Here is a 115,343-nt window from a genome sequence, read left to right as displayed (position 1 = left end):
CCGGGACCAGCTCGTCGACGCCGTCACGTCGCTCACTGTCGGGCCGGCGCACGACCCGCGTACCCGGATGGGGCCGCTTGTCGAACCTGCGCACGGGAAGCTGCTCGACGCCCTCACCACACTGGAACCGGGCGAATCGTGGTTGACGGCACCGCGTCGGCTCGACGACGAGGGCAGGTTGTGGACTCCGGGCGTGCGCGAGGGCGTGCAACGCGGGTCGCGCACGCATCTGGTCGAGTTCTTCGGTCCTGTGCTGGGAATCATGACCGCGGCGGACCTCGATGAGGCGATCGACATCCAGAACGAAGTCGACTACGGGCTCACCGCCGGTCTGCATTCGCTCGACACCGCGGAGATCGCCCGCTGGCTGGGCCGCGTCGAGGCCGGGAACGTGTACGTCAATCGCGGGATCACGGGTGCTGTGGTGCGCAGGCAACCGTTCGGCGGCTGGAAGAAGTCGTCGGTCGGCGCGGGATTCAAGGCGGGCGGTCCCCAGTACCTCTTCGGGTTCGGTTCATGGGAGTCGCTGCCACACAAGGCCGTCGACGCCGTTGCTGCCGACGGAGCCACCGAGGCGGTCGTCGGCCGTCTCCTGACCGCGTCCCGAGAATGGACCGGCACCGATTCGGGGATGCTGCGCCGGGCGTTCGCCGATGACGCCCGCGTATGGCGTTCGGAGTTCGGCGTCCCGAAGGATGTCAGCCGCCTCGTCGTGGAGCGGAACCTCTTCCGTTATCTTCCGGCGCGGGTGTGCGTCCGACTCGGCGAGGACGGAAACCCGGTAGATTTCGTGAGGGTACTCGGCGCGGCGGCACGCACCGGTGCGCAAGTGGAAGTGTCTTCCGCTCTTGAGATTCCACGCGCCGTCCTGTCGGCAACCGGGCAGATGATCGAAAAGAGTGTCACTGAAACCGACGCGGAGTGGCTGGATCGGATCTGCTCCGGCGACTCGGTGCGCGTCCGGATGATCGGTGGAGAGCCCCGCACTGTCGCAGAGCGCCTCGGTGGCCGTTGCGACGTGCCGGTCTGGGATCACCCTGTGACCGAGTCCGGTCGGGTGGAGATGCTGCCCTTCCTTCTCGAACAATCGGTATCGATCACGGCACACCGGTTCGGCACCCTCCACCACCTCACCGACGAGATCATCTGAGTTCGCCCCGTCCGATTGACCGGAAGCCCTGTGGAACGAATGGATCTGAGGTGCAATAGGAGCATGGATATCGCCACGACACCCCCCACCGAACGCCGGAAATTGGCGTTGGCGGCTGTGAAGGAATTAGGTCCCAATCGCACGGAAAAGGCGGCATTGAAGGTTCGGTGTCCCGCCGGCCACACCATCGCGGCCGTGTACGAGACTTCCGCGGGCCCGGTGGTCGTGTCCAAGAGCGGACCGGGCGGGCGTGGCAACCGCGACCGTGAAGCGACCGGTCACCACGGCGACAAGCTCCATTCCGAGTTCGTCGACACGCTCGAGGCGACGCAGTTCGAGGACGACGGCATTCCGTCCGGATGCGCGTGCGGACCGAAAGGGCTGTCCCGCAAAAAGTTACAGGCCGCCTTCGCGGCACAGGAACACGTCGTGAACCTGACCTGACCGGTCAGATCCCCAGGTTCCACCGAATCCGGAACAGATCGAGAACCTGGTCCGCCCAACCGAGCACCGACAGCGACGAGTCGACATTCTGCGGAGGCGCCTGCACCAGGGTGTCGTTGCGGAGCAACCGGGCGAAATCCACTTCGACGCGACCCTCGCGCACCGCACCGCGGGGATGCCGGAACTCCACGCCGGCTCGCACCATGATGTCGACGATCTCCTGCGCGAGGATGCCGTAGCCGACAGTCGTCGGATGCACGCCGTCCAAGGAGAACACGCCGCCCGTGGCGCGTCCGCCGTTCCCGTCCGCGGACAGGAACCGGGTGTCCGGGACGGGCATGAGAGCGGCGAGCAGCGGCGGCAGCGGATACGGAGTCCACCACTCCGGACGCGCCGCGAGATCATCGACGTAGCGGCGCGCGGCCAGACGGTCGAGGATTCCCGCAGAGTCGAGCAGGTACCAGTCGAGACCGTCCCGGCGAGCATCGGCGACTGCCTCCGTGATGGTGATGTTGTAGAGGTCGATCGCGGTGTCGACCGCGTACGCCTGCGCACCCGTGAGGTGCTCGTCGCGAGCAGGGTCGAAGCGGCCTTCGTCGATCCAGGGCCGGGTGTAGTACGGAAAGTACGGTGACCCTGACTTCGTGCCGATCCCCCGGGCTATCGGCGCGATGGTGACGTGCGGGACGGTGCACAGGATGATGTGACGAGCCTCGACCGTCCGGAGTCGCGCCACGACCTCGGCGAATTCGGCGTCGAAGTGCTCCGGTGTCCAGATCGTGGCGTCGCGGGTGCGCTCGAGTTGCCGGAAGTCCTCACCGCTCCACACGACCCGCAGTTCGGTGGCGGCGCGCAAGGCGTTGTTGGCGCCCAGGAAGACCACCAGCGTCTCGATACCGGCATCGGTGCCGTCGTCGTGCTCGGCACCGAGCGCCCGCGCGGCGTCGAACACGGTCTCGTGACGACGCTGCTCGTCCCAGCGCGGATAGACCCTGAGAGCGGCGCGCTCCGCATTGTTCTCGACGATTTGGTCGACGAGGTTGTCCCGCGGGGTCGCGAGCGCACGTTCGCAGTGTGCCGCGGTCTTCTCCAGCGCGTCCCGCAGATCCCAGCCATAGCAGGAGAGATTGTGGTTGTAGCCGGCCACGATCGGCGCCTCGGCACCCGGGCCGCGCTCCCAGTAGTCCTCGACCTCGTCCATGAACCCGCGCACAGCGAACAAGGCCGTCGGAAGTTCCCACACGTCGAGACGGCCCCCGTATCGATCCTCGAGCCGGCGCAACAACAATTCGACGTTGAGTGGCAGCCCCCCGGGTCCTCCGAAGCGGGGATACCGGAAGGCCGCAAGGATGCCCAGTTCGTAGGCGACGATCGCGGGTACCGACACCTCCGTCCGGTAGATCGCACCGCTCTGGAATCCCTGGAGAAGCGAGTCGCCGACGGCGACGAGCCGATGGGGCGGAACCCCGCGCGGGGTCGGGCGGTCGACGGCGATACCGGCGGTCGGATCGAAGACCGGCGGGCGGGGAGCGCGCTGGGCCTGTGCCACGACAGAGTCCGGGGTTCCCTCCGGCAACGCGGCCTGTGCGGACACGGGGCCACCCCCTCGGTGTGTCGTCCGTCGAGCGTGGGCCGCGTGCGTGAGGTCTGTCAAGGGTGCGGTGAGGTGTCGCCGGTGCGCGAGAATATGCAGACTGGACGGGACCATCGTGGCCGCACGGCCACCGAACACGGAGAAGCAGGAGGGTGGATGACGAGCGCCGACTTCGCCCACACCGACCGCGCTGAAAAGAATCGCCGGGAGAAGGCGGTGGGCCTCGCCCGCTACACCTGGAACCGCGGTGTCACCGGCGCGGAGTTGCTGGCCATGTCCGACGACACGCGCAGGCGGCTGGCACGAGCCGCAGACGCCCACCCGCCGCGCACGATGGAAACGTGGGCGCTCGTGGCGCAGTTGCTCGACGAGAAGACCGCATGGGCGCACGAGCACCCGGATCATCCTTCGGCCACGCGCACCCACCCCGACGAGAAGATCATGTGGGTCAAGCCGCCGGTCAGGTCCTGGCTCGACTGACGCGAGGGTGCGACTGCGGGGCGCAGGTGGTAGAAATGCACTCCGTGTCCGAGAGTGCAATTTCTATCGACGAGGGTGCCCGGACCCGTCGCATGCAGCGCACACGCGCCGCGCTCGTCGAGCACGCACGCACACTCACCGCCCGTCGGGGTCTCGCCGGCTTCACCGTCGAGGAACTGTGCGAACACGTCGGAGTGTCGCGACGAACCTTCTTCAACTACTTCGCCTCGAAAGAGGATGCGGTGCTCGGCAACCCGCCTGCAGCACTCACCCCGGAAGACCGCGACGAGTTCGTGGCGGGGGGCGACCGCACCGGGCCCGGCTCCTCGCCGGCCCTGCTGCGCGGTATCGCGCGGCTCGCCGTTGCACTGTTCGAACGCAACGATTTCACTCGGGAACAACATCGACTCCGCTGCGAGATCGTGCGCAGCGAACCTCAGTTGCTCGCCCGCATGATGTCGCTGGGCGAGTCGCACCAGCAGGACTTCGCCGAACTGATCGCCGCACGCGAAGGGCTCTCCGCCGACGACCCCTTCGTCCGCGTCACCGTGCGATTCGTCGCCGGTCTCATTCACGACGCCGTCGACGAGTTCTTCCGCACGCCCGACAGCCCACCGTTCCGCGACCTGCTCGAACGCGACATCGGATGTGCCCAGCGGTTGCTCGAACACCCTCTCGACCTCGACGACCCGACAGGAATACGGTGACCTCTACCGCAGAACCACTGGTTCTCTCCCAACGCCGAATCTGGATCATCTTCTCGGCCCTGATCGCCGGCATGCTGCTGGCGAGCCTCGACCAGACGATCGTCTCGACCGCGATGCCCACCATCGTGGGCCAGCTCGGCGGCGTCGAGCACCAGGCGTGGATCACCACCGCATACCTGCTCGCCACCACGATCGTGATGCCCGTCTACGGCAAGTTCGGCGACGTCTTCGGCCGCCGGTACCTGTTCATGATCGCCATCGCGATTTTCACCCTCGCGTCGGCGGGCTGCGCGTTCACCGACGACTTCTGGACGTTCGTGGTCTTCCGCGCTCTGCAGGGCGCCGGAGGCGGCGGCCTGATGATCTTGTCGCAGGCCATCATCGCCGACATCGTTCCCGCCAGCGAACGTGGCAAGTACATGGGTCCGCTCGGCGCGATCTTCGGTCTCTCCGCCGTCGGTGGCCCGCTGCTCGGCGGGTTCTTCGTCGATCACCTGACGTGGGAATGGTGCTTCTACATCAACATTCCCGTCGGCATCGTCGCGCTGCTGATCTCGTGGTTCATGCTCACGCTGCCGACGAAGAAGCCCACCAAGCGCATCGACATTCTCGGTGTGATCACGCTGTCGCTCGCGACGACCTGCCTGATCTTCTTCACCGATTTCGGCGGCGACGCGGACCGCGGCTGGAGCGACCCGCTCACCTGGGCATTCGGCATCGGCCTGCTGGCCATGGCATGCCTGTTCGTGCTCGTCGAATCCCGGGCACAAGACCCCATCATCCCGCTGTCGCTGTTCCGCAATTCGATCTTCGTCAACGCGACCGCGATCGGTTTCGTGCTCGGTCTCGGTATGTTCGCAGCGCTCGCGTTCATGCCCACGTTCCTGCAGATGTCGTCCGGCACCTCCGCGGCGGTATCGGGCCTGCTGCTGCTGCCCATGATGGTCGGCCTCCTGATCACCTCGATCGGCTCGGGCCTCGCGATCACCAAGACGCAGCGCTACAAGATGTACCCGATCGCCGGGGCCTCGATCACCGCGCTGGCGATGCTGTGGCTGACCACCCTGCAAGGCAGCACACCACTGTGGGTGATCTGCTCGATGCTCTTCGTCTTCGGACTCGGGCTCGGCCTGATCATGCAGGTGGTCATCCTCGTCGTCCAGAACGCCGTGCCGGTCGACGAGATCGGTACCGCCACGAGCTCGAACAACTACTTCCGCGAGGTGGGCGCCGCGCTGGGTGTCGCGATCTTCGGCACGATCTTCACCAACCAGCTGTCCGTGAAGCTCACCGACGTGTTCACCACCGCGGGGGCCGATCCGGAGCAGGCCGGACAGGCCACCGCCACCCTCGACCCCGCGATCATGAAGGCACTGCCCGACGAGGTGCGGCAGGGCGTCGTCGACGCCTACGCGGACTCGCTCGCCCCCGTCTTCTGGTACCTCATCCCGTTCCTGATCGTCGCCATCGTCCTGGCCTGCTTCCTGAAGGAGATCCCGCTCTCCGACGAAGCCGGCATGGTGGCGCGTGGCGAAGCGATCAGCGCGAAGGACGCGGAAGCAGCGCGCACGGCGTCCGCCGAACACGACACCGTGGCGGTGTCCGCCCCCGGCGACCGGACGGAACCACCGGCGTCACCGGGCTCGTAGCGGCCGGTTCCGCACGCCAGGGACCGAGAGGTCCGGCGCAGCGCGCGGAACCTCACGTGATCGAATGGACGCCACGGGCGACATGCCGCGGCGGGCAGGCAACGGGAGGCGACACATGGGTCGGAGCATCACACCGGTCCGCGTCAAGGACGTGACGATCGGCGAGGGCACACCCAAGATCATCGTGCCCGTCACCGGCCGGACCCCGGACGAACTGCACGCGCAGGTCGAGGCACTGTCCGGGCAGGTCGCCGATGTCGTGGAGTGGCGGGTCGACTTCTTCGGCACCCTCGAGGACACCGCGTCGGTGGTCGCCCAGGCGCACGCGCTCGCCGGCGCCCTCGGTGCCACGCCGCTGCTCGCGACCTGCCGCACCGCGCACGAAGGCGGACAGGCCACCTCGGGCGACGACGCGTACGCCGAGCTGGCGATCGCGCTCGCGGAGAGCGGTGTCGTGGATCTGATCGACGTGGAGTACCGGCGCGAGAGCCGCGCGGTGAAGCAGATCGTCGCGTCCGCCCATGCTCGGAACGTCGCGGTGGTCGCGTCCAACCACGATTTCGATGCCACGCCCCCGAAAGACGACATCGTCTCGCGGTTGCGTGCGATGCAGGCACTCGGAGCGGACATCTGCAAGATCGCGGTGATGCCCCGGTCCGCTGCCGACGTGCTCACCCTGCTCGATGCGACACGCATCATGCACGAGGAGTACGCGGACCGCCCGCTGATCACCATGTCGATGGGTGGCCTGGGTGTGGTCTCCCGGATCGCCGGCCAGGTGTTCGGTTCCGCCGCGACCTTCGGGATGGTGGGCACGGCATCGGCACCCGGGCAGGTCGACGCCTCGGAACTGCGCGCGCTGCTCGACGCCCTCGAGCGGTCGCGGTAGGCGCCGTCCGGCACCTCTACCGGCCGGCGTCCGCGTCGTCCCACAGTTTCATCAGCGTCGTGAGAATCTCCTGGGCGGCACCGAGACCGGCGAGATGACTCTCACCCGGCAGATGATGGAACTCCGCGTCGGGCAGCAGATCCACCATGTGCAGGCCGTGTTCGAACGGAATGATGTGGTCGCTGTCGCCGTGCCACCAGCGGACCGGCACCTTCACGTCCGACACGCGAAAGCCCCAGTCGCGGGTGAACACCACGATGTCGGCGAACGGCGCGGAGATGCGGTGCCGGCTGCCGTTGAGCAGGTCGTCGAGGAACATCGCCTTGAACTCCGGCCTCGCGAGCAGACGGCGGTCGGCCTCCGGCGAGAGTCGTCCGTAGAGGTCGATGATCGGCGACCCCAAGGGCCGGACCAGCCGGATACCGGCGCTCAGTGCGGTACCGATGGGGGCGCCCGCCACCTGAAGGACCGGCGCGACGAACGTTCCCAGTCGCATCAGCGCACTGCTGATCGCCTCCGGACCGACCACCGGGGCGACACCGCCGAGCACTGCGGCCGCCACCACCCGATCCTGCAGCGCGTACGCGGACGCCAGCGTGAAGGGACCGCCGCCGGAGAGGCCGACGACCGCCATCCGATCGACGCCCAGGGTGTCGGCGATGATCTCCAGGTCGTCGGTGAAGGCCAGGACGTTCTCGTACAGGTGCGGGGTCGACGACCCGATCCCCGGACGGTCGATCCCGATCAGCCGGATGTTCTCCCGTTCGGCGAAGGCGCGGGCTTCGACGGGGATCTGGCGGCGCGCTCCCGGGGTGCCGTGCAGCCAGAACACCGCGCGTCCCTGCGCGGAGCCGAATTCGGCGAAACCGAGACGGCGACCGTTTCCGACCGCGACCGTACCTTCGAGCTTCGGTCGTTCGACGTCCATGCGCGTCAGCATGGCATGTGTCGGCGGTCACGTACATCTCCGCGACGTGCTTCGGCCGGGCGATTTCGCAGACCCCGACGCCCGGACGGTGGTCTGATGGAAGCGTCACCCACGAAGGGACCGATTCATGACCGAATCCTCGAACTCGGGCCGCGTGGCGGTGGTAACCGGCGCGTCGTCCGGCATCGGTGCCGCGACCGCACGTGCCCTCGCGGGCGCGGGCTTCCGCGTCGCGCTGCTCGCACGTCGCCTCGCCCGGATCGAAGCTCTCGCGGCCGACCTGGGCAGCGGTGCGCTCGCGATCCGGGCCGACGTGACCGACCGCGATTCCCTCGTCGCCGCTGCTCAGCGGGTGCAGGACGAGTTCGGCGGAGCGGACGTCCTGATCAACAACGCGGGCGTCATGCTGCTCGGACCGTTCTCGCCGAAGTTTCACGACGACTACCGCAGGATGATCGAGGTCAACCTGCTCGGGGCCATCACGACCACCGAGGTCTTCCTCGAGCAGCTTCGGGACGGTGGCGGGGACCTCGTCAACATCTCCTCGGTTGCCGGACGTACCGCCCGGCCCACCAACGGTGTCTATGCCGCCACGAAGTGGGGAATCAACGGCTGGTCCGAGTCACTGCGCCAGGAACTGCACCCCGACGTGCGCGTGATGCTCATCGAGCCCGGAATCGTCGACACCGAGTTGCCGACGCACATCACCGACAACGCGACCCGGCAGGTCGTGCAACAGGGTTACGACGCCTCCACGGTGGAGCCACCCGACATCGCGGACGTGATCGTCTTCGCGCTGACCCGTCCCCGTCATCTGACCATCAACGAGATCCTTCTCCGCCCCTCCGACCAGGCCGGCTGAGCGTGCCCGGAGTACTGCGGTCGCACGCGGATGTCGATCGAACGCCACACTCGGTGTGATGCGGGTTACAGTAATCTGACCACAGCCAGAGTCAGATCCCGATCCGACGGGAGATGTACCCCGTGACGAAGATGCTCGCTCCCCCGCCGCCCGGTCTCGAGCCCGTCCCCGGCGACAGCGGACTCCCGTACATCGGCTACGCGCTGGACTACATGCGGGACCCGATCAAGGCCTACGACAAGCGTTTCCACCGGCACGGCCCCGTGTCGTGGTTCCGGTTCGCCGGGCGCCCGTGGGTCGTGCTCATCGGGCCCGACGCCGTGGGGGCGGCATTGCAGAACCGCGACCGCGCCCTGCAGAGCGGCCCGGGATGGCGCGCGTTGATCGGCCCCTTCTTCGACCGCGGACTGATGCTCATGGACGGCGACGAGCACACCGCGCATCGCCGGATCATGGCGAAAGCCTTCACGCGCGACCGCCTCGCGCTCTACACCGACGCGATGCATCCGTCGATCGAACGCACGCTCGACACCTGGGTCCCCGGTGACGGCTTCCGGGCCTACCCCGCGCTCAAGGAACTCACCCTGAGTCTGGCCACCGAAATCTTCATGGGCGGCGCCGAGGGCTCGTCGGACCAGGAGATGCAGGAGGTCAACCGCGCCTTCATCGGGTGCGTACAGGCGGCGACCGCGATCGTCCGCTATCCGTTGCCCGGCAGCAGGTGGCGCAAGGGCATCCAGGGACGCAAGCGGCTCGAGGCGTTCTTCCGCCGCTACCTGCCCGCACGGCGCGCAGCCGAGGGCAACGACATCTTCTCGGTCTTCTGCCACGTGGAGTCCGAGGACGGGGAACGGTTCTCGGACGACGACGTCGTCAACCACATGATCTTTCTGATGATGGCAGCACACGACACCTCCACCATCACGCTCTCGACGGCGATGCAATATCTCGGCCAGTACCCCGAGTGGCAGCAGCGGTGCCGCGAGGAATCCGAAGCGCTCGGCACCGCGACGCCCGTCTTCGCGCAACTCGACGACCTCACCGCGCTCGATCTGGTGATCAAGGAGTGCCAGCGCCTGGTCACGCCGGTACCCGGCGTCGTGCGCCGGGCAGGGGCCGACACCGAGATCCTGGGGCATTTCATTCCCAAGGGCACGCTCGTCAACGTCGGTGTCCACTACAGCCACCACATGGCCGAATTGTGGCCGGATCCCGAACGTTTCGACCCCGAGCGGTTCGCTCCCGAACGGCGGGGGGACCGCGTCCATCCCCACGCGTGGACGCCTTTCGGCGGTGGCGTGCACCGCTGTCTCGGGCAGCACTTCTCGGGCGCCGAGATCAAGTCGGTGCTGCACCACCTGCTGCTCCGGTACGAGTGGGACGTACCCGCCGACTACGTCGCACCGATGAACTTCACGTCGCTGCCGTTTCCCGACGACGGAGGGCCGATCAACCTCCGCGCCAGGTGACCGCTCCGCTTCAGCACGCCGAGAGAACGCGGGCCATGGCGTCGCGCTCTTCCGGGGTGACCCACAGCCGGTACTCGACCTTCACCTCGACCTGGCGCGCCACGTAGTCGCAGTGGTAACCCGCGTTGGGTGGCAGCCAGGCGGAAGCGTCGGAGTCGCCTTTGGACTGGTTGGTACGGCCGTCGACCGCCTGCAGATTGCGCGGATCGTTGGCCAGGTTGCGACGCGCCTGGTCGTCGAGGTGGCGCGCACCCTTCTTCCACGCGTCGGACAATGCCACGATGTGGTCGATCTGCACCGCGGAGGACGTGTCGGTACCGCGTCGGAAGAAGATCTCCAGGTTCGTGTACGTATCCCGCAGGGTGCCGGTCCGGACCGTGCAGTCCTTCGTGGCGGGCTCGAGCGAGATGTCGACGAGGTCGCGCTTGAGAATGTCGTTGCGGGTGTCGCAGCCGTTGCGGCCGAACCCGACCGTGACGTTGTCGGTCCAGGCGGGCCCGAAGAGCTCACGGCTGTAGCCGTCCTGAGGATCGGCGGCGCGTACCGGCAGCGCCGAGAGCGCCGCGAGGACCGCCGTGGGGTCGCCTCCCGTGGCAATCCCCACCGGCGGCTCCGCTGCCCCCGACTCGTCGGTGACGACGGGTTCGAGGACGACGACCGCGATCGAGACCGCGATGAAGCACAGAATCCACAGCCATCGAGGAATCGACGGCTGTCCTGTACGGGCCATGTACTACTGCGCCAGCGGAGGCATCTTCACGATCTGGCCGGCGTAGGACAGGCCGGCACCGAACGCGAGGAGAAGGGCAGTGCTGCCCGCCTCGACCTGACCGGTGCGCAGCATCTTCTCCATCGCCAGCGGGATCGACGCGGCAGAGGTGTTGCCGGTCTCGATGATGTCGTCGGCCACCTGCACGGACTCGGGAAGCTCGAGCTGCTTGACGATGACGTCGTTGATCCGCAGGTTCGCCTGGTGCGGCACGAATGCGTCGAGGTCGGCGAGAGCGACCCCGGACTTGTCGGCGATCTGGCGGGCGTACTTGCTCATCTCGAAGGCTGCCCAGCGGAACACCGCGGTGCCTTCCATGATGATCCAGGGACGCTTCTGCTGCGGGTTCTGGGCGAAGTCGACCCAGTCGGGCTCCTGGCGGATGGCGTTGCCCTGCGAGCCGTCCGATCCCCACACCGTGGGGCCGACACCGACCTCGTCGGAGGCACCGACGACGACCGCGCCCGCACCGTCACCGAAGATGAATCGCACGGAGCGGTCGGTGGGTTCGGTGGCGTCGCTCATTCGCTCGACGCCGACGACGAGCACCTTCTCCGCGGTCCCGGCGCGCACCAGGTCGGATGCGACACCCAACGCGTAACAGAAGCCTGCGCAACCGGCCTGGATGTCGAGGGCGGCGGCGCCGCCGGTACCGAGGCGGTCCGCGACGAGCGCGGCGGCCTGCGGCGTCTGGAAGCCGTAGGTGGAGGTCGCGATGATGACGGTGTCGATCTGCGGGCCGCTCAGTCCGGCTGCGTCGAGCGCCTTCGAGGCGGCATCGACCGACATGTCCACGATCGTCTCTTCGGGGTGCGCCTTCGCGAAACGGCGTTCCTTGATTCCGGATCGCGACTGGATCCACTCGTCGCTGGAATCGATCTGTTCACAGATCTCCGCGTTGGTGACGACCCGCTCGGGCCTGTGCACACCCAACCCGAGAAGCGCGCTGTTCCTCAGCGTGGCGGGGACGGCGATCTGTGCACCCATCAGGCGAACTCCTCCTCCTCGGGCACTGCTCATCAGTGCGCCGCATCGAGACACGGTAGCGCGGGTTACGAAAATGTCACAGCACGGGGTCCGGGCAGGCCGCGCCCAGTGGTATCGCACCTCGTCGGAGCCGGTATCGCGCCCGGTCGCTACCGTGCCGGTATGGACGCACAGGACTGGGACGACCGGTACGAATCCTCGGAACTGGTGTGGGGCGCTCCGCCCAACCCGGTGGTGGTGGAGTTCGCGACGTCGCTGCCGCACGGGCGCGCGCTCGATCTCGGCTGCGGGGAGGGCCGCCACTCGTTGTGGCTCGCGACGCGCGGCTGGGAGGTGGTCGGCACCGACTTCTCGGCCGTGGCGCTGGACAAGGCCCGCCGAATCGCTGCGCAGGCGCCCAAGAGATCGCGCGACCGGTTGCGATATCAGCTCTCCGATGTGATTTCCGACACCTTCGACGGCACGTATGACTTGATCCTCTCGGTATTCCTGCATTTCCCTCCGTCGCAACGGAAAGCACTCGTCGACAAAGCCGTCAGTTCGCTGAAACCTGACGGAATCCTCATATTTCTCGGCCACGACTCGACAAATCTCCAGCATGGAGTCGGAGGCCCCAAGGATGCCGAGATCCTCTACACACCAACAGATGTCGTGAACGACATCGACGGCCGACTCGATATCGAGGTTGCCGAACGCAGGCACCGCGAAACGGAAGCGGGAACTGCCGTCGATGCCTTGGTGGTGGCACGCAAAGTCAGTCTTGGAAGTTAGTTGCCCGACGAGTAACATAGAGATGTTACCGACGAGTAATAAGCTTGGGCGGTACTTGATCCAACTGGACCGCACCACACCCCCGGGAGACATCAGACATGGGCCATTACAAGAGCAACCTCCGCGACCTCGAGTTCAATCTCTTCGAGTTCCTGCAGATTCAGAAGGTCCTCGAAACAGGTGCGTTCGGCGACCTCGACGAGGAGACCTCGCGCGGCATCCTTTCCGAGGTCAAGGCGCTCGCCGAGGGTCCCGCTGCCGAGGCCTTCGCGGAAACCGACCGCACTCCCCCGGTCTTCGACCCGGAGACCCACTCGGTGTCCATCCCCGAGGGCTTCAAGAAGGCGTTCCGGGCGTGGTGGGATGCCGGCTACTGGTCCATGGGCATCCCTGAGGAGCTCGGCGGCACCGAGTCGCCGCGCGCGCTCCTGTGGGCGGTCAACGAGATGATGCTCGGCGCGCAGCCCGCCGCATTCATGTACGCAGCAGGTCCCGCCTTCGCCGGCGTGCTGTTCGAGAACGGCACCGACGAGCAGAAGCAGTGGGCCGCCACCTGTGTCGAACGCGGCTGGGGCGCCACCATGGTGCTCACCGAGCCCGACGCCGGATCCGACGTGGGCGCGGGCCGCACCAAGGCGATCAAGCAGGACGACGGCTCGTGGCACATCGAGGGCGTCAAGCGCTTCATCACCTCGGCCGACTCCGACGACCTGTTCGAGAACATCTTCCACCTCGTCCTCGCCCGCCCCGAGGGCGCCGGCCCCGGCACCAAGGGCCTGTCGCTCTTCTTCGTCCCGAAGTTCCACTTCGACTTCGAGAAGGGCGAGATGGGCGACCGCAACGGCGTGTTCGTCACCAACGTCGAGCACAAGATGGGCCTGAAGGCCTCCGCGACCTGCGAGCTCACCTTCGGTGGCCACGGCGTCCCGGCCAAGGGCTGGCTCGTCGGTGAGGTCCACAACGGCATCGCGCAGATGTTCGACGTCATCGAGCACGCTCGCATGATGGTCGGCACCAAGGCCATCGCCACCCTGTCGACCGGCTACCAGAACGCACTCGCGTACGCCAAGGACCGCATCCAGGGCGCCGACCTGACCCAGATGTCCGACAAGACCGCCCCGCGCGTGTCGATCCTGCACCACCCCGACGTGCGCCGCTCGCTCGCGATGCAGAAGGCGTACTCCGAGGGCCTGCGCGCCGTGTACCTCTACACCGCCGCACACCAGGACGACGTTGTCGCCGAGCAGGTCTCCGGCGCCGACGCCGGCCTCGCCCACCGCATCAACGACCTGCTTCTGCCGGTCGTCAAGGGCTGTGGCTCGGAGCGGGCCTACCAGTACCTGACCGACTCGCTGCAGACCTTCGGTGGTTCCGGCTTCCTCCAGGACTACCCGATCGAGCAGTACATCCGCGACGCGAAGATCGACTCGCTGTACGAGGGCACCACCGCCATCCAGGCGCAGGACTTCTTCTTCCGCAAGATCGCCCGCGATCGCGGTGTCGCTCTCGCCCACGTGGCCGGACAGATCAAGAAGTTCCTCGAGCGCGAGAGCGGCGACGACCGTCTCAAGGCGGAGCGTGCACTGCTCGCCACCGCCCTCGACGACACGCAGGCCATGGTCGCGACGCTCACCCAGTTCCTCATGGGTGCGCAGGAGCAGCCGACCGAGCTGTACAAGGTCGGTCTCGGATCGGTCCGCTTCCTCGAGTCCTTCGGTGACCTGATGATCGGCTGGCTGCTGCTCGAGCACGCCGAGATCGCACTCACCGCGCTCGACGCCGGTGCGGACGCCAAGGACAAGGCCTTCTACGAAGGCAAGGTCGCCGCAGCATCGTTCTTCGCCAAGAACGTTCTGCCGCAGCTGACCACGTCGCGCAACGTCATCGCCAATGTCGACCTCGACATCATGGAGCTCGACGAAGCCGCATTCTGATCCTCGCGTAACACCCGCGGACACAACGAGACGACAGTGGCTCCCGCCGATATCGGCGGGAGCCACTGTCGTCCGGTTACCGCACGATCAGAACACGACCACCCCGCGCAGATTCCTGCCCTCGTGCATGTCGGTGAAGCCTTGGGCGATGTCGTCGAGCTTGTAGGTGGACGTCACCAGCTCGTCGAGCATGAGCTTGCCCGAGGTGTAGAGGTCGATCATCCAGGGGATGTCGCCGGTCGGCGCGAAGGCGCCGAACAACGAGCCCTGAAGTCGCTTCTGGTACAGCACCAATTCCATGGCGCTGATGGGGATCCCGAAGTCGGTCATCTTCCCGAGACCGGTCACCACACAGGTGCCGGCCTTCCGGATCGACGAGAACGCCTCCGCGATGTGCTCGCCGGTTGTCACGCCCACGGTGACGATCGCGGCGTCGGCGCCCTGCCCGTTGGTGTACGAGCGTGCGATCTCGGTGGCCTCCGTCATACCCGCGACGGCATGGGTCGCACCGAACCGCAGTGCGCTCTCGCGCTTGAACTCCACCGGGTCGACGGCGATGATGTGGGCCGCTCCGGCGTGCGCGGCTCCCTGCACGGCGTTGATGCCGATTCCGCCGATTCCCTGCACGATGACGGTCTGCCCGGGATAGACCTCTGCGGAGTTGACCGCCGCGCCCCATCCGGTGCCGACACCGCAGCCGAGCAGGCACAGCTTGTCGAGCGGGAGATCCTTGTCCACCTTGATCGCGGAATCGACGCTGACGGTGGTGTATTCGCTGAACGTGGACAGCCCGCACGTCTGTGCGACCTCGACGCCGTCGAGGCTCAGCCGGAAGCTCGCCGGATCGTCGGGGCGGCTGCCGGTCATGATCGCCGCACCTCGATCGCACAGGTTCTGGAGGCCCTTCGCGCACCAGCGGCACCGTCCGCACGCAGCCAGGAACGAGAACACCACATGGTCGCCCTCGCTCCATCCCGTGGTGCCGGGTCCGACCTGCACCACCACACCGGCACCCTCGTGACCGCCGCAGATGGGGTAACTGCCGACCGCGTGGTCACCGGTGGCGATGTGGTCGTCGGAATGACACAGCCCTGCGGCCACCATCCGGACCATCAGTTCGCCGTGGCGCGGTTCGTCCAACTCGAGGTCGGCGATCTCGTAGGTACCGGGTGCTGTGCGGATAATCGCGCCACGGGTCTTCATCAGGTGTTCTCCTCGGGGTGGGGGCGAGCGTGGGGTAGCCGGGCAGTCACGGGGTGATCTGAGCCGCCATCGCGGCGCGGTATCCCTCGCCGTACGGCGGCAACATTCCCCACTCGCGGCGCGGATCATGTTCCGGTGACTCGAAAATTGTTCGGGCGTGGCTGAATTCGAGGAATCCTTCGCGACCGTTGTAGTGACCCATCCCGGATTCACCGACACCGCCGAACGGCGCGTCGAGCATCCCCGCGTGCATCAGCACGTCGTTGATCGTGACGCCACCGGACGTGGTGCCGTCGACGACGGTGCGCTGCTCGTCGGCGTCCCTCCCGAAGTAGTACAGCGCCAAGGGTTTCGCACCCGAGTTGACGGTGTCGAGGACGTGCGCGAGATCGTCGTATGTCCGCACCACCAGGGCGGGTCCGAAGATCTCTTCCCGCGAGATCGCCGCAGACTCTGGCGGGTCGAGCACCAAGCGCAGCGGCCGACGGCGTTCCTCGGTGCTGATCGGCTCGTCCGGAGCCACCTCGACTCGTGCGCCCAGTCCTGCTGCCTCGCTGACGTATCCGTCGATCCGTGCGGCATGCCGGTCATCGACGATCGCGGTGGCGTCCGGATTTCCGGCCACCGTGGGCAGCAACTCCGCGTAGGACCGGGTTATCGCCGAAACGAACGACTCGAGGGATTCGGCGGGCACGTACACGGTGTCGGCGTTGACGCAGAGCTGACCTCCGTTGGTGGCCTTGGCAACCGCGATACGGAACGCCGCCGTGTCGAGGTCGGCCGAGCGCCCGATGATCACCGGCGACTTCCCGCCCAGTTCCAGGGTCACCGGGACGAGGTTGCGGGCAGCGTTCTCGAGCACCGAGCGACCGGCGGCCACACCACCGGTGAAGACGATGTGGTCGAAGGGCAGCGACGTGAGGGACCGCGCGACATCCGGGCCACCGGTGACCACCGCGACGTCCACGGGATCGAGGAACTCGGCGGCCGCCTCGGCCAGCACCTGCGCGGTGCGCGGGACCACCTCGGACGGTTTGAGCACCGCGCGGTTGCCGGCTGCGAGGACACCGGCGAGTGGGCCCATCAGGGTGTAGACCGGAGCGTTCCACGTTCCGATGATCGCGACCGAGCCCTTGGGCTGGTAATGGATCGCAGCGGTAGCACCGAGTTGGTCGTACGGCGCGAACACCGTCCGCTGCTCCGGCTGCATCCAGCCGTCGAGGTGATCGCGCGCGTACTTCAGAGCGGTCACCGAGCCGAGCACGTCGTTGACGGTCGTGTAGCCCGGATGACGTCCACCGAAGTCGGCGTCGATCGCCTCGACCAGTTCGTCGCAGCGGGCGACGAGCATGTCGATCACCCGCTGGATGCGGGCCCGGCGTTCCGCGGGAGAACTCGTCCGCTGAGAACGGAACTCGGCCTGCTGATCTGCGAGAAGCTCGACGGCCGACGACTCCGCGCTGATGTGTGTGGTCATGCCGCCGAGGCTATGAGCGGCGTCACACTCCCCGACGTGGAATCTCGCTCAGCGGGACCGGCCGAATCTCAGTTCCCGGGTGCAGTCACGGACTCGGGCTGTCTCCGCGCGGGCGCCGCGGCTTCCGGCTCCGCGATCGGGTCGGCCGCATCGGACGCGGTGCCCTCCGCGGGCGCCTGCGCCGGTGCTTCACCGGCCGGAGCGCTCGCGGGCGTCGACGACGCGGGCGCCGGCGCCGGGCTCGCCGGAGCGGGCGCGTCGCCTCCCGCGCCCTGATCACCTTCGGAGTCCGCACCGTCCTTGTCGTCGGGCTCGACGCACTTGACGATCGGCACCGGGTCGTAGCGCACCGTCCGCGTCGTGTTCGAAATCTGCGCACCCGTCTTTGCGTCGGTCACGACACGAGTGTCGGAGACCGTGAATCCCTGGGCTCCGCTCGACGCGATGCAGCCGGGGCCGGCAGGCAACGTGATGGTGTTCGGCGTGGTGAAGTTCGTGCGCTCACCCGTGATCGACTGCACGTCCACGGTCTTGGTCCCCCACAGACGCACGGTGACGTCGGAACCGGTGGTGATCGTCTGGATGAGCACGCCCGTCTCGAACGGATTGCGGAACTGCAGGTCGATCGCACCCTCGAAGACAGTGGCCTCACGGGCGGCGGGATAGCGGGAGATGTAGTAGCTGTGCTCGGTGTGGGCGACGTCCTCCATGCCTGCGAAGTAGGACGCGTTGTAGAGCGTGGTCGCCAGCTGGCTGATGCCACCGCCGACCGCTTTGCCGGGGCGTCCCGCCTCGATGATGCCCGATTCGACGTAGCCCTCCGCTGCGCCGCGGGGGCCGGTGTACCCGTTGAGGGAGAAGGTCTCTCCCGGTTTCAGGACCGCACCGTTGATCTCCGCGGCGGCCAGGCGGATGTTGACACCGGACGCGTATTCGAAACCGCCGGTCGTGTACTCCCCGATGACCTCGTTGATGCCGAGCTTCTCGGCTGCCTCGGTGGTGAGCGCAGGGTCCACGGTCTGATAGACCGCCTCGACGACCCGGTCGTCGGTGACGGCGAGCAGTTCGGGGAACGTTTCGAGGGTCTTGGCCCAGTCGACGAGTTCGCCCTTCACACCGGGCACCACCGCGGGACGTCCGCCCTGGATCTCGATCCGGGCGTCGCGGGGCTCGGTTTCCGTCGGCCGGAGCTGAGGCGCGAGAATCTCGACTGCCGCCTCGGGATGGTATTCCGGCGTCAATCCGCCTTTGCCGTCCGGCACGAACGACAGCACCGCACCGATCTGGTCGCGAGCGAGGGTCGCCGGCGTCCCGTCCTTGCCGCGCACGACGAGGTCGGCGGAGACCGCCGGAACGGCGATGTCGGCGAGGGCGCGGTCCAGGCCTTCACGCGTGACCGTGACATCGACCTGCTCGACCGGCAGCGACACTTCACCGAATGCCCAGCGCTCGGCGAACACGTCGGATGCGGTAGCGACATCCACGCGCTGACCGGGCTGCGGGGTGACGGGGACGGGGGTACCGCCCTCGAACACGATGTTGCCCTCGCGCGGCGAATACGCGGCGGCCGCCGTGAACTCGTCGATGGCAACGGCGAGCGTCGCGTCGTCTCGGGTGGAGACGACGCCGATCTCCTCGTCGCCGAAGAACGAGGCCAATCTCGTGAAGGGGTTCAGAGGCTGCGATCCGACGCGGTCGAGCGTCGCATCCCAATCGATACCGATCCCGGCCTGAGCAGGCACGATTTCCCCGCTCGTCTCCCCGGCGACAACCGGGACGGGCTCGTCGAGGCGCTCGCTGAGCACCTGACGCAGGTGTGCTTCCGCCTCGTCGAGCGACTCCCCGCCGATCTCGATGCCGGCAACGGTGACGCCGCGCGGCACCTTGCCGGAACTGACCGCGAGGTCTGCGACGTACAGCACGGCGAGCAGGGCGACGACTCCGCCGACGACGAGCGCGACCGTTCGCCTGGGCACTCCCGACCACCAGGAGCCCGATCCGTCGCCGGACGACCCGGAGTTGCCGCCGGGCGGAGGCGCGACCGGGGGCGGTGACCCGGGCGGCGGTGTAGGAGGCGACGCCGGGGGCGGCGCGTTGCGGGAATCCGGAGCCGAGGAGGGCAGCGGTGTACTTCCGGCCGGCTTCGGGGACGAGGCATCCGACGAGCGGTGGATACGGGCGGTGGACGCGTCGCCGCGACCGGATTGTGTCACCACCGGAATCACCGCCGTGGCCGCTTCGGACGGGTCCGCCTCGGGCCGTGCTGTCTCGGGGCGCGGTGCTTCGGGGCGCGCGGTCTCGAGTTTTGCCGTCTCAGGCTGGGAGGTGCCGGCCCGAGACGTCTCGGGCTGCGGCGTCCCGGAGTGGGGCGTGCCGGAGTGCGGCGTCTCAGGCTCCGGCGGCTCGGTGCCGGTACCGGTACCGGCAGGCTCTTCACGGGGAGTCTCCGGGACCCGCGGCGCCGAAAAAGCAGCGAACTGCTCGGTCGGAGCCGACGAACTGTCTGCCTCGGTTGCCGACGAACCCCGCGAATCGGGCTCGGCCGGTCGAACGTCGTCGTTCTCGTGTTCGGAGCCGTCGGTCCCGTGTGTGCCGCTCACCCAAATCCCTTCACCAACTGGGCGCGCCGGGACGGAAACCCCGTGCGCCGGTTACCACACCCAGAGTAGTTCCCCGGTTTCACCGCGCTGCGGCCGGAATGCAGAAACCCCGTGTTGCTACCAGGTCGGGGGTCAGGCAGCAACACGGGGTCGACCGGTCTATCGCTGTGCTCGCCGAGGCGTTACAGACCTACCGGATTTTTTTCGTTCGGTGTGGTCTACGCCTCGAGAATTGCGGTCACACCTTGGCCACCGGCAGCGCAGATGGAGATGAGGCCGCGGACCGGCTGCCCGGTCTCCTGCTTCTTTTCGTGCAGCATCTTGGCGAGCGCCGCCACGATGCGTCCACCGGTCGCCGCGAACGGATGCCCGGCCGCGAGTGAAGAACCGTTGACGTTGAGCTTGCTGCGGTCGATCGATCCGAGCGGTGCGTCGAGTCCGAGCTTGCCCTTGCAGTAATCCTCCGACTCGAACGCCTGCAGCGTGGCGAGCACCACGGACGCAAATGCCTCGTGGATCTCGTAGAAGTCGAAATCCTGCAACGTCAGCCCGTTGCGCTGCAGCAGACGCGGAATTGCGTAGGTGGGGGCCATGAGCAGGCCGTCGCCGCCGTGGATGTAGTCGACCGCGGCGGTCTCGGAGTCCACCAGGTACGCCAGCACCGGAAGCTTCCGTTCCGCCGCCCACTCCTCGCTGGACAGAAGCGCCGCGGAAGCGCCGTCGGTGAGAGGAGTGGAGTTACCCGCCGTCATGGTGGCGTCGCCGAGCTTCTTCCCGAACACCGGCTTCAGCGTCGACAGCTTCTCGACCGACGAATCGGGCCGCAGATTGTCGTCGCGGGTGAGGCCGAGGAACGGGGTGACCAGATCGTCGAAGAATCCGCGATCGTAGGCCGCGGCCATGTTGCGGTGGCTCGCGACGGCCAGTTCGTCCTGATCCTCGCGCCGGATTCCGAATTCCTTGGCGGTGATCGCGGCGTGCTCGCCCATCGACAGACCGGTGCGGGGCTCGCCGTTGCGGGGGATCTCGATGCCGAGCATCGACGGACGGACGTTGCCGAGCAGCTTGGCGCGTGCTCCGGTGCCGCGTGCCCGGTTCAGCGAGAGCAGGAATTCGCGGAGTTCGTTGCTCACGGCGATGGGTGCGTCGGAGGTGGTGTCGACGCCACCGCCGATGCCGGCCTCGATGCGGCCGGCGGCGATCGCGTCTCCCACCGAGATGATCGACTGCAGACCCGTGCCGCAGGCCTGCTGGAGGTCCCATGCGGGCGTGTACGGGCTGAGTGCGCTGCCCAGGACCGACTCCCGGACGAGGTTGAAGTCACGGCTGTGTTTGAGAACGGCGCCACCGACGACTGCGCCGAGGCGTTCGCCCTGGAGGTTGAAGCGACCGACGAGGCCGTCGAGTGTCGCGGTGAACATGTCCTGGTTCGATGCGCGCGCGTACTTGCGGTCGGACCGTGCGAACGGGATCCGGTTGCCCCCGAGGACGGCGACACGGCGCTGTTGCGTGGAACGGGCTTTGGTGGTCACTGGTGTCTCCCGGATTCAGATGGACTCGAATTCTGGTTACTATTCTTACTCACGGGTAAGTTTGTTGTCGACCACTGCATCGACGACCGAAAAGAAGAAGGTGGAACCGTGGCAGAAGCCAAGGGCGCTCCGAAGCTCTACGCCCAGCTCATCTCGTCCGCACCCGGATCTTTCCTCGCCAAGCAGTTCGGCCTGCCGCAGCCGGAGAAGCTCAGGCGTTACCAGCCCGGCGAACCCGCACTCCCCGGGCCGCTCCTCGTCGGTGGCAACGGCCGGCTGATAGAGCCGATCCGGTCGCTGCTGAGTGACTACCCGATCGCCGACCCCGCCGACACGTCGTTCGGCGGACTCGTCTTCGACGCTACGGGCATCACCGACTCCGCGGGCCTCGAACAGCTCTTCACCTTCTTCCAGCCCGCGATCCGAAACGTGGCCCCGAGCGGACGCGTCGTCGTTCTCGGCACCACGCCCGAGGACGCGTCGTCGGTGGACGAACGCATCGCGCAGCGCGCGCTCGAAGGATTCACCCGCAGCCTCGCGAAAGAGCTTCGCCGCGGTGCGACCGCCCAACTCGTCTACGTCTCGCCCAAGGCGTCGACCGGACTGTCCGGCGCCGAATCGACCCTGCGGTTCCTGCTCTCGGCGAAATCCGCCTTCGTCGACGGTCAGGTCATCCGCATCGGAGACGGCGACGCGACCGCTCCGGCGTCGTGGGACAAGCCCCTCGCCGGAAAGGTCGCCGTCGTCACCGGTGCGGCGCGCGGCATCGGCGCCACCATCGCGGAGGTCCTTGCGCGCGACGGCGCCACGGTTGTCGCGGCAGACGTCCCCGCGGCCGGGGAAGCACTCGCGCAGACCGCCAACAAGGTCGGCGGCACTGCGCTCGCCCTCGACGTGACCGCGCCCGACGCAGGTGACAAGCTCGCGGCGCACCTTCTCGAACGCCACGGCGGAGCGGACATCATCGTGCACAACGCGGGCATCACCCGCGACAAGCTGCTCGCGAACATGGACGACGCCCGGTGGAACGCCGTCATAGGCGTCAATCTCGTTGCACCCCAGAAGATCACCGATGTCCTGGTCGAGAAGGGCGCGCTCAAGGAGGGCGGCCGCGTCGTGGATGTCTCCTCGATCGCGGGGATCGCCGGCAATCGTGGCCAGACCAACTACGGTGCGTCCAAAGCCGGGGTCATCGGACTGGTCCAGGCCACCGCTCCGGTCCTCGCCGAGAAGAACATCACGATCAACGCCGTCGCCCCGGGCTTCATCGAGACCGCGATGACCGCGGCCATCCCGGTCGCGACCCGCGAAGGCGGACGACTGATGAGTTCGCTGCAGCAGGGTGGCGAGACGGTCGACGTCGCGGAAACCGTGGCGTGGTTCGCGAGCCCCGCGTCGAGCGCCGTGACCGGCCAGGTCGTCCGCGTGTGCGGTCAGTCCATGCTGGGGGCCTGATGGCGGTCATCGAACTCGATTCGAGCCCTTCGGTTCTCGGCGTCTACGGCCGCGCTGTGCTGTCGGCACTTCCGGTCGTGGGAGCCAAGGGCGACACGCTGCCCGACGACACGCTCGTCCTGCGTGGACTGCGTGTGGATTCGGACAACCTCGCCGAGTACACCAAGGTGTGCGGGCTGACGTTCGGCGACACCCTGCCGCTCACCTACCCGTTCATGCTCACCTTCCCGGTGGTCATGAAACTCATGGTGTCCAAAGGGTTTCCGTTCGCAGCCGTCGGCTCGGTACACGCCGAGAACGTGATCGAACAGTACCGGCCCATCTCCGTCACCGAACCGCTCGACGTGCGGGTACACGCGGAGAACATGCGCGAACACCGCAAGGGTCTGCTGGTCGACGTGGTGAGCGAGGTCGCGGTCGGCAGGGAACCGGTGTGGCGCCAGACCTCCACGTTCCTTCATCAGCAACGGACTTCACTGTCGGGGCAGCCCAGGCAGGACCCACCGGAGGTGGAAATTCCGCCGGTCCCGACTTCCACACTGAGGGTGGATCAGAAGGTCATCTCCCGGTATGCTGCGGTATCCGGAGACCGGAATCCGATCCACGTTTCGACCCTGGGCGCCAAGGCCTTCGGCTTCCCGAAGACCATCGCCCACGGAATGTGGAGTGCGGCGGCAGCATTACGCGCCGTCGAGGGCAAGGTCCCCGGAGCAGTGACCTACGCGGTGAAATTCGGTAAACCGGTACTTCTTCCGGCGACCGTGAATCTCTACGCGCGGCGCGACGCCGACGGCTGGGATATCGCGCTTCGCCATCCGAAGAAGCTCTACCCACACCTCACCGCAACACTGCGCTGACGATCGGAGGGCAGGTTCCGGGACGCGATGGGGGCGTCCCGGCACCTGCCCTCCGACATCCGGCGGTGTTTCAGCCCGGCGGATCCGAGCGTTTTCTGCCCGCGAGACCGCGCCACGCCAGGTTGTCGAGGAGTTCGGCGGCCTTCGCGACGTCGATCTCGCCCCCCGCGATCCGGTCGGCTACCGCTTCTCCCGCACCGACCAGCGCGACAGCCATGATCGTGAAGTCCGTCCCCGGTTCGGGGTCCCGGGTGCTCGACTCGAGCAGATGCGCGGTGAGTTCGATGAGCCGATCCCGGCTGCCCCGCACCTGTCCTGCGAAGACCTGTTGCGCAAGCGCCTGGCGGTAGAGCACCATCCACGAACTGCGGTGCTGGTCGACGAAGCCGAGGAACGACTCGAGCGCGACCCGCAGTTGCTCACGCGGCGACAGCGACGGATCGCCGGCCGGGGTGAGCGCTTCGACGAAACGCTGCCCCTCGCGGCTGATGCACGCGGCGAACAACTCGTCCTTCGAGCCGTAATAGAGGTAGAGCATCGGTTTCGAGATCGATGCCCGTGCTGCGATCGCATCCATGGAAGTGTCGTGGAAACCGTTCTCGGAGAAAACGTCCACCGCGGCATCGAGCATCTGCTGCTCGCGCACCGCGCGCGGCAATCGTTTGGTTCCGCCGGCCATCGACCCTCCCCACCTCCTCGAATCGGTTTCTTACTCTACGGTAGGGAAGTCTGCGCACAGGCGCGAACATGCGTATCAGCAGTCCAGGGCGCCCTTGGCCCGAGCGACCGTACGGACGGCGTCGTCCACCCGCGACTGCGGCAGTTCTCCCGCCGCCACGGCGTCCTCGAGGTGGTCGAGGACCTCGGGGACCTCGTCCGTGGTCAGCCACAGCGCCTGGTCGACGCCGGCCACCAGCGCAGCCTCGACCGCTTCGGTGATGTCGTAGGTGTCGGTGATCGCCCGCATCCCCGACAGATCGTCGGTGAAGATCACCCCGTCGAACTCGGGTGCTCCGTACGAGCCCGACCGCAACAGTTCCACCGCTTCCGGGCTGATGCTGGCCGGCAACCCGCCCGTGAGGCCCGGAACATCGAGGTGCCCGAGCATGACGGCGACATCGGGCGCGACCAGTGCCCGGTAGGGCACGAGATCGCTCTGCTCCAGCTGCTCGAGCGGCGGAGCAGTGACAGCACCGGTGTGCGAATCCCCCGACGCCGACCCGTGGCCCGGGAAATGCTTGAGCACCGGCATGATGCCCGCATCGCGGAGACCCTGCGCGTAGGCGCCGGCGTACTCGACGACCACCTGCGGGTCGGACGAATACGAACGGTCGCCGATGACCGAGTCGTCGGGCTGACTGCTCACGTCCACGTCGGGAGCGAAGTTGACGGTGATACCGAGCTCGCGCAGCTCCCGTCCACGCTCGAGCGCCATCTGATAGGTCTGCTCGACCGTCATGGTCTCGGCGGTGACGCGCGCCGACGGATCGGTGCCGAGCAGTGCCCCGACACGCGACACCCGTCCGCCCTCCTCGTCGATGGTGACCATCAACGGCAGCGTGCTCTGCGCCGCGACACCCTGAACCTGCCGTTCGGCGAGCATTGCGGGGTCGGTCCAGCTACCGATGAAGATGCCGCCGATCTGTTCGGACTGCACCGCCGCACGCGCGTCGTCCGCTCCGGTGACTCCCACGTTGAGCAACTGCGCAAGCTTCTGCCTGCCCGTGAGCGAGGCGAGCAGATCGTCGCCGCACGCCGGTGGCGCCGTCGGCAGGGCCTCCACGGACGAGGTGGCGGTCCTCGACTCGGACGTCGCGGTGTCATCCGTTCCGCTGGTGGTCGAGACATCGGAGGTGTCGTTCGCGCCGCATCCCGCGGCTGCGAGTGCAGCGGTGAGAACGACGGCGAGCGTGTGGCGGGTCCGCATCGTTCCGACGGTAGCGGACCGCCGCGACGAACCCTCCCGCAGCCGGTCGTCGCACGCTAAGGTGCACCCGAGCATTCGTGCCGCATCCCGCAGTCGTAGAGGCCTTCCCGGGCAGACCCGGACTCCACTCGACCCCGTATCACTCGACACAGGAGGTGCCCGGTGGCCGCAGATCTGATCCTGATCGCCTACGACGGGTCCGAGAATTCCAAGCGCGCCGTGCAGTACGCGGGGCGGTTCCTCGAGTCGTGCCGAGCGGTGGTCGTCACAGCCTGGGAGCCGATGGTGCGGCAGGCGGCGCGCATGTCGGGACTCTCCGGCGTCATGCAACCGGAATGGGTTCCGGACGAGGACCGTGAGGACATCGCGCTGACCGATGCGAAGGTCACCAACGACGAAGGACTCGCACTCGCCAACTCCCTCGGGCTGCAGGCCGAGGGACGCACCGTCGAGGTGGTCAACGCGGTGTGGGCTGCCATCGTCGAAGCGGCGGACGAACTCGACGTCGACATCATCGTCGCGGGCACGCGTGGCACCACGGGCCTGCGCTCGCTGCTGCAGTCTTCGGTGGCCGACCACGTCCTGCGCCACAGTCACCGTCCCGTGCTGATCGTGCCACCTGGACGCTGAGCGCGGCGCGCGCAGGAATATCGTCGAATCACCATGGACGGTTTTCTGCTTTCCCGCGCCGATCGCACCGTGCACGCCACCGGCACGCGTCGTCTCTTCGACGATGTCGCGTCCGCGTCTCGCGCCCTGCACCGCGGAGACGCCGACATCGTCGTCGGCGCCCTGCCGTTCGACCCGACACGACCGGTTGCGCTGGCCCAGCCGGAACACACCGACGTCACCGACGGACCGTGGGCCGCGCCGGACGACCTCCCCGACCTTCCGGACGTCTACCGGACCACCGAGCTTCCGCTGCCGCGCGTGCATGTCGCGCGGGTCCGCGCACTGGTGGAACGGCTCGAACTCGGCGAATTCGACAAGGTCGTGGCGGCCAGGAGGGTCGCCCTCGAGGCCGACGCACCCATCGACCCGCTCACCCTCGCCACCCGCATGATCGAGCGGCATCCCGACGCGGCGACGTTCGCGGTCGATCTCAGTGCGGCGGGTGAACGATTCTGGGGACACACCTTGGTCGGTGCGAGCCCCGAATTGCTCGTCAGCCGCCGGGGGGACACCGTCACGTGCCGACCACTCGCCGGGACGGCGGCGCGGTGCGACGACCCCGACGACGACCGCCGCGCCGGCAAGGAACTGCTGGGGTCGGCGAAGAACCTGGCCGAGCACGGGTACGTCGTCGAGTGGATCCGTGCCCGTCTCGCGCCGCTGTGCCGCGACCTGCAGATCCCCGAAACCCCCGAGCTCACCTCCACGCCGGATGTGTGGCACCTGGCCACCCCCATCACCGGGACGCTGCGCGACCCGGAGACGGACGCGCTCACCCTCGCGGCCGCATTGCACCCCACCCCCGCCGTGGCCGGTACGCCCACCGAAGCAGCCATGGACGCCATCGCGCGGGTCGAGGGCGACCGCAGGTTCTACGGCGGCGCGGTCGGCTGGTGCGACGCCGACGGTGACGGCGACTGGTTCGTCGCGATCCGCTGCGCCGAGCTGAGTTCGGACTGCCGGCGGGCGGTCGCGTGGGCAGGCGGGGGGATCGTCGCCGATTCCGATCCGCACGCGGAACTCGACGAAACCACCGCGAAGCTGCGCACGCTGCTGGGTTCGCTCGGCGTCTAGATCCTTCTCGGGGTGCAGGCGGTCGGACATCGCGCGCCGGGGTGATAGTTTGGCGCGAGCAATATGACATGCGTTACGAACGATGGGGAGATTGGTATGGCGAAGTTCCTGGGTCCGGGCCTGGGCAGCGCGGTAATCGGTGCTGTTCTCGGCGTCGTCGCGGTGTTCGGAGTTACTGCTGCAGCGCAGGAGAACACGCGTCCCCAGATCGACCGCAGCGGAAACGCCGAGTCCTCCCTCCTGAACCAGGTTGAGTACGGCAGCCGCTGACGGCTCCGGCAACGCTTCGAGTTCACTCACGTACCGAGGCGCGACGGACACTCCGTCCGCCGAACCCCTGTCCCGCCGGTGGCTGTTCGGCGCCACCGTGGTGGCAGTGCTGTTGTCGTTCGCTCAGGTTCCAGGCCTGGTCGTCGCCGACACGAAGTACGACCTGACACAGAACCCTCTCGGATTCCTCGCGCGCGCCGCTCACCAGTGGAGTAGCACCGCACCGCTGGGACAGGTACAAAACCAGGCGTACGGCTACTTCTTTCCTCACGGCACGTTCTTCGCCGCCGGGCAACTGCTGCACATCCCGCCGTGGATCACGCAGCGTGCCTGGTGGGCGGTGCTGCTCGTCGTCGGGTTCTGGGGAATCGTGCGGCTCGCCGAGGCCCTCGGAGTCGGGAACCGCGGTTCCCGCGTTGTCGCGGCGGCCGTGTTCGTTCTCTCCCCCCGCGTTCTGACCACGCTCGGATCCATCTCGTCCGAAGCGCATCCGATGATGCTCGCCCCGTGGGTGCTCCTGCCGGTGGTGCGGTATCTGAGCACTCGGTACGTGGGCTCGCCGCGCAGGCTCGCGGCGCAATCGGCCGCGGCAGTCGCGCTCATGGGTGCGATCAATGCCGTCGCGACGGCCGCTGCATGCCTGATCGCAGCGTTGTGGTGGGCCGCGCACAAGCCCAACCGCCGATGGTGGCGGTTCACGGCGTGGTGGCTACCGCTGTGCCTCGTCGCCGTGACGTGGTGGATGGTGCCGCTACTCCTGCTCGGCCGCGTCAGCCCGCCGTTCCTCGACTTCATCGAATCGTCGGGTGTGACCACCCAGTGGACATCGCTCGCGGAAGTTCTTCGCGGAACGAGCAGCTGGACGCCGTTCGTCTCACCCGAACGCATCGCCGGCGCCGTACTGGTCACACAGCCCGCTGCCGTGCTGGTCACCGGTGCGATCGCCGCCGCCGGACTGGCCGGGCTCGCGATGCACTCGATGCCGGCACGTGGCCGGCTCACGCTGATCCTGTTCGTCGGAATCGCGGGCCTCGGCGCCGGATATGCCGGGGAGCTCGGATCGCCGGTCGCCGATCAGGTGCGCGCGTTCCTCGACTCCACGGGCGCGCCGTTGCGCAACGTGCACAAACTGGAACCGCTGGTGCGGCTGCCGCTCGTACTCGGTCTCGCGCACCTGCTGCGCCGGGTTCCGCTTCCCGGTTCGGTGCCGTGGGCGCGCACCCGGACGGCGTTCGCCCACCCCGAACGCAACCCGATGGTCGCGTGCGCCACGCTCATCCTTGTCGCCCTCACCCTCGCCACGTCGCTGGCGTGGACAGGGAAGCTCGCGCCGCGCGGCGCCTACGACGAGGTTCCGGACTACTGGCACGCCACCGCCGCATGGCTCGACGAGCACACCGACGAACGCGGTGAACGCGCTCTGATCGTGCCCGGGGCACCGTTCGGCAGCCAGATCTGGGGACTGACGCGAGACGAGCCGCTGCAGGCGCTCGCAACCACGCCGTGGGCCTCGCGCGACGCCGTGCCCCTCGTCCCGCCCGGAGCGATCCGCGCCCTCGATTCGGTGCAACGGCAGATCGCGGACGGCCGCCCGTCGCCGGGACTCGCCGCAACCCTGCGTGGCCAGGGCATCGGGTTCCTCGTAGTGCGCAACGACCTCGATCCCGAGACGTCCCCGTCCGCGCGACCCGCACTCGTCCATCGAGCCCTCGACGAGTCGCCCGGGATCGAGCGCGTCGCCCGGTTCGGCAACGACATCGTGTCGGCGAGCGCCGACGGGTTCGTGACCGACGCGGACCTGCGGCCGGCATATCCCGCAGTCGAGATCTACAAGGTCGCGGCTACCGAATCGACACCCATCGGGCCGTACATGGTGGACGCGGCCGATGTGCCCGTCGTCCAGGGCGGTCCCGAATCGCTGCTCAACCTCCGCGCGGGAGACCCGGATCTGGCCGGGCCCACGCTTCTCTCCGCCGACGCTGCCCGCACGGGGCTGCCCGTCGACGAGGCCACCGTCACCGACACCCCCACCGACCGGGAAACCGACTACGGCCAGGTCGATCACCACTCGTCGGCGATTCGTGCCGCGGACGACCCACGCCGCACCCGCAACGCGGTACCCGACTATCCGGTGCCCGGCGCCGAACTCGTCCGTGCCGAATGGGAAGGCGCACGGATCACCGTGTCGAGCGCGGCGTCGGACGCCACGCAACTCGGAGGCACCGCGGTGGGCAGCGGGCCCGCAGCCGTCGTCGACGGAGATCCCACCACCGGGTGGCACAGCAACGGCCTCGAATCCGCCGTCGGACAGTGGTTGCAACTCGATCTCGACACCCCGGTCCACTCGGGCATGCTGCAACTGACCACCAGTTCCGGTGCGCTCGGCGATCCCGTCCGGTGGCTCGAAGTGACCACCGAGCGGGGCAGTACCGCCGTGCGGGTCGAGGAGCCCGGCCGCCCTCAGACCGTCGCGTTGCCGCTCGGTACCACGTCGTGGATCCGCATCACCTCGACCCACACCGAAAGTGGTTCGCGCGGAAACCAATTCGGGATCGCGGAACTTGCGGTCGACGAATTCACCGACGGCCGCAACCCCGAGCGCCTCGACATCCGGCGCCGCATCGTCGTTCCGGGACCCGCGGAGGGTGTCACGGTGCGCGGCTGGGATCTCGGACAGGAATTCCCCGGACGCGGCAGTTGCGTCGACACCCCGGACCGGGTGCGCTGCGCGCGGGGACTCGCGACGTCGACGGAAGAACCCAACCTCTTCACACGCACGCTCGAGGTGCCTGCCGCGACCGTCGTCGAACCGGACCTGTGGCTGCGCGTGCGCCCCGGGCCCGCACTCGACGATGTCATCGACCGCACCGATCGCGTCGTCGCCCGCGGTGACGCGGAAGTCGTGGATCTGCAGGGGTCGGCGTTCGCCGCCACCGACGGGGACCCGCGCACATCGTGGGCGGCCGACGAACGCTCCCTCGCACCCGGCGGACCCCGCCCGACGCTGACGCTGGAACTGCCGTCACCGCAACGGGTCACCGGCCTCGACATCGCGACGTCGCTGGGAGTGCTGCCCGTCGCGCCACGCGCGATCGCGGTGAACCTCGGGAACGGTCCACAGGTACGTGAGCTGAGCGAAGGCACCACCACACTGGACCTCGCTCCGCATGTCACCGACCGGATCACGCTGACCGTTCTCCGCTGGGACGACGTCCTCGACCGCACGGTGCTGGGATTCTCGAAGCTTGCGCCCCCGGGTATCGCCGAGGTGACCGTCCGCGGTGACGACGGCCCGATCGGTGCGCAGGACCGGATCTACGACCGGGAGGTGACGGTCGGCTGCGACGACGGCCCGGTGGTCACCGTCGACGGGCAGCCCTACCGCACGTCGGTGACGGCGAGCGTTGCCGATCTCGCCGCCGGGGCCGAAGTGCCGGCGACGCTCTGCGATACCGATGCGGTGGGCATGAACGCCGGTCGCGTCGACGTCGACGTGTCGCCGGGAACCCCGTTCATCGTGTCCCGCCTGCAACTGACGGTGCCGGGCGCCGACGCCCCGGCCGTGTCCCCGGTGGAGTTGGAGACCGGCGCCTGGTCCGCGAACCTGCGGGAGCTCACCGTGCCCGCGAGCGACGAGGACCGGCTCGTCGTGATCCCGGAAAGCACCAACATCGGCTGGGTGGCGAGCAGCAGCACCGACGGTCTCGAGCCCACCCCTGTCGTCGTCGACGGCTGGCAGCAGGGGTGGATACTGCCCGCCGGACCGGACAGCACACTGACGCTCGAGTTCACGACCGACCGCTGGTACCGGGTGGGGATCTTCGGTGGACTGGCGCTGCTGGTGCCGCTGTTCGCGCTGGCCCTGTGGCCGCTCTCGCGTCGGCGCGCCTCCGATCCCGGTCCCGCACCGCGCACATGGCGGTCGCCGGTCGCCGGACTGGCCGGTGTCCTCGCCGCTGCCGTCGTCGTGGCCGGCGGTGCAGGTGCCGTCGTCGCGGTCCTCGGCACCCTGGGACTCGTCACCGCGACCCGACGCTGGGGTCGGCGAGCCGCATCGCGTCTGCTTGTGGGAACTGCCGGCGGTGCCACCGTGCTCGCGATGGCCCTGTTGTCCACCGGGCCGTGGCGCTCACCCGACGGCTACGTCGGGCACTCGTACCTGATTCAGCTCGCGGCGCTGGTGGGACTCGTCGCGGTGGGGCTCGCCGCCCTGCCCTTGCGAGAGCGGTCCCAACGCTGGAAGGCCTCACGCGCGGGCACCTCCACGAGCGCGTAACTGGCCGACGCGATCGCAACGCTGAGCACGAAGGTCACGGCCAGCACCGGCCAGAAATGCCCCTGGAACGGTGCGATCCCGAAGACGGGGAAGATGATCGCCATCACCGCGAGATGCCAGATGAACAAGCCGTAGGACCAGCGCCCCACCGCGAGCGCCGGCGCGCTCGCGAGGAATCCGTGGTGCTCGCGCGGGGCGAGGACCAGCGGAGCGAGCAGCGCGAAACTCATGATCGCGCCCAGCACGATCTTGTTGCTGTACTCCCACGGTTCGAGGTCGGTGAGCGTCTTCGGTCCGGCAAGCGGAGTCGTCGCCAGACCGAATGTGACCGCCGCGATCCCCAGCATCAGGTACCGGCGCTCCGCGATCCGGTGCACCCAGGTCCTGGGACCGGTCACCAATTCGGCGAGCACTATTCCGGCGGCGAACCAGGGCAGATACCCCGGCAGCCAGTTCTCGTGATTGATGTGCTCGGGAGTCGGTATCGGCAACCACACCCACAGCAGCGAGAGCACGCTCACTCCGAGCAGGAGCGGAATCCGGATCCGTGCGGCCGGGCCCCGCAACCGGCAGACGGCGAGCGCCATCAGCGGCAGCGCCGCATAGAACGCGACCTCCACCGACAGGCTCCACATCTGGGTGAGCCCCTCGGTGAGGGTGAGCGGCACGAAGACCTGCGTGAACGTCAGGTTCGCCCACCACACCGTGGCTCCGCCGCCGGCGCCGGGGAGCAGCCACAGCACCAGGATCACCGCGATCCAGTAGGCGGGCAGGATGCGCGTCGCGCGCGACACCAGATACCGCCGGGCAGACGGCAGCGGGCCGAGACCGCGGGCCTCGGCTGCGTGCGGACGCCACAGCAGAAATCCCGACAAGGCGAAGAACAGGGCGACGGCCAGGTCCAGCCGACCCCACACGCGTCCGAGCGCCGACTCGTGCACGGCACCGGTCTGGAAAGCGACGTGGGTCACCACCACGGCGACCGATGCCAGTCCGCGCATGCCCTCCAGCGCCGGGAGAAACCCGTTTACGCGGGGGTCGGAGACCCTTGTACTACTCATCGGCGACCAGTGTGCCCGCCCAGGCACACCCGCGTAAATGCGGGTTCGTCACGAGCCACGAGCAACCGAGCACCGCGGACTGTTAGTGTCTTGGCTCACGTGGCGTTCGCGGGTCGGATGCCAAGGCGATCCGTGCAGCCCTGCTGCCGGTGGGGGTACTCGATGACAACCCGTTGAGTGAGGAGAGACAGCATGGCTGAGCGTTCGAGCTCCGGCCGGATACTTGCGTTGATTCTGATAGGCCTGGGGGCGTTCCTCCTGGTAATCGCAATTCTCGTACCGACCTACACTGTCGGCAAATTGGCGACTACACCCCTCGACCTCGAGGTGACCACCGTTGCCGAGGGCACGGGTGACATCCTCAATTCCCGAGCCCTGCTCGCAGGCAATGCTCAGGTCGACAGGGACGTCCCGATCGTGGCGCAGCGTTACGTGACGGTGGAAGATCCCGCAGACGGCGACATCATGACCCTCCAGGCGGGTCAGACGGTGCGTCGCCTCGACATGCAGGGCGACACCGGACTGGTGTCGGCGACCGTCGACCGCGTCACGATCGACCGCGACACGTCGATGCCCGTGTCGTCCGAGGACTTCGCCGATCGGGTGAGCACGGTGCAGTCGACTGCCGACGCGCCGCCCACCGATCTCGGCGACCGCGACGGCCTGCAGTACAAGTTCCCGTTCGATGTCAAGCAGGAGTCGTACCCCTACTACGACATCAACGCGCGTGAGACCTTCCCCCTCGAGTTCAAGGGTGAGGAAGAGATCAACGGCATGGCGGTCTACCACTTCAGCCAGGAAGTCGGACCGATCGACCTGTCCGAGGCCGATCCCGAGGTCCCGACCTACAAGCTGAGCCTTCCCGCTTCCACGTGGGGTGTCGGTGAGGGTGACGAGCCGATCACGATGACCCGCTGGTACAACAACGTCCGCGACCTGTGGGTCGACCCCATCACGGGTGTCGTGGTCAAGGGCCAGGAAGCACAGAACCAGTACTACGCACGCGAAGCCGACACCCCCGAGGTGACGATTCTCGACGTGACACTGCCGTTCGACGAGGAAACCGTCGAGTACCAGATCGGCCAGGCCAAGGACGGACAGGATCAGCTGTCCCTGTTCGGTCGTACCGTGCCGATCATCCTCGGCATCCTCGGCGCGATCCTGCTGATCGCGGGCATCGTGCTCGGTCTCCGTGGCGGACAGAACGGTGGCCGTCGTGCCGCTGCCACCACCGGACCGTCGCCGGCCGGCCCGGCCACCACGACGGTGGGACCGGCGCACTCCGCGTCGCCGCAGCGGGACTACACCGACGACAGGACCGAGGTCATCCCGCGGAACGATCAGGGCTCGGACACGCAGCAGCGTGACTGGACCACCGATCAGACGCAGGAGATCCCGCGCACCGACCTGCGGAAGCCTCCGCAGCAGTAGGCACGCGCAGCGCAAAGAACAACGACACCGCCCCCACCGTTCACGGTGGGGGCGGTGTCGTTGTGGGTCAGGTCGTGAGTCCGCTGCCCGGGCTGGGTCCGCTGCCCGGGCTGGGTTCGCTGTCCGGGCGTGGGGCGGACGCGGCGGCGGTTCGTACGGCCAGCACTGCGACCACCGCGGCGGTCGTGGCCGCCACCCCCACCGCGACGCCGACGAACTGCTCGATCGTCGACGCCACCGTCACCATCAGGATCACCTCGACGAGAAGACCGGCCCATGCGACCAGTGCCAGGTGCGTGCGCTCGCCCGCGATCGCCGACAGCAGCGCGCCCTGCAGCACCGCCAGGCACGCTCCCTGGAGGGCGAACATCCACAGCAACGACTGCACAGGCCGGTACGCATCTCCCACGAGCAGCGGGACGAGCGGTGCACACAACGCTGCTGCCGCGACGAGCGCCGCGCCCAGCGCCACGAGCACCGTCAGCGCGGACCGCACCGCCCCCGCGGACTCCGCCGGATCGGCCATTCGTGGATAGAGCACCACACCCACAGCCTGCGGCAGCCAGAACGCCACCTTCGTCGCGACAGCACCGAGGGCATACAGGCCTGCGGACTCCGGGTCCAGCACCATCCGGGCGAGCAGCAGATCGAGTGAGGTCAGCGCGATCAGCGCGAGTTGCACCTGGGAGGCGCGCAGGATCGCACCGGCGGACGGCGTCCAGGAGGACCCCGCGTCAGCCGGATCGGTGCGCCCGACGAGGACGGACGCAAAGATCGCGGTGATGCCGGTCCCCACAGCGCCGGCGAACAGCGCCGCCCCGGGTCCGCCACCGAGCATGAGCACGACAACCGCCGGGGCGACCTTCGCGATGCCCGCTGTGGCCAGCACGACGCTGAGCGCCGCGAACCTGCCACGCCCCTGGAGAAGGCCCTGTTCGGCCGCGAGAAGGACGAGCAGGGGCGCCGTCACGAGAGATCCGAACGCACCGGCGACGCTGGTGTCGAGTGCCCACGCCACCACGGGAACGAGAACCAGCGCGGCGAGGCCCGCCCAGGCGGCGCACCGGTAGCCGAGGCGCCGCAGCACCGCGACGCTGCTGCCGTGCACAGCCTCGCGCGCCACGACCGTCTGCAACGCGAGCGCGGGGACCGCCAGCACGAGTTGGGCGGCGAGCAGGCTCGCGAACTCGCCGTACCCGGCGGGGCCGAGCCATCTGCCCGCGGGCAGGTGCAGCAGGTAGGCCGCGATGTTGGCCGTCATCGCCCCGACGGTCACCATCGTCATTCCAGCGGCAGCCGACCGGCGCGTGGTCTCGGGTCGAGGCATCCGCCCATCCTCGCATCAGTGCGGACCCCGTATTCTGCCGCCATGCTGACGCCGGTGTCCTCGCGGTCGGTCGCACCGGTGTTGCCGGTGCGGTCGGTGCCGGCACTGTGGTCGCTGCTCCTGACGTTCGTCGTGCTCGGCCCGCTCCTCACCTCACCCGGTTACCTGCTCCTGCGCGACGCGGTGAGCACGCCGCGGTCTTTCCTCACCGACTCGTCTCTCGGGCTGTCCGACGCGGCAGCCCGCGCGGTCCCCCAGGATGCGCTGCTCGCGTGGGTGACCACGGTGATGGACGGTGGGGTCGCGGTGAGCGCGATCCTCGCACTGTCGGTGTGGGCGGCGGGATGGGGAGCGGCACGCCTCGTGGCCGTCGTTCTGCCGCGGGCCGGGGTGGCAGCCCAAGTGGTGGCGGCGACGGTCGCCATCTGGAATCCCTATGTAACGGAGCGCCTGCTGCAAGGCCATTGGAGCCTGCTCGCCGGATACGCAGCGCTGCCCTGGGCGATATGCGCGGCCGTGTCGATCCGGCGTCGGCAGCGCGGTGGATGGCCCGCGCTGGCGGTGTGCCTGGCAGCGGCCGGGCTGACACCCACCGGGGTGCTGCTCGCTGCCGTGGTGACACTCGCCGTTCTGGTTGTGCCCGGGGGCCGCAGTTCGACGGTCGTGCGGGTGGCGGGAGCCGTTGCCTTCACCGTCCTTGCGTCGCTGCCGTGGCTCACCGCCACTCTCCTGGCCGGTGGAGGAACCGAAGCCGACCCGGCCGGTGTGCGTGCGTTCGCCGCGCGGGCAGAACCACTCCTCGGCACCCTCGGTTCCCTCGCGGGACTCGGCGGCATCTGGAACGGCGATGCCGTGCCGGGCTCCCGCACCACCCCGTGGGCGCTCGTCGGCACGTTGCTGCTGCTCGGCATCGTCGCGTGCGGTGTGCCGGCGCTGTGGCGACGTCGTCGTCATCCCGTGGTCGTCGCCGCTGGTGTGCTCGCCGCGGTCGCAGTGCTCGGACCGGCCCTGGCCGCGACCGGCCCGGGACTCGCAGCCGGCGAATGGTCGATGGCGAACGTGCCCGGCGTGGGGCTGCTCCGGGACACCCAGAAGTGGGTGGCGGTGGCGATGCCCGGCTACGCGCTCGCCGCAGCAGCGGGCGTCGGGGCACTACAACGTCGATTCTCCGGACCGGACCCGATCTGGGCGGCCGTGGTGGTCGCGGGACTCGTCCTCGCACTGCCTGATCTCGCATGGGGCGTCTCCGGGCAGGTCCGTCCCGCTCGCTACCCGGACGGGTGGCAGAAGGTCACCGAGTACGTGACCGCACGCGACGGCGACGTGGCCGTGCTCCCCGGTGGCATGTTCCGGATCTTCGATTTCGCCGGTCCGGCCGCCGTGCTGGATCCGGCTCCGCGCATGGTGCGCGCGGACGTGTTGCAGACCGGGACCCTGCTGGTGGCCGGGGGCACGGTGGCCGGCGAGGGGCACCGCGCGGAGGAAGTGGAACGACTCCTGCTCACCGGCGCCGGTCCCGACACGCTCGCCGCGGAGGGGGTGGGCTGGGTGCTCGTCGAGCACCGCACCCCCGGAGATCGGGGCGAGTCGCAGCGGACTCTGGCCGCGCTCGAGCCGGTCTACAGCGACGACGATCTGAGTCTCTACCGCGTGGACGGCGTGACCACCGACGCGTCGCCGCACCGCACATCCGCTATCGCGGCACACGTGGTGTGGCTGCTGCTCTCAGCCTGCGGCGTGGTGGGCGTGCTGGTGCAGCGGTTCGCCCGTCCTCGGAAACAGTCCTGATACAGGCTGACCACGGGTGGTACCGGCAAGCACGTCGAACACTCCGTCGCCGGTCGCCTCCCACGAGAACTCCCCGGCCCGGATGCGTGCCTTCGCACCGAGTTGACGCAGGCGCCCGCGGTCCTCGAGAAGGTCGGCGACGGCATCGGTCAACTCGGCCGGGGAGTCGACGAGCAACCCGGTCACCCCGTCGATGATGGAATCGGTCAGGCCCTTCGAACTCCGGTAACCGATGGTGGGCACACCGTGCTGGGCGGCTTCGACCACCGCCAGACCCCACCCTTCCTTGCGGGAGGGCATGACGTGGAGCCATGCGCGGGAGAGGAGTTCGTGCTTGCGATCCTCCGGGACGTGGCCGTGGAACGTCACCGCGTCCGCGATCCCGAGGTCTGCGGCGGCGTCGCGCAAATTCTGCTCCCACCATCCGCCGCCGATGACATCGAGATGCAGACCGGGGATTCGGCCACGCAGCGCCGCGACAGCACCGAGCGCATCTTCGATCTGCTTGTGCGGTACGAGCCGCGACAGCACACACAGGCTCGGGTGCTCGGTACGGGTGTGGTCGTCGCCGGGTGCGACCCCGGCAGGTATCGCGTCGGCGCCGTTGCGCACCACCGCGATGCGCTCCCGGTCGACGCCGAGCGCGCGCAGTTCGTCGGCGGACGGCAGGGACACCGTGAGGTACTGGTTGCGGCGATGCACGCGCGGTGACAGCGACGATTCGATCCACCAGCCGAGCTTGGCCATCAGGCGTCCCGCCACGGGCCATTGCTCACGGTGGCAGTGGTGCACGAGAAGGGTGACCGGTGCGCCGGCGACAACCCGCGCGAAGAACGGGATGCCGTTCTGGGTGTCGATGACAGCGTCGGGCCGGATTCCGGCGAGCGGGCCGACACCGAACCGGCCGGCCAGGATCGCGGCCAGCGCTCGGGGGTACACCGTCAGCCGGCCACCACCGCGACTGATGTCGATACCGTCCACGCTGTCGCGGCGGCGGGCACCGGGATACGACGCGGTACGCAGCGTGACCTTGATACCGCGCGCAGCGAGCTGGGCTCCTACCTGCTCCAGGTACCGCTCACTGCCACCCCCTTGAGGGTGTCCGGTGTCACGCCAGCAGAGCAGCAGTACCTCCTGCACGCGGAGCCCCCAATATCTTGCGACGTCCCGAAGGGACCGGTGTGTGACCCGGGAGGGCCTAGGTATGACAACGAACACCCTAACGGGTACGCCGCGCCATAGGTATGGAGAGCGTCCGCCGGCCTCACACTAAGGTGTCTCGACGTGCCTTCTCCGACCGCGCCCGACTCCAGCGTGACCCGGCTCTTCGCACGACGCGCGACGCTGCGGCGGTCGGCCGGCCTGCTGAGCAGTTTCCGTTTCGAGCAGTCCGCGCCCGACAAGTTCTACGGCGGGCTCGCCCGCGACACCGTCGATCTGATCGGCGATCTGCACACCGGCGCGACCGGCACCGGGCTGGCCGGCACGACGGTCGTCGACGTCGGCGGCGGACCCGGATACTTCGCGGATGCCTTCAACGCCGTCGGGGCCCGTTATGTCCCGATCGAGCCGGACCCGTCCGAGATGCACGCGGCGGGCCTCCGGGTGGGCGGCGCGATCCGCGGGTCGGGGCTGGCGTTGCCGCTGCGGGACGGGTCGGTGGATGTGTGCTTCTCGTCGAATGTCGCGGAGCACGTCCCGGCCCCCTGGGTGATGGCCGACGAGATGTTGCGGGTGACGCGACCGGGCGGGTTGATGGTGCTGTCCTACACGTTGTGGTGGGGACCTTTCGGGGGCCACGAGACCGGGCCGTGGCACGCATTCGGCGGTGAGTACGCGGCGCGCCGGTATGCGCGCAAGCACGGCCGCGAGCCGAAGAACCGGTACGGGCAGTCCCTGTTCGAAGTGGGAGCGGCCGACGGTCTGCGCTGGGCGCGCTCGAGTACCGAAGGCACCCTGCTCGCCGCGTTCCCGCGGTATCACCCGCGGTGGGCGTGGTGGCTCGTGAAGGTGCCGTGGATCCGCGAAATCCTTGTGAGCAACCTGGTTCTCGTGATGCAACGCCGGTGACGTCCCGGTGGGTCCTGCTGCAGGCATCCCCTAGGGTCACGGTATGACCGCACTGGCACTCGACGTCGGCGGCACCAAAATTGCCGCGGCCACCGTCGCCGATGACGCGACACCTCTCGAACCGCAGTCCGTACCCGTGCCAGCCGCAGGGGTGTGGGAGACGTGCGCAGCGTTGTTGCGGGAGGTCGCCGGCACCGAACCGGTCACGGCGGTCGGGATCGCCGCGGCCGGCCCGGTCGACACCGCGCGGGGCACGGTGTTTCCCATCAACATCACCGAATGGGCGAGCGGGTTCCCGCTGGCCGATGCGGTCCGCAGTCTGTTCCCGGGTGCCCGGGTACGGCTCGCGATGGACGGAGCTGCCGCCGCGCTGGGCGAACAGCGCTTCGGCGCCGGGCGCGGCGTGGCCGACCTGCTCGGCGTCGTCGTCGGTACCGGCATCGGAGGCGGGCTGGTGCTCGGCGGCCGGATCGTCACGGGCCGCACCGGCAACGCCGGCCACATCGGGCACATGGTCTCGGCGTACGGCACCGCGGTGTGTGCGTGCGGCGGGGTCGGATGTATCGAGACCGTCGCGAGCGGGCCGGCAGCGGTGCGGTGGGCGCGGCTGCACGGCTGGGAAGGATCCGACGGCACCGCCCTCGCTGCCGACGCACAGGCAGGCAGCGGCGTGGCGGCAGCCGCACTCGAACGCGCGGGAACCGCGCTGGGCCAGGTCATCGCATCGGCGGTAGCCCTGGCGGATGTCTCACACGTTGTGGTCGGTGGCGGATTCGCACAGTCCGGGACGCACCTGTGGCGACCGTTGCTGGCCTCGACGACGCGGCATGCCCGCCTCGGTTTCCTGCGCGAGGTGCGCGTCGTGCCCGCCGAACTCGGCGCACTGGGCACGCTGGCCGGCGCGTCGCTCCTCGCCGCAGGTCACGACTAGATAACCAAGTCCTGCGCGCGCGGGAGACTGCCCTACCCTCTGACGTACCACTCTTCCAGCGAATCGATCGGCGGTACCGGGATGCGGATTGCTGAGATTTTGCGGAACAAGGGTTCGGGAGTCTGCACCGTCCCACCCGAGACGCCGATCTGTGAGCTGCTCGGAGATTTCGCCCGCTACAACATCGGGGCGATGGTCGTCGTCGAGGACGGGGCGGTGGTCGGCATCATCACCGAGCGCGACGTGGTGCGCAGCCTCAACCACCGCGGGCCGTCCATCCTCGCCGATCAGGCGCGGAACCTCATGACCACCGACGTGACGACCTGCCTGCCCACCGACACGGTGGACAGTCTCGCCGAAACCATGACCTCGAGGCGGGTGCGTCACCTACCCGTGGTCGAGGACGGCCGCCTCGTCGGCATCGTCAGCATCGGCGACGTGGTCAAGAGCCGCCTCGACGAACTCGAAGCCGAGCGCGACCAGCTCGAGTCGTACATCCACCGAGGTTGAGCCCGTTACAGGCCGGAGTCCTCGGCGGTCTCCGTCTCGTCGTCCGACGCGGTCATGTCCGGCCTGTCGAGGACGCTCACGCTCATCCCGTACGGCAGGAACCGCACCGATCTGGTCGGATCCGTGTTGCCCTTGAGCGCACGCAGTGCGTCGAGTTCGGCGGGGTAGACCTGGTCGACGCGCACCACGCCGTCCTCGTCGCAGTTGTAGACGACCCACACACCGGCTCCGGTGTCGCCCGTCGTCTCGGGCGTGGGTGCGCTCCGAGGGGAGCGCGGCTGTTCCGGTGCGTCGAGGAACGACAGCACCCGGTCCTTGAGCTGTCGTAGCTCCTCCCCGGCTTCACGGACCACGCGGTCGAGGTCGTCCGGATCGAATCCGAAGGGGTTGTTCTCCGCCATTGTTTGTCTCCTGACCGTTGGCCCGTGACCGAGCGTCATGGCCCGTGACCGTCCGTCGCGTGACCCCAGGCACTCTCCAGTGTGGTCATCACAACGGTTTCCCGCCACCGGTCGCCCGCACTCTTTCCAAAAACCTGTAACCTGTTCTAGTGTTCGAGGTCACAGGTGGGCCGCGGGATCGTCGGCACCGAACCACGAACCTGCCTTTACATGAGCGAACAGCAACTGGTGAGGAAGCGGACATGACCGACTACGACAAGTTGTTCATCGGCGGGCATTGGGTGGAACCGTCGACCGACGAGAAGCTCGAGGTGTTCTCCCCTGCCACGGAGGAACGCGTCGGATCGGTTCCCGTCGCAGGACCCGAGGACGTCGACGCCGCAGTCGCCGCCGCTCGCCGCGCGTTCGACGACGGGCCGTGGCCCCGCATGTCCCCGGCCGAACGCGGCCAGGTCATCGCGAAGGCCGCGAAGCTGATGGAAGAACGCGCCGCCGACCTCGCGTCGCTCGTCTCGTCCGAAATGGGGCAGCCTGCCGCCTCGGTCCAGATGATGCAGATGACGCCGTCGCTCGCGACGCTCAATTACTATGCAGGACTTGCCGAGACGTTCCAGTGGACCGACGAGCGGACCGGTTCGTTCGGCCGCTCGCGTGTCACCCGTGAGCCCGTCGGCGTCGTCGGCGCCGTCATCGCCTGGAACGTGCCTTTGTTCCTGTGCGCCAACAAGCTCGGCCCCGCCCTGCTCGCGGGCTGCAGCGTGGTCCTCAAGCCCGCACCTGAATCTCCCTTGGCAGTCAACGTCGTCGCGGAGATCTTCACGGAGGCAGGGCTTCCCGAGGGTGTCCTGTCGGTGGTCCCCGGTGGCGCCGAGACCGGCGAGTACCTCGTCTCGCACCCCGATCTCGACAAGATCACCTTCACCGGTTCGACGGCCGTGGGCAAGCACATCGGCGAGATCGCCGCACGCAACCTCAAGCGGTGCTCACTCGAACTCGGCGGCAAGTCCGCGGCCATCATCCTCGAGGACGCCGATCTCGACTCCACCATCGCGATGCTCGTGATGTCGGGCCTGATGAACACCGGACAGGCATGTGTCGGCCAGACCCGGATCCTGGCGCCGCGATCCCGGTACGACGAAGTCGTCGAGAAGATCGTCGCCACCGCAGCGTTCTTCCCCGTCGGGCCGCCGTCCGACGACAGCGCACAGCTCGGCCCACTGATCTCCGCCAAGCAGCGTGAACGTGTCGAGGGGTACATCGCCAAGGGCCTCGAAGAAGGCGCGCGCCTCGTTCTCGGCGGCGGCCGCCCCGCCGGACTCGACACGGGATACTTCGTCGAGCCCACCGTCTTCGCCGACGTCGACAATTCCATGACGATCGCCCGCGAGGAGATCTTCGGTCCCGTCCTGTGCGTGCTGCCCTACGACAGCGTCGACGAGGCCGTGAAGATCGCCAACGACTCCGACTACGGGCTGGCAGGGTCGGTGTACACCACCGATGTGGAGAAGGGCCTGGACATCGCGTCGCGCGTGCGCACCGGCACGTACGGAATCAACTGGTACGCATTCGATCCCGGTTCGCCCTTCGGCGGGTACAAGAACTCGGGCATCGGACGCGAGAACGGGCCGGAAGGCCTCGAGGCGTTCTGCGAGACCAAGTCTGTTCTCTACCCGCCCGGATACCAGGACTGATCCGCACAGGGTCGATCCGGACAGGATTGATCCGCGCGACACTGCGCACAGCAGAAGGGTGGCACTCGGTCGGAAGACCGGGTGCCACCCTTCTCGCTTCAGCGGAAACCGAAGCAGCAGTCAGATGTACATCGCGGGATCGATGAACGTCGTCGGATCGACGAGCGGCTCGTGCTGCCGCCGCGACCGCACGGTCGCCGGAATGCCGGTCGCGACGGAATCGGGCGGCACGTCGTGCGTGACGACGGCGTTCGCGCCGACCGCACTGTCGTCCCCGATGACGACGGGTCCGAGGATCTTCGCCCCGGCTCCGACAGTCACGCGGTTACCCAGCGTTGGGTGGCGCTTGCGCTTGACGAGCGCCCGACCCCCGAGCGTCACGCCGTGGTACAGCATGACGTCGTCGCCGATCTCCGCCGTCTCACCGATGACGACGCCCATCCCGTGATCGATGAAGAAGCGCCGCCCGATCGTCGCCCCCGGGTGGATCTCGATGCCAGTGAGAAACCGGGTGAACTGCGCGAGAACCCGAGCGGGGCCACGCAGGGCAGGCACCGCCCACATCTTGTGGGCGATCCGGTGCGACCAGATCGCGTGCAAGCCGGAATAGACGATTGCGTTCTCCGCGTTGCTGCGCGCGGCCGGGTCCTGTCCGCGCGCAGCCTGCAGATCTTCACGAACGGTGCGGAGAATACCGAGCACGGAATCAGTCCCGGATGTGCTCGAACAGCGGGGTGGAGATGTAGCGCTCGCCGAAGTCGGGCACGACGACGACGATCAGCTTGCCGGCGTTCTCCGGGCGCTTCGCGATCTCGAGTGCAGCCCACACGTTGGCACCGGCCGAGATGCCGCCGAGGATGCCTTCCTCGGTGCCCAGACGGCGGGCGACGTCGATGGCGTCGTTGAACTTGACGTCGATGATCTCGTCGTAGATCTCGCGATCGAGAACGTCGGGGACGAAGTTCGCGCCGATGCCCTGGATCTTGTGCGGTCCGGGCTCACCGCCGGTGAGGATCGGCGAATCGGCGGGCTCGACACCGACGATCTTCACGTCGGGCTTGCGCGCCTTGAGGGTGCGGCCGACGCCCGTGAGGGTGCCGCCGGTACCGATGCCCGCGACGAAGATGTCGACGGCACCATCGGTGTCGTTCCAGACCTCTTCACCGGTGGTGCGCTCGTGGATCGCCGGGTTGGCGGGGTTGCCGAATTGGCGCGCGAGGATCGCGTTCTCCGTGTTCGCCACGATCTCCTCGGCCTTGGCGACCGCACCCTTCATGCCCTCGGAACCCGGGGTGAGCACGATCTGCGCTCCGTAGGCGCGGAGCATGACGCGACGCTCGGTCGACATCGTCTCCGGCATCGTCAGGATGACGTTGTAGCCACGCGCAGCGCCCACCATGGCGAGCGCGATACCCGTGTTGCCGGACGTACCCTCGACGATCGTGCCGCCGGGCGCGAGCTCACCCGACTGCTCGGCAGCGTCGATGATCGCGACACCGATGCGGTCCTTGACGCTGTTCGCCGGGTTGTAGAACTCCAGCTTCGCGGCGACGGTCGCACCGGCGTCCTCGGTCAGCCGGTTCAGGCGCACGATCGGCGTGCGGCCGACCAGCTCGGTCACATTGTTGTAGATCCCCATGGTGGAGTCCTCCTCGTGGCCACTGCTGCGGCCGTATCGATCTAGCTTGTGGTCTATTGCACCATCCCGTCGCCGCATGCGGACGCGGAGGTCCCATCGAAGTACGAACGTATCCGCTAGTCGGCATTATTCCCGAAGGGCAAGTACGTCGTCCTGCACTGTCCGTCGACGTGAGCCGTTCCGGACGGTTTGCCCGCCCGCACACGGGTACAGCAGCAACATGACCGATCAGCAACTTCCCGTCCCCGATTACGACCAACTCGCGCCCGGCACACTTGCTCCGCGCATCCGGGCGCTGACCGAGGATCAACTGCAGGCACTCGTCGATTACGAGCGCGGCAACCAGAACCGTCCGAACTTCCTCGAGGTGCTCACCGCCCGGCTCGACGAGCTCGCCGGCGGTGCCGAGCCGACAGGCGGCGACCCTTCCCACGCGCCACCTGTCGACGGCGCCTCGGGTGGGTCGCCGGTGGACCCGTCGAGCTCACCCGACGACAACACACCGCTGCGGCACGGTGTCGCCGAGCAGACGCCGAAACGCGGCAAGCCCTGACCCGCAGTCGGCGAGCAGTACGAGTGCCCGTCGGGTTCGTTCAATACTCGCGTGGCGCTCGAGTCGACACTGGCGTGCATGACCAAGGCGATGAAACCGATTCCGGACGGCTACACCACGCTGACCCCGTTCCTTGTCGTGGAGGACGGAGCACGCGCCATCGACTACTACCGCGACACCTTCGGCGCGGTGCTCGTCGACCGTATGGACGGTCCCGACGGGACCGTGCTGCATGCGGAGCTCGACTTCGGCCACGGGCGGCTGCAACTGAGCGACCCGCATCCCGAGATGGGCCTGCGCGCACCCGACGGCACCGAGCAGGTCGACCACTCCTACGTCCTGTACTGCTCCGACGTCGATGCCACGTTCGCCCGGGCGGTCGAACTCGGCGCCCGCGTGTTCGAAGAACCGTCGACGTTCGTCACCGGAGACCGGTTCGCGTCGATCCTCGATCCTTTCGGCCACCGCTGGGCGATCATGACGCGGGTGGAAGACGTGTCTCCCGCCGAAGCCAAGCGCCGGCTCGACGAGTGGTCTGCCACGCAAGACGCCTGATACAGGGCCGGAAAGCCGGATGCCGCATGAGATCGGTCGAACCGATCTCACGCGGCATCCGGCGTGAACTGTCTTCTGGGGGAAGCGACTCAGCCGAGGCGCTGCTTCAGTGCCTCGAACTCGTCACGGATACCCGACGGCACCTTCTCGCCGAGGAACTCGAACCACTCCTCGATGAGGGGAAGTTCCTGCTTCCACTCCTCGACGTCGACTTTCAGTGCCTCGTCGACATCGGCGGTCTCGACGTCGAGTCCGTCGAGGGTCAGGTCGGCGGCGGTCGGCACGTAGCCGATCGGCGTGGACTGCGCGTCAGCCTTGTGCTCGATACGGTCCACGATCCACTTCAGGACGCGCGAGTTCTCGCCGAAACCGGGCCACAGGAAGCGGCCGTCTTCGCCGCGACGGAACCAGTTCACGTAGAAGATCTTCGGGAGCTTGGTCTCGTCGGCGTTCTTACCCAGGTTGATCCAGTGGTTCAGGTAATCACCGGCGTTGTAGCCGAGGAACGGCAGCATCGCCATCGGGTCGCGGCGGACGGTTCCGACCGTGCCCTCGGCGGCAGCGGTCTGCTCCGACGACAGGGTCGCGCCGAGGAAGGTGCCGTGCTGCCAGTCGAAGGACTCGCTCACCAGCGGAACGGTCGTCTTGCGACGTCCACCGAACAGGATCGCGGAGATCGGCACACCCTGCGGGTCGTCCCACTCCGGGGCGAGGATCGGGCACTGCGACATCGGGGTGCAGTACCGCGAGTTCGGGTGCGCGGCCTTGGTGCCGGACTCGGGCGTCCAGTCGTTACCGAGCCAGTCGGTCAGGTGCGACGGGGTCTCGCCGCCGATGCCCTCCCACCAGATGTCGCCGTCGTCGGTCTTGGCAACGTTGGTGTAGATGGTGTTGCCGGCCTCGATCGTGGCCATCGCGTTGGGGTTGGAGTCGGCGCTCGTGCCCGGTGCGACACCGAAGAAACCGAACTCGGGGTTCACCGCGTAGAGGCGGCCGTCTTCGCCGAAGCGCATCCAGGCGATGTCGTCGCCGAGGGTCTCGGCACGCCAGCCCGGAATGGTCGGCTGGATCATCGCGAGGTTGGTCTTACCGCATGCCGACGGGAAGGCCGCGGCCACGTAGTAAGGCTTGTTCTCGGGGGAGATCAGCTTGAGGATGAGCATGTGCTCGGCGAGCCAGCCCTCGTCGTGGGCCATGGCCGACGCGATGCGCAGCGAGTAGCACTTCTTACCGAGGAGCGCATTGCCGCCGTAGCCGGAACCGAAGCTCCAGATCTCGCGGGTTTCCGGGAAGTGGGTGATGTACTTCGTGTCGTTGCACGGCCACGCGACATCCTGCTGTCCGGCTTCGAGGGGCGCACCGACGGAGTGCAGCGCCTTCACGAAGGGGCGGTCGGTGCCCAGCTTCTCGAGGGCGGCGGTGCCCATGCGGGTCATGATCCGCATGGAGACGGCGACGTACTCCGAGTCCGTGAGCTCGACGCCGAGCTTCGGGTCGTCGGCACCGAGCGGACCCATGCAGAAGGGCACCACGAAGAGCGTGCGTCCGCGCATGCAGCCGCGGTACAGCTCCGTCATGAGGGCGCGCATCTCGTCCGGCGCCATCCAGTTGTTCGTGGGGCCAGCGCCGATCTCGTCCTCGGTGCAGATGTAGGTGCGGGACTCGACACGCGCCACATCCGACGGGTCGGAGTTGGCGAGGAACGAGTTCGGCTTCTTCTCGTCGTTGAGACGGGTGAACGTTCCCGCCTCGACCAGTTGAGCGGTCAGCCGGTCCCATTCCTCGTCGGATCCGTCGGCCCACACGACGCGATCGGGCTGGGTGAGCTCGGCAACCTCCTGGACCCAGGCAAGCAGCTCGGCATGCTGGGTCGGGAGCTTGTCGTCGGTACCGTTCAAACCGGGAATGGTCGCTGAGGTCATCAAACTCTCCTGGGGTGTGCCCGGAACCGGATCCCTCCCCCGACCTGCGCCGATGACGCAGGGACAGTGGCAGACCCGGGCTTTTCCCCTCTCGGCAGGGGTACCACCAGCTTCATCCGTGGCCGGACGGCGAAGCGGGCGCCGGAAGTCCTATTCGTAGAGGCTAACTGTGGATGTCCTACCGGTAACACTCGGGGCCGGTCGGAAATGTCACATGAACGATTCAGAGAGCGCGCAGAATACCTTCACCTACCCCCACGTACAGACGGTGGCGCTCACTCGCCACCGTTTTCGTGATCCACATCGCCTTCCAGATTACCGTGGTCGACGCGTGTCCAGCGTGTTGTTCCGTCGAGGTCGCGGTGTAACTCCCACACGCCGTAGTCGCCGTCGTCCTCCACAGCGGTGAGCCTGTCGGTGTGCCCGTCGAGGTCGGTATCGGTGGCGACGATCAGAGCTCCACCTGCGGACAGGCCGCTGTCGAACACCTCGCTGCCGAAGATCACCGTGTCGTAGATTCCGTCCCCGTCCAGATCCGCGGCGGGTTCCGTTCCGTCTGCCCAGACGGACGCGGCCACCGGGTCGAACACGTCGGTCCTCGGCCCACTCGGGCTGTCGTCACCCGGAAACGTTTCCATCATCCGATCGATCCCCCATCCCCGGCACGGTCGCTCCCGGCCGATTCGCCGTTCGATCGGTTCGACGCACCGGACGCCCTCCCGGTTCCCTGGGCTGCCCGAGCGCCGCGAGGTCCCGCTCGCACGCCGCAATTCGCGCGCGCCTTTCGCCGGTGAGCCGTCCTATCTCCTCGTCGAGCGCGGAGACGCGTTCCCGCCGTCGGCTCGTCTGTGCGTCGTGTGCGCTCCGAGCCGCCGAAAGGACGCGTGACTCCACCTCGTAAGTGCACGCGCGCACCCATGCCTCGAGGTCGGCACGGGCGGTCGCCAGCTCTTCACCGACCCAGCGCCGCACGCGTTCGCGGTGCGCGATCCGGCGCCGCGCGTGAACGAGCCACCATCCCGCCGGGACTGCACCGCCGAGTGCGACGGCCACCACCGCCACGCCGGGGATCTCACCGAACGGGGTGACGAGCAGCCGCCCGAGGCCCGCACCGGCCGATGCGCCGACGACCAGTGTCAGCCGGTCCTCGAAGGTGCGCGCGGGCTCCGGCAGCGGTGAACGTGTCCACTCGGGCGGTCTTCCGTCGCTGTCGTGCAGCGCCGCGCCGGCCCGTGAGGCGAGAGCGGCGGCGAGGCGGGCGCGCACTCCCTCGAGGTGTGCGTCCAGTGCACCGGCCACGTCGTCGGCGGGCCGTCCGGTGTCGTCGAGCACATCACGGATCGACGCGGCCACTCCCCGGATCTCCTTTGCGACGTCCTGGAGTAGTTCGACCCGCACGCGCTGGAGGTCCGGTGGGGCCGCGGGCATGGGTGTCAGCGCCAGTCGTTGCCGCTCGGCGCGGAGACCGGCTGTGTCGTCACCGGCACGCAGCGCGTCCACCTCGTCGTAGATCATGCGGCGGGTCTGGGACACGACAGCTCCGCGCGCACGTCGCGGGTCGCTCGCGGAATCGACCGCTGCGGCGAGCACATCGCGTAGCTCGACGATTCCGGTTTCCAGCAACAGCACCGAACCCGCGTCGCCGCCGACCTCCCGTGCGCGGCGCGACATCTCCGCCGACACCGGGAGGACGGTGACGCGCGGGAGGTACGTCGCGTGCCGGTGCAACAGGGCGACATCGCGGTCGCGCACCGTGCGCCACCCCGGATACCGGTCCGTACCGGTCAGGGCGCACACCACCTCGGTCGCGTCGGCGGCGGCGTCGGCGATCATCTCCAGTTCGGTGCGACCGATCACCGCCGACGCGTCGAACACCACCAGCACCACCGACGCCGGCCCGTCGCGGACCACGTCCACACCGCCGAGCCGGCCGAGTTCACCGCACAGTGCTCCGACTCCCGAGCCCGCGAGACCCACGACACGCACGGCCCGCGACGAAGGTTCGTGGAGCCGCGCCCAGCCCCGGGGGTTCCAGCGGCGCACCACATCGTCGGCACCGGTCGTCATGAGACCCGGCGCGAGAGGTTCGCCGCGTCGAGTGCCGCCTCGATCAGGTCGCGGGCGGCGGGAGTGGCGGCGATCCCCGCGACCACCCGCACGAGGTGCTCGTCGCGGAGACGAGAGGCCGCGGCCAGTCGTGCGGCAATCGCGTCGGTGAGCGCGGGATCACCGACGGCGAACGCGCCGAGGCCGAGTGTCGCGGCGATCGGATCGACATGTTCGACCGTGCCGCCGGCGACCACCACGACGACACGTCGTGCGTCGATGTGAGACAGAGCGGACCGGTCGGCGGGATGCACGGACGCGGGATCGAGCCGGACCGGCACGGCGTAGACGACGACGTCCCCGTCGAACACGGGATCGGCTGTGTCCGGCACGTCGACGGCCACACTCTCGACCTCGACGGTGCCGTCGGCACCGGCCGAGGCCCGGACGGCGTCCCGTACGGACCGGAATCCGGTGCCGACTCGTCCGGCAACCTGGATCCGCAGCGGTGCGGCGCGGTCGCGCACCACGGCGTGCAGAGCGCGGCCGGCGACGCTGTCGACGCGCTCCACGTCTCCTGCGAGCCGGTGCCAGAGGTCCCCCGTCATCGACATCCCCCGATCGTCGGCGCGGATTGTGTCAGAAGACACCCTGTCGTGCAGGGGTAACCCTCGACGCAATTCTGAGAATGTGAGGGGATCTCGGTGGGAAGAAAAGCGACCGCGGGCCGGAAAACTGTGCAAAATCCCGGGTAAACGAGGCTCAGACCCTGAAAATCCCGGTGCAAGCCTGAGAAAACACTGTGGTCCCTTCCGTCACTCCTGCCACCCACTCGCCGGATACGTGACAATGGTCGGGTGAACGACGCCGATCAAGACACGACCGAGCTGCTCGACGAGCAGCCCACCCGCGGGAATCGCCTCTACCCGAGGGTGACGAGCTTCCGGTCCCGACGGGGAGCGTTGACCGAACCCCAGCAGCTGACGTGGGACCGGCTCTGGCCCCAGCTCGGCCGGGACGTCGGCGACGACCAGCTCGACATCGACGCGTGGTTCGGGCGTTCGGCACCCGTGGTGCTCGAGATCGGATCCGGAACGGGAACCGCCGCCGTCTCGATGGCGCGGGCCGAACCCGACGTGAATCTGATCGCCGTCGAGGTCTACCGGCCCGGCCTCGCCCAGACACTGCAGCGCATCGAGCGCACCCTCGACACCGACTCCCCGGTCACGAACCTGCGCATCCTGCGCGGCGACGCCGTGGAGGTGCTCGAGAAGATGGTTGCTCCCGGATCGCTGACCGGGGTGCGGGTCTTCTTTCCGGACCCGTGGCCCAAGGCCCGGCACCACAAGCGCCGGCTGCTGCAGGCCCCCACCTTCTCCCTGATCGCCGATCGCCTCGTGCCCGGCGGTGTGCTGCATGTCGCCACCGACCACGCCGAATACGCCGAAGCGATCCGGGAAACCGGAGACGCCGAGCCGCTGCTGAAGCCCCTGTCGGGGGAGTCGCCGATCAGCCTCGAGCGACCCGTGACCAAGTTCGAGGGGAAGGCCCACCAGGTGGGCAGCACCATCGCCGAAATGGTCTGGGGGAAGATCGGAGCATGAGCGTCCACGAAGAGCTGTCCGATACGACCGACCCCACCGCCATCGACAGCGGGCCTGTCGGCGGCAGCGACCAGCCCGGTCGTGTCCTTCTCGTGTGGGATGCTCCCAACCTCGATATGGGTCTCGGCGCCATCCTCGGCGGCCGGCCCACCGCCGCATACCGTCCCCGGTTCGACGCACTCGGCCGCTGGCTTCTCGGCCGCACCGCCGATCTGTCCCGCCGGACCGGTACTCCGCTCGAACCCGAGGCGACGGTCTTCACCAACATCGCCCCGGGCAGCGCCGACGTGGTGCGCCCGTGGGTGGAAGCCCTGCGCAATGTGGGCTTCGCGGTGTTCGCCAAGCCCAAGATCGACGAGGACAGCGACGTCGACTCCGATATGCTCGAGCACATCGAGTTGCGCCGGCGTGGCGGCCTTGCCGGCGTCATGGTGGCGTCGGCGGACGGGCAGGCGTTCCGCGAACCTCTCGAAGAGCTCGCAGCTGCGGGCATCGCGGTGCAGGTGCTGGGTTTCCGCGAGCACGCCAGCTGGGCGGTCACGTCCGAGATCCTCGACTTCGTCGATCTCGAGGACATCCCCGGGGTGTTCCGTGAACCGCTGCCCCGCGTCAGCCTGGAATCGCTGCCCGACGAAGGAGCCTGGCTGCAGCCGTTCCGACCGCTGTCCGCCCTCCTCGTGGGGCGCAAGAGCGTCGCCGAATAGGAGATCTAGTGTTCGACCGTTGGGGAACGCTCGTCTATCGCGCGCGCTTCACCGTCATTGCGGTGATGGTGGCGGCGCTGCTCGGGCTCGCCGGGTACGGACTGAGCCTGAACGACCATCTCAGCCAGAGCGGCTGGGACGATCCCGGCTCACAGTCCGTCGCCGCGGCGAAGCTGGCAGACGGCACGTTCGGCCGCGACACCAACGGTGACGTGCTGGTTCTGTACACCGCGCCCGAGGGCAAGACCGTCGACGACCCGGAGTTCGCCGCGAAGGTCACCGACAACCTCAACGCTCTGGTTTCCGAAAATCCCGAACACATTCTCAAGATCAACGGTGCGTACTGGCCCACCGAGACCGCGCCGTCGCTGCCGAGCCTGGCCGACGAGTCACGTCAGCACGCCCTCGCGTCGGTCGCCATCGCCGGCGCGAACGACACGGAGCTGACCGGGAACTTCCGCGACATCAAGGACAAGTTCTACATCGACGGTGTCGACGTCCAGCTCGCCGGTCTGCAGCCCATCTCCGGCGCGCTCAACGACACGATGGCCAACGACATCAAGCGCATGGAGATCCTGGCGATCCCGGCCGTCGGCATCCTCCTGTTCTTCGTGTTCGGTGGCGTCATCGCGGCAGCGCTGCCGCTGATCACCGGTGGTCTGACGATCGTCGCCGCAAACGGCGTCGTGCGGCTGATCACCAATTTCACCGAGGTCAACTCGTTCGTCGCGCCCGTCGTCTCGCTGATCGGACTGGGTCTGGCGATCGACTACGGCCTGTTCATGGTGTCCCGTTTCCGAGAAGAACTGGCCGAGGGCTACGACACCCCCGCGGCCGTCCGGCGCACCGTCATGACGGCCGGGCGCACCGTCATCTTCTCCGCGACGATGGTGGTCACCAGCCTCGGCGGCCTGCTCCTCTTCCCGCAGGGCTTCCTCAAATCCGTCTCCTACGGCGCGATCGCTGCGATTTCTCTCGCCGCCTTGCTGTCGGTGACGGTGCTGCCCGCCATTCTCGGCATCCTCGGCAAGCGCATCGACAAGTTCGGCATGAAGAAGTTCGGCCAGATCCAGTCGAACGAACAGGTCGAGAACAGTTACATCGGGCGGCTCACCCGCTGGGTCATGCTCAATCCGATGAAGGTGACCATCCCGACGGTCATCGGCCTGTTGCTGCTCATCACGCCGCTGACCGGCATCAAGTTCGGCGGCATCAACGAGACCTACCTGCCACCCGACCACCCGACCCGCGTCGCGCAGGAACAGTTCGACGAGTTGTTCCCGGGACAGCGTGCCGAACCCGTCCGACTGGTGATCCAGGGCGCCCAGGGCGGCGACCTGAACAAGATCATGGAGACGGCGAACGCCGCACCGGGTCTCGTCGAGGACTTCACGATCACGGGCCCGGCCAAGGACGGCGTGCGCGTCTTGAAGGCCGGTCTGACGGACCGCAACGAGACCGCTCCGACCATCGACTACCTGCATTCCGCGGAGTGGCCAGAGGGCGTCGAAGTGCTCGTCGGCGGTACGCCGGCCATCGAGCAGGATTCGATCGCCGCCCTCCTCGACACGCTGCCGCTGATGGTGCTGGTCGTGGTGTCGCTGACGATCATTCTCATGTTCCTGGCCTTCGGATCGCTGGTGTTGCCGATCAAGGCCGTCCTCATGAGCGCGTTGGGTCTCGGCTCGACACTCGGCATCCTCACCTGGATCTTCATCAACGGCAACGGCGCAGAGCTACTCAATTTCACGCCGGGACCGATCATGTCTCCGGTGCTCGTGCTGATCATCGCGATCGTGTACGGGCTGTCGACCGACTACGAAGTCTTCCTGCTCTCCCGGATGGTCGAAGCCCGGGCACAGGGCGCGAGCACCACCGAATCCATCCGCGTGGGCACGTCGCACACCGGCCGCATCATCACCGCCGCCGCGCTGATCCTGATCGTGGTCACCGGTGCGTTCGCGTTCTCGGAACTGGTGATGATGAAGTACATCGCCTACGGCATGATCGCCGCTCTCGTCATCGACGCGACGGTCATCCGTATGTTCCTGGTACCGGCAGTGATGAAGTTGCTCGGCGACGACTGCTGGTGGGCACCTGCGTGGATGAAGCGGATCCAGGAGAAGGCCGGCCTCGCCGAACCGATTCTCGCCGACGAACTGATGCCCGAGGACGTGCCCGAACTCATCACCGTCGGCATGTTCGGTCCCGCGACCGTCTCGGCCACCGGTTCACATCGTTTCCCGGCAGGGATGTTCGGCGACGCAACCGACCTCACTCAGCCGCTGCCCAAGATCGCAGCGCCGCGACCGGCGTCCGAGCAGCGCAAGTTCCGCGATCTCACGCCGCAGCCGCGTCGCCAGGGTCCCGGGCGTCCGGTTCCCCGTCCCCCGGCCCAGCGGCCACGTCCGGATCAGCAGCGGGCAGGCGACCCGCGTCACCGGGCTGTCGACGGCCGTCCGATGCCGCGCGCAGGTGAGCCGGCGGCTCCGGGCCACGGCTCCCCGCAGCAACTGCCGCCGCAGCGCCGGCCGCAGGGTCCGGCCGGTGCGGGCGACGAACGTCAGGGTCCGCCGCTGCCCCCTCGGCGCCCCCGGGCACCGCAGGGCCAGGTTCCGGATCAGCTTCCGCCGATGCCGCAGCGACGGGGCGCAGACGCGCCTCCCGTCGACCCGGCGCAGGCACAGCCGCCGCAGGGCCGGCCTACGGCAGCGTCCCAGCCGCCCACGGCGGCCATGCCCCCGCTCCCCAGGCGCCGACGGGGCGACGTTCCCCCGCCGCTGCCGCAGAACTTCGTGCGGCCGTCCGCCACGAACCCGGATCCGGCCGGCAACCCGCCGGTGAACGGTGGTGCCGAGGGAACGCGACAGGACGGAGAGCCGTCGACGGGTGCCGGGCGGGCACGCGATCCGCAGGCGATCGAGAGCTGGCTGTCGCAGCTGCGCCGAGCTGCTCCCGGGTCGGGACAGCACGCGCATCGCCCGCCGGAAACCGGACCGCGGCCGCAAGCCGGTCCGCGGCCGGAGCCGGGTTCCCGCCCACCGGCGGGGCTGTTTCCGCAGGCCGAACCGCGCCCACCGGCGGGACAGCAGCCGCAGGGCGGACCGCGCCCACCGGCGGGACAGCACCCGCAGCCCCGACCGCGTCCGCAGGCGGGGCAGTACCCGCAGCAGCCGCCGAACCCGCAGCAGCCGCCGAACCCGCAGCAGCGCCCGCAACCCGGCCAGTATTCGCAGCAGTCACCTCAGCGGCCGGTGCCACGGAACGGTGCCACGGAACGGTCGCCCGAGGCGCCCACCGATTCGGAGCCCGACCACGCGGACGATCCGAACGATCCGCACCGTCGGCGGCACGGCACCGACACCGGCGGGTCGATCAGTGTGAGTGAACTGATCGCGCGCCGGCAGCAGCCCTGAGCCGGACGGACGGAACGGCGGGTGCGCGCGGGTCCTACGCGCCGTTGATGAACTTGCGCAGCCGCATGCCGAACGGGTGCGTGACGTTGAGGTTGCCGCAGAAGATCTTCCCGACCACGACGACGTGCAACGGGCCGAACGGCGCGCCGCCGCGCACTTTCGTGGTGGCGCTCGACGCGACGGTTTCGACACCGTTGATATCGGCGGTGGCTTCGGCGGGCAGCAGGATCGAGATCGAACTGAACGAGTCGTTCACCTCGATTCGCACGACCTGCGTCTGCATCACCGCCTCGGTGAAGTCCAGGTTGACCGACGACGCGAACGTATCGAGCCGGAGAACCGGCGCGACCTCCCACCGGCCCTTGCGGGTCAGGGACGACAAACGTCCCTTGAGCACGAGCGGACCACCGGGCCCGGTCGCCGGGTACGCGGGGGCGGCGGCGGTCGCCTGCTGCTGGGGCAGGAACGCCGGTGCGGCCTGCGGGAGGTACTCGGGCCGCATCTGGATGCCGGGCAGGTCCACGAGAACCTGATTGAGATCACCACGCGTTTTCGCTGCCAGGACGGTGTCCATCCGTTCGGTGAACTCGCCGAGCGAGAGCATTCCCTGTCCGACGGCTCGCTGGAGAAGCTCGCCCACATGTTCACGTTCCGCGTCCGAAACGCGCAGATCCTTCGGGTCCATACGTACAGAATAGGATCTGTGACACTCTTCGTCCCGACCGGAAGCGCGCGGCCTCCTGCCGGATCGCGGAACCGCAAGTGCCGCCGCGCCGAGCGACTTCTCACCTCTCCGTGGTGCCGAAGGTGACCACGACGCGCTGTGACCGTCCATACAGTGGTTTGATCTGAAGTCGTGCTGAGGTCCTATCGAGCCGTCGCCGCGACACTGCGTAGTCGCTGGCCGCTCTATATGGCCTCGATGGGCGCCTCCAACCTGTTCGGCGCCATGCTGGTGTTCGCGTTCGTGCGCTACGGCGTTCCGTTCGCGGACGACGACTTCGACACCGTCGACCGGGTTCAGAACTTCACCGTGTTCGCGGTGTACCTCGTCTTCGCCGGCATCGTGAGTCTCACCGCTGCGGCGCTGATGCTTCGTTCGGTGGTGCGCTGGCAACTCCGCGGCGGCCCGCCCACCCGGTCCGAGCAGATGGCGGCACTGCACGCGCCGTTGCGTCAGGCGATCGTGCACCTCGGACTGTGGTTGCTCGGCGGCGTCTTGTTCGTGTTCCTCACCGCCGGGGAGACGCCTTCCCTCGCCGTCGCGGTCGCGATCACCGTGGCGATGGCCGCGACGAGCACGTTCGGGTTCACCTACATGCTCGGCGAGCGGATTCTGCGCCCCGTCGCGGCCCGTGCACTGAGCGAAGGCAACTTCGATCGCACCATGGCTCCGGGCGTCGGCACCCGTCTCGCGATGACGTGGGGACTGGGCACCTTGATGCCCGTCGCGGGGATCGTCCTGCTGTGCGTCACCCAGATCACCACCGACTCCGCGTTCTCGTCCGACGCACTCGCCTACGCGGTACTCGCGCTTGCGGTCACGTCCATCCTGCTGGCCCTCGTGCTGTCGTTGCTGACCTCGGCGCAGATCTCCGACCCGATCAAGCAGTTGCGCTGGGCGATCGAACGCGTGCAGCGCGGCGCGTCGGCCGTGCAGGTGGAGGTGTTCGACGGCAGCGAGATCGGACGCCTGCAAGTGGGCTTCAACCGGATGATGGCGGAGGCCGACGAGCGCCGCCGGCTCCGCGAGTTGTTCGGTCAGCACGTCGGTGAAGACGTGGCCCGGCGGGCACTGCAGTACGGCACCGAACTCGGCGGTGAGACCCGCTACGTGGCCGTGCTGTTCGTGGACATGGTGGGGTCGACCGCCACCGCGGCCGAGCGTCCTCCCAACGAGGTCGTCGATCTCCTCAACGAGTTCTTCCGGGTCGTGGTGGAGGTCGTCGATCGGCACCACGGCTTCGTCAACAAGTTCATGGGCGACGCCGCCCTGGTGATTTTCGGGGCGCCTCTCGACCGGCCCGATGCACCCACCGCTGCGCTGGGTGCAGCACGCGAACTGCGCTTCGCGCTCGACGACATCACCGGTCTCGACGTCGGTATCGGTGTCTCGGCCGGACTCGCGGTGGCAGGAAACATCGGCGCGGCCGAACGCTTCGAATACACCGTCATCGGCGACCCGGTCAACGAGGCGTCGCGCCTGACGGAACTGGCCAAGCTCCGTCCGAGCCGCGTTCTCGCGTCGTCGAGCGCCCTCTATTTCGCCGACGACGACGAGCGTGGGCACTGGGAACTCGGCGACGAGGTGCAGCTTCGCGGGCGGCGCAGGGTCACGCAGCTCGCCTCGCCCGTCCATTATCCGAGCGGGCCGCGTCCGGGTGACGACTCTGCGGATCGGGTGGGTTAGCACAGGGAGGTACGTCACGGGCGGACGCTAATTGCGGCACCTACATACCTGCGTCGGTTACGGTGAATGGCGTGGCGCAGCCGCAGGACGACCTCTCTGGCCCCGACGCCACACCGCGCCGGGGCCGTTTCCTGTGGATCAAATGGCTGGTCGCGGCGGCTCTGATCGCGTTGCTCACCGCCGAAGCCATCTACCTGTGGCCCACGATGAGCGATTCCTGGAAAGCGCTCACCGGCATCCACTGGGGCTGGTTCGCAGCGTGTGTCGCCGCTCAGATGATCTCCCTGAGCGGTTTCGCGGGAGTCCAGCAGCAGCTGTTGCACGCCGGCGGTGTGCGAGTAGGTCACTTCCGCTCGGCATCGGTGATCTACGGCAGTACCGCCATGGCGGTCACGCTGCCGGCAGGCCCGGTGTTCTCGACCGCGTTCACCTACAGGCAGACCCGCAAGTGGGGCGCGACCCCCGTGGTGGCGTCCTGGCAGCTCGCGGTATCCGGCGTCATCGCGGCGGCCACGCTGGCCTCCGTCGGGGTCGCGGGAGCGTTCGCGGTGGGCACGCGGATCAGTCCGGTGACGCTGGTCCTGTCGCTGGCGGGCCTCATCGCCATGTTCTACGGGCTGCGGTATGTCGCCCGTAACCCGTCGTCGATCGAGGCAGCCGGCACCTGGGTGCTCACCCGTGTCAACAGGGTGTCCGGAAAGCCCGCGGATACCGGCTTCGGCCTCTTCGATCGGGCGCTCGCCCAACTCGAGGCTGTCGAACTCGCGCGACGCGACGCAGTCGCGGCGATCGCGTGGTCGGCCGTGCACCGGGTCTTCGATGTCGCATGCCTCGGTCTCGCGTGCTGGGCGGTGGGAGGTTCCCCGTCGCTCGCAGGTCTGTGCATCGCGTTCGCCGCTGCCAAGGCGGTGGGCAGCGTGCCGTTGGCGCCCGGCGGGCTGGGGTTCGTCGACGGAACTCTGATCGCCACGCTCACCGCGGCGGGTCTGACCGCTCCCCAGTCGCTGGCCGCGGTGTTCGTGTACCGCGCGGTGAGTTTCGGTTTCGTCGCGCTCACCGGCTGGGGCACGATCGCGGCGATGTACCGCGGGGGCAACGCGGGTGAGGACATCGACCCTGCCGCCGAACGTGAGGAACAGGATCGCAGCGCCGTCGCGCGGCGGCGTAAGCCCGCAGACACCTCGGACACCGACCTTCTGTGATCTGCGCCACCAAGTAGTTGCGCGCGCAACAAAGTCGTGTCATGGTTGCCGCATCAAGTTGAAGTTTCAATAATCTACGAGGAGACAACGCGATGACGACCGCCACCACCACCTTTCCCGGCCTCACCACAGGGATCTGGGCCCTCGATCCGGTCCACTCCAACGTCGGCTTCACCGTCCGGCACCTCATGGTGAGCAAGGTGCGCGGAAGCTTCGAGAGCTTCTCCGGCGCGATCACCGTCGCCGAGGACGGCACCGCATCGGTTCGCGCCGACATCGACGTCGCGTCGATCAGCACCAAGAACGCCGATCGCGACGCCCACATCCGGTCGGCCGACTTCTTCGACGCCGAGCAGTTCCCCGTCGCGACCTTCGTCTCCACCGGTGTCCGCGCGGACGGCGACGACTACATCGTCGACGGCGACTTCACGCTCCGCGGCGTCACCAAGCCGGTCGAGCTGCGCCTCGAGTACAACGGCGTCAACGCCGGAATGGGCAACGGCCCGGTCGCCGGGTTCGACGCCACGACCGTGATCAACCGCAAGGACTTCGGCATCTCCATCGACATGCCGCTCGAGGGCGGCGGCGCCGTCGTCGGCGACAAGATCACTCTCCACCTCGAGATCGAGGCCGGCCTGCAGGCCTGATCCCCCCGACATCTCCCGCGCCATCGCCCTCGGGCGTCCCTCCGCACGGAGGGGCGCCCGTCGGTGCATTCGGACACGTTCGCCACGGCGCTACCCTGAAGCCGTGAAAAAGTACGCCCCCGCGCTGGTTGCCGACGTGGTCCTGATCCTCGTGTTCGCAGCCCTCGGCCGATCCAGCCACGAAGAAGTCCTCGATCTCGTCGGCCTGGCACGCACCGCGTGGCCGTTCCTCGGCGGGCTGACCGTCGGCTGGTTCCTCGTCGCGTGGCTCTACCGCGACAAGTTCGACGCGTTCGCCGCAGCACCCACCGGCCTTCTCGTCTGGGTGAGCACGCTTGTCGGCGGCATGCTGCTCCGCGCGGCGACCGGTCAGGGAACCGCCACCGCCTTCATTCTCGTCGCCACCGGCTTCCTCGGCGTGACTCTGATCGGCTGGCGACTTCTCGCCCGTGTGGTCCGACGGTCCGATTCTCGGGTCGCGTGAGAACAACCACTGTGTGATTTTTCGAGATCGATTGGCTCGAGGGTGTCCCACGGTGAAACAGTGGATATATGACTGACACCGCTTCAGTGCCGGAGTCGCGATCCGATACGAGGTTTTTCGGCCAGCCTCTGGCGCTGGCCAACCTGTTCGGCGTCGAGATGTGGGAGCGATTCTCCTTCTACGGCATGCAGGGCATCCTCATCTACTACCTGTACTACTCGGTTGCCGAGGGTGGTCTGGGGATCAGCAATGCCGCCGCAACCTCGATCGTCGGCGCGTACGGCGGCACGGTCTATCTGTCGACGATCCTCGGGGGATGGATCGCCGACCGTCTCCTCGGCTCCGAACGGACACTGTTCTACAGCGCGATCCTGATCATGTTCGGCCACATCGCGCTCGCGCTGCTGCCGGGCTTCATCGGTGTCGGCGTGGGCCTCATCCTCGTGGCCGTGGGCAGTGGCGGACTCAAAGCGACCGCAACCTCGATCGTCGGTGACCTCTATGACGAGAAGGACCAGCGCCGCGACGCCGGATTCTCCATCTTCTACATGGGCATCAACATCGGCGCCCTCGTCGGTCCGCTGCTCACGGGGTTCCTGCAGGTCCGGTACGGGTTCCACTGGGGATTCGGACTCGCCGCGATCGGCATGTTCCTCGGCCTGTTGCAGTACACGCTCTACCGCAAGCACCTCGGTGACATCGGCAAGGTTCCGCCGAACCCGTTGCCGGCGGAAAGCCGGATGCGTGTCGGCGGAATCGCACTGGCCGCGCTCGTTCTGGTCGTGATCCTCGCCTCCACCGGCATCATCTCCGCGAACAGTCTGTCCGACATCGTCGTCACCCTGACGGTCATCGCGGCGATCACCTACTTCGTGGTCATCCTCTCGAGCAAGAACATCACCTCGATCGAACGCAGCCGGGTGCTGTCCTTCATCCCGATGTTCGTGGCGAGCGCCGTGTTCTGGTCGCTGTTCCAGCAGCAGTTCACGATGGTCGCGGTGTACGCCGATACCCGCCTGAACCGCGACCTGTTCGGGTGGGAGTTCCCGCCCTCGTGGGTGCAGTCCATCAACCCGGTGTTCATCATCGCGTTCGCCGGTGTCTTCGCGGCTGTGTGGACCAAGCTCGGGCCGCGCCAGCCGTCGTCGCCGATCAAGTTCGCTGCCGGCACGATCATCATGGGCATCGCGTTCCTGTGCTTCATCCCGATGGCGGGTGGCGGTGCCAACAGCGCCCCGCTGCTCGGCCTGGTCGGCATCCTGCTGCTCTTCACCTTCGCCGAGTTGCTGCTGTCGCCGGTCGGCCTGTCGCTGACCACGAAGCTCGCCCCGAAGAGCTTCCATACACAGATGGTCGCGTTGTTCTATCTGTCGGTCGCCCTCGGCAGCGCGATGGCCGGCACGCTGGCGGGTTTCTACGACGAGACCAACGAAGTGCCGTACTACCTGTGGATCGGCGGCGCCTCGATCGCGGTCGGCGTTGCCCTTGCCGTGGGTTCGCCCTGGATCAAGAAGCTGATGCACGGCGTGAACTGAGTGCCGCCCGGAGGTCTCGCCGCGTTGCCACGGACGCGGTTCACGTGAGCGCGAGCCACGCGGCGAGACCGAATCCTGCCGTCGCGACACCTACGCGAAGCGCGGTCGGCGGGATGCGCGCGACCAGTGGGGGTCCGCACCAGCCGCCGGCGAACGCGCCGAGAGCCATCGCGAGGGCCGCCGGCCAGTGCACCGGCCCGAACACGGCGAATCCGATCGCGGCGACGAGGTTCGCGGTACCCAGCAGATAACTCTTGAGAATGCTGGCCCGCCATATGCTCTCGGACGTGCAGATCAACGTCACCGCCAGAATCATGACGCCGGCGCCCGCACCGAAGTAGCCGCCGTATACGGCCACGACGAACAACGCAGCGGCGTACGCACGCGGCAGGTCGCGGCCGCGCGCCAAGGCGCGGATACGGGGCTGAAGCAACAATGCGAGCGAGGCGAGTGCCACCAGATACGGCACGACCGCCTCGAACGAACCGGCCGGTGCGACGAGCAGCACCCCGGCTCCGATGGCGCCGCCCAGCGCGGCGTAGGCCGTCCACCTCCACACCCGTGGCCCGGTATTAACGACTTCACGGACGGAGTTCGCGAGCGCTCCGACGCCGACGCCGACCATCGCGACCGTGTTCGTGACGTTCGCCGCGACCGGCGGCAAACCGACGGCGAGCAGTGCCGGATACGACACCAATGATGCGAGCCCCGAGACGAATCCGACCACTCCTGCGAAGAAGCCCGCAACCACGAGCAGCAGCAGTTCCAGGACCGTCACGATCGCCGAACCTACCGCCTGCCGCCCCCGGGCGCCCGGACCGGCGTTTCGCCGGGCGAGGTCAGAAAGCCTCGTCGGGCTGCGCGAGTTTGCTGAGGAATGTATCCGCGACCGTGATCGCCCGGTCTCCTCCGTCGGCGTCGGCGACGAATACCGCGAAGGCGATATCGCCGCTGTAGCCGTAGAACCACCGGTCGTCCCCGCTCGCGGCGGCGACTCCCGACAGTCCCGCGTGCTTACGCAGGAAGGACGCTGGTCCCTTCTGTACGTTGTCGGCCATCATGCCGCGCAGCGCGTCGACGACGTGCGGGGGCAACGCGTCGACCGGGTCGTTGATCGTCGCGGGCTGACCCTGCACGATCGACGGCGCCACAGCCTCGCCGCGCGCAACGGAGGCGGCCAGAACAGCTGCTCCGAGGGGGCTGATCAGCGCGTCGTCGTTATCGGATCCGGCGAACTGCACCACTCCGGATCGTGTGTTGCCGATCTGGCTGGTCTCGAAATCGAAGCCGGGCACGCTGACGTCGAGGCCGAGTCCGAGCCGGCGGGCCGTCTCTGCGAGATCTTCCGAGCTCACATCGGCGCCGTCGATGCCCTTGTCGAGTCCGGCGGCCAACCGGACCGGGTCGAGCGTGCCTCCGGCCGGGTACATGCCGTGGGTCGCGACCGGACCGAGTTCCATCGCCCAGTTGTTCACGTCGGCGGCGAGGACGCCGCCCGTGGACGGCTGGATCGCGACGAGCGCGGTGGGTGTTCCGGTGGTGACCACCGCTTCCTTCGCGGCAAGCTGCACCTTCGAGTCCACCATGGCGTTGAGGTCCGGGGGCGGCGGCCCCTGGAAGCCCGCAACCTGGATCGGACCTTCCTCGGGATCTTCGAGCGTGACCGCCCAACCCGCGGTACGGTCGCGTTCGAGTTGCCACGCCGAGCGCAGCGTATCGAGCAACGGCGTGGAGATCCGTCGATCGGCACTGATCAGCGTGGGAGTCTGGATCACTTCGACACCGGGGATCGACTCGATGTCGCTCCCGAGGAACTGATAGTCCTGGTCTCGTAGTTTGACGGCGGTGATCCGGTTGCCGGGGTCGTTCGCGAGCCGGTCCTGCATCAGTTGCGCGGTGATGACCGGCGCGACAGGTGCGAGCACCTCGGCCAGCCGGGTCGTGGTCGCGCCGGGGTCGGGCATGGCGGCGGGATCGAGCACGACGGCGTTGATCGTCTGTTCCTCCATGAGGAGGCGGCCCGTGCGGTCGAAGATCTTCGGGGGCGCGGCGTCGGTGCGGACGTGGTGAACGGTTCGTCCGCCGCCGAGGTCGGGCACGATGATGTCCGGGTCCCACGACACTCGCCAGCCCACGCCGAGTTTCCTGACCGCACCGTCGACCTGGTAGCCCCAGTCCATGCCCTCGCCGAAATTCCAGGCGGCGGAGAGCGTGAAATACCCGGACTCACTGTTCAGTTCGACGAACTGCGAGACCTCGTAGTCGACCGTGCCGTCGGACAGGCCGTCGAACATCTGCCCGATGGTGCTTTCTGCTGCGCTCGGGTACGACGTGAGCGAGGCCGCTGAGGCAGGGTCACGGGCGTCGAGAGCGGCGACGAAATCGTCGACCAGGCCACGCGCGTCGGTCCGTGAGCCGTTGACCACGAAGGCAGTGACCGCCACGGCGACAACCAGAACGACGACCGCTGTGAGGGCGAGCACGCGCATCCGCCCCCTGCGCCGCCACTCACGAAATCCCATGACAACCAACCTTCACTTCAGCCACAGGAGGAACAAGCACGGCGTGCCTACGAACGAATCACAATTACGCCACACGTCCGATTACCCCCTCAACCACCTGCCGGCGGCTTCGACTGCGGGAGCCGAACCGTTCGCCCCTGCCACGAACACTGCGAAGGCCAGATTATCGCGTGATCCGACGAACCATCCGTGCGCCCCGTCGTTTTCACCGTACTCTGCGGTCCCGGTCTTACCCGTCAGATCGGGGATGTCTCGCAACATACTCGCTGTACCGCCGGTTATCGTCTCGCGCATCATGGTTCGCAGCGCAGCGGTCACTTCGGCCGGTGCCGGAGCGATTTCCTCGTCCACGGTCGTCGCACTCCCCTCGACGAGTACCGGCAGCGGAGCGCTCCCGTTCGCCACGGCCGCCGCGACGAGGGCCATACCGAAGGGTGTCGCGGTGACCTGTCCCTGTCCGATCGCCGATTCGACGAGGGCTGCGGGAGTGTCCGTTTCCGGTACCGATCCGGTGACGGTCACAAGTCCGGGCGTGACATAGTCGGCGCCGAGCCCGAACTGACGAGCCGCGTCCGTCAGTGCGGTCGGAGGCAGGTTCACGGCGAGCTGTCCCATCGTGGTGTTGCACGAGAACGCGAACGCTGTGTGCAACGGCACCGCCCCCAGATCGAAGCTCTCGTCGTTCGGGATCGTGCGGTCCTCGATCGTCGCCACTCCCGGACACGGCAGGACCGTGTCCGGGTCCGCGAGCCCGGCCTGAAGCGCAGCCGAGGTGGTGACGACCTTGAAGGTGGAGCCCGGCGGATACAGGCCGGTGAGCGCGAGCGGACCTTCGCGGTCGGCGGCGGCGTTCTGCGCGATCGTGCGCACTGCGCCCGTCGAGGGCTCGATGCCGACGATCACCGCGGGAGTGTCGAGGGAGGCGAGCGCAGCTTCCGCCCCGATCTGCAATTGCGGATCGATCGTGGTGGACAGGTCGGACGCCTCGGGCCCTGTCTCGCCGGCCACCTGCTGCGCGGTCCCGTCCGGCTCGACCCGCTGGACCACCCACCCCGCGGATTCGGCCTGTCCCTGTTCCCACAACTCCACCAGGCCGGACCACACCGGCGAGGCCAGCGCCCGGTCTGCGACCAGCAATCTCGATTGCGGAACGAGCGTGACGCCGGGCAGGGCGGTCAGCTGCTGTTCGATCGGAGCCAGGTCGTCCTCGCGCAGCGAGATCGCGGTCAGCGACTGTCCGGGCGCTTTCGCCCGATCGGCGGCGAGAGACTCTGCGGTGATCGTCGGGGCAACGGGCGCGAGCAGCGGTGCGACTGCCGCGGGGTCGGCGTTCGCATCGAGATTTACCAGCGTGACGACCTGCTCGCTGAACAGGGTGCCGCCCGCCCGGTCGTAGATCGTCGGCGGCGCACCCGCGGTGGTCACCAGACGCACTGTTGCCCCGTCCGCGAGTTCCGGGGAGAGCACAGCCGGATCCCAGCGCACTCTCCACGAGTCGGAGTCCTCCACAGCCGACCCCGTCGTCCGGTACGCCCAGTCGCGTCCCTCCCCGAAATTCCACGAGACATCGAGGTCGAAGGTGTTGCCGTCGCCCGTGCCCGCAACGCCGACCACCGGATCGCTGGTGCCGAGGCCGTCGAACATGCCGGTGATCGCGGCGGCCGCGGCCTGCGGGTCGGTGGTGAGCGCGGCCGCTGCCTGCACATCGCCCGCGTCGAGCGCGGATGCGAACTCCGCGGCCACCGTCTCGGGCTGGTCCGGCCCCAACAAGCCGCATCCGGCTGTCACGAGCACGAGGATCGGTGCCACGCCTGCGGAAACCCACTGCCGTCGAATACGCACGACGTCGATCATGCCCAAATTCTCGACGACGTGCCGGACAGTGCGCGCCGCCGGGAGCGTCGGGGAGGTGTCGATATTCGGTTGCACGACCGTCGTCACACGACCTACCGTGGTACTCGGCCCTGTCACCGAACGAGTGGAGAACTGCGTTGCTCCGGTAGTGGTTGTCGACCACGCGGCACACCCGCGATCGATCCACCTTTCAGGAGCACTCATGTCTTCCCTCTCGGGCATCACGCTGTCCGGCCTCACGTACGACCATCCCGACGGCACCCGCGTCTTCGAGAACCTCGACGCGACTTTCACACTCGGGCGAACCGGTCTCGTCGGGCGCAACGGAACCGGGAAAAGCACACTTCTCCGTCTCGTCGCCGGGCACCTCCGGCCGCGGAGCGGTGCGCTGACCGTCCGGGGCCGAGTCGCCTTTCTCCAGCAGGACGTCACGCTCGATCCGTCGGTAACCGTCGCGGCGGTACTCGGGTTGGACGAGATTCGAAGGGCCCTGCGGCGAATCGAATCCGGCGTCGGAGACGCCGGCGATTTCGGCATCGTGGGCGACCGCTGGGACATCGAGGAGCGCGCGCTCGCACTCGTGCACCGGCTCGGTCTGGAACGAATCGTGCACGACGAAGGCGACTTCGACCGCACCGTGGGTGGCCTCTCCGGGGGAGAAACGATGCTGCTCGCCTTCACGGCACGGTTGCTCGACGAACCGGACGTGCTGTTGCTCGACGAACCCACCAACAATCTCGACGCGGAGGGACGCGCGCGACTGCAGGAGGCCCTCGACCGTTTCGCCGGCACCGTCGTCGTCGCCGGTCACGACCGCGACCTCCTCGACCGGATGGACACGATCGCCGAACTCCGCGACGGGCAACTCCGGCTGTTCGGTTGCCGATACAGCGAATACGAGCAGATCGTCGCTGCGGAACAGGAGGCGGCGCGTGCCGCCGTGCGCGACGCGCGCAACGACGTCCGGCGTCAAACACGAGATCTCGCAACCGCGCAGGCGACCCTCGCGCAACGACAACGGTACGGACGCAAGATGTTCGAGCAGAAACGCGAACCGAAGATCATCATGGGTGCGCGTAAACGGCAGGCTCAGGAATCGGCGGGCCGGTACCGCCGTGAACACGAGGCGAATCTGGACTCCGCGCGAGCGCACCTCGCACACGCGCAGGACGCCGTGCGCGACGACCGGGAGATTCGTGTCGACCTTCCGGAAACCACCGTGTATCCGGGTAGTTGCGTGGCGGAAGGGCCACTCGAGATCGTCGGACCGGAACGTATCGCTCTCGGCGGCCCCAACGGTTCAGGCAAGACGACACTGCTCGACCGCATCGTCGAGGCCGGCCCTCTTGTGCCGTTCGCGCTGCTCCCCCAGCGACTCGACATCTTCGACGACACGCTGTCGGTGGTGGAGAACGCAGAACAGCGGGCACCTCATCTGCCACCACAGGAGATCAGGGCGCGACTGGCCCGGTTCCTGTTCCGGGGCAGCGACGGCGACGTGCCGGTCGGTGCGCTGTCGGGCGGAGAACGGCTGCGGGCCGCATTCGCGATCGTCCTCGCGGCAGATCCGCCGCCCCGCCTGCTGCTGCTCGACGAGCCGACCAACAACCTGGATCTGCCGAGCCTCGATCATCTGACGCAGGCGCTGCACGGATTCGCGGGCGCGCTCGTGGTCGTCTCGCACGACAAGCGGTTCCTCGACGACATCGGGATCACCCGGTCGGTCACACTGGGCACATGAGTGTCACGACCAACCCCGCCGACGGAATCCGTCTCTCGTACTCCATTGCCGGCTCGGACGAGAAGAACGCTCCCGATGTGATGCTCGTGCACGGGAGCGCGCTGTCCTCCTCGGTGTGGCGAGGTTTCGGCTACGTGCGCGCGCTCGGCGACCGGTACCGCCTGATCCTTCCGGACCTGCGTGGACACGGCCGCAGCGACACCCCGCACGAGCCCGACGCGTACGCGATGGATCGCATCGTCGGTGATCTGCTGGCCGTGCTCGACGCCGCGGACGTCGAGCGCGTGCACTACGTCGGGTACTCGTTCGGCGCGAGGGCGGGGCTGGCGCTGGCCCTGGCCGCTCCGGACCGGGTCGCCGGCCTGGTCCTGCTCGGCGGCAGCGCACGACCACAGCGCGGGGCGATGGACGCGATGTTCTTTCGCGGCTGCGTCGACGTGCTCGAGCGCGACGGCATGGAGGGTTTCGTCCGCGAGTGGGAACGACAGCGGCAGGAACCGGTGGACGCGGCCACGCGGGCGGCGTTCCTCGCGAACGACCCACTCGCGCTGGCCGCGTACTTCCGGCGCTCCGACCTCGAGCCAGGGATCGACGACGAGGCCCTCGCGGCACTCGACGTTCCGACGATTGCGGTCGCCGGGTCCGAGGACCACATGCGCGTGGACGACACCCGCGCGATATCGCGCGCGATCCCGGGCGCGCGTCTGGCCGTGCTGCGTGGGTTCGACCATGCGACGACGGTGGCGGCGCTACCGGAGGTTCTCTCGGTCATCGAGCCGTTTCTCGAGGCCCGGACCGTGCGCTGACCGGGCCTCGCGCTCAGCTCACGGCTGCGGGACGACGGGCAGCCATCGCTTCGCAGATGAGCGCCTTGACCGCGCGTTTCATCACTTCGACGGCGTCCGGCACGGGTAGACGCAGCACGTCGCGGAGCGAAACCCACATCGGCCACGTCGTGCTGATCGCGATCGAACTCTCGATCTGGCAGCGCACTTCGCTTCCCACACCGTCGAGTTCCCGCGCGAACAACACTTGCGCTTCGAACGCCGCCCGCTCGAAGTAGCGCAGACGATTGTGCTGGAGTTCCCGCGAGAACGGCGCCCGAATCTCCGACGATCGGGCGAACGGTGCGATGAATTCGAGCAGTTCGGCCCGCTGGCGGCAATACGCGTCGATCCGCTCGGAGAGCGGCAACGACGGATCCACGGGCTCGTACGCGTCGTCCTGGCGCCGTAAGAGTTCGGCGCCGGTCGCCTCGAACAGCTTCTCGAGATCTCCGAAATGACCCCACAGGGACCGCAACGACACACCTGCGCGCGCCGCGATCTGCGCTCCTGTGGGTTTGAGTTCACCGGCACGGATCAACGCAATATGCGCGTCGATCACGGCCTGCCGCGTGCGTTCGGCACGCGCCGACCGCCCGTCGACATGGCCTGGTGGCCTGATTCCGGTGTCCATATCGTACGCGTACATCGCTCCCCCGATTTCCGCTCGACAACTATGTACCGGCCACTCCCCTCGTCGGTGGCCGGATTGTTGTAGTGCCGAGAATAGACGACACGCCGGGCGAATTTGAGAATGCCCGACGTGTCGTTATCGAAACCAGCGAAATTACCTGGACAGCAATCCCTTCGCGATGTGCGTCACCTGAATCTCGTTGCTCCCCGCGTAGATCATCAGTGATTTCGCATCGCGGGCGAGCTGCTCCACGCGGTACTCGGCCATATAGCCGTTTCCGCCGAACAACTGCACCGCCTCCATCGCGACATCGGTCGCGGCGCGCGACGAGTAGAGCTTCATCGCCGATGCCTCGGACAGGCTCACAGGCTTCCCGGCCTCTGCGCGTTCGATGGCACTGAACACCATGTTCTGCACGTTCACCCGCGCGATCTCCATCTCCGCGAGCTTGAGCTGGATCAGCTGGAACCGGCCGATTTCGCTGCCCCAGAGCTTGCGCGACTTGGAGTACTCGACACACAGCTTCAGGCACTGCTCGATGATGCCCAGCGACAGGTACGCGATCCCGATGCGTTCTGCCGCGAACGATTCCTTCGCGCTGTCCTTGCCGTCGCTCTTGCCGCTGTCCTCGGTCTCCCCGAGGAGTCGGTCCCGGGTGATGCGCACATTGTCGAAGAACAATTCGCCGGTGGGCGAGGAGTTCATGCCCATCTTCTTGAACGGCGGGCTCTGGGTGAGCCCCTCCATTCCCTTGTCGAGCACGAACGCGAGTACTTTGCGATCGCGCCGGTCGACGGAGGCGTTTCCTTCGTCGAGCTTCGCGTAGACGATGATGACGTCGGCGTACGGCCCGTTGGTGATGAACGTCTTCTGTCCGTTGAGGATGTAGTCGTCACCGTCCCGGCGGACCGTGGTCTTCATTCCGCCGAAGGCGTCCGAGCCGGAATCGGGTTCGGTGATCGCCCACGCGCCGACCTTCTCGAAGGTCACGAGTTCGGGCAGCCACCGCTTCTTCTGTGCGAGCGTTCCGCGGCTGCGAATCGTACCGGCGGTAAGACCCAGGCTGACACCGAGAGACGCCACGAGACCGAGACTGACCCCCGCGATCTCGATGTTGAGCAATGCCGCCATTCCGGGAGAACCGCCCATGCCGCCCGATCCGGACGACTTCTCACCCGATTCTTCCTTCGCGAGTGCCCGTTCGAGCGATTCCCGAGCCATCTCGTCGATGCCGAACGTCGAGTACAACTTGCGAATGATGTCGTAGGGCGGCAACTCACCCGACTCGAGCCTGTCGACATGCGGACGGAGTTCCTTCTCGATGAATCCGCGCAGTGCATCGCGGAACATGAGGTCTGTATCTGACCACTCGTACATCTCCGAAATATAGAACACGTTCCGGTTTCTGTATATGCTCCGCATCGTCGGCAGCCTCTCCGAAACCCACCCGGACGGCGGGTAGCCGGGGTTACTGTTTCGTCCCGAACACGCTGCCGGGGAGGTCTCGAAGTGGATGTCGTGGCACTTCACATGAGCGACGGATTGATCGATCCGCGCGCCTCCGTCTTGTTCTATGTCGTGGCAGCGATCGGTGTGTGCCTTGCCGCCTGGTGCGCGCGCAGCGATCTCCACGTGCGGACAGTGCCCTTCGCCGCGCTGGTCACGGCGCTGATCGTCGCTCTGCACACGGTTGCCGTCCCGATCCTGCCCGGCGTGAGCGGGTATGTCGTCGGGGCGGCGATCGCCGCCATCCTGCTCGGCCCCTTCGTCGGCGCCCTGAGTATGGCCATCGTGCTCACCGTGCAGGCGTTCGTCTTCGCGGACGGTGGGCTTTCCGCACTCGGTGCGAACGTCACCAACATGGCGCTCGCCGCGGTCGCCGCCGGATTCGTGGTCGCGGTGGCCGCGCGGGCACTTCTTGTGCGTCGCGAGGTTCGCTCGCCGCTCCTGACGCCGGCGCTCGTGTCCCTCGCCGCAGGATTCGTCTCCGTGTTCGCCGCGACCGCAAGTTTCGTCGTCGAATACGCGCTGGGAGGAGCCACCGCCACGCCCGTGGAGAACGTGGCGTACCTGTTCGCGGTGCACATCCCGGTCGCGCTCGTCGACGGGTTGGTGACTGCCCTCGTGGTCGTCGCCGTGACCCTGGTCCACCCGGCGTCCGTCTTCCTGTTGCGAGAACAGTCCGTAGCGGCCCGCCCTACCGCACATCCGCGCGGGGTGTTGCTCGCCGGGCTGGCATTCGCAGCACTGGTGATCGCGGGCCTCGTCTCCCCGCTCGGTGCGTCCGGGCCCGATGCACTGGAGGCGGCGACTCTGCGCGGGTGCACGGGGGGCCCGGACACCGATACCGGCGAATGCATGGCACGCCGGGTCGAAGAACACCGCTTCGCCGGGAGTGCGCTCGCCGGGTACACGGTCGGCGATCGGCCCGGATCCGCCGGCGTCGCGGCACTGATCGGGACTCTGGGCACCTTCGTCGTCGCGGGTGTCTGTTTCCGGGTCCTCGCGCCGCGGGAGGAAAAGCGCACCATGGCAAGTGCTGCGTGAGCGACTGCCCCTACCCGGGTTCCGGGGTCAGCACGAACACGGGCAGCGTCCGGTCGGTCCGGCGCGCGTACAGGTCGTAGTTGGGCCACGTCTTCAGCAACTCGGGCCACAACCGTTCGCGCTCTTCACCTTCGGCGACCCGCACCGACACCGGAGTCCGGTGACCCTCGAACAGCACGACCGCCTCGTCTGCCTCGCTCAGATTCAGCGCCCAGACCGGAGGCTTGGGGTGGCCCCAGTTCGAGCCGACGACGAGCCAGCCGCCGTCGTGCGGCACGCACAGCAGCGGAGTGGTGTGTGGCTCACCGGTTTTCCGTCCCCGCACCGTCAGCGCCAGCGACGGCAAGTCCGCGATCTTCAGGAGCGTGAACTTTCCACGGGTGACGCGCTGAATCGTCTTGTCCACGGCAATGATCGGGCGTGAGTAGTTCGGGAGCCAGGGCAGCGCACCGATCCGGATGGCGACCGGACGGAAGGGATTCACGGCGCTACCCTTCCCAGCCGGCCAGCACGGTACGTGCGGCGGTGACGACAGCCAGTGGCTGATCGATCATGGGATGGTGGCCTGCCGCAGGAAGTTCGACCATGAGAGTGTCCGGGCCGAGTTGCCGGCGGATCTTCGCAGCGAGCGCGTCGTCGACGATGCCGTGCTCGCTCCGGAAATAGGCCAGCCGCGATCGGGGCGTCATGTTCTCGAGGCTGCCGCGTCCCTCGCGACCCATCCGGAGATTGTCGAACTTCCACGACCACCCGCCTTCGACCTGCTTCAAGGATTCGCGAGCGATGTGTTCCAGGACGAAAGGCTCGGCTGTGTCCTGCGGTGGGACGAGGCGGAACCGCGCCACCGCCGCCTCCACCGACGGATACACCTTCGGCGGACCGGCATTCGCGGCGATCTTGGCTCGCATCTCGAGTTCTTCGGGAGTCATGTCGCGGATCGGGGAATCGAGGATGATCACACCCCCGAGCCGGTCGCCGCGGAAATGCGCGGTCGCGAAGGACACGATCCCGCCCATGCTGTGCCCGAGCAGCACCGGGCGTCCGGTTATCCCCCCTGCTGCCGCTGCGGCAAGCACCTCTGCGGACCACGCCTCCAGAGAGTAGTGCTCACGGTGGGTGCTGTCCCCGTGTCCGCTGAGATCGAGCGCGACCACTCGGCGTCCCCGGGCCAGTTGCGGTCCGATGTGGTCCCACCAGCCGGAATGCGCCATGCCGCCGTGCACGAGCACCACACCGGGGCCCCCCGCTTCACCCCACGCGCGATAGGCGATGGTCGCACCGTCGACATCGACGGTGCCCTTGTCGACGGGTGTCGCGAGAGCGTCGACAAACCAACCGGGAGCAGCTTCGTTATCGATCATCGTCCGAACTTATGCGAGATGTGACGCCGGTGAGCATTCGGGCCAGCATTTCGATTCGCGGATCCTCCAGTTCGGGCTGGGGATGCACGATCGACGACACCGCCTCGCCGTCGAACATGTGCACGAGCGAGAACAGGACCAGATCGAACTGCGCAGGCGGCAACCGATCTGCGACCGGCAGCGACCTGCCGAAGTCGGCGATCTGCGCGTGGTAGCGGGCGGCCATCGGAGAGAGGTGATCACGCAGTGCCGGATCGGTGCGGGCCGCGCCGAGAAGTTCGTACCACGCGGAATTCATCGGCGCCCGGCATGCGCGGCGCAACAACAGCAGGCAGGTACGCACCACGTCGACGGTGGTATCGGCACCGCTGCGTTCCTCGAGGCGGCCGAGCACCGCGAGTCCCGCCCGGAAGTTCACGAACTGGCGTTCGCTCACCTCTTCGGCAGCCGCGACCATCAGGTCGAGGCGCGTGGGGAAGTGCCGGAAAACCCCGCCCGACGACACTCCCGAACGACGGCACACCTCCCCGATGGTCGTGGAGGTGTAACCGCGTTCGGCGAGTGAGGCGATCGTCGCGTCGAGGATCCGGCCGATCGTTTCCTCGCGTCGTTCCTTCTGGGTGCGCCGGGGCAGACGCTCACCGTGCAGGACGGGCACTCCTACCCCACCGACGCCTCCGTCGTCCGTACCGGTGCGGGACCGCGCTCCTCCACACCCGCCTTCAGGAAGCGGCCGGTGCCGACGGTGCGCCCGTATCCGTCCACGAACTGCCCGTCACGGAAGACGACCTTGCCCGCCACAGCGGTCGCGGTGACCGCCCGGTCGTTGCGGTTGACCATCCGCCGCAGTCCGCCGAATTGTTCCAGCGGCGCTTCGTGATACCGGTCCGTGTCCTCGTCGAGGCCGGCGGGATCGATGACGACGAAGTCGGCACGGTCGCCGATCCGCAGATGTCCGGCGTCGATCCCGTAGAAGTCCGCGAGTTCTCCGGTGAGCTTGTGGACAGCGGTGTGCAAGGGCAACACCGGCTTTCCGCGTTGCTCACCTTCGTGGATTCGTCGCAGCAGGCAGATGCCGAAGTTGTAGAACGCCATGTTGCGCAGGTGTGCACCGGCGTCGGAGAAACCGAGGGTGATGCCTTCCGTCCGGATGAGCCGGTCGGCCACCGCGGGTCGATCGTTGGCGATCACGGTGTGCCAGCGGAATTCCCGGCCGTATTCCACGACGAGGTCGAGGAACGTGTCCACCGGGTGGAGCTTCCGTTCCCGCGCGACGTCACCGATGGACCGGCCGACGAGCGACTCGTCGGGGCATTCCACGATGCGGGTGTCGTCGAAGTCCCGGTGCCAGACCCTCGGCGAGAACTTCTTCTCGAAATCACGACGGAACCAGCGGCGATAGGCCTCGTCGCGCAGCAGGTCGTTGCGCCCCATCTCCTCCTGGAGATGCAGTGCCGCCCGCCCCGAACCGAACTCCTCGAATACGACGAGATCGATCCCGTCGGAATAGACCTCGAAGGTCGTCGGCAGGTGCTGCCAGCGGAACGCGCCCTTACCGATCTTGTTGGCCGCGTACGCGATCGGGCCGAAGATTCGATTGACCCACCGCTCCGCCTTGGTGTCGGCCGCTGCGAGGACGGAGGTCTTCATCGGCTTGCGCCCGAGTCCGGTGCTCGCCGCCGCGAAGAACGCCACGTCGTACTTCGTGTTGAGATTGGGGACGGCCTGCAGCACACGTCCACGCCTGCGCAGGATCCTGTGCAGGCGACGGAATTCCGACCACGAGGCATGCGTCGAGGGCAATGTGCGGGAGCGGTAGCGGTCGCCGTCCATCTTGTCCCACGGATTTGTCATCGTGGAGACGCCGAGGAAACCCGCGTCCAGAGCCTCCGATACCCGCGCGTCGATCGCGGCGAGTTCGTCGCGGGTCGGCCGATTGGCACCGTCCGTCGAACGCCCCAGACCCATCACCGAGGCACGGATGTCCGAGTGTCCGACGAATGCGGTGATGTTGGGGCCGAGCGGCAGTTCGTTGAGGGTATCGATGTACTCACGCGGCGAGTTCCACGTCTTGGAGCGCTCGAGTGCCGCGAGCACGTGTTCGCGGGGCAGCGCCTCCACGCGGCTGAACAGGTCGGCGGCGTCGACGGGCGGAACGTACACCGTGGAGATCGAGCAGTTTCCCATCAGCACCGTGGTGACGCCGTGTCGCACCGACTCGGGCAGACCCGGGCCGACGAGCACCTCGGCGTCGTAGTGCGTGTGCGTGTCGACGAAGCCCGGCATGACCCAGCGGCCGGCCGCCTCGACCACCTCGGTGCCGGCCCCGACGGGCAGGTCGTCCGACGTCACCGCAGCGACGACACCATCTCGGATACCGAGGTTGCGGACGGCTCCGGGCGAACCCGTTCCGTCGAACCACAGGCCGCCGCGCACGACGACATCGAAATCCTCGTTCTTGTGATCCACACCACTCATGCGGCCGAGTGTAACCCCAAATAGAGGTTGCGCACTCTCCAAATCCCGATGTGCTCCCCCGGGACCCCACTCACCCCCGATAGGCTGCGGAAATGACCTCGTTCCCCGACCTCGACGCGACTCCGGTTCTCGTCGTCGATACCGATGTCCTCGACCGCAACGTCACACGGATGGCGCAGTCGGCCGACGCGCGCGGGCTTCACCTGCGACCGCACGTCAAGACACACAAGTGCGTCGAGATCGCTCGGCGTCAGCTCGCCGCGGGTGCCTGTGGGCTGACGGTGGCGACGGTGTCCGAGGCCGAGGTATTCGCGGACGCGGGTGCCGACGACCTCTTCGTGGCGTACCCCTTGTGGGTGGACGCCGCCCGCGGCGCGCGGCTTCGGGCACTCGCCGCACGCGTCCGGCTCACGGTCGGGGTCGAGTCCACCGCCGGCGTCCGGGCACTCGCGGCGCATGCCGGCACCGGCGTCGGCGTGCTCGTCGAGATCGACAGCGGGCATCACCGCACCGGAGTTCCTCCCGAGCGGGCCGGCGCCGTCGCCGCGTCCGCCCGCGACGAAGGCCTCGAGGTACACGGCGTCTTCACCTTTCCCGGTCACTCGTATGGTCCGGGCGTTCCGCCGGTGGCCGCCGCCGAAGAATCGGTTGCGCTCGCGGCCGCGGCCGCCTCGCTGCGCGCAGTGGGCATCGAACCGGCGGTGATCAGCGGCGGCTCCTCACCCACGGTGATGATCGAGGCCCCGACCGAAGCCACGGAATTGCGGCCGGGCGTATACGTCTTCGGCGATGCGCAGCAACTCGAACTCGAGGCGATCACCGAGCAAGACCTCGCGCTCACCGCGCTCGCGACGGTGGTCTCGGCACGCGGCGATGTCGTGGTCCTCGACGCCGGGAGCAAGATTCTCGGTGCCGACCGGGCGTCGTGGGCAACCGGATACGGCCGTATTCTGGGGACGCCCGATGCCCGGATCGTCGCGCTGTCCGAACACCACGCCACCGTGCAGTGGCCGGGTCACACCTCCCCGCCCGCGCTCGGTGAGCGGGTGCGAGTGGTGCCGAACCACGCATGCAACGCCGTGAACCTGGTCGACGAGTTGGTGGCGGTCTCCGGCGACGCGGTGGTCGGCAGGTGGCCGGTCGCAGCGCGGGGATGCACCACCTGACCCGTCCGCCGTTCACCGTTACGCTCCGTGGATGCCACCACTGAATCCCGACTTGAGCGGACGGGTCTTCCCTGCGACGTCGTATCTCGTCGGACGCGAGAAAACCCGCGAGTTCGCTCGTGCCGTGCGATCGAAGAACCCGATCCACCACGATGTCGATGCCGCTCGTGCCGCAGGTTTCGCGGACGTCGTCGCACCGACCACCTTCACCACCGTCGTCCAGAGCCCGGCGGTTGTGCAACTTCTGGAAACTCCGGGCACCGGCCTCGAGCTACATCGGACGGTGCACGGCTCGGAGAAGATCGAGTATCACCGCCCGATCGTCGCCGGCGACGAGCTGGCCACCACACTCACCATCACCGACGTCACCGAACGCGCCGGCAGTTCCATCCTCGCCACGGTGTGCGAGATCCGGGATACCGCCGGGGATCCGGTCGCCACGATCACATCGACACTGCTGCACCGGGGAGACGACGCATGACGCGGAGCACGGCACCACGTTTCGACGATCTCGAACTCGGGGCGATCGTCGCGAAGTCGGACCTGAACGTGACTCGGGCGGATCTGGTTCGCTACGCGGGCGCGTCGGGCGACTTCAACCCGATCCACTTCGACGACGCGGTCGCCGCCGGGGAAGGCCTGCCCGGCGTGCTGTGCCAGGGAATGCTGACAGCGGCACTGGGACTGCAGGCCGTCGTCGACTGGGCCGGGGATCCGACCTCGGTGATCTCGTACGAAGCGCGCTTCACGCGGCCGGTCGTCGTCGACCCGCTGGACGGGGCCGACCTGTCGATCTCCGCGAAGGTCGCCCGCCTCGACGACGTGGAGCGTGTGGCACGCGTCGACATCACCGTGTCGGCAGCGGGCCGGACGGTCCTCGGGAAGACGCAAGCCCGCATCCGTTTCTCGTCCTGACCCGGCAGAATCGCGCGCGCCGCGAGAGGATGTACGACGTGACCAGAACTCTCCTGGCTCGGCTCGCCGTCACCGCTGTGGCGGTGCCCCTCGTGGCGTGCGCGTCGCCGTCCACTCCCGCGATCGACGAGGAACCCACCCGGGCGAGCACCGCCACGGCCGAGTCGCCGGCACCCGACGCGGGCGACCCGCGTGTCACCGGCACCGTCGCATCCGGGCTCGAGACTCCGTGGGGGATCGCGTTCCTGCCCGGCGGTTCCGCGCTGGTGACCGAACGGGACTCGGGGCGGGTACTCGATATCGCCCCCGACGGCACCGTCCGCGAGGTGGGCCGCATCGGCGATGTGGTCGCGCAGGGTGAATCGGGGTTGCTCGGCATCGCGGTCTCCCCAACCTTCGACGCCGACGGCCTCGTCTTCCTGTACGCGACGACCGGCGCGGACAACCGCATCCTGCGCGCCGTCTACGACGGCACGGCCCTGTCGGAACCGTCCGTGATCGTCGACGGCATTCCCGCGGCCCGGATCCACGACGGCGGACGGCTGGTCTTCGGTCCGGACGGCATGTTGTACGCCGCGACGGGTGAAGCCGGTGACGCCGAACTCGCTCAGGACCCCGCGTCGCTCGGCGGCAAGATCCTCAGGATCACGCCGGACGGCGCGCCCGCTCCGGGCAACCCCGATCCCGCATCGCCGGTCTATTCGCTCGGCCACCGCAACGTGCAAGGACTGGCGTTCGACGGACAGGGCCGCCTGTGGGCGTCGGAGTTCGGCCAGAACGACGTCGACGAGCTGAATCTCGTCACGCCCGGAGCGAACTACGGCTGGCCCGACGTGGAAGGGACCGGCGGCGCTCCGGAGTTCGTCGACCCCGTCACGACCTGGCCGGTATCCGACGCCTCCCCGTCCGGGCTCACCTTCGCCGACGACCGGCTCTGGATGGCCGCCCTCCGCGGAGAAAGACTGTGGAGCATCACGATCCGGCCGGACGATACGGTGGACGCGCGGGAATTCTTCGTCGGCGAGTACGGACGGCTCAGGACCGTCGCCGCCGCGCCGGACGGTTCGCTGTGGTTGACCACCTCGAACCGCGACGGCCGCGGGCAGCCCGGCGACGACGACGATCGCATCCTGCGCGTCGAAATATCCTGAGACGGATCAGGGAACGAGTACGACGACCGTTTCGGCGACCAGCGCCGGCTTGGTTCCGCCCTCGACCTCGACGGTGTAGTTCACCACCAGGTTCGCGCCTTTCGCGGTGCGTTCGAGCGACGTGAACTCGGCGCCGGCACGAATCCTGGAACCGACGGGCACCGGCGCGGGGAAACGCACCTTGTTCGCACCGTAATTGATCTTCATCGTCACGCCGTCGAGTGAGAAGATCTTCGCGCCGAGGACCGGCAGCAGCGACAAGGTCAGATACCCGTGTGCGATCGTCGTGCCGTACGGGCCGTTCTTCGCCTTGTCCGGATCGATGTGGATCCACTGGTGATCACCGGTGGCGTCGGCGAACAGGTTCACGCGCTCCTGGGTGATCTCCATCCACTCACTGCGGCCGAGGTCCTCCCCGACCGCCTTCTCGACCTCGTCGATTCCGTGGAAAACTCGCATTTGTGCTCCTGTTCGGGTAGTTGTGGCGGTCAATGCCCGGTCCGCCTGAGGGTGACGCGATACGTGTAGTGCTCCGGCAGAAAGTAACTCACCGACAGCTCCGCCGGTAGTCCCTCGGCGTTCGAGTACAGGCGGTCCACTCTCAGCAGCGGATGCCCTACCGCACAGTTCAACTCGGCCGCGACCTGCTCGGATGCCGATGCCACGGTGATCGACTGTGCGGCTTCGACGATCGGGCTGTCGAGATGAGGTTCGAGCAGGCCGATCACGGTGTTACGGCTCGACGCGCCCGCCCGCAACGCCGGTGCGTCCAGCACGTGCGCCGCGATCTCGTCGGGGAGATGAATGGTGGTGAGCACGAAAGGGGTGGACCCGTGCACCCGCCGGAGCACGACCGAGTGGAGCAGATCGGTGTCGAGCCGCAACCGGCTCGCCGCATCGATGTCGACTCCCCTGTGTAGCGGGGTGACGATCTCCATGACGGTGTCGGCGGACAACGCGAGGAGGTCCTCGATCGACCCGAGTTGCCGCCGGTAACGCCTGCCCGACTCGTCCGCGAACGTGCCACGCCCCGGGACGCGGTAGACGATGCCGTCCGCCACGAGATCCTGGAACGCACGCCGAACCGTCTGCCTGCTCACCCGGTGCTGCTCGGCCAATTCGGCTTCGGTAGGCAGGCGCGTCCCGTTGCTGTACCGGCCGGCTTCCACCTCGTCCCGTAGCCGACGGGCGAGCTGCGCGTAGGCCGGTTCCGTCTCTCGTGCTCTGCCGTCCATGACCGCCGATCCCGGTGGTACCGGTCAGATTCCGCCGCGGGCCACGAGTTGGCTCGCGATCACGTTGCGCTGGATCTCGTTGGTCCCCTCACCGACGATCATCAGGGGTGCGTCACGGAAGTAGCGTTCGACGTCGTACTCGGTCGAGTACCCGTAACCCCCGTGGATGCGCACCGCGTTCAGGGCGATCTCCATCGCAATCTCCGAGCAGTACAGCTTCGCCATGCCTGCTTCCATGTCGCATCGTTCGCCGCTGTCGTACTTTTCCGCCGCATAGCGGGTGAGTTGCCGAGCTGCGGTCAGTTTGGTGGCCATGTCGGCGAGGTAGTTGCCGATCGACTGGTGTTTCCAGATGGGCACCCCGAAGCTCTCGCGATGTTGCGCATAGGCCAGCGAATCCTCGAGTGCCGCGGCCGCAACACCGAGCGCGCGGGAGGCGACCTGCAGACGGCCGGTCTCGAGGCCCTTCATCATGTGTCCGAAACCTTTGCCCGGGTCGCCTCCGAGGATCGCCTCGGCCGGAATCCGGTAGTTGTCGAAGCTCAGTTCGCACGACTCGACGCCCTTGTAGCCGAGTTTCGGCAGATCCCGTGAGACCGTCAGGCCGGGGCCGTGTTCGACGAGAACGACGGAGATGCCCTTGTGCCGCGGGGTGGCCTGCGGATCGGTCTTGCACAACAGCGCGATCAGCCCCGCACGTCGCGCATTGGTGATCCAGGTCTTCGCGCCGTTGATCACCAGATCGTCGCCGTCGCGCTTCGCGGTGGTCGTCATCGCCTGGAGGTCGGAGCCACCGCCCGGTTCGGTGAGCGCCATCGTCGCGCGGATCTCTCCGGTGGCAAGCTTGGGCAGGTACCTGCGCTTCTGCTCCTCGGTGCCGTACAGCGCAAGCAGTTTCGCCACGACCGTGTGGCCGCCCATCGCGCCCGCAAGACTCATCCAGCCGCGCGAGAGTTCCTCGGTCACCTGCACGTAGCAGGGCATCGACACCGGGGATCCGCCGTACTCCTCGGGTACCGCGAGGCCGTAGATGCCGATCTGCTTCATCTGCTCGATCCAGCGTTCCGGGTACTCGTTGGCGTGCTCGACTTCCTGCACGGTGGGCTTGACCTCGCGGTCGACGAAGTCGCGGACCGTCTCGATCAGAAAAGTCTCTTCGTCGTTCAGAGTGCTCACGCGGATCCTTCGATCGGTGCCGGGTGGCGACCCGACCAAACTTTGTACGGCCATTTTGTTGACCACGCGTAGCCGTGTCAATGCCTGCCCCTTCGAATCCGCCCGAAATTCCAGAGTTTTCAGCAATACGTGTGGCTGCATCTGCCTATAACTCTGGCGCAGCACCCCACAATGGCCGTACATTCACCGCGTTCCCCGCTGTCCCGAAATCCACGAGGTTCTCCGTGACGTCCGAGCCACACTCTTCCGGCGGCGAGCAGCGCCCGTCGCACCCTGTCGAAAGCCGGAGCCTGACATGACCACGAATCCCGTTTCTGTCGGCGGCCCATATTTCGACGAACTCACCGTCGGCCGCGTCTTCGACACCGCACCCGCAGTCACCCTCACCGACGGACTCGCGGCGACCCACCAAGCGATCCTCGGCGACCGGTTCCGTCTTCCCCTCGACCGGCACCTCTCGACCGCGGTCGCGGGCGGCGCTCTCGCACACGCCGGTTTCGTCACCGACATCGCGATCGGCCAGTCGACGCTGGTGACGCACCACGTCAAGGCCAACCTGTTCTACCGAGGATTGCGTTTCCACCGATTCCCCTTCATCGGCGACACGCTCTACACGACCACCGAAGTAGTGGGCCTGAAAGAGAATTCGGCGAAGCCGGGTCGTCGACCCACCGGCCTGGCGGCGCTGCGCGTGAACACCGTGGACCAGGACGGCAGGACAGTGCTCGATTTCTACCGATGTGCGATGCTGCCGTTGAGCGAGACTCCAGATCCCGGCCGGATCGTCCACGCGGAAGACCTGTCCGTAATCGGACCTCGGGACCAGCCGATCTGGTCCTCACCCGGCAACTGGGACCTCGATCTGTATCGGAGTCGAGTTCCCGGAACCCATTTCGATCCCGCGCTCGCCGGCGCCGTGCTGCGATCGAGTGGAGACGTCGTGTCCGGTGCACCCGAACTCGCGCGCCTGAGCCTGAATATCGCTGCGACACACCATGACGAGCGTGTCGGGTCGGCGGGGCGACTGGTGTACGGCGGGCACACGATCGGGATCGCACTGTCCCAGGCGACGCGTGCACTGCCGAATATGGTGACCGTGCTCGGGTGGCGGTCGTGCGACCACACCGGTCCCGTGCACGAGGGCGACACCCTCACCAGCGACCTGCACGTCGAGTCCGCCGAACCGCTCCCACAGGGCGGAGGTGTGCTCGCACTGCGGTCTCTCGTGTACGCACAACGTGCGACCACCGAGCCGGCGCCCGTCCTGGATTGGCGTTTCACCGTCCTTATGGCCTGACCGGTCACGGAGGGGTCAGTCGGCGCGGATCTCGTCGATCAAGCCCCACGCCAACGCGCGATCCGCGTCCAGCGGCAGCGCCGTGACGAACAGATGCATCGCGCGCCACCGCCCGATGCGACGGGGAATGCTCACCGTGCCGCCTGCTCCAGGGATCAGCCCCATCGACACTTCGGGAAGCCGGAACACCGTCGCCGGATGGGCCACCACTCTGCCCGCGAACGCCGGAATCTCGATGCCGGCACCGACGCAGTGACCGTGCAGACGCACCTCGATCCGGTCTGCGAGCTGCGCGACGACTCGTCCCGCGCCCCCGCGGGTACGGATCAGGTGCGCGGTCGCCGCGTCAGGGGTGCGCCCGAACTCGTCGAGGTCTCCGCCCGCGCAGAACGACGGTCCCGCGCCGTCGAGGACGACACGCTCGATGCTCTCGTCCATCAGCGGCAACCGGAGCGCGTCGACCAATGCGTCGCGCAACTGCGTCCCGTACGCGTTGCGCCGTTCCGGGCGATTGAGCGTCACGTGCAGCGTCACGCCGTCGCGCACGAGGAGCACGGGATCCCCGGACGCGGGCGGGGGCAGCGGGCGGAGTCCCCGGTCGTCGAGCCACCGGGCGAACTCGGGTCCGCTCTGCAGCGTGGAATATCCCAGTGACTCGACATCGAGCGCGCCGGATACCGCAAGGGTGTCGGCGGTGCGCAACACCTGCCGCAACACCAGCGCCGCGAGCGGATTGTCTGTCACGGCGTCGAGCACGGTTGCGGCGCTCGCGCCGGGATCGGGCGTGCCGACCACCGTCGTCGTGACCGGATCGGGGCCGGTGGCATATGTGAGGTCGAGCGCGCCGAGCAATGGGGACAAGGCGCCGGAATCGAGCGGCACCGTCGCCCGGCCGACCAGCAGTCGATCGGACATCGCGGCCCGGTGAGCCGCCCGCTCGAGCACCGACGCGGGGACATCGTCGAGGTCGACGATCAGCATCGGACGGTCGGCCGCGCCCCCGTCCGCGAAGAAAGGCTCGTCGGCTGCCCCGTCCGCGAGATCGGCAACGGAAATCGTGACGGCTGTCGTCGGGTCCATATGTTGTGCCTTCACGCTCGACTCCGGCCCCCTCGCGTTGGAATGTAGCATCACGCTCATGTCCTCCTCTTCCGCCGGCGACCCGGTCAGGGACTGGGCGGAGAGCGGAATTGCTTCTCTCACGGGGAGAGTCGACGGCCCTCCTTTGATCCCACCGGGCCGGGCGGCAACCACGGCGAGGGAACTGACGGCACGGATCGCGTCCGCGACCGCCGGTTCGGTACAACTCGACGGCGCCCACCTGCTGTCCGAGCGTGCCGCATTCACCGGCGCCCGCAGGGCCGGCGCCACGTCGGTGGGCGGCGCGTGCCGACTGTTGCCCACCGCAGACGGGTGGGCAGCGGTGTCGTGCGCACGTCCCGGCGACCCCCTGCTCCTGGGCGCCCTCGTCGGCGCCGACGTGGCCGACGACCCGTGGCCCGCCGTCACGGCCTGGGTCGCCGGCCACACCGGCGCCGAACTCGCCGACCGCGCGGAACTGCTCGGCATCGCCGCCGGACCGGTGACGCCGCCCACCGGTACGCCGCCCGTACCACTGGAACCACGGCAGGTCGACGGACTGCTCGTCGTCGATTTCAGCGCTCTGTGGGCCGGTCCGCTGTGCGCTCACGTGCTGGGACTGGCGGGGGCGCGCGTCGTGAAGGTCGAGACGCCCGACCGGCCCGACGGAGCACGACGCGGCAACTCCGAGTTCTATCGCTTGCTGCACGGCGGCCACGAGTCGGTGGTGCTGGACCCGTCCGACGACCGGCAACGCCGGGAACTGGCCGCCCTGGTCGATGCTGCGGACATCGTCGTCGAGGCGTCGCGTCCCCGCGCCCTCGCCGGTTTCGGGCTCGACGCCGAAACAGTGGTGGCGCGCGGCGGCACGTGGGTGTCGATCACCGCGCACGGTCGCGGGTCGATGCGCGTCGGCTTCGGTGACGATGTCGCCGCGAGCGCCGGATTGCTCGCCCACGACGCGCACGGTCCGGTCTTCGTGGGCGATGCGCTGGCCGATCCCCTCACCGGCCTGACCGCCGCAACCCTTGCACTGTCGGCCCCCGCAGACGGGTCCGGTGTGCTGTGGGACGTGTCGATGTCGGCCGTCGTCGCGGCGACTCTGAACGCATCGCATTCTCCTGCACCGCAGGCATATCGGCGCGGCGGCCGGTGGTGGGTGGACACGGGTCCGGCCCCCGTGGAGATCGTCCCACCGCGCCCACGCGAACCGCACGGGGAAGCCGCTCGCTCGGGACGGGACACCGCACAGCTACTGGGCGAACTGGGGATCCGGCGATGACGCCGCTGATGCTGCGCGATGTCGAACTCGGCGGCGTTCCCGGTTCGGCAGTGGTGATCCGGGACGGGGTGATCGCCGAGGTGGGGGTCGGACTCGAACCGACCGGGAACATCGACGTGATCGACGGCGCCGGCGGAGCACTCGTACCGGGCCTGCACGACCACCACATCCACCTGCACGCAACAGCTGCCGAACGGTCGTCGGTGCGCTGCGGACCCCCGCATGTTCGTACCCCCGACGACCTCGCACGAGTGCTGCGGACGGCACCGGGTGACTCGGTCCGTGGAGTCGGATACTTCGAATCCGTAGCGGGGGAGCTCGATTCCGAGGCTCTCGACCGGATGCACGCGCGGCGCCCTGTGCGGGTGCAGCATCGCAGCGGCGCGCTCTGGGTCCTGAACTCCGCGGCCGCGGCGCTCGCCGGACTCGACGCCGCCGACCATCCCGGCGTCGAACGGTACGGCGACGGGCGCCCGACGGGACGCGTGTGGCGGGCCGATACGTGGCTACGCGACCGGTTGCCGCCGACCGCGCCACCCCCGCTCGACGCGATCGGCGCTCAGCTCGCGGCGTACGGGATCACCGGTCTCACCGACGCGACACCGGACCTGTCACCGAGTTCGCTCGCGGCTCTGGTGGGCGCGCACGGTGGCGGTGCGCTCCCTCAGCGCCTGCATCTTCTCGGTGCACCGTCCGGATTCGTCTCCCCCAGCGGCACTCTGACCACCGGTCCCTACAAGATCGTGCTCGCGGATTCCGGGCTCCCCGACCTCGACGTGCTCGCCGAGACGATCCGGGACGTGCACGCCGCCGGACGCGGGGTCGCGGTGCACTGTGTGAGCAGAGAAGCGTTCGCAATCCTGCTCGCCGCCTTCACCGAGGTGGGTGCCCGTCCCGGCGACCGGATCGAGCACGGCGCTCTCATACCCCCCGAATCGATCGACGATCTGCGCCGGCTCGGCGTGCGGGTCGTGTCGCAGCCCGGGTTCCTCTCCGATCGTGGCGACAGCTACCTGCGCGACGTGGATCCCCGGGACCGCGGCGACCTGTATCGATGCCGCAGCCTGCTCGACGCGGGCGTACCTCTCGCGCTGTCGAGCGACGCCCCGTACGGGCCGCTCGACCCGTGGGCCATCATCGCAGCCGCCACGACACGGACGACGGAGTCGGGTGCGGTCCTCGGCCACTCCGAGATTCTCGATCCTTCCCAGGCGCTCGCCGGGTTCCTCTCGGCCGCAGACGATCCGGGCGGGAAGCCGAGGACGATCCGGGTCGGGCAACCCGGAGATCTGGTGCTCCTCCACGCTCCTCTCGCCGACGTTCTCGCAGCGCCGTCGTCATCAGCGGTGCGCACCACCGTCATCGGCGGCCGTGTCGTGCACGGATGATGCCGGAAGGCGCGGGGAGTCGTCAGGTCGTCAGGACACGGTCCAGGTGTGGGGACCGTCGAGGAGTTGCTGGAGGTCTGCCGGCGCTTCGGCTTTCGCCCGCGCCACCTGGTCGCGCGCACCGTCGTCGTATGCCGGCCGCTGTCCTGCTCGCACGATTCCGGTGACCGTGTACTCGAGGTTCTGGTCCGACAGTCGCGACAGGGCGTAGGCGTACTCGAGGTCCTCGGTGTGCGCATCGTGGACCACGATGTCGCCGGGGTCCACGTCGGCGCGCTGCGCCACCCGCAGACCGAAACCGCGGCGCACGACGCACAGTTCGTCGTCGGTTCCGAAGATGATCGGCTCGCCGTGCCGCACGTGGATCAACCGGGAGCCGGCGCCGTCCTTCCGGAGCACGTCGAACGAACCGTCGTTGAAGATCGGGCAGTCCTGCAAAATCTCGACGAACGCCGCGCCGCGGTGATGCGCCGCGGCGCGCAGCACCTCCGTCAATCCCTCCCGGTCCGAATCCAGCGCGCGGGCAACGAAGCTCGCGTCCGCTCCGAGTGCCAGCGACATCGTGTTGAACGGGGCGTCGACCGAGCCCATCGGTGTGGACTTGGTGACCTTGCCGACCTCGGAGGTCGGTGAGTACTGTCCCTTGGTCAGTCCGTAGATCCTGTTGTTGAACAACAGGATCCGCATGTTCACATTGCGGCGTAGAGCGTGGATCAGGTGGTTGCCGCCGATCGACAGCGCGTCGCCGTCACCGGTGACCACCCACACCGACAGATCGGGCCGGGTGACGGCCAGTCCGGTGGCCAGTGTCGGCGCGCGGCCGTGGATGGAATGCACGCCGTAGGTGTCGAGGTAGTACGGGAACCTCGACGAACATCCGATACCCGACACGAAGACGATGTTCTCCCTCGCGAGCCCCAACTGCGGCAGCATGCTGCGCACGGTCGCGAGGATGACGTAGTCGCCGCATCCGGGACACCACCGGACCTCCTGGTCGGTGGTGAAGTCCTTCGCCTTCTGTGGCACGTCGGTGCAGGGTACATGGGCGAGGCCACTGAGACCCAGATCCCTGCCGACCGCGCCGGTCTCGTGGGCCGTGCCGTTGTGCATCGTTCCCGTCATCTGTCGGATCTCCGATCTTCGGTGGCGCGTCAGCGTGTCACGGCTGCCGCCACCGCGGCTGGGGTCTTTGCGGATTCGGCGCTGCGCAGTCCGTCCTCGAACTCGTCGAGCAGCGCCTCGTGGAGTTCGTCGGCGAGGAACGCCATGCCGGCAACTTTGGTCACCGGCTGGATGTCCGCGTCGTACCGTGCCCGAAGCAACATGGACAGCTGACCGAGGTTCATCTCCGGTACCAGTACCCGCCGGTACCGGGCGAGCACGTCACCGAGGTTCGCGGGCATCGGGTTGAGATGACGAAGGTGTGCCCGCGCGACCGGACGGCCCCCGCGACGTGCCCGGCGGACGGCCTCCCCGAGAGGTCCGTACGACGAACCCCAGCCGAGGACCAGGATGTCCGCGTCGTCACCAGGATCGTCGACCTCGAGATCGGGTACGGCGATACCCGCGATGCGGGCGACCCGAACCCGGGTCATCAGTTCGTGATTGGTGTGGTGGTACGAGATGTCGCCGGTGCCGTTGGCCTTCTCGAGACCGCCGATGCGGTGTTCCCGCCCCGGGGTACCCGGGATCGCCCAGTCTCGGGCAAGTGTCTCCGGATCCCGTGCGTAGGGCAGATGACCGGCGCCTTCCTCCCCCGGCGGTGTCGCAAATCCGGGTTCGATCGCGGGGAGGTCCGCGGCGTCGGGAATGCGCCACGGCTCGGACCCGTTCGCGATGGCGCCGTCGGACAGCAGCAGCACCGGTGTCCGGTAGGTGACGGCGATGCGCGCTGCTTCCCGTGCCGCCTCGAAGCAGTCGGACGGGGACTGCGGCGCAACGACGGCGACCGGGGATTCCCCGTTGCGGCCGAACAGCGCCTGGAGCAGGTCGGCCTGCTCGGTCTTGGTGGGCAGGCCCGTCGAGGGCCCACCGCGCTGCACGTCGATGACGATCAACGGCAGTTCGGTCATCACGGCCAGTCCGATGGCTTCCGACTTCAGAGCAAGACCCGGTCCCGACGTACTCGTCACCCCGAGGGAACCGCCGTACGACGCACCGATCGCAGCACCGATCCCCGCGATCTCGTCCTCGGCCTGGAAGGTGTGCACACCGAACCGCTTGAGTTTGCTCAGTTCGTGCAGGATGTCGGACGCCGGGGTGATCGGATAGGTCCCGAGGAACACGTCCATCCCCGCGGACCGTCCGGCCGAGACGAGGCCGTACGCAAGCGCGGTGTTTCCGGTGATCTGCCGGTATCGCCCGGGCGGTAACGCGGCTTTGCCCACCTCGTAGGTGGTGGCGAACGCCTCGGTGGTCTCGCCGTAGTTCCATCCCGCGCGCAGCGCCAGGACATTGGCCTGCGCGATGTCCGGCTTCGCGGCGAACTTGCGCTCGAGGAAGTCCTCGACGGGGGCCAGTGGACGCCCGTACATCCACGACAACACTCCGAGCGCGAACATGTTCTTGGCGCGGTGGGCGTCCTTCTTCCCCACACCGGACGGCTCGACCGCGCCCGCGGTGAGGGTGCTCATGGGGATCGCGTGAACCACGAACGGCTCGACGAGGTCGGTCTCGAGCGGGTTGGCGTCGTAGCCGACCTTGCTCAGATTGCGCCTGGTGAACTCGTCGCTGTTGACGATGAGGATCCCACCCGCAGGCAGGTCGCCGAGGTTGGACTTCAGGGCAGCCGGATTCATCGCGACGAGCACGTCGGGCCGGTCCCCCGCGGTGAGGACGTCGTAGTCGGCGATCTGGATCTGGAAGCTCGAGACGCCGTGCAGTGTGCCCTGGGGTGCGCGAATCTCGGCGGGGAAGTTGGGCTGGGTGGCGAGGTCGTTGCCGAACGCGGCGGCCTCGGCGGTGAATCTGTCACCGGCGAGTTGCATCCCGTCGCCGGAGTCACCCGCTATGCGGATGACGACTTGTTCCAACTTCCTCGCGGTCGGTCTCGACGTCATACGGTCGGCTCCTTCTTCCCCCGGCGTGCGCTGGGGGTCGGGTGTGCTCCATGGTCGTCCTCCGGCGCATTTCCGCAACCCGTTCCCGGAACTTTCTCGTCCGTGCCGCCCCGAACCGTGCGTCGGCCGACCGCGCGGCTCAGCCGAGCGTGGTATCGGCGACGAAGCGCAGTACCTGCGGCCAGGAGAGCGCGTAGGCGTCCGCATTGACCTGATTGCCGTGCCGTGACCGCACGCTGAAGCCGTGTTCGGCACCGGGATAGACATGGATGATGGTTGCCCCGGTTCGGCGCTGCTGGAGCGCCTGCTGCAGGTCGCGGAAGATCTCTGCGGACATCACGGTGTCGGCGCCGGCGTGCAGCACCATGACCGGCGCGGTGATCGTCGAGGCCTGGTCGACCGCATCGAGGGTGTGGTTCGGCGGAGCCGAGTCCCAGATGGAGGGGTGGTACGCGACCACAGCGGCGGGCCGCTCGTCGCGTGCGGCGAGGAGCAGCGCGAGGCGTCCCCCGAGGCACCACCCGATCACGCCGATCTTCGACACGCCCAGCTCGTCGACGGCATAGTCCAGCAGCGTTCCCATCTCGGCGAGGGACGCCTCGTCGTCGAGTCGGCCCATCATCTCGGCGAGCCGGTCGTGCGGGGTGTCGTCGGCGCTCGGCCCGTGCCACGGGTCCCACACGAGCGCCGTGGCCCCGGCGCGCGCGATGTCCTCGGCGTATTCGCGGACCTGGGCGCCGATACCGGTGATCATCGGCAGGAGCAGCATCGCGCCGGTGCTGCCTCCGGCGGGACGGGCCAGGTAGGCGCGCAGTTCTCCGACGTGGAGGAAGTTCGCTTCGATGTCGGTCACGGGTGGGTCCCTTCGTGGCGGTCGGGCCGGAACTCCGGCCCGTGACGATCTTCGTACGGGGGCCGGGCCGATGCCGATCCCATTCGCCGGAAAAATTTGGAGAATTCCATTTCCGTTTGCGATAGTGTGGCTCTCATCACCTCGGCGACCGATGCCGAGAGTACTTCGGAGCCTCATGGCGACCGAGCGAACCTGTCAGGAAGGGGCGGTGGCATGACTCGCACCGTATTGGTCAGTGGCGGCACCGGCGGTCTCGGAGCAGCCGTGACGAAACACCTGCTCGATACCGGGTGGCGAGTGGTGGTGCCCTGGCTCGTGCGCGAAGAACTCAGCCGCGTCGGTACCCACCCCAACCTGCATCTCGTGCAGGCGAACCTCACCGACGACCAGCAACTCGAAGATGCGCTGGCGGTGGCCGGGGAAGATCCGGACGCGCCGCTGTTCGGCGTCGTCAACCTCGTCGGTGGATTCGCCTCGGGTCCGAAGGTCCACGAGACACCCATCGAGGTCCTCGACTCCCAGCTCGACCTCAACCTGCGGACCGCGTACGCCGTCAGCCAGGCAGCGCTGCCCCACCTGATCCGTCGCGGCGGTGGATCGATCGTCTGCATCTCCACCGCCGCGACGCGCAGCCCGTTCCCGGGCGGCGCGTCCTACATCGCGTCGAAGGCCGCCGTCTCCGCTCTCGTCGAGACGATGGCACTCGAGTACCGCGAAGACCACATCCGGGTCAACGCCTTGCTGCCCGTCGTGATCGACACACCCGCCAACCGCGCCGCGATGCCCGACGCCGATACCAGCAAGTGGTCGCAGCCGGCCGACGTCGCCAAGGTGATCGAGTTCCTGATCTCCGACGCGGGTTCGCCCGTCACGGGTGCGCTGATCCCCGTCACGAACGTCGGCTGACCGCGCTCAGCCCGTGACGCGTGCCGCGCACCGGCATCGACCGACATTGCGGTTCCGGTGATGCGGGCGCACTCACCTCGGCCGCGAGGAGCAGCATCGCTTATCGCGTTTCGTTGCCACCCGTACGTCGACCGTTCGTTGCACGCGACCGGACGAACCGGGCACACGACTCGATCGATGCGACTGAGACGCTGTGACCGGGATAAATCAGCGGCCATGTGTGCCCCTGATCCGCTACTACTTCCAGTGTGCAGGTGACGTTCGCGTTCGCGAGCGATTCGGCCAGCCCGAGCGCATCACCGACCAGTGCCTCGTTGCCGCCGACCTGGATCAGGGTGGGTGGGAAACCGGTGTGGTCGGCCAGCAACGGCGAGACCAGCGGGTCGCTGGCGGGGGCGCCCTGCAGATAGTCGTCCCGCGCCGACGCCGCCGTCGCCAACGGGAAGAAGACGTCGGGTGCCGTTTCGTAGAACGGTGACGAGCAGTGCAGGTCGAGCCAGGGCGACAGCAGCATCAACCCGTCGGGGCGGCGCACGTCGCTCGTCCTCGACGCGACGATCACCGCGGCGGCGAGACCGGCGCCCGCCGAGTCACCGCCGAGGATGATCGGTCCCTCCGCGGCGGATGCGAGCTGCTCGTAGACCGCGAGGGCATCACGCAGTCCGGCCGGGAACGGATTCTCCGGTGCGAGCCGGTAGCGCGGCAGGACAACCGTCGCCTCGGCGCCCACCGCCAGCGCCGCAGCATAGGCGTTGTATGCCTCCGGACTACCCATCCGGTAGCCGCCCCCGTGCAGGTAGAGGATGGTGGCCCGGTCACCGGCCCGAATGGTCCGGCACGGCACACCCGCGAAGTCCGCGTCGCCCGCCGCGACCCCCAGCGCGGGGTCGATCTCGGTCGCGGCGAACTTCGTGCGGCGTTCCCGCAATCCCGGACTCGCCGGTGTGCCCGTCCGTTCCGCGGGCAGCGACTTGTGCACTGTCGTCGGCATATCGTCTCCCAATGCTGATTACGAAGTGATGCTCACGAGCGGGCGGGCTCGACGAGCCTGCCCGGATGGCGAGTGGCAATCGTCCGACGGATGCCTTCACGCCAATCCACCGTGCACGGTCCGGTAATGGATGCGCGCCGCGTCGTGTCCGCGATCGATCCGCGCAGCGTCCCCTCGATAGGGACCACGTCGACGGTCTGGTCGAGGCCCATCAGCTCACCGGCATACGCCGCCCACTCCTGGACACTGACCGGATCGTCGCCGCCCCAGTTGACGATGAGTGCCGGCGTGGACGCTGCTTCGAGGAGGGCGCCGACCTGCATGTTGATGTCGTCTTCGTAGATCGGGCTGTACATGCACGGATCCCATCGCGTGGTGATCGACCGGCCTTCGACGAGGGCGTCGATGTGCATAGCAGGCAGTCCACCGTTGGGACCGTACGAGGCGTTCATCCGAGCGATCGTGACCGGAATGCCGAAGGCGCGGGCGGCGAACCGAGCGGTGGCTTCCTGGCTGATCTTCGACATCGAGTAGGTCGGGGTGTGGGTGCTGTTGCACTCTCCCAGTGGCGACTGCTCGGTGAACACGTACATGGGGTCGTCCTGCGGGCGGTAGACCGAATGGGTCGACATCACGAGGGCACCCTTGGCGGATCGGCAGTGCTGCAAGAGAAGCCCGGTGCCTTCCGCGTTGGCGCGGATCGCGGCGTCGTAGTCCCATCCCGGAGCCAGACTCGCCGCCAGGTGTACGACGTACGTGAAATCCGTCGGGACACCGTCGAAGTCGCCGCTGCCGAGATCACACGCGACCGGGACTATTCCCGCTTCGCTCACCCGCTGCCGGGCATCGGGGCGGCTGTACCGCGCCAGCCCCCACACCTCGTTCTCTGCCGCCAGCATCCGTGCGATCGGGAAAGCGATCTGACCGGTCACCCCGGTCACCAGAATCTTCTCGCCGCTCAACACGGGCATCACCACAGTTCGTCGGTGTACTTGTCCGTACCGATCTCGGTCGGGATGAACGGTGAGGCGAAGGTGACGCGACCCGCGCCCGAGCTCTCGATGTTCGCGGCGTAGTCGACGATGTGCTGCCAGCTCTCGGCGGGATCGCCCTCGAGGAAGCACATCTGAAGGATGCGCTCGGTGGATCCGCCGTCGTTGCCCATCTTCATCGGCACGTTGTGATCGGCGGGCCAGGGCTTCATCCGCCAGTTGCTCACGAGATCGACCGTGCCGGTGGCAAGGAGCTTCTCGACCGGGCTGCTGTTGATGATCTCGAGGGCGGCATCGCGGGCAACGCCCTCGGCCGGCTCGATCATGACGGTGACGAGTCCGCGGTAGTTGTGGTCGAGCGCGAGTTCGAGAGGAACGCCGTCCTCGTGTGCCGAGATGTTCGAGTCCGGCAGATACTGGCCGGTGTGCACGTGCTCACGCTCGGCGAAACCGCGTCCCGCAGCGTACAACTCGCCTACCTGGGTACGCGCCCAGGCTTCGGCTTCCTCGATCTCCGGTTCGTGCACCCAGTAGATCGCGAGGTACGAGCCATCCTCGGTCTTGGTCGCGACCGGGCCGGTCTCCGGGAAGCGCAGGTCCTTGAGCCACTTCGGCGCCACCCAGCGGCTACCGGCGAACCAGCCGGGACCGATCATGCAACCCGAGTAGCGGTGGTCGCGCTCGTACCAGCGGTTGTATGCGACCTCGTGACCGCGCGCCGGGTCCACCATGGTGAACAGCGCTTGGCCGAGTCTCACCGGAGTCAACGTCATTACTCTCTCCTTCGTTTTCTGGCACGGACACGCGCGCAGCCGTTACATCGGCTGCGCGCGGTCCCGGAACAATTCCTGTGGGCGACGTCCGGGTGAGTCAGCGAATCGCGGCGATGCCTTCGAACTCGTCGTCCTCACGCCACTTGCGGAGAAGGTCGAAGTACTCGTAGCCCGGTCCGTACAAGCCGCCGACGAGCGTGCTGCGCTTGTCGTCGACGCGGCCCTCGTTGTTGTAGTGGCCCGGGGTGCACGAGGTGTTCCAGTCGCGCCGCATCTCTGCGTGCTCGGCGATGGTCGCGTTCCATCCGGCTTCCGCCTCGGCGGTGGGTTCGATCGCCCGGATGCCCTCGTTCAAGCACTTGCCGACCATGTAGACCATGTGCCGGGCCTGGTTGTCGATGAGGTTCGAGATGTTCGATACCTGCGTCGACTGGGTGAAGCCCAGGAAGAACAGGTTCGGGAAGTCCTTGCTGAGGAAGCCGTGGTAGGTGCTGACGCCCTCGGCGAACTTCTTCGACAGCCGGTTGCCGTTGCGGCCCAGCACGTCGTAACCCGCCTTGTCGGTCCAGGTGCGTCCCTGCTGGAAGCCGGTCGCGTAGATGATGAGGTCGACTTCGTACTCTCGGTCACCGACGACGATGCCCTTCTCGGTGATCCGGTCGATCGGTGTGGTGGACGTGTCGACGATGTCGACGGACTCCTTGTTGAAGGCAGGCAGGAAGTCGTCGCTGAAGCCGGGCCGCTTGCACATGGTGCGGTAGTAGGTCTTGAGCTTGTCGGCCTTGGCCGGGTCGGTGATGATGGCGTCGACGCGGTCTCGCAGCATCTCGTTCCACTCGTAGTCCGAGCGCTCCATCGCGTCCATGTACTGCTCGAGGGTCGGTTCCGCGCCGCCGGCCCCGTAGATCGCGCGCATTTGGTACTTCGCGAACTTGATCCAACCGTCGTCGACATCGCAGTCGGCGGTGGCACGATCCATCGCGCACTTGTCGAAGGATGCGCGGCGCTCACGATGCCACCCTTCGGGCAGGGACTTGAACCATTCGACATCGGTCGGAGCGTTCTCGCGGGGCGCAATCTGAGTAGGCGTGCGCTGGAAGACGACCAGCGACTTCGCATACTCGGCGAGCTGCGGAATAGCCTGCACGCCTGTGGCACCGGTTCCGATGATGGCCACACGCTTGTCGTGCAACCCGGTCAGATTCCCGGTGATGTCACCGCCCGTGTACTCATAGTCCCAGCGGCTCGTGTGGAAGCTGTGGCCGGCGAACTTCTCGAGCCCCGGGATGCCGGGCAGCTGGGGGCGGCTGAACAGACCGCTCTGGGTCGAGACGAACCGGGCACGGAACACATCGCCGCCGTCGGTGCGTACCGTCCACCGCGCCGAGTCTTCGTCCCACTCCATCTCGGTGACCCGCGTCTGGAACAGGGCGTGCTCGTACAGGCCGAACTGCGAGCAGAGGGACTGGGTGTAGGCGAAGATCTCGCTGCCGCGGGTGTACCGCTCCGTCGGGATGTAACCGGTCTCTTCGAGGTACGGCAGGTAGATGTACGACTCGATGTCGCAGCGCACACCCGGGTAACGGTTCCAGTACCAAGTACCGCCGAAATCGCTTGCGACATCGAGGATTTTGAAGTTCGTGACACCGACCTTCTTGAGCTCGATGCCGGTACTGATGCCCATGAAGCCGGCGCCGATGACGAGCATGTCGAGATCAGCGGTCTCAGGGGGTGCGGTGCGGGGGCCGTCCGCGTGTGGATCGGCGTCGAACGAGGCGAACTTGCCGTCGAAATCGATGGCCTGGAAGGTGTCGGCACCGGTGTTCGGCAGGCGCTTGTCGCGCTCTTCCGCGTATTTCTGGCGGAACCATTCGAGGTCGTCGACCTTGCGCTGGGGTTCCCAGAGGTGTGGATCGCGTGCTGTCTTGTCGGGGGCGGTCATGAAAGTCCTTTGGTCGTCACTGCGTCGGCATGTGCGATCCGGCGACGGTGGGATCGGTCGCCGTGACGCACTCAGCGATCTATCGGGGGAAGCTGTAATCCGGCGCAGATCCCGTCACCAGGGGGTGCCGGCGGGGATGTGCATGAGCTCGACTCGGTTACCGTCGGGGTCGGCCACGAACACGAACTGCGGGGCGGTCGGATCGCCCGCACCTGCGCGGGTCTGCGGCACCAGGACGCCGCCGAATTCACACAGCGCGTCGGCTGCGGCGTCGATGTCCTCGGCGAAGAACGACAGGTGGGTCATGCCCAGATGGTTGCGGCGTGTGGGCGGGGTCCCGATCACGCCGGGCTGCCGGTAGGAGAGCAGCTCGATGCGCAGGCCGTCCTTCTCCAAAAAAGACGAGGTGAGGCTGCACGGCGCGTCGACCTCGGGGATCTGCTCGTCGATATCGTATTCCATGATCTTGACGAAACCCAGTCCGTCGCAGTAGAAGCGAAGACTCTTGGCGAGGTCGGAAACACACAGTCCGACGTGCGAGGTGCGGTACGTGTGCACGGCCGCCTCGGTGTTCTCGGTCATCCGGAGGTCCTTGTCGTGTGAGAGGTTCGTCAGCCGACGGCGACCGGGGTTACCGGGCTCGCGGTGGCGCCCGTGATCTTCAATGCGCCGATGGTCAGCAGGAACTCGTAGCACCGGTCGGCTGCCAGTTCTGCAAGGTTCATGTTCTCGACCAGGTAGATACCGTGCTCGACGAGCAGGATGATGTGCCCACCGAGGTAAACGTTCTGATCGAACGGGATGGGTTCGATTGCGGCGTTGTCGGAGCCGACCAGCGCAACGTCCTTCTCCGCGAGGAAGGCGGCCGCTTCGAGACCGACGCCCGGTTGCGGCATCATCTCGCCTTGGTTGGCCAAGTAGTCCTCGAGCCATCCCGTACGGATGAGTACCAGGTCGCCCGTCTGCAGTTCGATACCCTGCTCGTCCAGTGCCTTCTGCAGATCGGCCACGGTGATGACGTAGCCCGGTTCGAGCAGGTCGACACCCTTGGAGGCTGCGACGTCGATGAGGACGCCGCGGCCGGCGATTCCGCCGACCTTGTCGATGCTGCACTTGGCAGCACCCGAGTACGGGGTGACCTGGTCGGCGGGGTAGCCGTTATAGATCTTGTTGTCTGCGTACACGTGACACAGTGCGTCCATGTGCGTCGAGGTGTGCGACGGCATGACGAGTTGGTCCTCGTTGGCGCCGACTCCGGGCGCGCCACCGTTGGCGCGGGCCATCGCCTCGTCCTGATGATTGGTCAGGGTGAGTCGCTGTGGGATGCCGCGGTATTCGAGGTTCGGCACCCCGGACCGCTGGATCGGAATGCTGAGACTGTAGGTCTTGCCCGTCTTGGGAAGCCTGAGGGCGGCGAGGACCCGCTCCGGCGTGAGGTGATTGAGAGCGCCCAACTCATCCGACTCGCCCCAACGGCCCCAGTTCGACTTACGCGTGCTCAACATCGACTCCTCAACATCGTGTCCTCGTAGCGAGGTTCGGGGTGGTTGTCGGTCGGTTTCGGGGACATGCCGGACAACGAGTGCGAATCGAATCCGTGAGCCACGACATTTACCGTCCGCCTTGTGACCGGACTCACTGTAGCCATCGGCTACGTTCGCGTCAACATCCTGGTTTCGATTCGGTTCCACTCGATTCTGCTCACACAGGCATTCCGGCCCGTATCGAAAATCCGCGAAATAGCGACGGCGGGTGAATGTTTAAGTGTCGTCTCCACGGAGCCGGGAAGCTCCCATTGGCAATTCCGGATCCGCGTGAGCAGCCGGATGCAGACCGACAGAGCTCGACGTCGACCGCAGCGTCAACCAGTCGGGAGACGGAAGATCCGTTCCCCGATGAAGACGGATTCCGATCCGTGGGCGAGGTCATGTTCGTGCCCGAAGACCGAACACCATCCCGCCGCAACTCCGTTGTCCTGCTTCTCTTTTCATCGTTCCCGCCCCACGCCCCTGTCACCGCGTGAGCGAACGAAACGTACTACTGCGCTTCGGTGAAGTCGAAGTGCGACTCGTCCGGGCTCTTGCACAGTTCGTAGTACTGCTCACCGTTCCACGGTGCATTCATCTGCAGCCGGCCGAACTCGTTGACGTAGTAGTTCTTCTCCATCGCAGAGTTCGGCATGAGGTAGATGAGTTTCTTGGCTTCCTCGTGCAACTGCTCGTTGTACTCGTCGAAGGCGTCCCTGCGGATGACCATCGACTTCCGGCCCTTCTCGAGCATGCCGACGATGCATTCGGCGATGTAGCGAGTCCAGATCTCGAACCACGTGGGCAGTCCCGCTCCGCTCGCCACCGGCTGCGAGTTGGGGCCGTACAGCATGAACATGTTGGGGAATCCGGGCACGGTCATGCCGAGATGCGCCTGAGCGCCCTGCGCGGTCCAGACGTCCTCGAGGCTTGCTCCGCCGAGGCCGTAGTACTGCGTCGGCCAGATGTACTTTTCGGTCTGGAAGCCGACCGCAGCGATGACCAGATCCGTCTCGCGGGTCTCCCCCTCGGTGGTGACGATCGCGGTATCGGTCATCCGCTCGATCGGCGTCGTGACGAGTTCGACATTGTTCCTCGTCAACGAGGCGTACCAGTTGTTGTCGACCACCGGGCGCCGCGTCATCGGCGGGTAGTCCGGGACAAGCTTGTCGATGAGGTCCTGGCGGCCGTCGACCTGGTTCGAGATGTAGGCGATAAGCATCTCGCGCAGCATGTCGTTGCGCTCGCTGATGTGACCGCCCCCGGCGATCCACTCCTCGTCGGGCATGAGCACATTACGCAGATCGATCGTGCTCAGTCCGGCAACGTACTTGTTCCAGTTCCAGTAGAAGGGCATGTTCTGGATCAGCCACTGCAGTTCATCGGCGATCGGCACGCCGTAGTTGGTGCGCGGCGAGATCCACTGCGGCGTCCGCTGGTACACCACTACCGAGTCGGCCTTCTCGGCCACCTTCGACAGGAGCTGGACTCCGGTTGATCCGTTACCGATGACGGCGACCTTCTTGCCGGCGTACTCGACATCCTCGCTCCACTGGGCGGTGTGCACAATCCGGCCGGTGAATCCGGAAACACCCTCCACCGACAGCTCACGCGGTGTCGCGAAGACACCGCTCGCGGCGACCACCACGTTCGCTTCGACCTCCGCGACCGAGTCCTCGCCCCGCACGGTCATCGTCCAGCACTGGGTGGTTTCGTCGAAACGGGCTTCCTGAACGTCGGCGTCGAACCGGATATGTTCGTAGACGCCATATTTGCGCGCTACGTGGTCGATGTACTCTCGGACATCCGACTGCCGGCCGAAGTACTCGGTCCACGGATACTTCTTTTCGAACGCGTACTCGTAGGTGAAGCTCAGCGTGTCGACACGGACGTCCGGGTAGGTGTTGATGCTCCACACCCCGCCGACCTCGGCGCGACGCTCGTAGATCGTGAACGGGATGCCGAGCTGCACGAGCTGCACCCCCATGGCGACACCGGCAAACCCGGCACCGACGATCGCGACGTGGTAACCCTCCGGGATCGTCTTCTCCCCGGTCCACTGTGCCTGGAATGGCATGTCCTCGAAGGCCGGGATGTGGTGGCGCATGATCAGGTCGTCGGGCCCCAGTTCGCGGGCTTCGGCCATCTCGAGCAACTCGACGACTTCGTCGCGCGACGGGATGGGCAGTGCGGGTTCGTAGGGTTCGGTGAGCAGGTAGTCGACGGCTTTCGCTCGGATGAGTGCGACATCGTGGTCGGAGAACACGATGGCGTCCGTCGTCGGGCCGAAGACACGTTCGGGGGTGATCGCGGCGATCTCCGCGTCACGGGTCGCCTGGTACAGCGCCATCCGCAACGCATTCGTGTCGGCGCATTCGACGGCGCGCTCTATGTAGCTACGTCCTGGCATGGTTGTTCCAATTCTCGATTCGGGGGGCACGGGGGGCGTGTCACTCGTCAGCCGCGCCGGACAGGGCCCGCTGGTCGATGACGAATTGCCGGAGATGCTGCTTGCGGATCTTCATCGTCGGTGTCTTCGGCATCTCCGAGACGATCACGACGTCCTCGGGAAACTTCGCGGGCGAGATACCGGCGTCACGGCAGTACGTGCGGAGCGTATCGACGTCGAGGGCCGCTGCGCCGTCCTGCAGTTGGAGAACTGCACAGATGCGCTCACCCGACCGGTCGTCGGGCAGGCCGATGACGGCGACGTCGGCGACGGCAGAATGGGCCGCGAGGACCTCTTCGATCTCGGTAGGGCTGATCGACTCGCCCTTGCGGATGATCAGGTCCTTCTCCCGGCCGACCAGGACCAGGTGCCCCTCCGGCTCGAGCTTTCCGGTGTCACCTGTGAACATCCAGCCCTCTGCATCGAAGGGACGGATGATCTCGCCGTCGGTGCGGTACTCCTTGAACAGCATCGGGCCGCGCAGCCATATCCTTCCGACCCGGCCGGTGGGCAAGACTTCGTCGTCCTCGGTGCGGATCTGTATCTCGCAACCCAGGACCGGGCGGCCGGAGGTGGTGGCCAGCTGCTCGACGCTGTCGTCCATCCGAGCCGAGGTGATCATCGGACACTCGGTCATGCCGTAGGCATGCAGGATCGGAATGCCCATCTCGGCGAGCACGTCCCGGAACAGACTCTCCGGCATCGGCGCTCCCCCGCCGGTCACCATACGCAGGGTCGGAACCACCGGGTTCCCCGGATTCTTCCGCTGCTCCTCGAGCAGCAGGGCGTAGTGCGGGGTCGATCCGCCGGTGATGGTCACCCCCGTCCGGCGCATCAGCTCCACTGCGGCAGCCGGCGCGTAGACCTCCATGACCACCAACGACATTCCGGTGGCCAGCGAAGCGATCAGCAGATCGGGACCACCGATATGTGCGTACGGGAAGAAGATGGTGCCGGTGTCGTCGGCGGTCGCACCGATCGCATCGGCCAGCGCGACACCGCCGGCGATGAGCGTGCCGTCCGTGTGACAGACGCCCTTGGGTGCCGAGGTAGTACCGGAAGTGGTGTAGATCCAGCGCACCTCGTCGCGGCCGACCGGCGCGGGAGGAAGACTGGCCGGGTCACCGTCGGGCAGTTCCGAGGAGACAACCATCAGGTTCAGGAGATCACCGCTCGCCGCGCGCAATTCCTCGGCCATGGCCCCGTGGTCGAAACCGCGGAACTCCCCCAGGGTGATGAGCCAATCCGACTCGCACTGGGCGATCATGGCCCCGACCTCACGTGCCCGATAGAGCGGGATGATCGGGTTCTGGGTCACGCCGAGACGCGACAGCGCCAGGCTGAGCACGATGGTCTCGATGCGTGTGGGCAGTTGCCAGCTCACCGTGGAGCGGGGTTCGACCCCGCGGGCCAGCAGGCCGGCCGCGACGCGTTCGGCCATGGAGACGACCTCGGTGAAAGTCATGCGGCGATCGAACTCGTCGATGACGGCGACGGTCTCACCGCTGGTCTCAGCTCGCAGGGCCAGCAGATCCCACAGGGAGACTGCGTCGTTCGGCGCGATGTCCGAGTTCACGACTTCTCCTTATTTGCATCCGACGGAAGGGGACCAGGTGTCAAGAGCGGGTATCCGGTGCGCAGCAGGGCGTTCGCGTGTCCGTGCCAGTGGATGTCGAAGGCCGATTGCAATGCGGCCTGCTGGCCCATGATGTCGAGGGTCTGGTTGACGGCGCGCTTGGCGGTGGCCAGGCCCCACGCATCCATCTCCGCGATCTCGCGCGCCAGTTCCATGGTCTGCGTGCCGAGTTCGTCGAGCGGGACCACCCGGTTCACCATGCCGGCGGCGAACGCTTCGGCCGCGGTGAGCTTCCGGGCCGTGAACAGCATTTCCTTGGCACGACGAGCACCGAGTTCCCAGGTGTGCGCGTGGTATTCGACGCCACCGACACCGAACTTGACCACCGGGTCGCTGAAGTAGGTGTTATCGGCCGCGATGATCAGATCGCACGGCCAGATGACGTTGAGGGCACCGGCGACGCAGGCGCCCTGGACAGCTGCGATCGACGGCTTGGGGACGTCTCGCCACTTGCGGGAAAAGCCGAGATAGTGCTCGGTCTCCCAGCCGTAGGCGCTCTCGAGGGTGGTCTTGCCCTCCTTGAAGTACCCCGGGGCCGGGGTCTTCAGGTCATGGCCTGCGGAGAAGTGATCGCCGTTGGCGCGCACGACGATCACCTTGACCTCGTCGTCGGCGGCGGCCTGCTGCCAGCGGGCGTCGAGGTCACGCAGCAGGGACGCATCCTGGGCGTTGTGCTTGTCCGGTCGATTGAGACTGATGACGGCGACGGCGTCGTCGACCCGGTAGTCGATGTAGCTCATCGGCCGGCCCCTGTGTAGATGTGGTCGAGGGCCGCGACGATGTCGGCGTCGTTGCGTGTGGCCGAGCCGAAGTCGAACTGCCAGCGCTTCGCGGCGTCGGTGAACAGGTGCACATTCGACTCGACCATGTAGCCGATGCCGGCGTGGACCTCGTGCGCCGAGTGGACTATCTCCAGTGCAGCTTTCGCCGCCTGTTTACACATCAGACCGATGTGGGGCTGCGGATCGAGGCCGGTGTCGAGGGCGGCGGCGGCCGCCCGCGTGTGCACCGAGGTGAAGTGCGCAGCGATCGCGATGTCGGTGCACAGGTATTGCACCGCCTGGAATCGGCCGATCGGTCCACCGAACTGGTGTCGTTGCTGCGCGTACAGCACGGTCATGTCCAGCAGTTTCAATCCGGCACCGTAGACCTGCGCGGCGCGCAGCACCGCTCCGCGCTGCGCTGCGACCTCGACGGCGCGGTCGGCGTCGAGGCCGCGGGCCAGCACCGCCGCGTCGGTGACCGGTGTGCTGTCGAACCTCACTGCGAACAAGGGGTGCCCACCCATGTTCGGCATCGCTTCGACACCGGCCACCGAGCTCGGCTGCACCACAGCCACAACGCTTTCCCTACCGGCTGCGTACACGAGGTAACTGTCGGCGCTGTCGGCGTGGTCCACGGCCAACGCGACTCCGTTGAGCACGCCGTTCTCGTACGTCACCGTCGAGCCCCATTCGGGGGACGGGAACACCGGGACCACCACGACCTCGCCGTTGCCGATCCGCTCGGCGAGGCTCGTCGCCTCGTCGGTGCCGATGACCAGTGCGGCGTCGCGGGACATCGTCAACTCGAGCAGCGGGGTGGCGGCCAGCGCCCTGCCCATCTCGACAAAGATGCCGGCGATCGTCGCAAGTGACGGACTGTCGGCGTCGGCGCCGGTCGGATCACCGAGTTGCAGCCAGCCGAGTTCGGCGAACTGCGCGACCTGTTCCACCAACGGAACAGTGTTGGATCGGTCTTCGAGCGGCGAGTACCGCGCGAACACCGACTTGCTCACATCTGCGAGGGCAGTGAAGTCCTCGCCCCATGCCAATTCCATCTTCAGCTCCTATCGGGGCAGGCCGAGGCCCCGCGTCGCGAGCACCATCCGCTTGAGTTGGGACGTTCCTCCGGCGTGGTTGGCAAAGGACTGCCGGTACCACGCCTCAGGCCTTCCACTGAGGGGGGCGTACGCCGACCCCGACTGCAGTTGACTGGTCGGGCCGAGCACTCGGTCGTAGATCTGAGCGAACAGCGGCTCGTACTCCTTGGCCGCGACCTGCTGGACGCCGCCGCCCCAGGGGGTCAGCCGACCGTGGGCATTGTCGCCGATGATCTCGTAGGCGAGCAGGCGCTGGGTCTGGACGATGCCTGCGAGTTCGGCAAGGTCGGCTTGCACGTGCGGGTCGTCGAGCTTGCCCGGGACCGCCTTACAGTGCTCGATGAGATCGCGCAGACGTGCTTCTTGCATCGCGTAGATCGGTTCGACGGTCCCCGAGGCGTAGAAAGCTCGCATGATGTATTGCCAGCCCTTGCCTTCTTCACCGATCAGCGAGGTCTCCGGCACTCGAACGTGATCGAGGTAGGTGCTGGACTGGACGCCACCGCCGTAGTTGCGCATCGGATGGAGGGTTACGCCGGGACTCTTCAGGTCGACCACGAAGATGCTGATCGCATCACGCGAGCCGGCGTCGGTCGCCGTGCGGGCAGCCACATACAGTACGTCGGACATCGGCCCCCAGGAAGTGAACGCCTTCTCTCCGGTGATGACCCACTCGTCACCCTCCCGGACGGCTTTCGTCCGTAGGGAGCCGAGATCGGAGCCCGCTCCCGGCTCGGTGAGCCCTTCGGCCCAGAGAGTCCGCATGTTCGCGATGTCCGGCAGGAGACGCTTCTTCTGCTCCTCGGTGCCGCCCACCAGGATCGTGCCCGCGGCGAGGAAGATTCCGACGGAATTGACCATCGGCGCGTCGGCCGCGTACAGCTCCTCGAGGAGGATCTGGTTCGCGATCGGGGGCAGCTCCTTGCCTCCGTACTCCTTCGGCCAGGTCAGACCGATCCACCCCTTGGCGGCGACCTTCTTGCTGAATTCGACGGCGATCGCCCACTGATCGGGTGCATCGTCGAACTCGGGGTTGAAGGCGTGTCCCTGGGGCAGTTCGGCGTCGAGGAACTCCCTGATCTCGGCCCGCCAAGCCTCGTGTTCCGCTGTCAGTGTGGGTCTCATGAGACGTTGTCCGCCTGAAATTCGTCGGTGCCTGCGGTCTGCTCGGCGGCGCCGTAACCGAGGTGGCCCTCGGGGTAGAAGCGGCGAGCCCACTGGCGGATGTCACGGAAGCCTGCCGCCTCTGCGGTCGCCAGGCCCGGCGGCTCGGTGTATCGCTGGTGTTCCCAGATAGCGATGTCGGCCTCGAGCTGGCCGATCGCATTGCGCTGGCGTTTCGTCACTCGTGCGTCGTCCTGGCCGTCCTCCTTGCTCGCCCACGCGGAAAAGCGCACGATCGAACGCTCGTCGTCGACAGGGGTCACCGCGGTCAGGGAGCAGATGGCGCCGACGCCGTCTGCGTACGAGTAGCCCAGTCCCAGACCGAGGAGTGACGCTCTGGTCCGGCCCTCGACGAGTTCGAATTCGCCGTCGGCGCCGCGACGCTTGAAGTGCAGGGCAAGTTCGGTTTTGAAGTCGTACTCACCGAACTCGCGGTGTACCACCGTAGGGATCTCGTCGGCGCGGTGGACGTACTTGAAGTGCGCGAAGTCGACGCCGTTCTCGGCGGCGTACTGCGGGTGGATCGGCAGCGCGGCCGACTCGAAACGGCCGGCCTCCGCCGGCTCGTGGTAATCGTTCGCCGAACCGCAACCCGGAAAAAGGTCGAAGACGCTGGGCACCTCGTACAGCGGTTCGCGGCCGTCGACGTCGTGCCAGATATACATGATCCCGTCGCTTTCGGCCGTAGACCAGGTACCGATCTTGCGGACTCGGTTCGCAGCCTTCTGGTACGGAATGCAGGTGTTGCGGCCTTCCTGGTTCCATTGCCAGCCGTGGAACGGGCATCGGATGTCGTCGCCGGAAACTGTGCCACCGTGGCCCATATGGGCGCCGAGGTGCTCACAGTATGCGTTCAGAACCACCAGGCGGCCGCTCTGGGCACGGTAAGCGACGAGGTCCTGACCGAAGTAGCGCAGCGGCTTCACATCGCCGATCTCGAGGTCGGCGGACCAGCCGATCTGGAACCACCCCGTCGGCTTCATCGATAACGCCATGGGCGACACTTCATCCTCCTGAACTGTTGTAACAGAGGCACTTTCGTCACCTGCGCAGAAGATGCTCCGCGACAGGGGTTTTCACGGGTCGCAATCAACGGGCGTGCGTCCACACGCCCGTTCGCCCGGCGTCCGGCGAAGACCCTCGTCGGGATGACGGGAGTCACTGCAACCACATTCCGTGACTGGCATCACTGTAGCCATTGGCTACGTATGCGTCAACAACATGACGCGGGTCGGGGGTTTTCCCAGTTCGGAGCGGATTTCGACTTGTCCCGCAGATATTTCGGGACAGAGCCGAAAGGTGTACGCCGACCAGCGCACGGCCGTCACATTTCGAGCATTCGCCCGGGAAGCTCAGCGCCCCCCCGAACCGCTCGGCGTCCGCCCACCCGAGAGCTTGACGGGCCGACCCTCCACCCCTAGCATCACCAGCATCGATAGAGGTGCCACCGCAGTGGCCCGGATTCCCACCACCCCTTCATTTCTCGCCCGCACCCGTTGCGTCTCCCCGCCGTGCGAGCGAGTTCTCATCGACAGTGAGGTCGAGAATTGAAAGCGATCGTCTTCGACGGCACCGACAACAAGCTGGTCGACGGTGTCACAGTCCGAGACCCCGGACCCGGCGAGGTTCAGGTGCGCATCGTTGCGAGCGGCCTGTGCCAGAGCGACCTGAGCGTGGTCAACGGCAAGATCCCGTTCCCTGCACCGGTGGTCCTCGGGCACGAAGGTGCAGGTGTCGTCGAGGCCGTCGGGCCGGGCGTGACCGTTCCCGTGATCGGCGACCACGTGGTGCTCTCGACGCTGGCGACGTGCGGCCAGTGTGCCGCGTGCACCTCCGGGCGGCCCACCATGTGCCGCGAATCTTTCGGTAAGACGGCAACCCCCTTCGAATTCGACGGCACACCGGTCCACAACTTCGCAACGCTCTCGACCTTCGCCGAGCAGATCGTCGTCAAGGCCGGACAGGCGATACCTATTCCGAAGGACATTCCGCTGTCCACCGCATGCCTGATCGGTTGCGCGGTGTTGACCGGCGTCGGAGCGGTATTGAACCGGGCACGCGTCAACCCCGGCGAATCGGTGGTGGTGATCGGCGCCGGCGGTATCGGTCTCAACGTCATCCAGGGGGCACGCGTCGCAGGGGCTGCGACGATCGTCGCCATCGACACCAACCCCGACAAGGAGTCGAAGACCAACCTCTTCGGCGCCACCCACTTCATCGATGCGACCGCGGGTGACACCGTCGCCGCCGTCCGTGAACTCACCGACGGCGGGGCTCATCACGTCTTCGACTGCGTCGGCGGCGAGGCAATCACCAGCCAGGCAATGGAAATGCTCGACTGGGGCGGGCAGTTGATCATGCTCGGTGTCGCAGGCCCGGAGGCCAAGCTGTCCGTCCCGGCCGCCACCTTCTACATGGATCGCGCGGTACTGGGCTGCCGCTACGGCTCGTCACGACCGGGCGCGGACATCCCGAAGTACGTGGACCTGTACCGGTCCGGCAGGCTCCTCCTCGACGAACTCGTCACCAAGACCTACGAGCTGGAGGACTTCGAGTCCCTCATGGACGACGCCCGGAGCGGAAAACTCGACCGCGGTGTGCTGCTGATGCCGTCCTGACGGCAACTCCCCTGCGCCGGAACGGGCCGGATGACCTCCGGACCGTCCACCCGTTCCGGCTCCCTCGACGCGCCGAATGTCTCAGGTCTTCGGCCGGGCTGCATAGACGAGGAGCTTGAGCAGTTCGGTGACTTCCTGCCGGAGATCCTCCCGGCTACGCCACCGGTTGTCGGCGAGCTCGATCATGTAAGGCTCGTACAGATCCCACACCGATCCGAAGACACCGAGCAGCGCCGCCACCACGCTCGAATCGAACTCGGCCCGCACGTCCGGCTCGACCGGGTTGTTCCAGAGTGCGTCGATGTGCGGGCGGTAACCATTCGAACGTGCTTGTCCGAGCAGTCGATCCGGCTGGATCCCTTCGGAGATCGACCACATCAGCATCCGCCCGAACTGACCGGAGTCGAGGTCGGCGCCGATGGAGTTATCGATGGCGGCGTACGCGTCCTTCTCCCCGGACAGACGCTCGCCGCCGTAACCGACCAGCAGTTCCATCACCGCCACCAGCAGATTCTCCTTGTTGCGATAGAACCGGTGGATCAGGCCGTACGACACGTCTGCCGCAGCGGCGATCTCCCGTAGCGTCACTTTCGCGGGGCCTTTGCGCGAGAAGAGGTCTGCAGCAGCAAGAAGGATGGCTTCTTGAGCTCCGGATGCCCCTGGGCGGGTCGGCCTCCACTCGGCGACCTTCCTGTCCACGGATTCGTGGTCGGCCCCGCCCTCCAGCGCGGGATTCTCCTCGATCGAGTCCGCTGTGCAGGTACCGGCCAACCGCAATGCATCGTCCTCGGTGTCGGGGTCCAGCAACAGCTCGGCTGGTGTCCGATCGCTTCTCTCCATCTTCGTGATCGCCCACAGCGCGATGGCGGCCGGTTCGATCTCGTCGTCGAAGGCAGCGAGAAACTCGGGAACCTGCGGATAGATTCTGTGATTCGCCGTGTCGAACTGCCACACCGGAAACAGCGTCACTCCGTCACCTGCGTAACCGAGCATCTTCCGATTTCGAACACGCTTGTTGATCGCCTGACGACTGATGCCCAGGAAACTCGCCACCTGCGGTGTGGTCCAGACGTCGTCGGCTAAGGCGGCGGTCTCAGTGAGGTGCTCCATATGGCGCAGACCCTATCATTCTCAGCGACAGGGGGATTCGCGTAGCGACTCCCGGATGTCGGTGCCGGCGGTGGCGACTGTTGCGACGAATCGATGTTGCGACCCCGGAGCACATCTTTGCGGATCTGCTGCGACGTGTCGCCCCATCGATGAGCCGACGATACCCGTCGATCACCTATTGACGCACGCGTGGCCAATGGCTACTGTGACGGCAGTCACTGAATCTGAGCGACCTGCGGGCAATAGCGCGGTACTCATCGAAGGCAATAGAAATGTCGTGCCGGTACCCCTTTCCCTGGCCGCAATCCGGCGAGACCGTCGTCTCGGACCAGTTCGTCGGCAGTGTCGAATTTCTGCAGTTCCCCAGTTCACGGAGGATGAAGTGCCACCCACAACGTTGCCGAGGGAGTCGTCGGGGATGTTCGCCCACACCGAGCGGCCCAGCCTGTCCGCCGCGCGCGACAGCGTTGCCACACGGGATCGTCATGTATAGCGACTCCAGAATTCGGGCGATGGAGGATCGACTGGCGATCCTGGAGTTGGAAGGTCTCTACGCACGCTTCTTCGATGATCACGACGGGGCGGCGTGGGCGGCGCTCTTCACGCCGGACGGGGTTTATCGGTCTCGCGAGAGGAGATCAGACCTTTCGACCGGCACATCCGTCCGCGGCAGGGAATCCCTGCATGCGTTCTGTAACGACGCTCCGTACACCGGTATCCACCTGATGCACCTCCCACAGATCTCCATCGACGGGGATCGAGCCAGGAGCCGAGTTCACATGGAATGGTTCGGTTCGTTCGACACCCCGGGATCATCGTCGAAGCGGTTGGTGGGCTATTACGACGTCGAATACATGCGGGTTGGATCGGCCTCGGTCTGGCAGATCTCCGACCGCGTGACCACTACGTTCATGGCCGAATCCCGGATAGTCCACGGCTACGCGTCCGGCAACGGCCTGGACGCGGCCGACACCCGTCGAATGTAAATCGGGAATACACTCCTCCGCTCGTTGCGGAGGTCTCGAGCAGCTGCGCGGTCCGCTCACAAGACCCGGCTGCAACGACTCGGAACCGAACTTCCTCGGTGCACACACCGGAGGACACAACCGAACAGGATCGATATGAACTCACCTGTGAGCGCGCCCTCACGCACCCTGGTGCGCAGGGCGTCGATGGCCGGCTTCTTCGGAACTGCCGTCGAAGCCTACGACTTCATGGTTTTCACCTTCCTCATCGCCTATCTGTCTCCTCTGTTCTTCCCCAGCGACAATCCTGCGGCCGGCATTCTGAGCTCGTTGGTGGTCCTCGGCACCGGATTCCTTGCGCGCCCGATCGGCGGTATCGTTTTCGGCCGGATCGGTGACCGATACGGTCGACGTTTCGCATTGATCGTCACCATATCCGGCATGGGTGGAGCCACAATCCTGATGGGACTGTTGCCGACGCACGCCACCGTCGGAATCCTGGCCCCGGTGCTGCTCGTTCTCACGCGGTTGATGCAGGGCTTCTTCGCCGGCGGCGAACAGATCGGTTCGGCCACATTCGTCACCGAGCACGCGTCTGCCAAGAACTACGGCATCCTGAGCGCGATGACCCCGGTGGGGTTCGCCTTCGGCGGCACCCTTGCCCCATTGGTCGTCGCCCTCACGACCTCGCTGTCCTCGGAGGAATGGATGGCCAACTGGGGCTGGCGCCTTCCCCTTCTCATGTCGCTCCCACTGATGCTGTACGTGCTGTTTCTGCGTGCCCGGCTCGAAGAATCACCCGAGTTCAAGGAACTCGCCGACAAGCACGAGGTGCAGTCCTCACCGCTACGTTCGGTCGTCAAGCGATACCCTGCGACCTTGCTGCGCGTGATCGCCCTGAGCACATCGGTTCTCGCGATCGGCTACGTGGTTCCCGCGTACATGCCGCTGTTCCTGCAGCAGGAGGTCGGTATGGCCCCGGGTACCACAGCTTGGGTGGCCACCGCCGGATCGACGTTTGCCATCGTCGTCGGATTCGCCTCCGGGTTCATGATCGACAGAAGCGGCCGGAGGAACACCATGATCCTGGGGTTGGGCATCATCCTCGTGTCGATGTTCCCGATCATGTACCTGATCAAGGCGACCGGCGGCAATCTGTTCGTCACCGCGCTCGGCCACATGCTCCTCGTCGGCCTCGCGGGTGCCTCCGCTGTCCCTGTTTACGCGACACTCACCTCGGCCTTCCCAGCTGCGGTGCGCTACACCGGCGCTGCGATCGGATTCGGTCTCGGTTCGGCTATCGGCGGCGGGGCGGGGCCTTACCTCGCGGGCAAACTCACCGCGCTGACAGGGAACTCGTATGCTGCCTCCATCGTCGTCGGCGCCGCGGCCCTTCTGGGAATCGTGGTGATCGCCACCATGCCGAACAGCAACGGTAACGCCGCGCCCGAAGCAAGTCTCACGACAGGCGACATCGCTTCCGCCGACTCGGATTCGACCGAAGACTCTTCCCTGTCTCCGAAGATGGCGTGACATGCATCGTTCGCGCCCACCCTCGATCGGAGGACACATGGCTCAGGACTGTTCACCGCCGGGCGATCGCGCCGAACTCGACCGGATCGTCGATTACCGCGGTCGGTTCGACCTCTCCCGACGCAGATACCTTGTGCTCGGTGGCGGGCAAGGAATGGGGCGGCAGGTCTCCCATGCACTCGCTCAAATTGGCGCCACAGTGATTGTCGTCGACCTCGACCGGGACCGTGCCGACCACGTATGCGCAGAGATCGGCCCAGCGGCCACGGCCGAGCAGGTCGATGCCACCGAAGACGCCGACATGGCCGCATTGGCCGAGCGCGCGGGGGAACTCGACGGCGTCGTCGACGTCATCGGTATGGCGAGATACGCGCCCCTGCTCGACATCACCGATGACGACTGGCGGTGGGAAGAGGGCATCGTCCTGCGCCATGCGGTGCTCGCGCTCAGACATTTCGGTGCTCGGTTGCGCGACCGCGGCGAAGGTTCCATAACGTTCGTCTCGTCGGTGTCCGGGCTCGGCAGCTCACCGGTGCACGCTGCCTACGGCGTCTACAAGGCTGCGCTCGGCTCCCTGGTCCGATCCGCGGCAATAGAGCTGGGACCTTCCGGTATTCGCGTCAATGCAGTGGCTCCCGGATTCGTCGTCACACCCAGGATCTCGGCGATCCTCGACTCCGCGGCGCTCGAGAACACCCGCTCACAGATACCACTTCAGCGGTTGACACTGCCGGCCGACGTCGCGAGTGCCCTGACCTTTCTGGTGAGCGACCTCGCCCGGACGATCACCGGCCAGGTGATGGTGGTCGACGGCGGAGCGACGAACAAGTACCCGTACGACATGTCGGGCTTCTGAGTCGGCCCGTGCCCGTTCGAGACTGCTGTGCGACTTTCGGTTGACGAGAAAGTAGCCAGTGGCTACTGTTCCCTCAGTCGCAGTGATCGCCGCCACTTCCAGCCGTTGCCAGTCGAGGTCGACCGGGCGCTCGCCCTATTGCACAAGGAGATGAATCATGTCCTACGCCGTCGATCCCGCGTACCGGCCGATGATGGGATTCCTCCCCGAACTCGACGTCTCCGACGCCGAAAAGGCGCGCGCAGTGATCCTTTCGATGAGGATGAAAGATCCGATGGCAGCCGTACCGGCAGGAATCGTGGTAGACCACCGGTCAATGCCGACAACCGACGGATCCGAAATCGATCTCGTCGTGCTCCGCCCGGAAGACCCCGTCGGGCAACCACTTCCCTGCATCCTCTACTTCCACGGCGGAGGATTCATCTTCGGCGACGCTGCCACCGATGTCCGGGTTCCGTCGGCACTGGCCGCCGACCTCGACGCGATGGTGGTCTCCGTCAACTATCGACTCGCGCCGGAGCACCCCTTCCCGACACCGTTCGACGACGCCTTCGACGCTCTGAGCTGGATTGCAGGTGACAACGGCCTCGGGATCGACCCGACCCGGATCGTCCTCGCCGGGATCAGCGCGGGTGCCGGACTCGCGGCGGCGGTCGCGCTCAAGGCCCGCGACGTCGGCGGTCCCGCGGTGATCTTCCAAGCCCTGGACTCCCCCGTCCTCGACGACCGCCTGCTCACGACCTCAGCGACCGAGTACATCGATTCCCCGCTGTGGAACCGGGAGAACGGAATCGACAGCTGGCGTCACTATCTCGGGGACCCTGACCGGAGTGTGACGTCGGAATACGCCGCCCCCGCACGGGCGCGCGACCTCAGCGGGTTGCCCCCGGCCTACATTGCGGTCGCCTCCTTCGACCCGCTTCGGGACGAGGGAATCGACTACGCACAGCGGTTGACGCAGGCGGGCGTGCCCACCGAATTGCATCTCTACCCGGGGACCTTCCACGGAACATCGGGAGTGTTCCCACAGGCTGCGATCTCCCAGCGGATCGACGCCGACTACACCGCCGCCATCCGGCGCGCGTTGACCAGCTGAACCACGAGCATCCCGGAATCGGAGAGTCATGTCGCATCGCTTCGAAGGAAAGGTCGCGATCGTCACCGGTGGCGCACGCGGACAGGGCGAACAGATCGTTCGGGCGCTGGCGCGCGAAGGCGGCTCGGTGGTGATCGGCGACGTTCTCGACGACCTGGGACAGACCGTCGCCGACGACGTCGGAGACGCCGTCGTCTACACCCATCTCGACGTGACCGCCCCGGAAGACTGGGCAGGTGCCGTCGCCCTGGCGACCTCGACCTTCGGAGGCCTCGACGTCCTCGTCAACAACGCGGCGATCTACCGCAAGCAGTTGCTCGAGGACGAAACCGTCGTCGACCTCGACAAAGTCCTCGCCGTCAACCTGCACGGGCCGTTCCTCGGCATCCAGGCCGTCGCCCCCGCGATGCGCGCCCGGGGTGGTGGCTCGATCGTGAACGTCTCGTCGCTCGCCGGAACGACGTCCTATGCGGGCCACGGCTCGTACAGCATGTCGAAGTGGGCCCTGCGCGGACTGACGAGGACCGCAGCGATCGAGCTCGAAGCGTCGAAGATTCGGGTGAATGCCGTGCTGCCCGGCAACATTCGGACCGGCATGTCGCCGACCACCGCATCCAGCGATACCCCGACCGGCCTCAAGCGTCAGGCCGACCCGCAGGAGACCGCCAACGTCGTGGTCTTCCTCGCCTCGGACGACGCGTCCTTCGTCAACGGCACCGATGTCGTAGCGGACGGCGGCTCCCTGCTCGGGTAGCGGTCGCCATCCGCGATTCGGTTCCCTTCTTTCTCATCCGGCCGCAGCGCGTGCCGCTGAGCCAGATTCGATCCTTGGAGGAAACATGTCCACCTCGACCCCGGAAGCCGGCCCTACCGCCGAACACTTCGACGCTGTCGTCATCGGCGCGGGATTCAGCGGAATGTACGCGCTGCACCGTCTCCGCCAGCAGGGCCGTCGAGTCGTCTGTGTGGAAGCGGGCGACGGTGTGGGCGGCACCTGGTACTGGAACCGCTACCCCGGTGCCCGCGTGGACATCGAGAGCATGCAGTACTCGTACTCCTTCGACGAAGAGCTTCAGCAAGAATGGTCGTGGTCGGAACACTTCTCTCCGCAACCGGACTTGGAGGCATACGCCAACCACGTCGCCGACCGCTTCGACCTGCGCGAGGACATACGGTTCGAAACTCGTGTCAACGAGCTGACATTCGACGACACCGTGGACAAATGGACCGTCGGCACCGCTTCCGGCGACCGCTTCGTGGCCACATACGTGATCGCGGCAACCGGCAGCCTCGACGTCTCCAACGTCCCCGACTGGCCCGGTCTGGATCGCTTCCGCGGCCAGGCCTACCACACATCACGGTGGCCCAAGGAGGGCGCCGAACTCGCCGGCAAGCGCGTGGGGCTGATCGGCACCGGGTCGACCGGCATCCAGATCACGCCGGAAATCGCCGCGGTCGCCGAGCACCTCACGGCCTTCCAGCGGACCCCGAACTTCAGTCTCCCCGCGCGGAACCGGAGACTGGATCCGGACTACGAGCGGGAGTGGAAGGCCGACTACCCCGAGCGGCGCAAGCAGATCCTGGGCACACACGGCGCGGTGCTGATGAGCAATGCCGCCGAGCAGCGCTCGATCTTCGACTACACCGCGGAAGAACGCGAAGAGGTGATGGAGCGAGCGTGGAACGCCCGGAACGGCCTCGAGTTCATCCGCACGTTCACCGACACCTCCAGCGACCCGAAGGCGAACGAGATACTCGCCGAGTTCGTGCGCAACAAGATCCGATCCATCGTCCACGACCCGGAGACCGCTGAACTCCTGTGCCCCAAGACATATCCGATCGGTGGCAAGCGGATCTGCATCGACTCCGGCTACTACGAGACGTTCAACCGGGACAACGTGACCCTGGTCGACATACGGACCCACCCCATCGAGGAGGTCACCGAGTCGGGCATTCGCACCACCGAGGCAGAGCATGACCTCGACGTGATCATCTTCGCCACCGGCTTCGACGCGATGACAGGTTCGATGCTGAGGATGGACCCGACCGGAGTCGACGGTGCACGACTCGCCGACCATTGGGCCGACGGACCGAGGACCGTCTTCGGCCTGATGACCGCCGGATTCCCCAACCTGTTCATGGTGCACGGCCCCGGTAGCCCGTCGGTTCTGGCACAGATGATCACCACAGGCGAATGGCAGGTCGACTGGATCCTGCGGACCATCGACCATCTCGACGAGAACGGAATCTCCCGATTCGGTGTCACCCCCGCCCAGGAAAGCGAATGGGCCGGTGAAGTGGACACCGCCGCCTCTCGCACGATGCATGCCCGTACCGACTCCTGGTACACGGGCGCGAACATCCCCGGCAAGCCGCGGGCGCTGCTGATGTACGTGGGCGGTTTCCAGCGGTACTCCGACCTGTGCACCCGCGCCGCGGAAGAAGGATACACGGGATTC

General features: G+C 67.3%; 100 protein-coding genes (2 of these 100 cut by a window edge). 50 read left to right on the top strand and 50 right to left on the bottom strand.

From position 1 onward, the window contains the following. Together HF877_RS15995 and HF877_RS15990 are read left to right on the top strand one after the other, a co-directional pair. Positions 1-1,150, top strand: partial view of a bifunctional proline dehydrogenase/L-glutamate gamma-semialdehyde dehydrogenase gene (locus HF877_RS15995; protein WP_169622168.1) — the 3' end only. It extends 2,294 nt beyond the left edge of the window; 1,150 of the gene's 3,444 nt are visible here — the last part of the coding sequence; its start codon lies beyond the left edge, outside the window; it ends in the stop codon at positions 1,148-1,150. Positions 1,151-1,345: 195 nt separating this feature from the next. Continuing rightward, positions 1,346-1,594, top strand: coding sequence for a hypothetical protein (locus HF877_RS15990; RefSeq protein WP_240952518.1), 249 nt, complete (start codon positions 1,346-1,348; stop codon positions 1,592-1,594). A 4-nt stretch (positions 1,595-1,598) separates the two neighbouring features. Here HF877_RS15990 and HF877_RS15985 read toward each other — a convergent pair whose 3' ends face one another. Beyond that, on the bottom strand, positions 1,599-3,188 hold the full coding sequence (locus tag HF877_RS15985; protein WP_346765191.1) for a hypothetical protein: 1,590 nt from the start codon (positions 3,186-3,188) through the stop codon (positions 1,599-1,601). A gap of 156 nt (positions 3,189-3,344) precedes the next feature. On the opposite strand from HF877_RS15985, the gene HF877_RS15980 reads away from it, so the two are divergent. The 4 genes from HF877_RS15980 (at position 3,345) to aroD (ending at position 6,913) form a co-directional block, all read left to right on the top strand. After that, entirely contained in the window at positions 3,345-3,668 is a 324-nt protein-coding gene (locus tag HF877_RS15980) for a hypothetical protein (protein ID WP_169622166.1), read from the top strand. A 92-nt stretch (positions 3,669-3,760) separates the two neighbouring features. Then, positions 3,761-4,375 (top strand): TetR/AcrR family transcriptional regulator, encoded by a 615-nt coding sequence (locus tag HF877_RS15975; protein ID WP_240952516.1) that lies wholly within the window; start codon positions 3,761-3,763, stop codon positions 4,373-4,375. Further along, the gene (locus HF877_RS15970) at positions 4,372-6,024 is read left to right on the top strand and encodes an MDR family MFS transporter (RefSeq protein ID WP_296550462.1); all 1,653 of its coding nucleotides are present in this window, start codon (positions 4,372-4,374) and stop codon (positions 6,022-6,024) included. The genes HF877_RS15975 and HF877_RS15970 overlap by 4 nt, the downstream gene beginning before the upstream one ends. 115 nt (positions 6,025-6,139) lie before the next feature. Beyond that, complete coding sequence (aroD, locus tag HF877_RS15965) at positions 6,140-6,913, top strand: type I 3-dehydroquinate dehydratase (protein ID WP_169622163.1); 774 nt, start codon at positions 6,140-6,142, stop codon at positions 6,911-6,913. A 16-nt stretch (positions 6,914-6,929) separates the two neighbouring features. On the opposite strand, the gene HF877_RS15960 is transcribed toward aroD, so the two are convergent. Continuing rightward, positions 6,930-7,841, bottom strand: a complete 912-nt coding sequence (locus tag HF877_RS15960) for an alpha/beta hydrolase (RefSeq protein WP_169622162.1) — start codon at positions 7,839-7,841, stop codon at positions 6,930-6,932. A 127-nt stretch (positions 7,842-7,968) separates the two neighbouring features. Here HF877_RS15960 and HF877_RS15955 point away from each other — a divergent pair, with 127 nt between their 5' ends. Together HF877_RS15955 and HF877_RS15950 are read left to right on the top strand one after the other, a co-directional pair. Beyond that, positions 7,969-8,703, top strand: coding sequence for an SDR family oxidoreductase (locus HF877_RS15955; RefSeq protein WP_169622161.1), 735 nt, complete (start codon positions 7,969-7,971; stop codon positions 8,701-8,703). 122 nt (positions 8,704-8,825) lie between these two features. After that, the gene (locus tag HF877_RS15950) at positions 8,826-10,172 is read left to right on the top strand and encodes a cytochrome P450 (RefSeq protein WP_169622160.1); all 1,347 of its coding nucleotides are present in this window, start codon (positions 8,826-8,828) and stop codon (positions 10,170-10,172) included. Between the two features lie 10 nt (positions 10,173-10,182). Here HF877_RS15950 and HF877_RS15945 read toward each other — a convergent pair whose 3' ends face one another. Together HF877_RS15945 and HF877_RS15940 are read right to left on the bottom strand one after the other, a co-directional pair. Then, positions 10,183-10,902, bottom strand: a complete 720-nt coding sequence (locus HF877_RS15945) for an HNH endonuclease family protein (RefSeq protein ID WP_169622159.1) — start codon at positions 10,900-10,902, stop codon at positions 10,183-10,185. Positions 10,903-10,905: 3 nt separating this feature from the next. Next, positions 10,906-11,928, bottom strand: coding sequence for a beta-ketoacyl-ACP synthase III (locus tag HF877_RS15940; protein ID WP_169622158.1), 1,023 nt, complete (start codon positions 11,926-11,928; stop codon positions 10,906-10,908). 162 nt (positions 11,929-12,090) lie between these two features. Between HF877_RS15940 and HF877_RS15935 the strand changes: the two genes are divergently transcribed. Further along, entirely contained in the window at positions 12,091-12,699 is a 609-nt protein-coding gene (locus HF877_RS15935) for a class I SAM-dependent methyltransferase (RefSeq protein ID WP_169622157.1), read from the top strand. A gap of 98 nt (positions 12,700-12,797) precedes the next feature. Further along, a complete protein-coding gene (locus HF877_RS15930) occupies positions 12,798-14,633 on the top strand; it encodes an acyl-CoA dehydrogenase (RefSeq protein ID WP_169622156.1) in 1,836 nt (611 codons plus the stop codon). 87 nt (positions 14,634-14,720) lie between these two features. Here the strand turns inward: HF877_RS15930 and HF877_RS15925 are convergent, their stop codons facing one another. From HF877_RS15925 to HF877_RS15910, 4 genes are all read right to left on the bottom strand, one after another. After that, positions 14,721-15,836, bottom strand: coding sequence for an NDMA-dependent alcohol dehydrogenase (locus HF877_RS15925; RefSeq protein WP_169622155.1), 1,116 nt, complete (start codon positions 15,834-15,836; stop codon positions 14,721-14,723). A gap of 46 nt (positions 15,837-15,882) precedes the next feature. After that, positions 15,883-17,313, bottom strand: a complete 1,431-nt coding sequence (locus HF877_RS15920) for an aldehyde dehydrogenase family protein (RefSeq protein WP_169622154.1) — start codon at positions 17,311-17,313, stop codon at positions 15,883-15,885. A gap of 68 nt (positions 17,314-17,381) precedes the next feature. Continuing rightward, a complete protein-coding gene (locus tag HF877_RS15915; protein ID WP_169622153.1) occupies positions 17,382-19,913 on the bottom strand; it encodes a VanW family protein in 2,532 nt (843 codons plus the stop codon). A gap of 218 nt (positions 19,914-20,131) precedes the next feature. Beyond that, positions 20,132-21,445 (bottom strand): acetyl-CoA C-acetyltransferase, encoded by a 1,314-nt coding sequence (locus HF877_RS15910; RefSeq protein ID WP_169622152.1) that lies wholly within the window; start codon positions 21,443-21,445, stop codon positions 20,132-20,134. Positions 21,446-21,553: 108 nt separating this feature from the next. Between HF877_RS15910 and HF877_RS15905 the strand changes: the two genes are divergently transcribed. Both HF877_RS15905 and HF877_RS15900 read left to right on the top strand, forming a co-directional pair. Continuing rightward, positions 21,554-22,900, top strand: a complete 1,347-nt coding sequence (locus HF877_RS15905; RefSeq protein WP_169622151.1) for a 3-oxoacyl-ACP reductase — start codon at positions 21,554-21,556, stop codon at positions 22,898-22,900. Beyond that, a complete protein-coding gene (locus HF877_RS15900) occupies positions 22,900-23,757 on the top strand; it encodes a MaoC/PaaZ C-terminal domain-containing protein (protein WP_169622150.1) in 858 nt (285 codons plus the stop codon). Before HF877_RS15905 ends, HF877_RS15900 begins: the two co-directional genes overlap by 1 nt. A 70-nt stretch (positions 23,758-23,827) precedes the next feature. Here the strand turns inward: HF877_RS15900 and HF877_RS15895 are convergent, their stop codons facing one another. Continuing rightward, entirely contained in the window at positions 23,828-24,436 is a 609-nt protein-coding gene (locus HF877_RS15895; protein ID WP_169622149.1) for a TetR/AcrR family transcriptional regulator, read from the bottom strand. A 75-nt stretch (positions 24,437-24,511) separates the two neighbouring features. Beyond that, positions 24,512-25,684, bottom strand: a complete 1,173-nt coding sequence (locus HF877_RS15890) for a glycoside hydrolase family 3 N-terminal domain-containing protein (RefSeq protein WP_169622148.1) — start codon at positions 25,682-25,684, stop codon at positions 24,512-24,514. A 162-nt stretch (positions 25,685-25,846) separates the two neighbouring features. Here HF877_RS15890 and HF877_RS15885 point away from each other — a divergent pair, with 162 nt between their 5' ends. The 4 genes from HF877_RS15885 (at position 25,847) to HF877_RS15870 (ending at position 31,976) form a co-directional block, all read left to right on the top strand. Continuing rightward, the gene (locus HF877_RS15885) at positions 25,847-26,314 is read left to right on the top strand and encodes a universal stress protein (RefSeq protein WP_169622147.1); all 468 of its coding nucleotides are present in this window, start codon (positions 25,847-25,849) and stop codon (positions 26,312-26,314) included. A 33-nt stretch (positions 26,315-26,347) separates the two neighbouring features. Beyond that, the gene (locus tag HF877_RS15880; RefSeq protein WP_169622146.1) at positions 26,348-27,430 is read left to right on the top strand and encodes an isochorismate synthase; all 1,083 of its coding nucleotides are present in this window, start codon (positions 26,348-26,350) and stop codon (positions 27,428-27,430) included. Between the two features lie 96 nt (positions 27,431-27,526). After that, entirely contained in the window at positions 27,527-27,700 is a 174-nt protein-coding gene (locus HF877_RS15875; RefSeq protein ID WP_169622145.1) for a DUF2613 domain-containing protein, read from the top strand. Continuing rightward, the gene (locus HF877_RS15870; RefSeq protein WP_169622144.1) at positions 27,681-31,976 is read left to right on the top strand and encodes an alpha-(1->3)-arabinofuranosyltransferase; all 4,296 of its coding nucleotides are present in this window, start codon (positions 27,681-27,683) and stop codon (positions 31,974-31,976) included. The genes HF877_RS15875 and HF877_RS15870 overlap by 20 nt, the downstream gene beginning before the upstream one ends. Here the strand turns inward: HF877_RS15870 and HF877_RS15865 are convergent. Then, on the bottom strand, positions 31,865-33,037 hold the full coding sequence (locus HF877_RS15865; protein ID WP_169622143.1) for an acyltransferase: 1,173 nt from the start codon (positions 33,035-33,037) through the stop codon (positions 31,865-31,867). The genes HF877_RS15870 and HF877_RS15865 overlap by 112 nt on opposite strands. Positions 33,038-33,229: 192 nt before the next feature. Between HF877_RS15865 and HF877_RS15860 the strand changes: the two genes are divergently transcribed. Beyond that, entirely contained in the window at positions 33,230-34,468 is a 1,239-nt protein-coding gene (locus HF877_RS15860; RefSeq protein WP_169622142.1) for a DUF3068 domain-containing protein, read from the top strand. A 67-nt stretch (positions 34,469-34,535) separates the two neighbouring features. On the opposite strand, the gene HF877_RS15855 is transcribed toward HF877_RS15860, so the two are convergent. Further along, the gene (locus HF877_RS15855; protein ID WP_169622141.1) at positions 34,536-35,795 is read right to left on the bottom strand and encodes a polysaccharide biosynthesis protein; all 1,260 of its coding nucleotides are present in this window, start codon (positions 35,793-35,795) and stop codon (positions 34,536-34,538) included. A 42-nt stretch (positions 35,796-35,837) separates the two neighbouring features. On the opposite strand from HF877_RS15855, the gene HF877_RS15850 reads away from it, so the two are divergent. Beyond that, positions 35,838-37,583 carry a hypothetical protein gene (locus HF877_RS15850; RefSeq protein WP_240952514.1) on the top strand — a complete coding sequence of 582 codons (1,746 nt, stop codon included), beginning with the start codon at positions 35,838-35,840 and terminating at the stop codon, positions 37,581-37,583. On the opposite strand, the gene HF877_RS15845 is transcribed toward HF877_RS15850, so the two are convergent. Then, complete coding sequence (locus HF877_RS15845; protein WP_169622140.1) at positions 37,521-38,723, bottom strand: glycosyltransferase family 4 protein; 1,203 nt, start codon at positions 38,721-38,723, stop codon at positions 37,521-37,523. The two genes, HF877_RS15850 and HF877_RS15845, sit on opposite strands and share 63 nt — an antisense overlap. A 174-nt stretch (positions 38,724-38,897) precedes the next feature. On the opposite strand from HF877_RS15845, the gene HF877_RS15840 reads away from it, so the two are divergent. The 3 genes from HF877_RS15840 to HF877_RS15830 all read left to right on the top strand — a co-directional run bounded on the left by HF877_RS15840 (position 38,898) and on the right by HF877_RS15830 (position 41,094). Next, entirely contained in the window at positions 38,898-39,653 is a 756-nt protein-coding gene (locus HF877_RS15840) for a class I SAM-dependent methyltransferase (protein WP_169622200.1), read from the top strand. 43 nt (positions 39,654-39,696) lie between these two features. After that, positions 39,697-40,584, top strand: coding sequence for an ROK family protein (locus HF877_RS15835; protein ID WP_169622139.1), 888 nt, complete (start codon positions 39,697-39,699; stop codon positions 40,582-40,584). A gap of 81 nt (positions 40,585-40,665) precedes the next feature. Next, positions 40,666-41,094 carry a CBS domain-containing protein gene (locus HF877_RS15830; RefSeq protein ID WP_169622138.1) on the top strand — a complete coding sequence of 143 codons (429 nt, stop codon included), beginning with the start codon at positions 40,666-40,668 and terminating at the stop codon, positions 41,092-41,094. Positions 41,095-41,099: 5 nt separating this feature from the next. Here the strand turns inward: HF877_RS15830 and HF877_RS15825 are convergent, their stop codons facing one another. After that, positions 41,100-41,495, bottom strand: a complete 396-nt coding sequence (locus HF877_RS15825; RefSeq protein WP_169622137.1) for a hypothetical protein — start codon at positions 41,493-41,495, stop codon at positions 41,100-41,102. A 242-nt stretch (positions 41,496-41,737) separates the two neighbouring features. Here HF877_RS15825 and HF877_RS15820 point away from each other — a divergent pair, with 242 nt between their 5' ends. Further along, positions 41,738-43,186, top strand: a complete 1,449-nt coding sequence (locus HF877_RS15820; protein WP_169622136.1) for an aldehyde dehydrogenase — start codon at positions 41,738-41,740, stop codon at positions 43,184-43,186. A gap of 120 nt (positions 43,187-43,306) precedes the next feature. Here HF877_RS15820 and epsC read toward each other — a convergent pair whose 3' ends face one another. Both epsC and cysK read right to left on the bottom strand, forming a co-directional pair. Continuing rightward, positions 43,307-43,888: a serine O-acetyltransferase EpsC gene (gene epsC, locus HF877_RS15815; protein ID WP_169622135.1), complete on the bottom strand. Its 582-nt coding sequence runs from the start codon at positions 43,886-43,888 to the stop codon at positions 43,307-43,309. Positions 43,889-43,892: 4 nt separating this feature from the next. After that, on the bottom strand, positions 43,893-44,825 hold the full coding sequence (gene cysK / locus HF877_RS15810; RefSeq protein WP_169622134.1) for a cysteine synthase A: 933 nt from the start codon (positions 44,823-44,825) through the stop codon (positions 43,893-43,895). A 220-nt stretch (positions 44,826-45,045) separates the two neighbouring features. Here cysK and HF877_RS15805 point away from each other — a divergent pair, with 220 nt between their 5' ends. Both HF877_RS15805 and HF877_RS15800 read left to right on the top strand, forming a co-directional pair. Further along, positions 45,046-45,378, top strand: a complete 333-nt coding sequence (locus HF877_RS15805) for a hypothetical protein (RefSeq protein ID WP_169622133.1) — start codon at positions 45,046-45,048, stop codon at positions 45,376-45,378. A 78-nt stretch (positions 45,379-45,456) separates the two neighbouring features. Continuing rightward, positions 45,457-45,933, top strand: a complete 477-nt coding sequence (locus HF877_RS15800; RefSeq protein WP_169622132.1) for a VOC family protein — start codon at positions 45,457-45,459, stop codon at positions 45,931-45,933. Positions 45,934-46,022: 89 nt separating this feature from the next. Here the strand turns inward: HF877_RS15800 and HF877_RS15795 are convergent, their stop codons facing one another. From HF877_RS15795 to HF877_RS15780, 4 genes are all read right to left on the bottom strand, one after another. Beyond that, positions 46,023-47,855, bottom strand: coding sequence for a phosphoenolpyruvate carboxykinase (GTP) (locus HF877_RS15795; RefSeq protein ID WP_169622131.1), 1,833 nt, complete (start codon positions 47,853-47,855; stop codon positions 46,023-46,025). 275 nt (positions 47,856-48,130) lie between these two features. Beyond that, positions 48,131-48,445, bottom strand: coding sequence for a DUF6802 family protein (locus tag HF877_RS15790; RefSeq protein WP_169622130.1), 315 nt, complete (start codon positions 48,443-48,445; stop codon positions 48,131-48,133). A gap of 28 nt (positions 48,446-48,473) precedes the next feature. Beyond that, positions 48,474-49,922, bottom strand: coding sequence for a hypothetical protein (locus HF877_RS15785; RefSeq protein ID WP_206037182.1), 1,449 nt, complete (start codon positions 49,920-49,922; stop codon positions 48,474-48,476). After that, positions 49,919-50,509, bottom strand: a complete 591-nt coding sequence (locus tag HF877_RS15780) for a hypothetical protein (RefSeq protein WP_169622129.1) — start codon at positions 50,507-50,509, stop codon at positions 49,919-49,921. The genes HF877_RS15785 and HF877_RS15780 overlap by 4 nt, the downstream gene beginning before the upstream one ends. Positions 50,510-50,722: 213 nt before the next feature. On the opposite strand from HF877_RS15780, the gene trmB reads away from it, so the two are divergent. From trmB to HF877_RS15765, 3 genes are read left to right on the top strand one after another with little or no spacing between them, the layout of a single operon-like run. Beyond that, the gene (gene trmB, locus HF877_RS15775; protein WP_206037209.1) at positions 50,723-51,505 is read left to right on the top strand and encodes a tRNA (guanosine(46)-N7)-methyltransferase TrmB; all 783 of its coding nucleotides are present in this window, start codon (positions 50,723-50,725) and stop codon (positions 51,503-51,505) included. Next, complete coding sequence (locus HF877_RS15770) at positions 51,502-52,209, top strand: NYN domain-containing protein (protein WP_169622127.1); 708 nt, start codon at positions 51,502-51,504, stop codon at positions 52,207-52,209. Before trmB ends, HF877_RS15770 begins: the two co-directional genes overlap by 4 nt. 8 nt (positions 52,210-52,217) lie before the next feature. Further along, the gene (locus HF877_RS15765) at positions 52,218-55,625 is read left to right on the top strand and encodes an MMPL family transporter (protein WP_169622126.1); all 3,408 of its coding nucleotides are present in this window, start codon (positions 52,218-52,220) and stop codon (positions 55,623-55,625) included. A 34-nt stretch (positions 55,626-55,659) separates the two neighbouring features. Here HF877_RS15765 and HF877_RS15760 read toward each other — a convergent pair whose 3' ends face one another. Further along, positions 55,660-56,310 carry a DUF1707 domain-containing protein gene (locus HF877_RS15760; RefSeq protein ID WP_169622125.1) on the bottom strand — a complete coding sequence of 217 codons (651 nt, stop codon included), beginning with the start codon at positions 56,308-56,310 and terminating at the stop codon, positions 55,660-55,662. Between the two features lie 228 nt (positions 56,311-56,538). Between HF877_RS15760 and HF877_RS15755 the strand changes: the two genes are divergently transcribed. From HF877_RS15755 to HF877_RS15735, 5 genes are all read left to right on the top strand, one after another. Then, positions 56,539-58,035: an adenylate/guanylate cyclase domain-containing protein gene (locus HF877_RS15755; RefSeq protein WP_169622199.1), complete on the top strand. Its 1,497-nt coding sequence runs from the start codon at positions 56,539-56,541 to the stop codon at positions 58,033-58,035. 62 nt (positions 58,036-58,097) lie between these two features. Next, positions 58,098-59,237: a YbhN family protein gene (locus HF877_RS15750; RefSeq protein ID WP_169622124.1), complete on the top strand. Its 1,140-nt coding sequence runs from the start codon at positions 58,098-58,100 to the stop codon at positions 59,235-59,237. A gap of 92 nt (positions 59,238-59,329) precedes the next feature. Continuing rightward, positions 59,330-59,884: a YceI family protein gene (locus HF877_RS15745; protein WP_169622123.1), complete on the top strand. Its 555-nt coding sequence runs from the start codon at positions 59,330-59,332 to the stop codon at positions 59,882-59,884. A 103-nt stretch (positions 59,885-59,987) separates the two neighbouring features. Continuing rightward, positions 59,988-60,368 (top strand): DUF3054 domain-containing protein, encoded by a 381-nt coding sequence (locus HF877_RS15740; RefSeq protein WP_169622122.1) that lies wholly within the window; start codon positions 59,988-59,990, stop codon positions 60,366-60,368. A 68-nt stretch (positions 60,369-60,436) separates the two neighbouring features. Beyond that, on the top strand, positions 60,437-61,903 hold the full coding sequence (locus tag HF877_RS15735) for a peptide MFS transporter (RefSeq protein WP_169622121.1): 1,467 nt from the start codon (positions 60,437-60,439) through the stop codon (positions 61,901-61,903). Between the two features lie 40 nt (positions 61,904-61,943). On the opposite strand, the gene HF877_RS15730 is transcribed toward HF877_RS15735, so the two are convergent. The 3 genes from HF877_RS15730 to HF877_RS15720 form a co-directional block, all read right to left on the bottom strand. Beyond that, on the bottom strand, positions 61,944-62,681 hold the full coding sequence (locus HF877_RS15730; RefSeq protein ID WP_169622120.1) for a sulfite exporter TauE/SafE family protein: 738 nt from the start codon (positions 62,679-62,681) through the stop codon (positions 61,944-61,946). A gap of 61 nt (positions 62,682-62,742) precedes the next feature. After that, on the bottom strand, positions 62,743-64,425 hold the full coding sequence (locus tag HF877_RS15725) for an NTF2-like N-terminal transpeptidase domain-containing protein (RefSeq protein WP_169622119.1): 1,683 nt from the start codon (positions 64,423-64,425) through the stop codon (positions 62,743-62,745). A gap of 81 nt (positions 64,426-64,506) precedes the next feature. Continuing rightward, complete coding sequence (locus HF877_RS15720) at positions 64,507-66,279, bottom strand: penicillin-binding transpeptidase domain-containing protein (RefSeq protein WP_169622198.1); 1,773 nt, start codon at positions 66,277-66,279, stop codon at positions 64,507-64,509. Positions 66,280-66,481: 202 nt separating this feature from the next. On the opposite strand from HF877_RS15720, the gene HF877_RS15715 reads away from it, so the two are divergent. Further along, complete coding sequence (locus tag HF877_RS15715; protein ID WP_169622118.1) at positions 66,482-68,020, top strand: ATP-binding cassette domain-containing protein; 1,539 nt, start codon at positions 66,482-66,484, stop codon at positions 68,018-68,020. Further along, positions 68,017-68,826 (top strand): alpha/beta fold hydrolase, encoded by an 810-nt coding sequence (locus HF877_RS15710; RefSeq protein WP_169622117.1) that lies wholly within the window; start codon positions 68,017-68,019, stop codon positions 68,824-68,826. The genes HF877_RS15715 and HF877_RS15710 overlap by 4 nt, the downstream gene beginning before the upstream one ends. Before the next feature lie 13 nt (positions 68,827-68,839). Here HF877_RS15710 and HF877_RS15705 read toward each other — a convergent pair whose 3' ends face one another. Further along, positions 68,840-69,493: a TetR family transcriptional regulator gene (locus HF877_RS15705; RefSeq protein WP_240952511.1), complete on the bottom strand. Its 654-nt coding sequence runs from the start codon at positions 69,491-69,493 to the stop codon at positions 68,840-68,842. A 138-nt stretch (positions 69,494-69,631) separates the two neighbouring features. Beyond that, positions 69,632-70,855 carry an acyl-CoA dehydrogenase family protein gene (locus tag HF877_RS15700; RefSeq protein ID WP_169622116.1) on the bottom strand — a complete coding sequence of 408 codons (1,224 nt, stop codon included), beginning with the start codon at positions 70,853-70,855 and terminating at the stop codon, positions 69,632-69,634. Positions 70,856-71,008: 153 nt separating this feature from the next. Between HF877_RS15700 and HF877_RS15695 the strand changes: the two genes are divergently transcribed. After that, positions 71,009-72,025, top strand: a complete 1,017-nt coding sequence (locus tag HF877_RS15695) for an energy-coupling factor ABC transporter permease (RefSeq protein ID WP_169622115.1) — start codon at positions 71,009-71,011, stop codon at positions 72,023-72,025. A 10-nt stretch (positions 72,026-72,035) separates the two neighbouring features. Here HF877_RS15695 and HF877_RS15690 read toward each other — a convergent pair whose 3' ends face one another. From HF877_RS15690 to HF877_RS15675, 4 genes are read right to left on the bottom strand one after another with little or no spacing between them, the layout of a single operon-like run. After that, positions 72,036-72,509 carry a nitroreductase family deazaflavin-dependent oxidoreductase gene (locus tag HF877_RS15690; RefSeq protein WP_169622114.1) on the bottom strand — a complete coding sequence of 158 codons (474 nt, stop codon included), beginning with the start codon at positions 72,507-72,509 and terminating at the stop codon, positions 72,036-72,038. Between the two features lie 4 nt (positions 72,510-72,513). Beyond that, positions 72,514-73,386: an alpha/beta hydrolase gene (locus HF877_RS15685; RefSeq protein WP_169622113.1), complete on the bottom strand. Its 873-nt coding sequence runs from the start codon at positions 73,384-73,386 to the stop codon at positions 72,514-72,516. After that, a complete protein-coding gene (locus tag HF877_RS15680; RefSeq protein ID WP_296550731.1) occupies positions 73,376-74,044 on the bottom strand; it encodes a TetR/AcrR family transcriptional regulator in 669 nt (222 codons plus the stop codon). The genes HF877_RS15685 and HF877_RS15680 overlap by 11 nt, the downstream gene beginning before the upstream one ends. 2 nt (positions 74,045-74,046) lie before the next feature. Beyond that, positions 74,047-75,864 carry an amidohydrolase family protein gene (locus HF877_RS15675; protein WP_169622112.1) on the bottom strand — a complete coding sequence of 606 codons (1,818 nt, stop codon included), beginning with the start codon at positions 75,862-75,864 and terminating at the stop codon, positions 74,047-74,049. Between the two features lie 92 nt (positions 75,865-75,956). Here HF877_RS15675 and HF877_RS15670 point away from each other — a divergent pair, with 92 nt between their 5' ends. From HF877_RS15670 to HF877_RS15655, 4 genes are read left to right on the top strand one after another with little or no spacing between them, the layout of a single operon-like run. Further along, a complete protein-coding gene (locus HF877_RS15670; RefSeq protein ID WP_169622111.1) occupies positions 75,957-77,030 on the top strand; it encodes an alanine racemase in 1,074 nt (357 codons plus the stop codon). A 31-nt stretch (positions 77,031-77,061) separates the two neighbouring features. After that, positions 77,062-77,511 (top strand): MaoC family dehydratase N-terminal domain-containing protein, encoded by a 450-nt coding sequence (locus HF877_RS15665; RefSeq protein WP_169622110.1) that lies wholly within the window; start codon positions 77,062-77,064, stop codon positions 77,509-77,511. Beyond that, the gene (locus HF877_RS15660; RefSeq protein ID WP_169622109.1) at positions 77,508-77,945 is read left to right on the top strand and encodes a MaoC/PaaZ C-terminal domain-containing protein; all 438 of its coding nucleotides are present in this window, start codon (positions 77,508-77,510) and stop codon (positions 77,943-77,945) included. Before HF877_RS15665 ends, HF877_RS15660 begins: the two co-directional genes overlap by 4 nt. 38 nt (positions 77,946-77,983) lie before the next feature. Next, complete coding sequence (locus tag HF877_RS15655; RefSeq protein WP_346765190.1) at positions 77,984-79,096, top strand: PQQ-dependent sugar dehydrogenase; 1,113 nt, start codon at positions 77,984-77,986, stop codon at positions 79,094-79,096. Between the two features lie 6 nt (positions 79,097-79,102). Here HF877_RS15655 and HF877_RS15650 read toward each other — a convergent pair whose 3' ends face one another. The 3 genes from HF877_RS15650 to HF877_RS15640 are packed head-to-tail and all read right to left on the bottom strand — an operon-like array spanning position 79,103 to position 81,507. Next, positions 79,103-79,555 carry a MaoC family dehydratase gene (locus HF877_RS15650; protein WP_169622107.1) on the bottom strand — a complete coding sequence of 151 codons (453 nt, stop codon included), beginning with the start codon at positions 79,553-79,555 and terminating at the stop codon, positions 79,103-79,105. Between the two features lie 29 nt (positions 79,556-79,584). Then, positions 79,585-80,331, bottom strand: a complete 747-nt coding sequence (locus tag HF877_RS15645) for a GntR family transcriptional regulator (protein WP_169622106.1) — start codon at positions 80,329-80,331, stop codon at positions 79,585-79,587. A gap of 24 nt (positions 80,332-80,355) precedes the next feature. Then, the gene (locus HF877_RS15640) at positions 80,356-81,507 is read right to left on the bottom strand and encodes an acyl-CoA dehydrogenase family protein (protein ID WP_169622105.1); all 1,152 of its coding nucleotides are present in this window, start codon (positions 81,505-81,507) and stop codon (positions 80,356-80,358) included. Positions 81,508-81,802: 295 nt separating this feature from the next. Between HF877_RS15640 and HF877_RS15635 the strand changes: the two genes are divergently transcribed. Further along, positions 81,803-82,804, top strand: coding sequence for a MaoC family dehydratase (locus HF877_RS15635; RefSeq protein ID WP_169622104.1), 1,002 nt, complete (start codon positions 81,803-81,805; stop codon positions 82,802-82,804). Between the two features lie 15 nt (positions 82,805-82,819). Here the strand turns inward: HF877_RS15635 and HF877_RS15630 are convergent, their stop codons facing one another. Beyond that, positions 82,820-83,884 (bottom strand): enoyl-CoA hydratase/isomerase family protein, encoded by a 1,065-nt coding sequence (locus HF877_RS15630; RefSeq protein WP_169622195.1) that lies wholly within the window; start codon positions 83,882-83,884, stop codon positions 82,820-82,822. 58 nt (positions 83,885-83,942) lie between these two features. Here HF877_RS15630 and HF877_RS15625 point away from each other — a divergent pair, with 58 nt between their 5' ends. Continuing rightward, positions 83,943-85,166: a CoA transferase gene (locus HF877_RS15625; RefSeq protein WP_169622103.1), complete on the top strand. Its 1,224-nt coding sequence runs from the start codon at positions 83,943-83,945 to the stop codon at positions 85,164-85,166. After that, positions 85,163-86,554: an amidohydrolase family protein gene (locus HF877_RS15620; RefSeq protein ID WP_169622102.1), complete on the top strand. Its 1,392-nt coding sequence runs from the start codon at positions 85,163-85,165 to the stop codon at positions 86,552-86,554. Before HF877_RS15625 ends, HF877_RS15620 begins: the two co-directional genes overlap by 4 nt. Before the next feature lie 30 nt (positions 86,555-86,584). Here the strand turns inward: HF877_RS15620 and HF877_RS15615 are convergent, their stop codons facing one another. The 3 genes from HF877_RS15615 to HF877_RS15605 all read right to left on the bottom strand — a co-directional run bounded on the left by HF877_RS15615 (position 86,585) and on the right by HF877_RS15605 (position 90,466). Next, positions 86,585-87,676 carry a 2-oxoacid:ferredoxin oxidoreductase subunit beta gene (locus HF877_RS15615; RefSeq protein WP_169622101.1) on the bottom strand — a complete coding sequence of 364 codons (1,092 nt, stop codon included), beginning with the start codon at positions 87,674-87,676 and terminating at the stop codon, positions 86,585-86,587. A 29-nt stretch (positions 87,677-87,705) separates the two neighbouring features. Next, complete coding sequence (locus tag HF877_RS15610) at positions 87,706-89,613, bottom strand: 2-oxoacid:acceptor oxidoreductase subunit alpha (protein WP_169622100.1); 1,908 nt, start codon at positions 89,611-89,613, stop codon at positions 87,706-87,708. A gap of 139 nt (positions 89,614-89,752) precedes the next feature. Continuing rightward, complete coding sequence (locus HF877_RS15605) at positions 89,753-90,466, bottom strand: alpha/beta fold hydrolase (RefSeq protein WP_346765189.1); 714 nt, start codon at positions 90,464-90,466, stop codon at positions 89,753-89,755. A 213-nt stretch (positions 90,467-90,679) separates the two neighbouring features. On the opposite strand from HF877_RS15605, the gene HF877_RS15600 reads away from it, so the two are divergent. Beyond that, positions 90,680-91,372, top strand: coding sequence for an SDR family NAD(P)-dependent oxidoreductase (locus HF877_RS15600; protein ID WP_169622098.1), 693 nt, complete (start codon positions 90,680-90,682; stop codon positions 91,370-91,372). Positions 91,373-91,472: 100 nt separating this feature from the next. Here the strand turns inward: HF877_RS15600 and HF877_RS15595 are convergent, their stop codons facing one another. From HF877_RS15595 to HF877_RS15540, 12 genes are all read right to left on the bottom strand, one after another. Then, positions 91,473-92,363, bottom strand: coding sequence for an alpha/beta hydrolase (locus tag HF877_RS15595; protein WP_169622097.1), 891 nt, complete (start codon positions 92,361-92,363; stop codon positions 91,473-91,475). Between the two features lie 32 nt (positions 92,364-92,395). Continuing rightward, positions 92,396-93,334: an NAD(P)-dependent oxidoreductase gene (locus HF877_RS15590; protein ID WP_206037180.1), complete on the bottom strand. Its 939-nt coding sequence runs from the start codon at positions 93,332-93,334 to the stop codon at positions 92,396-92,398. Next, on the bottom strand, positions 93,334-94,128 hold the full coding sequence (locus tag HF877_RS15585; protein WP_169622096.1) for a hypothetical protein: 795 nt from the start codon (positions 94,126-94,128) through the stop codon (positions 93,334-93,336). The genes HF877_RS15590 and HF877_RS15585 overlap by 1 nt, the downstream gene beginning before the upstream one ends. Positions 94,129-94,225: 97 nt before the next feature. Further along, entirely contained in the window at positions 94,226-96,070 is a 1,845-nt protein-coding gene (locus HF877_RS15580; protein ID WP_169622095.1) for an NAD(P)/FAD-dependent oxidoreductase, read from the bottom strand. Positions 96,071-96,184: 114 nt separating this feature from the next. After that, positions 96,185-96,652 carry a VOC family protein gene (locus tag HF877_RS15575; RefSeq protein ID WP_169622094.1) on the bottom strand — a complete coding sequence of 156 codons (468 nt, stop codon included), beginning with the start codon at positions 96,650-96,652 and terminating at the stop codon, positions 96,185-96,187. A gap of 29 nt (positions 96,653-96,681) precedes the next feature. After that, positions 96,682-97,575, bottom strand: a complete 894-nt coding sequence (locus HF877_RS15570; protein WP_169622093.1) for a cyclase family protein — start codon at positions 97,573-97,575, stop codon at positions 96,682-96,684. 532 nt (positions 97,576-98,107) lie between these two features. Then, a complete protein-coding gene (locus HF877_RS15565; RefSeq protein WP_169622092.1) occupies positions 98,108-100,006 on the bottom strand; it encodes an NAD(P)/FAD-dependent oxidoreductase in 1,899 nt (632 codons plus the stop codon). 40 nt (positions 100,007-100,046) lie between these two features. Further along, a complete protein-coding gene (locus HF877_RS15560; protein WP_169622091.1) occupies positions 100,047-101,621 on the bottom strand; it encodes an AMP-binding protein in 1,575 nt (524 codons plus the stop codon). Continuing rightward, positions 101,618-102,421, bottom strand: a complete 804-nt coding sequence (locus HF877_RS15555) for an enoyl-CoA hydratase (protein ID WP_169622090.1) — start codon at positions 102,419-102,421, stop codon at positions 101,618-101,620. Before HF877_RS15555 ends, HF877_RS15560 begins: the two co-directional genes overlap by 4 nt. Further along, on the bottom strand, positions 102,418-103,500 hold the full coding sequence (locus tag HF877_RS15550; RefSeq protein WP_169622089.1) for an acyl-CoA dehydrogenase family protein: 1,083 nt from the start codon (positions 103,498-103,500) through the stop codon (positions 102,418-102,420). The genes HF877_RS15555 and HF877_RS15550 overlap by 4 nt, the downstream gene beginning before the upstream one ends. A 9-nt stretch (positions 103,501-103,509) precedes the next feature. Beyond that, the gene (locus HF877_RS15545) at positions 103,510-104,667 is read right to left on the bottom strand and encodes an acyl-CoA dehydrogenase family protein (RefSeq protein WP_169622088.1); all 1,158 of its coding nucleotides are present in this window, start codon (positions 104,665-104,667) and stop codon (positions 103,510-103,512) included. Further along, on the bottom strand, positions 104,664-105,701 hold the full coding sequence (locus HF877_RS15540) for a Rieske 2Fe-2S domain-containing protein (protein WP_206037179.1): 1,038 nt from the start codon (positions 105,699-105,701) through the stop codon (positions 104,664-104,666). Before HF877_RS15540 ends, HF877_RS15545 begins: the two co-directional genes overlap by 4 nt. Positions 105,702-106,253: 552 nt before the next feature. Here HF877_RS15540 and HF877_RS15535 point away from each other — a divergent pair. Then, complete coding sequence (locus tag HF877_RS15535) at positions 106,254-107,324, top strand: Zn-dependent alcohol dehydrogenase (protein WP_169622086.1); 1,071 nt, start codon at positions 106,254-106,256, stop codon at positions 107,322-107,324. A gap of 81 nt (positions 107,325-107,405) precedes the next feature. Here the strand turns inward: HF877_RS15535 and HF877_RS15530 are convergent, their stop codons facing one another. After that, positions 107,406-108,434: a TetR/AcrR family transcriptional regulator gene (locus HF877_RS15530; protein WP_169622085.1), complete on the bottom strand. Its 1,029-nt coding sequence runs from the start codon at positions 108,432-108,434 to the stop codon at positions 107,406-107,408. A 272-nt stretch (positions 108,435-108,706) separates the two neighbouring features. On the opposite strand from HF877_RS15530, the gene HF877_RS15525 reads away from it, so the two are divergent. The 6 genes from HF877_RS15525 to HF877_RS15500 form a co-directional block, all read left to right on the top strand. Then, on the top strand, positions 108,707-109,420 hold the full coding sequence (locus HF877_RS15525; RefSeq protein WP_346765187.1) for a nuclear transport factor 2 family protein: 714 nt from the start codon (positions 108,707-108,709) through the stop codon (positions 109,418-109,420). A gap of 135 nt (positions 109,421-109,555) precedes the next feature. Continuing rightward, positions 109,556-110,932 carry an MFS transporter gene (locus tag HF877_RS15520; RefSeq protein ID WP_169622083.1) on the top strand — a complete coding sequence of 459 codons (1,377 nt, stop codon included), beginning with the start codon at positions 109,556-109,558 and terminating at the stop codon, positions 110,930-110,932. Between the two features lie 37 nt (positions 110,933-110,969). Then, complete coding sequence (locus HF877_RS15515) at positions 110,970-111,788, top strand: SDR family oxidoreductase (protein WP_169622082.1); 819 nt, start codon at positions 110,970-110,972, stop codon at positions 111,786-111,788. A gap of 157 nt (positions 111,789-111,945) precedes the next feature. Then, the gene (locus HF877_RS15510) at positions 111,946-112,884 is read left to right on the top strand and encodes an alpha/beta hydrolase (RefSeq protein ID WP_169622081.1); all 939 of its coding nucleotides are present in this window, start codon (positions 111,946-111,948) and stop codon (positions 112,882-112,884) included. 28 nt (positions 112,885-112,912) lie between these two features. Beyond that, entirely contained in the window at positions 112,913-113,638 is a 726-nt protein-coding gene (locus HF877_RS15505; RefSeq protein ID WP_169622080.1) for an SDR family oxidoreductase, read from the top strand. Between the two features lie 85 nt (positions 113,639-113,723). Beyond that, a protein-coding gene (locus HF877_RS15500) for an NAD(P)/FAD-dependent oxidoreductase (RefSeq protein ID WP_169622079.1) crosses the window boundary here: on the top strand, positions 113,724-115,343 show its 5' portion. It continues 54 nt past the right edge of the window; only the first 1,620 of its 1,674 coding nucleotides appear in the window; the start codon lies at positions 113,724-113,726; its stop codon lies off the right edge, out of view.

The organism is Rhodococcus sp. BL-253-APC-6A1W, assembly GCF_012843405.1.
Classification (GTDB): domain Bacteria; phylum Actinomycetota; class Actinomycetes; order Mycobacteriales; family Mycobacteriaceae; genus Rhodococcus.
The sequence above is the reverse complement of the archived record's forward strand: the minus strand, read 5'-3'. Positions and strand labels throughout refer to the sequence as shown.

Excerpts from the sequence above, each read along its gene's own strand:
- HF877_RS15980 (WP_169622166.1), top strand. The coding sequence starts at position 3,345 with ATGACGAGCGCCGACTTCGCCCACACCGACCGCGCTGAAAAGAATCGC.
- HF877_RS15975 (WP_240952516.1), top strand. The coding sequence starts at position 3,761 with ATGCAGCGCACACGCGCCGCGCTCGTCGAGCACGCACGCACACTCACC.
- aroD (WP_169622163.1), top strand. The coding sequence starts at position 6,140 with ATGGGTCGGAGCATCACACCGGTCCGCGTCAAGGACGTGACGATCGGC.
- HF877_RS15960 (WP_169622162.1), bottom strand. The coding sequence starts at position 7,841 with ATGGACGTCGAACGACCGAAGCTCGAAGGTACGGTCGCGGTCGGAAAC.
- HF877_RS15955 (WP_169622161.1), top strand. The coding sequence starts at position 7,969 with ATGACCGAATCCTCGAACTCGGGCCGCGTGGCGGTGGTAACCGGCGCG.
- HF877_RS15945 (WP_169622159.1), bottom strand. The coding sequence starts at position 10,902 with ATGGCCCGTACAGGACAGCCGTCGATTCCTCGATGGCTGTGGATTCTG.
- HF877_RS15940 (WP_169622158.1), bottom strand. The coding sequence starts at position 11,928 with ATGGGTGCACAGATCGCCGTCCCCGCCACGCTGAGGAACAGCGCGCTT.
- HF877_RS15935 (WP_169622157.1), top strand. The coding sequence starts at position 12,091 with ATGGACGCACAGGACTGGGACGACCGGTACGAATCCTCGGAACTGGTG.
- HF877_RS15930 (WP_169622156.1), top strand. The coding sequence starts at position 12,798 with ATGGGCCATTACAAGAGCAACCTCCGCGACCTCGAGTTCAATCTCTTC.
- HF877_RS15925 (WP_169622155.1), bottom strand. The coding sequence starts at position 15,836 with ATGAAGACCCGTGGCGCGATTATCCGCACAGCACCCGGTACCTACGAG.
- HF877_RS15920 (WP_169622154.1), bottom strand. The coding sequence starts at position 17,313 with ATGACCACACACATCAGCGCGGAGTCGTCGGCCGTCGAGCTTCTCGCA.
- HF877_RS15900 (WP_169622150.1), top strand. The coding sequence starts at position 22,900 with ATGGCGGTCATCGAACTCGATTCGAGCCCTTCGGTTCTCGGCGTCTAC.
- HF877_RS15895 (WP_169622149.1), bottom strand. The coding sequence starts at position 24,436 with ATGGCCGGCGGAACCAAACGATTGCCGCGCGCGGTGCGCGAGCAGCAG.
- HF877_RS15890 (WP_169622148.1), bottom strand. The coding sequence starts at position 25,684 with ATGCGGACCCGCCACACGCTCGCCGTCGTTCTCACCGCTGCACTCGCA.
- HF877_RS15880 (WP_169622146.1), top strand. The coding sequence starts at position 26,348 with ATGGACGGTTTTCTGCTTTCCCGCGCCGATCGCACCGTGCACGCCACC.
- HF877_RS15875 (WP_169622145.1), top strand. The coding sequence starts at position 27,527 with ATGGCGAAGTTCCTGGGTCCGGGCCTGGGCAGCGCGGTAATCGGTGCT.
- HF877_RS15865 (WP_169622143.1), bottom strand. The coding sequence starts at position 33,037 with ATGAGTAGTACAAGGGTCTCCGACCCCCGCGTAAACGGGTTTCTCCCG.
- HF877_RS15860 (WP_169622142.1), top strand. The coding sequence starts at position 33,230 with ATGGCTGAGCGTTCGAGCTCCGGCCGGATACTTGCGTTGATTCTGATA.
- HF877_RS15855 (WP_169622141.1), bottom strand. The coding sequence starts at position 35,795 with ATGCCTCGACCCGAGACCACGCGCCGGTCGGCTGCCGCTGGAATGACG.
- HF877_RS15850 (WP_240952514.1), top strand. The coding sequence starts at position 35,838 with ATGCTGACGCCGGTGTCCTCGCGGTCGGTCGCACCGGTGTTGCCGGTG.
- HF877_RS15835 (WP_169622139.1), top strand. The coding sequence starts at position 39,697 with ATGACCGCACTGGCACTCGACGTCGGCGGCACCAAAATTGCCGCGGCC.
- HF877_RS15830 (WP_169622138.1), top strand. The coding sequence starts at position 40,666 with ATGCGGATTGCTGAGATTTTGCGGAACAAGGGTTCGGGAGTCTGCACC.
- HF877_RS15825 (WP_169622137.1), bottom strand. The coding sequence starts at position 41,495 with ATGGCGGAGAACAACCCCTTCGGATTCGATCCGGACGACCTCGACCGC.
- HF877_RS15820 (WP_169622136.1), top strand. The coding sequence starts at position 41,738 with ATGACCGACTACGACAAGTTGTTCATCGGCGGGCATTGGGTGGAACCG.
- cysK (WP_169622134.1), bottom strand. The coding sequence starts at position 44,825 with ATGGGGATCTACAACAATGTGACCGAGCTGGTCGGCCGCACGCCGATC.
- HF877_RS15805 (WP_169622133.1), top strand. The coding sequence starts at position 45,046 with ATGACCGATCAGCAACTTCCCGTCCCCGATTACGACCAACTCGCGCCC.
- HF877_RS15800 (WP_169622132.1), top strand. The coding sequence starts at position 45,457 with ATGACCAAGGCGATGAAACCGATTCCGGACGGCTACACCACGCTGACC.
- HF877_RS15795 (WP_169622131.1), bottom strand. The coding sequence starts at position 47,855 with ATGACCTCAGCGACCATTCCCGGTTTGAACGGTACCGACGACAAGCTC.
- HF877_RS15785 (WP_206037182.1), bottom strand. The coding sequence starts at position 49,922 with ATGACGACCGGTGCCGACGATGTGGTGCGCCGCTGGAACCCCCGGGGC.
- HF877_RS15780 (WP_169622129.1), bottom strand. The coding sequence starts at position 50,509 with ATGACGGGGGACCTCTGGCACCGGCTCGCAGGAGACGTGGAGCGCGTC.
- HF877_RS15770 (WP_169622127.1), top strand. The coding sequence starts at position 51,502 with ATGAGCGTCCACGAAGAGCTGTCCGATACGACCGACCCCACCGCCATC.
- HF877_RS15760 (WP_169622125.1), bottom strand. The coding sequence starts at position 56,310 with ATGGACCCGAAGGATCTGCGCGTTTCGGACGCGGAACGTGAACATGTG.
- HF877_RS15755 (WP_169622199.1), top strand. The coding sequence starts at position 56,539 with ATGGCCTCGATGGGCGCCTCCAACCTGTTCGGCGCCATGCTGGTGTTC.
- HF877_RS15745 (WP_169622123.1), top strand. The coding sequence starts at position 59,330 with ATGACGACCGCCACCACCACCTTTCCCGGCCTCACCACAGGGATCTGG.
- HF877_RS15735 (WP_169622121.1), top strand. The coding sequence starts at position 60,437 with ATGACTGACACCGCTTCAGTGCCGGAGTCGCGATCCGATACGAGGTTT.
- HF877_RS15725 (WP_169622119.1), bottom strand. The coding sequence starts at position 64,425 with ATGGGATTTCGTGAGTGGCGGCGCAGGGGGCGGATGCGCGTGCTCGCC.
- HF877_RS15720 (WP_169622198.1), bottom strand. The coding sequence starts at position 66,279 with ATGATCGACGTCGTGCGTATTCGACGGCAGTGGGTTTCCGCAGGCGTG.
- HF877_RS15715 (WP_169622118.1), top strand. The coding sequence starts at position 66,482 with ATGTCTTCCCTCTCGGGCATCACGCTGTCCGGCCTCACGTACGACCAT.
- HF877_RS15710 (WP_169622117.1), top strand. The coding sequence starts at position 68,017 with ATGAGTGTCACGACCAACCCCGCCGACGGAATCCGTCTCTCGTACTCC.
- HF877_RS15705 (WP_240952511.1), bottom strand. The coding sequence starts at position 69,493 with ATGTACGCGTACGATATGGACACCGGAATCAGGCCACCAGGCCATGTC.
- HF877_RS15700 (WP_169622116.1), bottom strand. The coding sequence starts at position 70,855 with ATGTACGAGTGGTCAGATACAGACCTCATGTTCCGCGATGCACTGCGC.
- HF877_RS15695 (WP_169622115.1), top strand. The coding sequence starts at position 71,009 with ATGAGCGACGGATTGATCGATCCGCGCGCCTCCGTCTTGTTCTATGTC.
- HF877_RS15685 (WP_169622113.1), bottom strand. The coding sequence starts at position 73,386 with ATGATCGATAACGAAGCTGCTCCCGGTTGGTTTGTCGACGCTCTCGCG.
- HF877_RS15675 (WP_169622112.1), bottom strand. The coding sequence starts at position 75,864 with ATGAGTGGTGTGGATCACAAGAACGAGGATTTCGATGTCGTCGTGCGC.
- HF877_RS15670 (WP_169622111.1), top strand. The coding sequence starts at position 75,957 with ATGACCTCGTTCCCCGACCTCGACGCGACTCCGGTTCTCGTCGTCGAT.
- HF877_RS15665 (WP_169622110.1), top strand. The coding sequence starts at position 77,062 with ATGCCACCACTGAATCCCGACTTGAGCGGACGGGTCTTCCCTGCGACG.
- HF877_RS15660 (WP_169622109.1), top strand. The coding sequence starts at position 77,508 with ATGACGCGGAGCACGGCACCACGTTTCGACGATCTCGAACTCGGGGCG.
- HF877_RS15650 (WP_169622107.1), bottom strand. The coding sequence starts at position 79,555 with ATGCGAGTTTTCCACGGAATCGACGAGGTCGAGAAGGCGGTCGGGGAG.
- HF877_RS15645 (WP_169622106.1), bottom strand. The coding sequence starts at position 80,331 with ATGGACGGCAGAGCACGAGAGACGGAACCGGCCTACGCGCAGCTCGCC.
- HF877_RS15635 (WP_169622104.1), top strand. The coding sequence starts at position 81,803 with ATGACCACGAATCCCGTTTCTGTCGGCGGCCCATATTTCGACGAACTC.
- HF877_RS15630 (WP_169622195.1), bottom strand. The coding sequence starts at position 83,884 with ATGGACCCGACGACAGCCGTCACGATTTCCGTTGCCGATCTCGCGGAC.
- HF877_RS15625 (WP_169622103.1), top strand. The coding sequence starts at position 83,943 with ATGTCCTCCTCTTCCGCCGGCGACCCGGTCAGGGACTGGGCGGAGAGC.
- HF877_RS15620 (WP_169622102.1), top strand. The coding sequence starts at position 85,163 with ATGACGCCGCTGATGCTGCGCGATGTCGAACTCGGCGGCGTTCCCGGT.
- HF877_RS15615 (WP_169622101.1), bottom strand. The coding sequence starts at position 87,676 with ATGACGGGAACGATGCACAACGGCACGGCCCACGAGACCGGCGCGGTC.
- HF877_RS15610 (WP_169622100.1), bottom strand. The coding sequence starts at position 89,613 with ATGACGTCGAGACCGACCGCGAGGAAGTTGGAACAAGTCGTCATCCGC.
- HF877_RS15600 (WP_169622098.1), top strand. The coding sequence starts at position 90,680 with ATGACTCGCACCGTATTGGTCAGTGGCGGCACCGGCGGTCTCGGAGCA.
- HF877_RS15595 (WP_169622097.1), bottom strand. The coding sequence starts at position 92,363 with ATGCCGACGACAGTGCACAAGTCGCTGCCCGCGGAACGGACGGGCACA.
- HF877_RS15590 (WP_206037180.1), bottom strand. The coding sequence starts at position 93,334 with ATGCCCGTGTTGAGCGGCGAGAAGATTCTGGTGACCGGGGTGACCGGT.
- HF877_RS15585 (WP_169622096.1), bottom strand. The coding sequence starts at position 94,128 with ATGACGTTGACTCCGGTGAGACTCGGCCAAGCGCTGTTCACCATGGTG.
- HF877_RS15580 (WP_169622095.1), bottom strand. The coding sequence starts at position 96,070 with ATGACCGCCCCCGACAAGACAGCACGCGATCCACACCTCTGGGAACCC.
- HF877_RS15575 (WP_169622094.1), bottom strand. The coding sequence starts at position 96,652 with ATGACCGAGAACACCGAGGCGGCCGTGCACACGTACCGCACCTCGCAC.
- HF877_RS15570 (WP_169622093.1), bottom strand. The coding sequence starts at position 97,575 with ATGTTGAGCACGCGTAAGTCGAACTGGGGCCGTTGGGGCGAGTCGGAT.
- HF877_RS15565 (WP_169622092.1), bottom strand. The coding sequence starts at position 100,006 with ATGCCAGGACGTAGCTACATAGAGCGCGCCGTCGAATGCGCCGACACG.
- HF877_RS15555 (WP_169622090.1), bottom strand. The coding sequence starts at position 102,421 with ATGAGCTACATCGACTACCGGGTCGACGACGCCGTCGCCGTCATCAGT.
- HF877_RS15550 (WP_169622089.1), bottom strand. The coding sequence starts at position 103,500 with ATGGAATTGGCATGGGGCGAGGACTTCACTGCCCTCGCAGATGTGAGC.
- HF877_RS15545 (WP_169622088.1), bottom strand. The coding sequence starts at position 104,667 with ATGAGACCCACACTGACAGCGGAACACGAGGCTTGGCGGGCCGAGATC.
- HF877_RS15540 (WP_206037179.1), bottom strand. The coding sequence starts at position 105,701 with ATGGCGTTATCGATGAAGCCGACGGGGTGGTTCCAGATCGGCTGGTCC.
- HF877_RS15530 (WP_169622085.1), bottom strand. The coding sequence starts at position 108,434 with ATGGAGCACCTCACTGAGACCGCCGCCTTAGCCGACGACGTCTGGACC.
- HF877_RS15525 (WP_346765187.1), top strand. The coding sequence starts at position 108,707 with ATGTCGTGCCGGTACCCCTTTCCCTGGCCGCAATCCGGCGAGACCGTC.
- HF877_RS15520 (WP_169622083.1), top strand. The coding sequence starts at position 109,556 with ATGAACTCACCTGTGAGCGCGCCCTCACGCACCCTGGTGCGCAGGGCG.
- HF877_RS15515 (WP_169622082.1), top strand. The coding sequence starts at position 110,970 with ATGGCTCAGGACTGTTCACCGCCGGGCGATCGCGCCGAACTCGACCGG.
- HF877_RS15510 (WP_169622081.1), top strand. The coding sequence starts at position 111,946 with ATGTCCTACGCCGTCGATCCCGCGTACCGGCCGATGATGGGATTCCTC.
- HF877_RS15505 (WP_169622080.1), top strand. The coding sequence starts at position 112,913 with ATGTCGCATCGCTTCGAAGGAAAGGTCGCGATCGTCACCGGTGGCGCA.